This window comes from Mediterraneibacter sp. 210702-DFI.5.30 (genome assembly GCF_020560115.1).
In the GTDB taxonomy this organism is placed as follows: domain Bacteria; phylum Bacillota; class Clostridia; order Lachnospirales; family Lachnospiraceae; genus Mediterraneibacter; species Mediterraneibacter faecis.
This window is the reverse complement of record NZ_JAJCME010000012.1, coordinates 1-89074: the sequence shown is the minus strand read 5'-3', so window position 1 is coordinate 89074 and position 89074 is coordinate 1. Positions and strand designations below refer to the sequence as shown.

72 protein-coding genes, 1 tRNA gene, 1 pseudogene and 2 other annotated features are annotated in these 89074 nt (G+C 41.9%); of the genes and pseudogenes, 11 read left to right on the top strand and 63 right to left on the bottom strand.

What is annotated here, in order from left to right; translation table 11 throughout:
• Nucleotides 1-93: 93 nt before the first annotated feature.
• The 4 genes from LI126_RS12035 to LI126_RS12020 form a co-directional block, all read right to left on the bottom strand.
• Nucleotides 94-618 carry a VanZ family protein gene (locus LI126_RS12035; RefSeq protein WP_227159207.1) on the bottom strand — a complete coding sequence of 175 codons (525 nt, stop codon included), beginning with the start codon at nt 616-618 and terminating at the stop codon, nt 94-96.
• Nucleotides 619-689: 71 nt separating this feature from the next.
• Nucleotides 690-2054: an MATE family efflux transporter gene (locus tag LI126_RS12030; protein ID WP_227165472.1), complete on the bottom strand. Its 1365-nt coding sequence runs from the start codon at nt 2052-2054 to the stop codon at nt 690-692.
• 212 nt (nt 2055-2266) lie between these two features.
• On the bottom strand, nt 2267-4750 hold the full coding sequence (locus tag LI126_RS12025) for a PspA/IM30 family protein (RefSeq protein WP_227165471.1): 2484 nt from the start codon (nt 4748-4750) through the stop codon (nt 2267-2269).
• Nucleotides 4751-4766: 16 nt separating this feature from the next.
• Entirely contained in the window at nt 4767-6839 is a 2073-nt protein-coding gene (locus LI126_RS12020) for an efflux RND transporter permease subunit (protein WP_227165470.1), read from the bottom strand.
• Nucleotides 6840-7090: 251 nt separating this feature from the next.
• Here LI126_RS12020 and LI126_RS12015 point away from each other — a divergent pair, with 251 nt between their 5' ends.
• Entirely contained in the window at nt 7091-7696 is a 606-nt protein-coding gene (locus LI126_RS12015; protein ID WP_227165469.1) for a TetR/AcrR family transcriptional regulator, read from the top strand.
• Between the two features lie 542 nt (nt 7697-8238).
• On the opposite strand, the gene LI126_RS12010 is transcribed toward LI126_RS12015, so the two are convergent.
• The 19 genes from LI126_RS12010 to LI126_RS11920 form a co-directional block, all read right to left on the bottom strand.
• Nucleotides 8239-9177 (bottom strand): alpha/beta fold hydrolase, encoded by a 939-nt coding sequence (locus tag LI126_RS12010; RefSeq protein ID WP_227165468.1) that lies wholly within the window; start codon nt 9175-9177, stop codon nt 8239-8241.
• Between the two features lie 10 nt (nt 9178-9187).
• On the bottom strand, nt 9188-10558 hold the full coding sequence (locus LI126_RS12005; RefSeq protein WP_227165467.1) for a citrate/2-methylcitrate synthase: 1371 nt from the start codon (nt 10556-10558) through the stop codon (nt 9188-9190).
• Nucleotides 10559-10739: 181 nt separating this feature from the next.
• Complete coding sequence (gene rsmA, locus LI126_RS12000) at nt 10740-11612, bottom strand: 16S rRNA (adenine(1518)-N(6)/adenine(1519)-N(6))-dimethyltransferase RsmA (protein WP_020436330.1); 873 nt, start codon at nt 11610-11612, stop codon at nt 10740-10742.
• A 16-nt stretch (nt 11613-11628) separates the two neighbouring features.
• A complete protein-coding gene (locus tag LI126_RS11995; RefSeq protein ID WP_054753133.1) occupies nt 11629-12390 on the bottom strand; it encodes a TatD family hydrolase in 762 nt (253 codons plus the stop codon).
• A gap of 301 nt (nt 12391-12691) precedes the next feature.
• On the bottom strand, nt 12692-14962 hold the full coding sequence (locus tag LI126_RS11990) for a hydratase (RefSeq protein WP_015528694.1): 2271 nt from the start codon (nt 14960-14962) through the stop codon (nt 12692-12694).
• A gap of 134 nt (nt 14963-15096) precedes the next feature.
• Complete coding sequence (locus tag LI126_RS11985; RefSeq protein ID WP_020436328.1) at nt 15097-15996, bottom strand: sensor histidine kinase; 900 nt, start codon at nt 15994-15996, stop codon at nt 15097-15099.
• Between the two features lie 3 nt (nt 15997-15999).
• Nucleotides 16000-16845 carry an ABC transporter permease gene (locus LI126_RS11980; protein WP_020436327.1) on the bottom strand — a complete coding sequence of 282 codons (846 nt, stop codon included), beginning with the start codon at nt 16843-16845 and terminating at the stop codon, nt 16000-16002.
• Nucleotides 16838-17791 carry an ABC transporter ATP-binding protein gene (locus LI126_RS11975; protein ID WP_020436326.1) on the bottom strand — a complete coding sequence of 318 codons (954 nt, stop codon included), beginning with the start codon at nt 17789-17791 and terminating at the stop codon, nt 16838-16840. Before LI126_RS11975 ends, LI126_RS11980 begins: the two co-directional genes overlap by 8 nt.
• Before the next feature lie 51 nt (nt 17792-17842).
• Nucleotides 17843-18529, bottom strand: a complete 687-nt coding sequence (locus LI126_RS11970) for a response regulator transcription factor (RefSeq protein ID WP_227165466.1) — start codon at nt 18527-18529, stop codon at nt 17843-17845.
• Nucleotides 18514-19872 (bottom strand): MATE family efflux transporter, encoded by a 1359-nt coding sequence (locus tag LI126_RS11965; RefSeq protein ID WP_117861191.1) that lies wholly within the window; start codon nt 19870-19872, stop codon nt 18514-18516. Before LI126_RS11965 ends, LI126_RS11970 begins: the two co-directional genes overlap by 16 nt.
• A gap of 14 nt (nt 19873-19886) precedes the next feature.
• Complete coding sequence (locus LI126_RS11960) at nt 19887-21242, bottom strand: MATE family efflux transporter (protein WP_227165465.1); 1356 nt, start codon at nt 21240-21242, stop codon at nt 19887-19889.
• A gap of 57 nt (nt 21243-21299) precedes the next feature.
• Nucleotides 21300-22178: a YitT family protein gene (locus tag LI126_RS11955; RefSeq protein ID WP_118107267.1), complete on the bottom strand. Its 879-nt coding sequence runs from the start codon at nt 22176-22178 to the stop codon at nt 21300-21302.
• A gap of 268 nt (nt 22179-22446) precedes the next feature.
• Nucleotides 22447-23640 (bottom strand): elongation factor Tu, encoded by a 1194-nt coding sequence (tuf, locus tag LI126_RS11950; protein WP_020437194.1) that lies wholly within the window; start codon nt 23638-23640, stop codon nt 22447-22449.
• 124 nt (nt 23641-23764) lie between these two features.
• Nucleotides 23765-25882, bottom strand: coding sequence for an elongation factor G (gene fusA / locus LI126_RS11945; RefSeq protein ID WP_226901228.1), 2118 nt, complete (start codon nt 25880-25882; stop codon nt 23765-23767).
• A gap of 21 nt (nt 25883-25903) precedes the next feature.
• Complete coding sequence (gene rpsG, locus LI126_RS11940; RefSeq protein WP_020437196.1) at nt 25904-26374, bottom strand: 30S ribosomal protein S7; 471 nt, start codon at nt 26372-26374, stop codon at nt 25904-25906.
• A gap of 211 nt (nt 26375-26585) precedes the next feature.
• Entirely contained in the window at nt 26586-27005 is a 420-nt protein-coding gene (rpsL, locus tag LI126_RS11935) for a 30S ribosomal protein S12 (RefSeq protein WP_004847546.1), read from the bottom strand.
• A 319-nt stretch (nt 27006-27324) separates the two neighbouring features.
• A complete protein-coding gene (proS, locus tag LI126_RS11930) occupies nt 27325-28761 on the bottom strand; it encodes a proline--tRNA ligase (RefSeq protein ID WP_015528678.1) in 1437 nt (478 codons plus the stop codon).
• 94 nt (nt 28762-28855) lie between these two features.
• Nucleotides 28856-29099 (bottom strand) — a binding site (T-box leader).
• 49 nt (nt 29100-29148) lie between these two features.
• The gene (locus tag LI126_RS11925) at nt 29149-30282 is read right to left on the bottom strand and encodes a toxic anion resistance protein (RefSeq protein WP_227165464.1); all 1134 of its coding nucleotides are present in this window, start codon (nt 30280-30282) and stop codon (nt 29149-29151) included.
• Between the two features lie 57 nt (nt 30283-30339).
• Entirely contained in the window at nt 30340-31596 is a 1257-nt protein-coding gene (locus tag LI126_RS11920) for a 5-bromo-4-chloroindolyl phosphate hydrolysis family protein (protein WP_227165463.1), read from the bottom strand.
• Between the two features lie 114 nt (nt 31597-31710).
• Between LI126_RS11920 and LI126_RS11915 the strand changes: the two genes are divergently transcribed.
• The gene (locus LI126_RS11915) at nt 31711-32379 is read left to right on the top strand and encodes an RluA family pseudouridine synthase (RefSeq protein WP_227165462.1); all 669 of its coding nucleotides are present in this window, start codon (nt 31711-31713) and stop codon (nt 32377-32379) included.
• 123 nt (nt 32380-32502) lie between these two features.
• Here the strand turns inward: LI126_RS11915 and spoVG are convergent, their stop codons facing one another.
• From spoVG to LI126_RS11900, 3 genes are all read right to left on the bottom strand, one after another.
• The gene (gene spoVG, locus LI126_RS11910; RefSeq protein WP_227165461.1) at nt 32503-32793 is read right to left on the bottom strand and encodes a septation regulator SpoVG; all 291 of its coding nucleotides are present in this window, start codon (nt 32791-32793) and stop codon (nt 32503-32505) included.
• Between the two features lie 77 nt (nt 32794-32870).
• Complete coding sequence (glgD, locus tag LI126_RS11905) at nt 32871-33989, bottom strand: glucose-1-phosphate adenylyltransferase subunit GlgD (protein WP_015528672.1); 1119 nt, start codon at nt 33987-33989, stop codon at nt 32871-32873.
• On the bottom strand, nt 33986-35260 hold the full coding sequence (locus LI126_RS11900) for a glucose-1-phosphate adenylyltransferase (protein WP_020437202.1): 1275 nt from the start codon (nt 35258-35260) through the stop codon (nt 33986-33988). The genes glgD and LI126_RS11900 overlap by 4 nt, the downstream gene beginning before the upstream one ends.
• A 226-nt stretch (nt 35261-35486) precedes the next feature.
• On the opposite strand from LI126_RS11900, the gene murC reads away from it, so the two are divergent.
• From murC to LI126_RS11880, 4 genes are all read left to right on the top strand, one after another.
• Complete coding sequence (murC, locus tag LI126_RS11895; RefSeq protein ID WP_226865805.1) at nt 35487-36863, top strand: UDP-N-acetylmuramate--L-alanine ligase; 1377 nt, start codon at nt 35487-35489, stop codon at nt 36861-36863.
• 268 nt (nt 36864-37131) lie between these two features.
• The gene (locus tag LI126_RS11890; RefSeq protein ID WP_227165460.1) at nt 37132-38250 is read left to right on the top strand and encodes a DnaD domain protein; all 1119 of its coding nucleotides are present in this window, start codon (nt 37132-37134) and stop codon (nt 38248-38250) included.
• A gap of 60 nt (nt 38251-38310) precedes the next feature.
• Nucleotides 38311-39297: an ATP-binding protein gene (locus tag LI126_RS11885; protein WP_015528668.1), complete on the top strand. Its 987-nt coding sequence runs from the start codon at nt 38311-38313 to the stop codon at nt 39295-39297.
• Nucleotides 39298-39311: 14 nt separating this feature from the next.
• Nucleotides 39312-40496, top strand: coding sequence for a ribose-phosphate pyrophosphokinase (locus LI126_RS11880; protein WP_227165459.1), 1185 nt, complete (start codon nt 39312-39314; stop codon nt 40494-40496).
• A 623-nt stretch (nt 40497-41119) separates the two neighbouring features.
• On the opposite strand, the gene rpoC is transcribed toward LI126_RS11880, so the two are convergent.
• The 36 genes and pseudogenes from rpoC to murB form a co-directional block, all read right to left on the bottom strand.
• The gene (gene rpoC / locus LI126_RS11875) at nt 41120-44824 is read right to left on the bottom strand and encodes a DNA-directed RNA polymerase subunit beta' (RefSeq protein ID WP_055147892.1); all 3705 of its coding nucleotides are present in this window, start codon (nt 44822-44824) and stop codon (nt 41120-41122) included.
• 18 nt (nt 44825-44842) lie between these two features.
• Complete coding sequence (gene rpoB, locus LI126_RS11870) at nt 44843-48706, bottom strand: DNA-directed RNA polymerase subunit beta (RefSeq protein WP_020437211.1); 3864 nt, start codon at nt 48704-48706, stop codon at nt 44843-44845.
• A gap of 283 nt (nt 48707-48989) precedes the next feature.
• The gene (locus tag LI126_RS11865) at nt 48990-50153 is read right to left on the bottom strand and encodes a M20 family metallopeptidase (RefSeq protein ID WP_227165458.1); all 1164 of its coding nucleotides are present in this window, start codon (nt 50151-50153) and stop codon (nt 48990-48992) included.
• Nucleotides 50154-50230: 77 nt separating this feature from the next.
• Nucleotides 50231-50602: a 50S ribosomal protein L7/L12 gene (gene rplL, locus LI126_RS11860; RefSeq protein ID WP_227165457.1), complete on the bottom strand. Its 372-nt coding sequence runs from the start codon at nt 50600-50602 to the stop codon at nt 50231-50233.
• Between the two features lie 92 nt (nt 50603-50694).
• Nucleotides 50695-51228, bottom strand: a complete 534-nt coding sequence (gene rplJ, locus LI126_RS11855) for a 50S ribosomal protein L10 (protein WP_020437213.1) — start codon at nt 51226-51228, stop codon at nt 50695-50697.
• Between the two features lie 60 nt (nt 51229-51288).
• Nucleotides 51289-51430 (bottom strand) — a sequence feature (ribosomal protein L10 leader region).
• Nucleotides 51431-51555: 125 nt separating this feature from the next.
• On the bottom strand, nt 51556-52248 hold the full coding sequence (gene rplA, locus LI126_RS11850; RefSeq protein WP_015528662.1) for a 50S ribosomal protein L1: 693 nt from the start codon (nt 52246-52248) through the stop codon (nt 51556-51558).
• Nucleotides 52249-52400: 152 nt separating this feature from the next.
• A complete protein-coding gene (gene rplK, locus LI126_RS11845; protein WP_055171569.1) occupies nt 52401-52826 on the bottom strand; it encodes a 50S ribosomal protein L11 in 426 nt (141 codons plus the stop codon).
• 52 nt (nt 52827-52878) lie between these two features.
• Nucleotides 52879-53397, bottom strand: coding sequence for a transcription termination/antitermination protein NusG (gene nusG, locus LI126_RS11840; protein ID WP_227165456.1), 519 nt, complete (start codon nt 53395-53397; stop codon nt 52879-52881).
• Nucleotides 53398-53422: 25 nt separating this feature from the next.
• Nucleotides 53423-53620, bottom strand: a complete 198-nt coding sequence (secE, locus tag LI126_RS11835) for a preprotein translocase subunit SecE (RefSeq protein ID WP_020437214.1) — start codon at nt 53618-53620, stop codon at nt 53423-53425.
• A 24-nt stretch (nt 53621-53644) separates the two neighbouring features.
• On the bottom strand, nt 53645-53794 hold the full coding sequence (gene rpmG, locus LI126_RS11830) for a 50S ribosomal protein L33 (RefSeq protein ID WP_054753150.1): 150 nt from the start codon (nt 53792-53794) through the stop codon (nt 53645-53647).
• 201 nt (nt 53795-53995) lie between these two features.
• Nucleotides 53996-54832: pseudogene (locus tag LI126_RS11825) on the bottom strand (tRNA lysidine(34) synthetase); the annotation flags it as partial.
• Nucleotides 54833-54886: 54 nt separating this feature from the next.
• Nucleotides 54887-55645 (bottom strand): tRNA threonylcarbamoyladenosine dehydratase, encoded by a 759-nt coding sequence (locus tag LI126_RS11820; protein WP_227165455.1) that lies wholly within the window; start codon nt 55643-55645, stop codon nt 54887-54889.
• Nucleotides 55646-55670: 25 nt separating this feature from the next.
• Nucleotides 55671-56393 carry a J domain-containing protein gene (locus LI126_RS11815; RefSeq protein WP_196020909.1) on the bottom strand — a complete coding sequence of 241 codons (723 nt, stop codon included), beginning with the start codon at nt 56391-56393 and terminating at the stop codon, nt 55671-55673.
• A gap of 85 nt (nt 56394-56478) precedes the next feature.
• Complete coding sequence (locus LI126_RS11810; protein ID WP_055171576.1) at nt 56479-56886, bottom strand: hypothetical protein; 408 nt, start codon at nt 56884-56886, stop codon at nt 56479-56481.
• Nucleotides 56887-57102: 216 nt separating this feature from the next.
• On the bottom strand, nt 57103-57993 hold the full coding sequence (locus tag LI126_RS11805; RefSeq protein WP_227165454.1) for a DUF4340 domain-containing protein: 891 nt from the start codon (nt 57991-57993) through the stop codon (nt 57103-57105).
• Nucleotides 57994-58010: 17 nt separating this feature from the next.
• Nucleotides 58011-59483: a Gldg family protein gene (locus LI126_RS11800; RefSeq protein WP_442919974.1), complete on the bottom strand. Its 1473-nt coding sequence runs from the start codon at nt 59481-59483 to the stop codon at nt 58011-58013.
• A 51-nt stretch (nt 59484-59534) separates the two neighbouring features.
• Complete coding sequence (locus LI126_RS11795; RefSeq protein ID WP_020437221.1) at nt 59535-60401, bottom strand: ABC-2 transporter permease; 867 nt, start codon at nt 60399-60401, stop codon at nt 59535-59537.
• Nucleotides 60385-61389, bottom strand: coding sequence for an ABC transporter ATP-binding protein (locus LI126_RS11790; RefSeq protein ID WP_227165452.1), 1005 nt, complete (start codon nt 61387-61389; stop codon nt 60385-60387). The genes LI126_RS11795 and LI126_RS11790 overlap by 17 nt, the downstream gene beginning before the upstream one ends.
• A 188-nt stretch (nt 61390-61577) precedes the next feature.
• Nucleotides 61578-62453, bottom strand: coding sequence for an SGNH/GDSL hydrolase family protein (locus tag LI126_RS11785; protein ID WP_227165451.1), 876 nt, complete (start codon nt 62451-62453; stop codon nt 61578-61580).
• Between the two features lie 61 nt (nt 62454-62514).
• Complete coding sequence (locus LI126_RS11780) at nt 62515-65148, bottom strand: SbcC/MukB-like Walker B domain-containing protein (protein ID WP_227165450.1); 2634 nt, start codon at nt 65146-65148, stop codon at nt 62515-62517.
• Nucleotides 65145-66305, bottom strand: coding sequence for an exonuclease SbcCD subunit D (locus LI126_RS11775; RefSeq protein ID WP_196020923.1), 1161 nt, complete (start codon nt 66303-66305; stop codon nt 65145-65147). Before LI126_RS11775 ends, LI126_RS11780 begins: the two co-directional genes overlap by 4 nt.
• A 23-nt stretch (nt 66306-66328) precedes the next feature.
• Nucleotides 66329-66901, bottom strand: a complete 573-nt coding sequence (locus tag LI126_RS11770; RefSeq protein WP_196020925.1) for a hypothetical protein — start codon at nt 66899-66901, stop codon at nt 66329-66331.
• Between the two features lie 145 nt (nt 66902-67046).
• Nucleotides 67047-67607, bottom strand: coding sequence for a prolyl-tRNA synthetase associated domain-containing protein (locus tag LI126_RS11765; protein WP_196020927.1), 561 nt, complete (start codon nt 67605-67607; stop codon nt 67047-67049).
• Nucleotides 67608-67623: 16 nt separating this feature from the next.
• Entirely contained in the window at nt 67624-69330 is a 1707-nt protein-coding gene (locus tag LI126_RS11760; protein ID WP_227165449.1) for an ABC-ATPase domain-containing protein, read from the bottom strand.
• A gap of 210 nt (nt 69331-69540) precedes the next feature.
• Nucleotides 69541-71655, bottom strand: a complete 2115-nt coding sequence (locus LI126_RS11755) for a glutamine synthetase III family protein (protein ID WP_227165448.1) — start codon at nt 71653-71655, stop codon at nt 69541-69543.
• Between the two features lie 295 nt (nt 71656-71950).
• Nucleotides 71951-72814 (bottom strand): class II fructose-1,6-bisphosphate aldolase, encoded by an 864-nt coding sequence (fba, locus tag LI126_RS11750; protein ID WP_020437230.1) that lies wholly within the window; start codon nt 72812-72814, stop codon nt 71951-71953.
• Between the two features lie 229 nt (nt 72815-73043).
• Complete coding sequence (locus LI126_RS11745) at nt 73044-73871, bottom strand: hypothetical protein (protein WP_227165447.1); 828 nt, start codon at nt 73869-73871, stop codon at nt 73044-73046.
• Between the two features lie 50 nt (nt 73872-73921).
• A complete protein-coding gene (locus LI126_RS11740; RefSeq protein WP_227165446.1) occupies nt 73922-75253 on the bottom strand; it encodes a zinc ribbon domain-containing protein in 1332 nt (443 codons plus the stop codon).
• A 4-nt stretch (nt 75254-75257) separates the two neighbouring features.
• Nucleotides 75258-75722, bottom strand: coding sequence for a hypothetical protein (locus LI126_RS11735; protein ID WP_227165445.1), 465 nt, complete (start codon nt 75720-75722; stop codon nt 75258-75260).
• Nucleotides 75723-75950: 228 nt separating this feature from the next.
• Nucleotides 75951-76376: a GNAT family N-acetyltransferase gene (locus LI126_RS11730; protein WP_227165444.1), complete on the bottom strand. Its 426-nt coding sequence runs from the start codon at nt 76374-76376 to the stop codon at nt 75951-75953.
• Between the two features lie 120 nt (nt 76377-76496).
• Nucleotides 76497-76568, bottom strand: a tRNA-Glu gene (locus LI126_RS11725).
• A 236-nt stretch (nt 76569-76804) separates the two neighbouring features.
• Nucleotides 76805-77740, bottom strand: coding sequence for a diacylglycerol/lipid kinase family protein (locus tag LI126_RS11720; RefSeq protein WP_055171611.1), 936 nt, complete (start codon nt 77738-77740; stop codon nt 76805-76807).
• 163 nt (nt 77741-77903) lie between these two features.
• Nucleotides 77904-78158: an HPr family phosphocarrier protein gene (locus LI126_RS11715; protein ID WP_015528640.1), complete on the bottom strand. Its 255-nt coding sequence runs from the start codon at nt 78156-78158 to the stop codon at nt 77904-77906.
• Nucleotides 78155-79114: a DNA-binding protein WhiA gene (gene whiA, locus LI126_RS11710; protein ID WP_117498935.1), complete on the bottom strand. Its 960-nt coding sequence runs from the start codon at nt 79112-79114 to the stop codon at nt 78155-78157. The genes LI126_RS11715 and whiA overlap by 4 nt, the downstream gene beginning before the upstream one ends.
• A 12-nt stretch (nt 79115-79126) precedes the next feature.
• Nucleotides 79127-80005: an RNase adapter RapZ gene (rapZ, locus tag LI126_RS11705; protein ID WP_055147953.1), complete on the bottom strand. Its 879-nt coding sequence runs from the start codon at nt 80003-80005 to the stop codon at nt 79127-79129.
• 1 nt (nt 80006) lies between these two features.
• A complete protein-coding gene (gene murB / locus LI126_RS11700) occupies nt 80007-80912 on the bottom strand; it encodes a UDP-N-acetylmuramate dehydrogenase (protein ID WP_020437236.1) in 906 nt (301 codons plus the stop codon).
• 196 nt (nt 80913-81108) lie between these two features.
• On the opposite strand from murB, the gene LI126_RS11695 reads away from it, so the two are divergent.
• The 3 genes from LI126_RS11695 (at nt 81109) to LI126_RS11685 (ending at nt 84499) form a co-directional block, all read left to right on the top strand.
• Complete coding sequence (locus LI126_RS11695) at nt 81109-82434, top strand: HlyC/CorC family transporter (RefSeq protein ID WP_081016886.1); 1326 nt, start codon at nt 81109-81111, stop codon at nt 82432-82434.
• A 109-nt stretch (nt 82435-82543) separates the two neighbouring features.
• Nucleotides 82544-83320: an N-acetylmuramoyl-L-alanine amidase gene (locus LI126_RS11690; protein ID WP_227165443.1), complete on the top strand. Its 777-nt coding sequence runs from the start codon at nt 82544-82546 to the stop codon at nt 83318-83320.
• A 153-nt stretch (nt 83321-83473) separates the two neighbouring features.
• Nucleotides 83474-84499 carry a branched-chain amino acid aminotransferase gene (locus tag LI126_RS11685; protein ID WP_226861262.1) on the top strand — a complete coding sequence of 342 codons (1026 nt, stop codon included), beginning with the start codon at nt 83474-83476 and terminating at the stop codon, nt 84497-84499.
• A 157-nt stretch (nt 84500-84656) separates the two neighbouring features.
• Here the strand turns inward: LI126_RS11685 and glmM are convergent, their stop codons facing one another.
• Nucleotides 84657-86000: a phosphoglucosamine mutase gene (glmM, locus tag LI126_RS11680; RefSeq protein ID WP_055147962.1), complete on the bottom strand. Its 1344-nt coding sequence runs from the start codon at nt 85998-86000 to the stop codon at nt 84657-84659.
• Between the two features lie 426 nt (nt 86001-86426).
• Between glmM and LI126_RS11675 the strand changes: the two genes are divergently transcribed.
• Nucleotides 86427-88073: a SulP family inorganic anion transporter gene (locus LI126_RS11675; protein ID WP_227165442.1), complete on the top strand. Its 1647-nt coding sequence runs from the start codon at nt 86427-86429 to the stop codon at nt 88071-88073.
• A 77-nt stretch (nt 88074-88150) separates the two neighbouring features.
• Complete coding sequence (locus LI126_RS11670) at nt 88151-88948, top strand: HAD family hydrolase (protein ID WP_227165441.1); 798 nt, start codon at nt 88151-88153, stop codon at nt 88946-88948.
• The last annotated feature ends 126 nt before the right edge of the window (nt 88949-89074 follow it).

Below are 89074 nucleotides of genomic sequence, written 5' to 3'. Positions count from 1 at the left end.
TTTAATTGTCAATGTTTTTTATATATTTCATGCAATTCAGAATATTCTGAAAAATCAGCATCTGCGTTTCCAAATGCTACGAATATTGCATGCTTACTTATTTGCCACAAACAGCGCACTCAACAATGCAATTCCAACGATTTCAACCACTGCTCCAACTACATTGATTACACGCATTCTTTTCTTGGATAATATTTTTCCAAAAAGTACAAAAAGTAATGTCCCCAATACACCACCAAGTGTATTTCCAAGTAAATCTGTAATATCACTTACTCCAATTGAAAATATCCACTGTATAATCTCAAAGCTCAAACTTATTAGAAATGATGCACCAATCCCCTCCCACCATTTTCTTTCTCCAAAAAATGCAGTAAAATATACTCCTGCCGGAACGAAAACAAGTATATTATATACCACTTCTTTTATATGCATTATAGGCTTAACGCTTGTTTCATAATGAAAAGGAATCAAATTTAATTGTCTCAAATGTGGGATTTCTTCTATAGCAAATGCAAATTTAAACAGCACAAGCCAAGTTAGCAAAAGAAGATATACTCCAAATACGATACATGATATCACTTTGGTTCTATGATTTTCCCATTGTTTTTCTTTTACCATTTTCCCTTAAACACCTTTCTCATATATGCTTTATCGTTTCTTATAAAAGAATAATAGCAGGCTTTTCTTAATCAAAGCCTGCTATTATCCTTAAGTATTCTTGAACTTCTTGTAATCCAGAAGAATGTTGCTACAAAGATAATACCTTTTACAATGGATGTTGATGAAACTGCACACCAGATTCCATTAAGTCCGAGTGCTGTTCTACAAAGGAGAATTGCCAATGGAATTCTCGCTCCTGTAAATATAATTGAAATCACACTGCACAGATGTGTCTTTCCAAGTCCGGACAATGCCCCAACCGTCATAAGCTCTACGCACATAAATGCTTCACTGAGTCCTACGATTATAAGGTAATCCACTGCGATTTCAATTGCTGTTGCTTCATGGAAAAAAATTCTTGCGATTGGTTTTGGAACAAATACAAATATTGCTGTAATTATCAATCCCCAAATACCAACTGTCCATAAAGATGCTCTGTATCCCTTCTTGACACGATCCATCTTGTTGGCTCCATAATTCTGTCCAACAAATGCATTCAGCGCCGCAGCGAATCCATCCGCCGTATTCCATGAGAGCGATTCAATCTGACCACCGACTCTCTGTACTGCAACTGCCTCAGCACCAAAGACGGATACCATACGTGCAAGTACCATTGAGATTACACAATAAGCCATTCCCTGAAGTGCTGTCGGAATTCCGATCTTGCAGATTCCACTTACATATTCCATCGGAATTCTTGCAAACAGACGAATTCCTTTTAATACATTATCCTTCTTCTGCACAAAGATTCCGATAATCATCACACTCATTACAATTCCCTGCGCTGTTACAGTCGCAATCGCTGCACCTGCCACACCTAATTCAGGAAGTGGCCCCGGTCCAAGGATCAGTACCGGATCCAGAATCATATTGATTACCAGGCCGATCAGATTCGCAATAAATGGAGTCTTTGAATCTCCCTGTGCAGTATAAATACCTGTCAACGTAAATGTCAGAAATGAAAATACGATCAAACCACAGGCAATTCTTGTATAAGAAAATGCAGCCGCAATTGCTTCTGCATCATCCAACTGAAAGAAGCCGATCAGTCGATGTAAAAAAAGCAATACAATTGCCGCATATACTAATCCCATCAATGTAGCTAACTGTACTGCGGTCTGCGCATATTTATTCGCCTCGTCTCTGTTTCCTTTTCCAATATGCTGCGCCACTTGAACCTGTCCACCCATTCGAGCCATAGATGCCAACCCCTGTGACAGCCAGGTGTACATTCCTCCGACACCAACTCCGGCAACTGCCTTCGAACCAAGCAGACCGATCCACGCCATATCTGTAAGATTATACAATGTCCCTAAAAATGACGATGCCATAATCGGTATCGCCAGCTTTGTCAAGGTCTTTAGAATAGGACCCTTTGTTAAATTTCCTTCCATCTCTTCCTCACATACCATAATTTCTACTATCAACTTATTCTACTGTGCATTCAATAGCATCTCTATAGACAGACTACTATATAATGGTATTTTTTGCAATCCTTTCTTGTGATGGCAAATTCCAAAACGAAAAACGGAGTGAACAGTAACAAAACGGAGAAATCCTGGTCGGGGATTTCTCCGTTTTTCCTATATTATAGAGATGATACGATTTACTCGATTGCTTCTGTCTCGATTACGAATTTCACGCTTCCTTCCATTCCGCTGTCTTTTCCACTGAATGTTGTATAAGTACAATCATCCGATGTAAGTGCATCGAAACGGTCAAGTACATCACCGAGTTCGTCTTCTACTGTGCTCTTTAATTTGCTTGTTCCTTCACGGTCGAACTTCTCCATACCGTCTGCGAGTTCTCTTGCTCCTGACTGAAGAGTTGCTGCACCTTCACGAAGGGCTGCGCTGTTCAGTGAAAGTTTTGCCGCTCCGGATGACATCTGGCTTCCCAATGTATTCAGTCCGCTTGCCAGCTGGTTTGTTCCGCTCTGAAGTGTCTGAACTCCTGCTACCAGTGTTGAACTGTTAGCTTTCAGTTTGTTGGCTCCTGCTAAAAGTGCATCATTATTTGCACTCAGCTGTGAGAATCCGCCGTTCAGTTCAAGAATTCCTGTAACTGCTGCCGGGAACTGTGCCTGTACAGACTCATTTAATGTTCCGAGATTAGATGAGAAGGATCCGATTGCTGCATTCAATCCCTGCATTCCTGCGTTCAACTGATCTACTGATGCGGCCAGCTGTCCAAGTGCCTCTGTCGGAAGCTGTGACTTCATAGCTGTAATAGACTCTAACTTCTCTTTCATTTCCGGTAATTGAGCATTCAGATCATTTGCAGTCTTTTTAAATGTTTCCATAGATGCTGCAATCTCTCCCATTTCCTTCTGAATTGGAGTTGTGTCAATTGACGGAAGTGACACTGACACTTCACTTGCCTTCTCCAGTCCAAGCAGTCCATCCGCTGCATTTGATGCCGCATTCAGCTTATCAATTGCTGCTTGAAGATCTGCCTTTGCTGTCTCATCTGTTGTCTGATCTTTCTTTGTCTGTAATTCACTGATTGCTGAATTGATAGTTGCTTTGCTGCTTGTTGCTGCACTCTGCGCTGCATCTACTTTATTATTGTAATCTGCAATCTTCGCATTCAAATCATCTACTGCACTCTGACAAGTTGTGTCCAAAGTAGCAAGCTGCTGATTAATTGCTCCAAGCTGCTGACTCAGACTCTGTAAATTACCCGCTATATTCTGAACCGGTACTGCAATTCCATCATTCAATGCTGTTTCAAGCTGCTCTGTCTGCTCGATCATTTCATTTCCGGTTGTAAGCATGTTTTCAACCTGACCCAAAAGTGCCTGCACTTCCTGGCTTCCAAGGGATGCCTTAAGCTGTGCTGTACCTGCTGCCAATTGTCTTGACGCTGACTGAATATCTTCTGTCGCACTACCTTCTCCATCAATTGCTGCATTCAGCTGACTGATCGCTCCCTGTACTGTTTTCAGTCCGCTGCTGAGCTGGCTCAGTTTCGCGGCACCTGCTGCCAGCTGCTGTTCACCGCCAATATAAGCTGTAACTCCGTCAGCCAGTGCATTTGTTCCGTCTGTATAATCCTGCACGCCTTTGACTACTTTATTGACACCATTCACATACTCTGTCACGCTTCCGTTCAGTTCTCCATTGCTTCCAAGGTACTTCTGAATTGCATCATTCAAAGTATCCGCACCTTCTGTATAGCTGTTGACACCGTCTGCAAGTGTTCCGGCTCCGTCTGCAAGTGTGTCAGATCCACTTACTAACTGAAGCGCTGCATCTTCCAGTTCATCTAAGGAACTCTTCAGTGAATCAACATCTACGATATTATCAAAATCAATGTCATCAAGAAGATCGGTAAGTGCCACTGTAAATGTAGAAGACATTGTGAAATCTGTCACATCAGCTTCCACGCAGAGACTTTCCGGGATTGTCAGATCTTCTGTTTTGCTTTCGTCCAGATTCAAACTTTCTTTCATGCCAGGCATTCCGAATCCGACTACGATATTCTTGCTTCCATCAGAAATAACTTTTCCGTTATCAATCGTAACATTGCTAAATGTTTCATTCGGAAGGATCATTCCCGTCATCATAACAAATGGTGTGTAAACTTCTTCTTGTTTTCCATCTACGCTGACTGTTTTCTTCTCTTTATTTGTATAATCCACCTGAATCTTCAGATGTCCGCTTTTTCCTTTCAGATCTGCCGGTTTGATTTCTTTTCCGTCTAGATAGTAAGTAAACTTTACAGAAACCGGAAGATCCTGATCTGTTGTTCCCTGATAATAAATATCTTCACCGTCTGTATTCCATGTCAATGTATCTCCGGATGCTTTGAATGTTTCATCACCTTTTACATTCTTAATATCTTTCAGAGTACTTGCATCTGTCAGACTTCCTGATACACTGCCTGAATTCTTCAGCCAGTTAGATACTGTTACTTCATCAATTGTTCCTGTTGCGTCTGCATTTACATAAACTGTCTCTTCCTTATAAACTGCATCTGCGTCAGAACTTGTTCCTGCAGCAAAGACCGGCACAGCGCCCATCATTACTGACATTCCAACGGCAAGAGAAGTTGTGAGTCCACGTTTGATTTTTCTGTTTTTGTTCATGATTCTTACATCCTTTCTACTTTTTTCCACCGAGGAATCCGATGGACGTCTTACATATTACTTTGTCAAATATCATAAACATCGCCGGCAATATCAGGATTACAACAACCATACTGATAATCGCGCCTCGCGCAAGCAAAGTGCAAATAGAACCGATCATTTCAACCTGTGAGTAGCAGGCTACTCCAAATGTTGCCGCGAAGAAACTTAATCCGCTGCTGATAATTGACGGCATACTGGTTTTATGGGCAATACTGATTGCTTCCATCTTATCTCGTCCACGCTGACGCTCTTTCTGATAGCGGGTCGTCATTAGAATTGCATAATCTACAGTTGCTCCCAACTGAATTGCTCCGATTACTATACTTGCAACAAATGGAAGGCTTGTTCCCTGATAAAACGGGATTGCCATATTAACCATAATTGCAAATTCAATAACTGCCACCAATATGATTGGCAGTGATATTGATTTGAAGATAATCATAATAATGATAAATATCGCTGCAATTGAAAGTGCATTTACATTTACCAGATCTACATTGGTTACATCCTCCAAGTCTTTCATCAAAGGAGCTTCTCCAATTACCATCGCATTTTTATCATAAGATTTTACAATCTTATCGATCGATGCAATCTGTGTATTGACTTCCTCTGTTGCCGATTCATATTCCGAGCATACAAATGCAAGCTCGTAATCATCGCTTTGCAGCATTTCTTTGATATCATTTGGTATCATAGAGTCCGGCACTGCCGGTCCGATCAGCGAATCCATACTGATCGTCCACTTGACACCCTTCACAGAATCAATCTCATCGAACATTTTCGACTTCTGTTTTGCATCCATACTTCTATCTAACATAACCATATGAATATTACTCATATCAAAGTCTTTCTTAAGTTCTGTATTCGCCACATTACTGTCCAGTGTGGACGGGAGTGAATCTGCAATGTTGTAGTAAATCTTTGTGTGATTATTTCCATAAATAGCCGGGAATAAAAGTACCAGGAAAACAACGATCCATACTTTATAGTGCTTTGTAATAAAAGCTGATGGCTTATCCATGTTGCTGAGCAACAGTTTATGTTTTGTCTTCTCAATTGGTTTATCAAATACAAGAACCAGAGAAGGTAAAACTGTTACGCAACAGATCACACCGATCAATACGCCTTTTGCCATAACGATACCAAGATCTCGGCCAAGTGCAAATGTCATAACGCACAACGCTACGAATCCGGCTACTGTCGTAACAGAGCTTCCTGCCACAGACTTAAATGTATTGGAAATCGCATGTCCCATGGCACGTTCTTTCTCTCCCGGAAAACGCTTCTTGTTTTCCTCGTAGCTGTTCAAGAGGAAAATGGAATAATCCATTGTCACACCCAGCTGCAATACCGCAGTCAATGCCTTTGTGATATACGAAGTCTCTCCAAAGAAAATGTTGCTTCCAAGATTGTAGAGAATCGCAAGCCCAATACTGATCAGAAATAAGATCGGTACTACGAAAGATCCGCTTGTCAGTTCAAGTACGACCAGACTTAAAAGTGCTGCAATCACCACATAAACCGGAAGTTCTTTAAGTGCCAGATTCTTAATATCTGTAACAACTCCTGTCATACCGCTGATAAAGCACTGATCATTCGCCAGCTTTCTCATCTGTCCGACAGCATCCATAGCTTCATCAGAAGATGTTGTATTATCAAACAATACAAGCATCATCGTGGCATCGCCTTTGAAAAACGCCTCCTTTAAATCCTTTGGGATCATCTCCACCGGAAGACTGATATCAGCTACATCGTCATACCAGAGTACATCTTTTACATGCGGTACTTCACTGAACTGATCTTCAAGCTTCTGAACATCCTTCATGTCCATGTTCTCTACCACAACCATGGAGAAAGCGCCCATTCCATACTCATCCACCAGAATATCCTGACCCTTTACTGTCTCCAGATGCTCCGGCAGATAACTGAGCAAATCATAGTTTACACGTGTCTTTGCCATCCCGATGACCGACGGGATAATCAGAAGAAATCCGATGATCAACATCAGAACTCTGTGTTTGGCAATCCATTTGCCAACTTTAACCATTTGTATCATCTCCTATACTGTCTCACTACTCAAGTCTCTTATAGTATAGCGCGAAATGACTATTAGTCAATATTTTTTTGTTAAAAAATGAAAAATGGTCATTTTTATTGACTTTTGGGAATTTTGTGCCATACTAGTAAAAAGACAATAGGAATTTTTCACAGAATGTATTTTTATGAAAACCTCTTATTGGCAAAGTTTGTATTATATATTACAATCACTAAAGACACACAAAGGAGGTCATTGAGATTATGGGAAAAGTAGATGATAATAAAAAACAGAAAATGAATACACTGCTCCAGACTGCATTTGACCTGTTCACCGGAAAAGGCTTTGCCAAAACAACTGTATCCGACATCGTGAATCAGGCCGGTCTGGCAAAGGGGACATTCTATCTTTATTTCAAAGACAAGTATGATTTAAGAGATAAATTGATCGCATACAAAGCCTGTCAGCTTTTTGATGATGCACACAAGCAGCTTGAAGGGACTGAGATTAATTCTTTAGAAGAAGAGATTCTTTTTTTAACAGACTATATTATTGACCGTTTCCAGAAACAGCAGTCCTTGTTAAAATTTTTGTCAAAGAATCTCTCCTGGGGAGTTTTCCAGGATGCTGTCGGAACAGGTTCTGTAGTGTCCAGGCAATTTTATGATCACTACAGAAATTCACTTGTAAAATATAACGTAAACTGTGAGAATCCGGATCTCTTACTTTTTACACTAATTGAATTGATCAGTTCAACAAGTTACAACTGTATCCTTCATGAGAAACCTGTTTCTATGGAAGAGTACAAACCTTATCTTCATAAATCACTCAAGAAGGTCTATGAAGTGTTTGTAAGCGTTCAGGATTAAGTTTATTTTATTTAATTTATTTTTCTTTTAATATTTGAACATAATTTTGACACATTTTCTGTCTATACTAAGACTCAGATAGTTGATAAACAACTATCTCCCCCCTCATAAAGTAATGGCATCCCGGTGTGCCGGGATGTCGACTTTACTCTCATTCCTTTAGATAATAAAAAGAAGACCCGATTGCCGATCTGCTGAAGCAGTGAGGTGCTTGGGTCTTACTTTTTGTGTTTTCATATGATGTCGTGCAGGATTGTTTTATATATAACACCACCTATATTCTGGCATCATCTAAGTTATCACTGCAACGCGAAAGCCCGCTAACCTTTCGGCTAACGGGCTTCGTTGTGTTTATAGTTATCTAAAGGAATGAGAGTAAAGTGTTGACACTTTCCTGTGTCACAACTTTATGAGGGGGGGAAGATAATTGATTTTCTCTTATCAACTATCTTGATATTAGTATATCCGGAAAATGTGTCAAAAGTATGAGTGCTTTCTTAAAGAAGACGAAAAAATATAAACAGATTATGAAAAAATATAAACTAATAATTTATTTTTCTACGTTCTTCCATCCACTCGAGAAGATCTTCATATACCTGCTCCCGATCTGTCTCGTTGAGCAGTTCATGACGATCACCGGCATACAGTCTTAGACCGATGTCCTGAATTCCGGCCGCTTTGTATTTCTCATAAACCTTCCTTACGCCTTTTCCGAATCCTCCAACCGGATCTTCGGCACCGGCTGCGAAAAGGATTGGAAGCTGCTTCGGAATCATATAGATACTTTCTTTTTTCTCCATTATAAGCATCCCGGTAAACATGCTATAATACGCGTTCACTGTAAAGACAAAGGAGCACAGTGGATCTGAAATATATTTTTCCAGATGTTCTTCATCACTGGTTACCCAGTCCGCGCGTGTCTTTGGATTCTTGAATTTCCTATTATAGGCACCGACTGCCATTCTATCCACCAGTTTACTTTTATAATGCCAGCCACGGAACATCGCCAGTGTCCTACACAATCTTCTTCCAAACTGAAGTGTCGCTCTCTGCTGATCTGCTACAACTCCGATAAACATTGCTCCCGCCAGCCCATTTCCATACATCTGTACATACTGGCGCAAAAGACTTGAGCCCATGCTATGTCCTAACATAAAGTAAGGTACATCCGGATATTTCTTCATCGTCCGCTGACGAAGTGTATGCATATCTCCGATCACGCATGCATTTCCATATTTTTCATTAAAAAATCCATACTCCGACTTGCTCTGCACAGATTTTCCATGCCCTAAATGATCGTTTCCAACGACATAATATCCATGACTACACATGAATTCTGCAAATTCATCGTATCTCTTAATATATTCCACCATTCCATGGCTTAACTGCAGGACAGCTTTCACTTCTCCTTCCGGTTTCCACTCAATCGTATGGATCTCCGTATTGCCATCCTTTGAAGGGAAATAAAACTCATCTCTCATCGTTCATTCACTACCTGTCATCTAATTTGATATAATCACGATATGGTGCAAGCGGCTTATAAGCCGGACGTATGATCTTATCTACATTCTTCAACTCTTCCAGTCTGTGTGCACTCCATCCAACGATACGTGCTGCCGCAAAAATTGGAGTATATAATGCCGGTGGAAGATCAAGCATGCTATAAACAAGTCCACTGTAGAAATCTACGTTCGCATTAACACCTTTATACATCTTACGTCTCTCGCTAATGATCTCCGGTGCCATCTTCTCTACTTTCTCATACAGTGCATATTCTGCCTCGTGGCCCTTTTCATATGCAAGCTGCTTTACAAACTTCTTGAAGATCTCCGCTCTTGGGTCGGATACAGAATAAATCGCATGTCCCATTCCATAGATCAGGCCTCTCTTATCAAACGCTCTCTTCTCCAGCAGTGCCTCAAGGTAAGCTCTGATCTGATCATCATCCTGCCAGTCTGTCAGCTGCATCTTCATATCTTCAAACATCTGTGTTACTTTCACGTTCGCACCACCATGTTTTGGTCCTTTCAAGGACGCCATAGCTGCTGCCATTGTAGAATAAGTATCTGTTCCTGAAGATGTAACAACATGCGTTGTAAATGTTGAGTTGTTACCACCGCCGTGATCCATATGAAGAACAAGAGCCATATCAAGGATCTTCGCCTCAAGTTCTGTATACTGACGATCTTCTCTGAGCATCATCAGAATATTCTCTGCCATAGACAGTTCTTTCTTCGGTGCATAAATATACAGGTCTTCACCCATTTTATAATTGTAAGCAAGATAGCTGTAAACCATAAGCATTGGGAACTGGCTGATCAGGTTCAGACTCTGACGAAGTACATTCGGAATGCTGGTATCATCCGCTTTGTCATCGTAAGAATAAAGCTGAAGAATACTTCTTGTAATACTGTTCATCATATCACGGCTCGGAGCCTTCATGATCACGTCACGTACAAAATTCGGTGGAAGCATCCGGCGGTCAGCTATCATATCCTTAAAATTCTCAAGTTCCTTCTGATTCGGAAGCTCTCCAAAAAGAAGCAGATATGCAATCTCCTCAAATCCAAAATGTTTCGCCTCAAGGAATCCGCTTACAAGATCTTTAATATTGTAACCTCTGTAATAAAGATTACCTGCACACGGTACGGATACACCGTCTACAATCTTTGTTGCACACACATCGGATATATTCGTCAATCCGGCAAGTACACCTTTACCGTTCAAATCTCGAAGTCCTCTTTTTACCTCGTATTTGGTATAGAGTTCTTTGTCAATTGCATTGTTCGTTTCACATTTCAGAGCAAGTTCTTCAATCTCCGGAGTGATGTCAAAAAATATGCTGTTAATATCTTTGGCCATGGGCTCTTCCTCCTTCTCTTGTTTCTTCTAATGTCTTTTATCTTTTAATTATACTAGATATCCGTCTAGTAAACAATTAACTGAATATTAAATCTTTATGAATCAAAAAGTGAAGAAGAATAAAGTTGCTGTCCACTACATTTTTGTAAACAGCAACTTTGTAAATTCCTTTAATATTATTTTATCTGCAATCATAAAGAAAATCTGCCAGCTTTGCAAATTCTTCCAGCGTAAGGGCTTCCCCTCGAATAGATGCTCCTCTTCCGAGTGCTTCAATCGCTGCCTCGATTTCTTCCTTCGTGTAGTCAAGTTCTGCCGAATTCTTCAGTCCATTTGCCAAAGTCTTTCTTCTCTGGTTAAAGGAGGCACGGATAATACGGAACATAAGCTTTTCATCCTTTACCTTCACCGGTGGTTCTTCATAACGTTCCAGACGGATTACCGCAGATCCAACCTTCGGACGAGGCATAAAGCAGTTCGGTGGTACATTTGCTACAATATATGGTTTCGCATAATATTGCACAGCCAGAGACAGTGCACCATAGTCCTTCGTTCCCGGTCCCACCTGCATACGGTCTGCAACTTCTTTCTGAACCATAACTGTAATACTCTTGATCGGAACATGATTCTCAAAAAGTCCCATAATGATCGGCGTTGTAATGTAATATGGCAGGTTGGCCACAACCTTGATCGGTTTTCCTCCATTTTCCTCTTCTGCAAGCTTTGCAATATCTACTTTCAGAACGTCATTGTTAATAACCCGGGCATTGTCATAATCTGAAAGCGTATCTTCCAGAATCGGAATCAGTGCCTTGTCAATCTCAACTGCAACAACTTTTCTCGCTGCACATGCCAGATACTGTGTCATCGTTCCGATTCCCGGTCCGATTTCCAATACAAAATCATCTTTTGTAATCTCTGCTGCCGCAATAATTTTGTCCAGTACATGTGTATCGATCAGAAAGTTCTGACCGAACTTTTTCTGGAATACGAAATTATATTTCTGTAATACTTCTATCGTATTCTGTGGATTTCCAAGTGTTGGTTCTTTCATCTCATCTCTCCATTTCTTATAATTGATATAAATCCCTTGCATTCTTCTCTGTCTGTTCGATCACCTGCTCCGCAGAAATGCCTTTTAGCTCTGCGATCGCTTCTACAACATATGGCAGGTACAAGGACGAATTTCTCTTTCCTCTGAATGGTGTCGGTGCCAGATACGGACAGTCTGTCTCAAGAACAATTGACTCCAGTGGAATTTCTTCTACAATCTCTTTTAACTTCTTTGAGTTCTTGAATGTCACAACACCGCCGACTCCGATGTAATATCCCATCTTTACATATTCTCGCGCCATCTCAAGGCTGTAAGAATAACAGTGTATCACACCTTTGAGTCCTTTTCCATGTTCTTTCATAATTTCCATCGTATCAGCTGCCGCCTCACGGCTATGGATCATCACAGGTTTGTTCATCTCTCGCGCAAGATCCAGCTGTCTGATGAACCAATGTTTCTGCAGATCATGCCCTTCTTTATCCCAATAATAATCAAGTCCGATCTCGCCAACCGCAACGATCTTTTCTTTCTTTAATAATTCTCTCATTCGAGCGAAATTCTCTTCATTCAGTGCACCGACTTCGTCCGGATGTACACCTACTGATCCATATATAAATGAATACTTCTCTGCGAGTTCTACTATCTTATCCCAGGACTCTACTGTCGCCGCTGCATCCACAATTGTTCCAACGCCGCCTGCTGCCATACTGCTTAGTAGCTCATCTCTGTCTGTGTCAAACTGCTCATCATCATAATGCGCATGTGTATCAAATATCATTTTATTTACCGCCTATTTTCAATATTTCTAATCTTGTGCTTTATTTTACCACAAATAATTCTTTCCGTCTTCATATAATACATCCATCGCCCCAATGTCCAAGGTTCTCAAGTTCCGCACAACTAACTAAATCAGACATTTCATAAGCAGATTTTTTCATTCTTATACCTTAACGTGTTACATTTTATTTCGTTTTAATACTAGCATGTGAAAATTTAATTAGCAAGATAAAAGCAGCGAGATACAGGTCATTCCCCATATCTCGCCGCTTTTCTTTCATTTTATCATATTTAATGATTGACTAATGATTTCTATAGTAATTGATCAGACATCCGTCAAGAATGATCTCACGCTCTGCGTCTGTAAGATCTCCCAGCTTAAGGTTCAGTTCTTTGAGTTCATCACCTACAACATAAGCTTTGATCACATCCGCTTTCTCTTCTACTGCTTTTCTCACATTAGGAACAAAGATGTAATCTCCGTTCTTGAAGGAAAGTGCTTCATGATCTTCTTCTGTCAGGAATGGGAGCATTCCCCAGTTGATCAGGTTGGAACGATAACGCTTTGTTGCATACTCTGTTGCGATGTTTGCCCATCCTCCAAGTACTTTCTGACAGGAAGCTGCCTGCTCACGAGCAGATCCGTCTCCTGGTTTTACTGCGAAGATTGTACTTCCGACACCAAGGTTACCCTTGCCAACTTCCGGATATGTCTCGTGAATCTTATCCATCACCGGTTTCAGTTCTGCAAGTGCATCTACCGGACATTCATCTGCTTCAATTGCTTTCTGAGCTTTCTGTACTTCTTTCGCACGTCCGACGTATGCAGGATCTTTTCTTGAAAGAGCGAACTCTGCAAGTCCCAGTGGATTAGAACGGTAAGAAGATGTCTCTCCGGACGGAATCAGCTCATCTGTTGTTGTAACAGGATCATGGATCTCAGATACAACCTTCACAAGCAGGTTCTGTGGAAGTGCTGACATTGCCGGCCAGTCCTTAATGTTTGGTCCAAATTTAATCTCAACGCTTGGATCAGCAACGCCCTTGCTGTCAAATACACGGTTTGCATAAATGTTCTTATCAAAGTGATATTTCTGTCCTTTGTACTCTACATCCATTGCTGTTGCCGGTGTTAAGAATCCCTTGTTTGCTGCTGTTGCTGCGATAGAACGAGCATCCATCAGTGCTACAGAAGAGATCTGTCCGTTCTGCAGCTTACTTCCTTCACGGTTCGGGAAGTTTCTTGTTGTATGACGGATAGAGAATGCGTTATTCGCCGGAGTATCTCCTGCTCCGAAGCACGGTCCACAGAATGCTGTCTTCACAACAGTTCCTGCTTCCATAAGATCTGCAATTGCACCATTCTTAACAAGTTCCATATAAATCGGTGTACTTGCCGGGTAAACGCTGAATGTAAATTCATCTGCTCCGATGTTCTTTCCTTTGATGATATCTGCAGCTGCACAGATATTTTCAAATCCACCACCTGCACATCCTGCGATGATTCCCTGCTCTACATAGAACTTACCGTTTCTGATCTTATCCTGCAGAGAGTAATCAACTGCACCGTCAAGACTTACAAGTGCTTTCTGCTCTACATCATGAAGGATGTCTGCCAGATTTGCGTTCAGTTCATCAATTGTATAAACATTGCTTGGGTGGAACGGCATTGCGATCATTGGCTTGATCTCGCTTAAGTTCACATAAACCATACCGTCATAATATGTAACTGCTCCAGGATTCAGTTCTTTGTAATCTTCACTTCTTCCGTGAATATCATAGAACTCCTGAATCTTCTCATCTGTTTTCCAGATAGAAGACAGACAAGTTGTCTCTGTTGTCATAACGTCGATTCCGATACGGAAATCTGCACTAAGCTTGCTGACTCCAGGTCCAACAAACTCCATAACCTTGTTATTCACATAGCCATTCTTGAATGTAGCTCCGATGATTGCAAGAGCAACGTCCTGCGGTCCTACACCTTTCATCGGCTCTCCGTCTAAGTAGATTCCGATCACGCCCGGCATCTTAATATCATAAGTCTTGTTCAGAAGCTGTTTCACAAGCTCCGGTCCACCTTCACCCATAGCCATCGTTCCGAGTGCTCCGTAACGTGTATGGCTGTCAGATCCAAGGATCATCTTTCCTCCGCCTGCAAGCATCTCACGGGCAAACTGATGGATAACTGCCTGATGCGGTGGTACATACATACCGCCGTACTTCTTCGCACAAGTTAATCCAAACATATGATCATCTTCGTTGATTGTTCCACCAACTGCACAAAGACTGTTATGACAATTTGTAAGTACATACGGCATCGGGAACTTCTCAAGTCCTGATGCACGTGCTGTCTGGATAATTCCAACAAATGTAATGTCATGGGATGTCAGCTTATCAAAACGGATCTGCAGACGCTCCATGTTCTCGGATGTATTGTGTGCCTTTAAAATACCATATGCCATTGTGTTCTGAGCGGCTTCTTCCTTCGTCAGCGGAACCTGCACATTTCCTGTGTCTTCTACTATCTCTGTTCCATTGAGAAGATATACGCCATTCTCGTACAATTTAATCATGTAAAGACCTCCTTCAATCTGATCTATAGTTTTGAAATAACTGCTACCATATTAACATATTTCAGTGTTTCGGTAAATCTAAATTTTCGCAATTCAGCATTGTAACTCAATAAAGTGCAATTTTTACTGATTTTTTAGATAGAAAGCGGAAATCTCATCTCAATAATAAACTCATTTTTCTCTGTCTTTGCGCTGATTTCTCCATTCATACGTTTCACAAGTTCCTTTGCAATAGATAGTCCCAATCCGGTAGATGTTTTGCTCCTTGCCACATCCGCTTTATAAAATCTGTCAAAGACATGTTCTATATCAATCTGCTCCGAATGTATCACCTGATTCCTGATTCGCAATACTGCATGCTCCTGCTTGCGCTCTAACACAATACTTATCTTCTTTTCTCCATGATCCAGGCCATTTTTAATTACATTCTGAATAACACGGTGGAGTCCTTGTTTATTTCCGGCTATGGACAACAGTTCTTCTGTAATCTGAATATCCGGCTGGATTCCCCTTCTTACCCAGTCATCATAATAGGAAAACACCGTTTCTTTCAGAATCCGGTTGATACAGCAAGGCGTCAGTTCCAGACTATAGGATTCATTTTTTAACTTTGTGAACATGAAAAGTTCTTCCAGCATTTCATTCAGACTGTGTATTCTTTCATGAATAATATTCAGATAACGTCTCTGGTCTTCGACATTTTCGCATTCTTCCATAAGCTGAAAATATCCATCCAGAGATGTCAGCGGTGTCCGGATATCATGGGAAAGATTCGTATAAGTATCCGCGATCAAAGCTTCTTTCTCCTGATAACGCTGCTTCTCTTTTCTTTGTAATTCCAGAAGTTCATTCAATCTGTCTGAAAGCGTTCCGATTCCACCCAAATCAAACTCGCGTTGAATCAACATGTTACTGTCATGTTTCATCAAGAACGCCAATTGGCGGCAGATGTCCTTCACCTGCCGCTGATATTTCCACATAATAATAAATTGTAAAATGATAATTCCTGCTAATATTCCAATTACGATATACATCCGCTAAATATCCCTCTTTTGAAAAACAGCACTGCTTGCAGCTATCATTATGACAGCAAACACAATTGCCACGCCGAATGCTGCCAGACACTCATTTCCACTTGGATTCATAGGAAGCAGTGATAATTTCCCGGTTATCGTATACTTATAAATCTGGAAATTCTGGATTCCCATTTTCCGAACAGCACTGTTTATTAATCCGTATACGATACTCATTATATTCATTGTAAGACAAATCGCGATGACCATGCTGATCACATTATTTTTCAGAATAATTGCAATCGCCATGCAGATCAACACGAGTGCATAATGAAGTGCCAGCTCCGTCAGGAAATAAGACAGAATAGCTTTTGAACTTCCCAACGTCAATTCTTTGAATACTATATAGTTCGCAGCTCCCTGGAGTAAGAATGCACCTGCCATTGTCAGCACCGTAAAGACCGCCAACGCAATAGATCTGGAAAAAATCAGTGTTCCTCTTTTTTGAACCTGGCCGCCAATATTTTTAATATAACCGCTTCCAATATCCGCTGTTGAAAACATCACAGCAAAAATCACCAGAAACAACGCATAAAATTTTCCCTGAGAATTTGCAAAGAAAATGTCATACACCGTAACCTTTTCTCCCGGTTCTGTCGGCAGTGTCACCATCATTCCCACATTAATATTCTCCGCAGTCGGTTCCGCAAACTGCTCCTGCCGCACGGTATCTTCTTTACTTAATAAATCATAATCTGTTTTACACATAAACGTTGTAAACAGTACTGACACAGCCAGCACGATCCATACTACATACATACTTTTGGTCCGAAACATCCGGTACAAATCCATTTTTATCATATTAAGCATGGCTGGCACCTCCTGTCAGATTCAGGAAATACGTTTCCAGTTCTTCACTCGTTATAGAAAGCCCTTTTACCGGAATTCCTGCCTTTGCAAGCTCCATATTCAACGCTGCGCTTTCATTCAGACGTTCAAAAATGTGAATATGTTCTTTGTCTGTTACCTGATAATTCGTAAATCCCATAGCATCCAGCACCGGAATTGCCAGCTTCGGATCAGCCAGTGTTAATTCCATCCGCTCACTGCATCTTCGCATTAATTCTTCTCTCGTAAGCTCCTGCAATAAACTTCCATTGTGAATGATTCCATAATCGGTAGCAATCTTCGATAATTCCTCCAGTATATGACTGGAAATGCAAATCGTCATATTCCTCTCTTTCTGAAGTCTCTGAATCGTGTCCCGGACCTCAGCAATTCCCTGTGGATCCAACCCATTGATCGGTTCATCAAGGACTAACAGATCCGGTTCTCCAACCAACGCAAGACCGATTCCCAGACGTTGTTTCATTCCAAGAGAAAAGTGTTTTGTCTTTTTCCGTCCCACATGCTCCAGACCTACTGTTTTCAATATCTCTTCAATGTAACCTGCTTTCTTTATCCCAAACAGCTTGCATTTGATATTCAGATTTTCATATGCGGTCATATTTCCATATAATCCCGGTGCTTCAATCAGACATCCCACACGGGAGCGGACTTTCTGTAAATCCTTTCCCTTGTATCCGAAGATCTCAATCTCTCCACTCGTTGGCCTGGAAAGTCCACTGATCATCTTCAGGCAAGTCGTCTTCCCGGCTCCATTTCGTCCGATAAATCCATAGATAGCGCCCTTTTTAATATGCATGCTGACACTGTCCACAGCTTTATGATGTCCATACCGCTTCGTCAGCCCTCGTGTTTCCAATAACATCTCACTCAAATTTTTCATCTCCTTTTTCTTATCTGCATTTATCATAAAAGATGAATCCTAATCAAACGCAAATAAATAGTAAAAAAAGAGTAAAGATTACGCATGAAGACGATAACCAATTCCCCATACTGTCTCAATGTATTCCTCCGAAGTCACTTGTTTGATTTTCTTGCGGATGTTGCTGATATGTACGTCCAATGTCTTCGTCTCACCCATATAAGGTTCGTCCCAGGCATATTCGAAAATATCCTCTTTACTGAAAACCTGTTTTGGATTCCTGAGCAGTAATTCTAAAATCGCAAACTCCTGTTTTGTGATCTTCGGAAGTATCTTTCCAGCAATTTCAACCTGAAATGTATTTCTGTTTAATAGCATATCTTTAAATGAAAGCGTATACTGTTCCTCTGCTTCCTTTTCTTCTTTATGACGGAGCTGTACCTGAACTCTTGCCAGCACTTCCCTGATTTCAAATGGTTTCGTTATATAATCATCCGCTCCGCTCGTTAAAACTTCTACCTTTTCATCCAGGCTGTCTTTTGCAGTCAACACAATAACCGGAAGATTTCCCTTTTTCCGTATTTCCTCCAGAACCGCCTCACCTGGAATTCCGGGCAGCATCAGATCCAGCAGAACAAGTGCGTAATCATGATCCTGCATATTTAGAAGCAGCTTTGCTTCGGTCCCGGAAAATGCCTGCTCACAGGAATAGCCTTCTTTGGATAATGCCTCCTGAAGCAAGTTATTAATATTTGTATCGTCTTCTACAATTAGTATTTTCTGCATGATATTGCTCCTTTATCTTCCTCAATCGGCCATGATTTTCTGAGTGCTGCATAGGAAATCAGGAAGTTTGCAAGCCATCCGGCCGGTACTGCAAGCCAGACAAATGCAATTCCGAACCGCGGTGCACAAATCAAAGCGACAGACAAACGGATCGCAAGATTTACCATATTCGCAATGAGAAACGGACGCATGATTCCAAGTCCGCGAAGAACACCATCGGTTGCCATCTTAATACCCATAAAGATGAAAAAATATCCGAGCCATCTCATATAATCACCGGATACCTGATACGCTAAAGCTGTTCCATCTTTTCCAAGGAATAAGGAAGAAATCTGGTTGTGCAGTGATTCAATGACCAGAAAAGCAAGGACTGCGAAACATAGATCTAACACCAGTGCCGCATGATAGCCTTTTTTAAGCCGTTCGATTTTCTTTGCACCAAGATTCTGGGATATATACGGCGAAATCGCATTGCCGATGGATACAAAAATCAGTGAAAAAACATTTTCCACTCGCATCGTTGCTGAATAACCTGCGAGTGCCTGTGTACCAAATGGATTTACAACTGCCTGTACGATCATCATACCGATTGACACTGTAGACTGCTGGAGAACTGACGGTATGGCAATTTGAAGCATCGAATATAACTCCTGGCCGTCAAACCATTCAAACTGACATTTATACCGTCTCATTCTATAAAGGAAAATCAGAAATGAAAATACTGCGGAAATCCCCTGTGCAATAAGCGTTGCCAGAGCCGCACCAAATACGCCGAGACCAAGTCCGGCTACCATCCAAAGATCCATAAAAATATTTAATACAGATGAAAAAATCAGAAGAACCAACGGAATTCTGGATTCACCGATGGAAGTAAACATCGTTGAAAGGATGTTGTACATAAACAGAAATGGGAATCCCACAAAATAAACCCGCAGATACAGTACTGCTTCATCCAGTATATCAGGAGGTGTTTGTAATAAACTCATCATTGAATGTGAAAAGCAAAAACCAAAGATTCCAAGTAGTATGCTCAGGACTAAAAAGCTGATCAGCGATGTCGACACAATTGTTTTCATTTTACCATAATCTCTGGCTCCAAAATAACGGCTTACGAGTACACCTGCGCCTACACCGGCGCCCAGAGCTACGCAAATGAAAACATTCGTAAGTGCAGCACAGGCACCGACAGCCGCAAGTGCCGAAGAACCAACAAACTGACCGACAATAATCGAATCAGCCATATTATATATCTGCTGAAAAAAACTGCCTAAGATCATAGGCATTGCAAAAACAGTTAACGCTTTCAAGGGCGCATCTGTGATTAGATATTCATCTTTTGACATGATCATACTTCTCCTCAATCAAAATCTCTGGTAATATTTGTAAGCCATTTCTTTCTGAAATAGTGAATAAATACCACGGGCATTTTCTCGAACTCATCTAAAGTCATTACAAAGTAAACCCAGACAGGCGGTAATTTAAAAACATATGCTGCAAGGAAAGTTGCCGGAACTGCAACAAGCCACATAAATATGGAATCTACGATCATTCCAAATCTGGAATCTCCACCACCTCTGAAACAACCGCATATAAGGCAGGTATTAATCCCTTCTCCCACAAGACGCCAGGTTGTCATAATTATAAAAATGCTAAGATAAGAAAGGGCAGTCTCGGTCAATTTATCCCGATAGAAGTCCAGTATCAGAGGACGAATCGCCAGAATGATAACGCATCCGATCAGGCTTACAGCAAGTGTTATCCTAAGCATCCGTTTTCCGTATTCTCCGGCTGTATCAATTTGATCTTTTCCTAACTCCTGGCTGATAATGATAGTCGTAGCATTTGCAAAACCGCGGCAGGCAATAGCACCAATATTTACCACCATAACAGCAACCGCATTTGCGGCAACCATGTCATCTCCGATATGCCCAAGAATTGCTGCAAATGCTGAAGTGGCAAAACTCCAGACAACATCATTTATCACGGCTGGAGTGGCAATTTTCATAAAGTCCTGAAACAAGATTCCTGATTTTGCGAAAAAATGTTTTATCCTGAATCTGACATCTGAACTGTTTAAGGAATAAATAAGACAAATTAATACCTCTGTAATTCTGGCAATCACAGTACCAAGTGCAACACCTGTAACGCCAAGCTTTGGAAATCCAAACAGACCAAAGATAAAGGTGGCATTACAAAGTACATTGACACAAAGAGAAACAATGTACGTAATAGAAGGCAGCATTATTTTTCCAATACTTCGAAGAGCGCTCATAAAAACCTGTGAGAACCCCATAAACATAAATGAAAATGAAATCACTTTCAAATACTCACTTCCGGCAGCAATCGTGTCCGGACTATTTGTGAAAATCTTCATAACCGTAACCGGCATAGTAAAGGAAATAACGAAAAATATAAGCGAGACGATCAGTGAAATCCGTTCCGCCAGACCGAGAATCTTTTCTACTGTCTTTTTATCCCCTTTTCCCCAATACTGGGCACACAGAACCGAAGTTCCTGTAGCCATACCGTAATATAAGCAGAACAGAATAAACGTATACTGGTTCGCAAGTGATGAAGCTGACATCGCCGTCTGGCTTACGTATCCAAGCATTACCGTATCGGCAATATTTACCAATGTTCCAATCAAATTTTGAATCATGATCGGAAAGGCTAATTTTGATGCGTATTTTAAGAAATCTTTTTTATTTAACATACAACTGTTCTTCCTAAATTCTATAAATGTTTAATCTACAGTACTGTTTTTGCAGCATCAGCAGTCTTCCTCTTCTCCGTAGTGTTTGCTCAAAGAGAATCCTCTTCCTCGTACCTCTGTAACTCTGCTGATGATCATAAATGCCTCCGGATCAATCTGTCTGATCAGTTTCTCAACCTGTGGAAGTTCTCGATTAGACACAATACTCAATACAATCTGCGTTTGTTCCTGTTTGTAACCGCCTTCCCCATACAGCATCGTCACGCCTCTGTCTACCTGTGCAAGAATTGCCTGACGTACTTCTTCCACATGTTTGCTGATAATCTTCACTTCCGTCTTGGTATTTCCCATCACTAACACTTTGTCCAACACTGTCGTGTAGATTATTACCAGTAAAATTCCGTATAAAACGCGTTCCGGAGGATTATATAGAATCTGCGGTAACAGAATCAATATATCAAATACATTCAGACTCACTGACACCGGAATTCGAAAATACTTATTCAAAATCAACGGTGGAATATCCATACCTCCGGTAGAAGCTCCCGTTCGAATTACAATACCAAGTCCAATCCCGATTCCAAGTCCGGCAAAAATCGTATTCAGCATTGGATTATCCGTGATCACCAGATCCCCAAAAATATGATTGGCCGCTTCCAATGCAATTGGATATGTGAAAGAACTGAGAATTGTCGTCAGTGCAAATTTCTTACCAAGAAAAATCACTCCAACTATCAGCATCACAATATTAAATGCTAAGACAAATCCAGAAATTGATGCTCCCGTAAAATGCTTCACTACCAGACCAATACCGGTTGTTCCTCCTGTCATCAGATTCCCCGGTAAAAGAAAAAGTTTGATTACAAACGCATAGAAAACGTTTCCAAAAATGACCTTTGCAACGGTACTTGCCCGCTTTAAATATGCCTTATCCATAAATTCCTCCCATTAGCCATATGATTTTGATTATCCCCAAAAACGTCCGTTAGAGAATCTTCCCTAACAGACGTTTTTCAAAGTATTTCCTAATATAGTGATATTATACTGAGAAATGCGGGCAGTTTCAATAGGATTTTTCAAAGCACAACATATTTAAGATAATACTTTTTTGTATATTTGCGCACTAATAGAAAAGCCCGCAGAACCGAAGTCCTGCGGGCATATTTCATTTTAAGTATCGATATTAAATCTATCTAGATATTAATTACTCGATGATTGAAGCAACTGTACCTGATCCTACTGTACGTCCACCTTCACGGATAGCGAAACGAAGACCTTCCTCCATAGCTACTGGATGGATCAGTTCAACTGTCATCTCTACGTTATCTCCAGGCATACACATCTCGATTCCTTCTGGAAGCTCGCAAACACCTGTTACGTCTGTTGTTCTGAAGTAGAACTGTGGACGGTAGTTGTTGAAGAATGGAGTATGACGTCCACCCTCGTCTTTTGTCAGTACGTAAACCTGGCATGTGAATTTCTTATGGCAGCTTACTGTACCTGGTTTGATAAGAACCTGTCCTCTTTCGATCTCTGTTCTCTGAATACCACGAAGAAGTGCTCCGATGTTATCTCCAGCCTGAGCCTCATCAAGAAGCTTACGGAACATCTCGATTCCTGTTACAACAGTCTTCTTAACGTCCTCGTGGATACCGATGATTTCAACTTCGTCAGATACGTGAAGTGTTCCACGCTCTACTCTACCAGTTGCAACTGTTCCACGTCCTGTGATAGAGAATACGTCCTCTACTGGCATAAGGAATGGCTTGTCTGTAGCACGCTCTGGTGTTGGGATCCATGTATCAACAGCGTCCATGAGTTCCATGATCTTGTCTCCCCACTCTCCGTCTGGATCTTCAAGAGCCTTAAGAGCTGATCCCTGGATGATCGGTGTGTCATCTCCTGGGAAGTCATACTCGTTAAGTACTTCACGGATCTCCATCTCTACGAGTTCAAGAAGCTCTTCGTCGTCTACCATGTCACATTTGTTCATGAATACAACGATATATGGTACGTTAACCTGACGGGACAGAAGAATATGCTCTTTAGTCTGAGCCATAACTCCGTCTGTTGCAGCTACAACAAGGATAGCTCCGTCCATCTGAGCTGCTCCTGTGATCATGTTCTTAACGTAGTCAGCATGTCCTGGGCAGTCAACGTGTGCGTAGTGACGGTTAGCTGTCTCATACTCAACGTGTGCTGTAGAGATTGTGATTCCACGCTCTCTTTCTTCTGGAGCCTTATCGATGTTCTCGAAATCTACAGATGCGTTACCTTCTACTCTGTGAGAAAGTACTTTTGTGATAGCAGCTGTAAGAGTTGTTTTACCATGGTCAACGTGTCCGATAGTACCGATATTACAATGCGGTTTTGTTCTTTCAAATTTAGCCTTTGCCATTTTGAATATCCTCCTTAAAAATATAACCCTCAATGGGGCAACCTTGTTTTGGTTTTCTATTTTAAACCTGGCTAAGTTTGATTATATTTCAAACTTAGCCGATTTTCAAGCCTTTTATGATATTTTAGGCATTTTTGTTGGATAATACTTTCTCCTGTACAGACTTCGGTACTGGCTCGTATTTCTCAAAGAACATTGAGTAGTTACCACGTCCCTGTGTTCTGGAACGAAGATCTGTAGAGTATCCAAACATTTCTGACAGAGGAACGTACGCACGTACGATCTTTCCGCCACCGAGATCATCCATACCTTCAATACGTCCACGACGTGAGTTCAGGTCTCCGATGATATCTCCCATATATTCTTCAGGCATTGTAACCTCTACCTTCATGATAGGCTCAAGAAGTACAGGTGCGCCCTGTTTCATAGCATCCTTGAATGCAAGGGAACCAGCGATGTGGAATGCCATCTCACTGGAATCGACTTCATGGTAAGATCCGTCGTATACGTTAGCGTAAACACCAACTACAGGAAATCCTCCAAGGATACCAGACTTCATAGCTTCTTCAATACCTTCACCTACTGCCGGGATGTATTCCTTCGGAATAGCTCCACCAACTACAGTAGACTCGAACTTGTATGTCTCCTCACCGTTGACATCCATTGGCTCGAATTTAACTTTACAGTGTCCATACTGTCCACGTCCACCAGACTGTTTTGCATACTTGCTGTCGATATCAACTGCTTTTGTAATGGACTCTTTGTAAGCAACCTGAGGTGCACCTACGTTAGCCTCTACCTTGAACTCACGAAGAAGTCTGTCTACGATGATCTCAAGATGAAGCTCACCCATACCAGCAATGATTGTCTGTCCAGTTTCTTTATCTGTATGAGCACGGAATGTCGGGTCTTCTTCTGCAAGTTTTGCAAGAGACTCTCCAAGTTTTCCCTGTGAAGCCTTTGTCTTAGGCTCGATAGCGAGCTCAATAACTGGCTCTGGGAATTCCATGGACTCAAGAATTACTGGATGCTGCTCGTCGCAGATTGTATCTCCTGTTGTAGAGAACTTGAATCCGATTGCTGCAGCGATATCTCCTGAATATACTTTATCCAGCTCTTCACGCTTGTTGGCATGCATCTGAAGGATACGTCCAACACGCTCTTTTTTATTTTTAGTAGCATTCAGTACATAAGAACCGGAGTTCATAACACCTGAATACACACGGAAGTAAGCAAGCTTACCTACGAATGGGTCTGTCATGATCTTAAATACGAGAGCAGAGAACGGCTCTTCATCAGAAGAGTGTCTTACTACTTCGTTTCCGTCTTCATCAACACCCTCGATTGCCGGGATGTCTGTTGGAGCCGGCATAAACTCGATGATTGCATCAAGGAGTTTCTGAACACCTTTGTTTCTGTATGCAGTACCGCAGCATACCGGAACAGCTGTACACTCACATGTAGCTTTTCTCAGAACTGCTTTCATTGCATCGATAGAAGGTTCTTCACCCTCAAGGTATTCCATCATAAGGTCATCATCCAGCTCACAGATTTTCTCTACGAGTTCTGTGTGATAAAGCTCAGCTTCATCCTGCATCTCTTCCGGAATATCTGTTACAGTGATGTCTTCCCCCTTCTCATCATTGTAGATGTAGGCCTGCATCTCGAACAGATCGATGATTCCTTTGAATTCGTCTTCTTTTCCGATTGGAAGCTGAAGACAAATAGCGTTCTTTCCAAGTCTTGTCTTGATCTGATCTACAGCATTGTAGAAATCAGCACCAAGGATGTCCATCTTATTGATGAATGCCATACGTGGTACGTTGTATGTGTCTGCCTGACGCCATACGTTTTCTGACTGCGGCTCAACACCACCCTTAGCACAGAATACGCCGACAGCTCCATCAAGTACACGGAGTGAACGCTCAACCTCTACAGTGAAGTCAACGTGTCCCGGAGTATCAATGATATTGATACGATGCTCTAAAGCGCCCGGTTTCACTTTTGTCTTCTCTTCCAATGTCCAATGACATGTTGTAGCGGCTGAAGTAATTGTGATACCTCTTTCCTGCTCCTGTTCCATCCAGTCCATAGTAGCAGTACCTTCGTGAGTATCACCAATCTTATAGTTAACACCGGTATAGTAAAGAATACGCTCTGTCAGTGTAGTCTTACCAGCATCAATATGAGCCATAATACCGATATTTCTGGTTCTCTCTAATGGATATTCTCTTCCAGCCAAGATTTTTTCCTCCTAAAATAATTAGAAACGATAGTGAGCAAACGCCTTGTTTGCTTCTGCCATCTTGTGCATATCTTCTTTTCTCTTAACAGCTCCACCTGTGTTGTTAGCTGCATCAAGAATCTCGTTTGCCAGTCTTTCTTCCTGTGTCTTCTCGCCTCTCTGACGTGAATACATAGTTAACCAGCGAAGTGCGAGTGCCTGTCTTCTGTCAGCTCTAACCTCGATCGGTACCTGGTATGTTGCTCCACCGATACGTCTTGCTTTAACTTCAAGAACTGGCATCATGTTGTTCATAGCCTCTTCAAACACTTCAATAGCCGGCTTCTCAGCCTTAGCTTCTACTCTTTCAAATGCTCCGTATACAATCTTCTGTGCTACGCCTTTCTTACCATCAAGCATGATGTTGTTGATAAGTTTGGTAACAACTTTATTGTTGTATATTGGATCCGCTAATACATCTCTCTTCTGAGTATGTCCTTTACGTGGCACGGTCCTTCCCTCCTTAATCATATTTTCCGGTTTTTCCGGGATTAATTCATCGGTACTCACATGTGTCTTTCTATGAGATCACATTCCATGTGCTCGCAGCCGCGAAATCTATATAGCATCCGCAACCTACGACTAATCATAGTTCTGTTTGTGATACGATTTAACTATTAGTTACACTTATCTAAAATACTATACTGCAATCCGCGACTTCTTATTTAGCGTCTTTCGGTCTCTTAGCACCGTATTTAGAACGAGCCTGTCTTCTCTTAGCAACACCTGCTGTATCAAGTGTTCCACGGATAATGTGGTATCTTGTACCTGGCAGGTCCTTAACTCTTCCTCCACGGATCATAACAACGCTATGCTCCTGAAGGTTGTGTCCTTCACCTGGAATGTAGCTTGTTACTTCGATTCCGTTTGACAGACGAACTCTGGCGATCTTTCTCAGAGCTGAGTTAGGCTTCTTAGGTGTAGCTGTCTTAACTGCTGTACATACACCTCTCTTCTGTGGTGCAGAAACATCAGTTGCACGTTTCTTCAGGGAGTTGTATCCTTTCTGAAGTGCCGGTGCTGTAGATTTCTTCTCAGAAGTCTGACGTCCTTTTCTAACTAACTGGTTAAATGTTGGCATTCTTTTCACCTCCTATGAATTATTCGTTACCTTGGGCTTATGCCTCAAGGGGCTGCGGATAATTAAGTCATTATCCTTATTTGCGCATCAAAAAGACATTGCCTTTTTCCACACGCTCGTTTAGTTTATTACGTTTAGCGCCGAAAGTCAAGGCTTTTTTCGCATTTTCCATATTATTTTTCGTATTATTTTCCATACAAAAATAACAGATGGCACTCTCTTTTTTTCTTAAGAAACCATCTGTTATTTGTTATTAAATCAAATTCTTTTTTCTAGCAACTATGAAAGTAAATCTCTTCTTTATTTTCAACGAAATGAATTAGTATGCCTTGCCCCAGTATACCATATGCTTCGCCGGTTTTCCGCAGCATACACATACATCTGAAAGATGTTCTTCCTCTTCTGGAATACATCTAGATGTAGCTCCGCCTGTCTGAGCTTTGATCTCATCTTCACAGGCTTCGTCTCCACACCACATTGCTTTGATGAATCCAAGGTTCTCATTGAACTTCTCATTCATCTCATCCATTGTTGTTGCTTCATTGATATGAGAATCAAGGAATGCTTTTGCTCTTTCGAACATATCGTTCTGCATTGTCTCAAGAACTTCAGCAAGTTTTGTTGTAAGCTCATCCAGAGAAACAACGATCTTCTCTCTTGTATCACGGCGTACGATAACTGCCTGATTGTTCTCGATGTCTTTCGGTCCGATCTCGATACGTGTCGGGATTCCAAGGATCTCCTGTCCGCTGAACTTCCATCCAGGTGCTTTGTCAGAATCGTCGATTTTCACTTTGTATCCTGCTGCCTTCAGTGTATCAACAAGTTCATTTGCCTTATCAAGAACACCTTCTTTATGCTGAGCGATCGGAATGATCATTGTCTGCACCGGTGCGATTCTTGGTGGAATAACAAGTCCACTGTCATCTCCGTGTACCATGATCAGCGCACCGATGATTCTTGTAGACAGTCCCCAGGATGTCTCGTATACTTCATGAAGTTCGTTATTCTTATCTGAATACTGAATACCGAATGCACTTGGGAAGGAGCTTCCGAAGAAGTGACTTGTTGCTGACTGGAGTGCTTTTCCATCATGCATCAGCGCTTCGATTGTATAAGTATCCTGTGCTCCTGCGAATTTCTCACTCTCTGTCTTACGTCCGGAAACTACCGGGATTGCAAGAACATCCTGTGCAAAGTCTCTGTAGACTCTCCACATCTGTTTTGTACGCTCTTCTGCTTCTTCGTATGTTGCATGGATTGTATGTCCTTCCTGCCACAGGAACTCTCTGGAACGAAGGAATGGTCTTGTTGTCTTCTCCCAACGAAGAACGGAACACCACTGATTCCACACCTTAGGAAGATCACGGTAAGACTGAACTGTCTTGCTCCAGACATCACAGAACAGTGTCTCAGATGTAGGACGGATACAGAATCTTTCCTGAAGTTCTTCCAGTCCACCATGTGTTACCCATGCAACTTCCGGTGCAAATCCTTCGATATGATCCTTTTCTTTCTGAAGAAGGCTTTCCGGGATCATAACCGGAAGGTATACATTCTCTACTCCTGTCTCTTTGAAACGTGCATCCAGGTTCTTCTGAATATTCTCCCACAGAGCATATCCGTTCGGAAGGTAGTTCATACATCCTTTAACACCTGAATAATCACACAGTTTTGCTTCACGCACAACGTCTGTATACCACTGAGCAAAATCTTCTTCTCTGGCAGTGATATTCTGTACTAATTTCTTTGCCATTGTTCTTCTCCTTTTTGTTTTTTTGCATTGCTGCCCCTGACAGCAGTTTGCTTTTACTTTAATATAAAAAATCGCCGGGATATCGCATCCCCACGATAGGGACCGAATATCTCCGGCGGTACCACCCTAATTAATGCAATACATCCATCCTATAATCAAAACCAACACAAATGATCTCTGTATCTGCATTCACTTTCTTCTCCTTTAACGCAGGACCTACGCTGTACTTTCATACAGGGACTCCCGGGCCGGTTCCATACCGTAATGCAAAGGCTCTCACCTGCCGCCTTCTCTCTGAAGCATGCTGCGTATCTACTATTCCCGTTCAACGTCAGTTATCAAATGAAATTCTAACTGATAAAACACCCGCTGTCAAGCCAAAAAGCTTTATCCTCTGATTTCCAGAAGCTTTGCTTTCAATTCATTTTCCATATTGCGAAGTTCCGCCTCCGCTTCCCGGCGTTTTTCTCTTCCTTCTCTCTGAATGTTCATCACTTCATCCAATGTAGAGATCAGTGATTCATTTGTTGCTTTTAATGTCTCGAGATCTGCAATTCCTCTTTCAGACTCTTTTGCAGTCTCAATTGTGGATATTTTTAATGTCTCCGCATTCTTCTTCAACAGTTCATTTGTCATATCCGTCACCTGTCTCTGTGCTGCCGCCGCCTGTGAAGAATGTTCTACTCCAAGTGCGAGAAGCATCTGACTCTTCCACAACGGAATCGTATTCACGATTGTAGACTGGATCTTCTCTACCATCTGTGTATCATTATTCTGAACCAGACGGATCTGTGGTGCGGTCTGGATGGAAATCATTCTCGTCAGTTCAAGATCATGTAACTTCTTTTCAAAACGGTTGCACATCGAATCCAGATCTTTTGCTGCCTGCGCATCTTCCGGGAGACCGCTTACCTGAGCTTTGCTCATCAATTCAGCAAGCTGTGTGCTTCTTACTTCTTCCAGTTTTTTCTTTCCTGCAAGAATATACATAGAAAGCTCTTTAAAATAAGTAAGATTCAGATCATACATTTTATCGAGTATCGCAACATCTTTTAAAAGCTGCACCTGATGGTTGTCCAGTGCTTTCACGATCTGATTCACATTTTCTTCGGCTTTCGAATACTTTGCTTTCATAGATTCAACTTTATTCGATGCTTTCTTAAATATTCCAAGAAATCCTTTGCTCTCTTCTTCATCAAAGCTCTTCAGTTCAGTTACAACATTCGTAAGCAGTGTACCAACTTCTCCCAGATCCTTTGACTTCACATTTTCCAAAGCACTTTCTGAGAAATCTGCCATCTTTTTCTGTGTACCTGCGCCATACTGAAGAATCATAGAAGAATTCGTCAGATCGATCTGCTGTGCAAATGCATCTACCATCCTGCGCTCTTCTTCTGTCAGGATCGTATCATCCAGCTTCGGTTCTTCCGGCTGCACCGCCGTTTTCTTTTCTTCTTCCGCTTGAAACGGTTCCAGTGTCAGTGTCGGCACTGTACTTACATCCTTGAATGCATCACTCATAGCAATCCTCCATTTCTGTTTGTAACTGTTTTGATTCATTGTCTGTTTGGGATATCATTATTTCTTCAGTCCGTCTTCTGTCAGACCTTCCTGCGCAAGCATTGTATGAAGTACTGAAATATCTGAAGATACATCCCATGCTGTATCCTGGAACAGGCTGTCCAGTAATTTCTCAAATGCAATATTCAATGTATCTATCGTATCTTCAATCTCTTTCTTGGAAGAAATGATATTTTCTCCCTGTACCGGCTGTGCATCCAGCTCTTCATACGCTTCAAGAAGTTTCATCGTTGTCGGAAGATAATAATCCATCATTCTTCGCATATCATTCACAGAATCCGGATTCTGCTCCACGCGGTCAAAAATACGATCCACGAGCAGTTCCATGCGGGAAATCTTTGCCGAAATCACTTCTCCCGGAATTGCGTCATTCGCTGCCTTGATCCTTCTCACATATTCATCTCCTGCCTGTACGATCTTCTGTACTTCCGGTGAAAGTCTGTCATACTCTTCCCGCATCTTTTTCTGAGCAGCCTGCTCCTCTGCCTTGCGCTGTTTCATGTCTTCCATAAGAGCTGTATACTGATTCCATGCATGTTCACTGACCATCAGGCAGGATTCTTTCTCATCCAGATGTCCCTGACAGAACCAGCCTTTTGTAATCATTTTTTTCACATCTTTCAGAACCTTTCTGACATCTCGCCCTGTCACAGAAGCAATTTCCTTAATATCACAAAATTCCCGGTCTCTCAGAACAGATACATATTGGCGAAACCTTCCCACCGTACGTACCATATCTACTCCTACATAAGTCATCACTGCAAAAGATATAAAAGCAACTGCAAAAATTCCAATAATCAGACCACTGACTACATCAAACGCTGTGATCACACTTCCAATCAAAGTGATGATAAGAAAAATAACAGAGGTCAATCCAAATACAGCTCCTGTCGCTGCCAGAAAAGTTCCGCCGATCTTTACCGAAGTTCCTTTGAGATATCTTGGACTCACCGGTACCGGATGATTCTGACTATAATTTCTCATTTCCGACATCTTCGGTCCCTGATTCGGACGATACCTCTGGTTTTCTGCACCTGATCTGCTTCCGGTATTCTTTTTATTTCCATATAATGGCTGTCCGGTCTTCGGATCTCTGTACCAGCCACCGTTTTTAATCCCTGCCGAGACGCAGTCCATCGCATGGTTCACCGTATCAGACACCATCTGATTCAATCTGCTGTAATCCTTTGTATCAATTGCATCCTGTATTGTCTGCTTTATCTCTTCTCCAAAATGTTCCCAGTCATTATTCATTGATGTTCTCCTTAAAAGCTTGACCTGATTCGTTTGCATCATGTATCATTATAACATTATTAATTCTCAGTTTAGACGCAACTTTATCGATTGTCAAGAAAGAAGGAGACAACTATGATTTCATCACTTACCCCTGAAATAATATATGAGGACAAGGATATTATCGTCTGTCATAAACCTGCTGGAGTTCCTACCCAGAGCAGCCGCATTGGCACAAAAGATATGGTCAGTATTTTAAAAAATCATCTGATAAAAAATACTGCTAAAAAAAACGCTTCACGCGAACCTTATCTTGCTGTCATCCATCGGCTGGACCAACCGGTAGAAGGACTTCTTGTTTTTGCAAAAACACCTGCTGCCGCAAAGGAACTTTCCCGCCAGCTTACCACATCTGGTTTTGGGAAATATTACCGTGCACAGGCTTTAGGCATTTTCGAACACAGCGAAGGAACTCTGGAAGACTATCTTGTAAAAGACGGACGAACCAACACCTCCCGTGTCTGTGAAGAAAATGTGCCTGATGCAAAGTATGCACGACTTCATTATAAAGTAATCCATACAGATACACTTCCTTCTGGTGAACCTTTTTCCCAACTGGAAATTCATCTGGATACCGGGCGTCATCATCAGATCCGCGTGCAGTTTGCACATGCCGGACACCCTCTGATCGGGGATCGGAAATATGGCACTGCCGCATGCACTTCACGACAGTTAATGCTTTGTGCCTATCGACTGGAATTCACACATCCGACAACCGGTGAAAAAATGGTTTTTCATTTATAAGACAAAAGGAAAAGTGCAGTGATCGGGCAATCACTGCACTTTTCCTTTCGCCTGTTTCCTATCTATTGTATTAGCCCTGCCTTTACCTGTCATTTATCCAAATAAGAGCAGCACCACAATACCCTACATCTCGTCAACAACCAACGGCTCCGTCTCTTCTTCAAGTGCCTGCTGATATCTTGCAAGAATTGTTGACTGAATTCGTTCTCTTGTTCCTGAATTGATCGGATGTGCGATATCACGATACTCACCATCTAATGCTTTTTTACTTGGCATTGCAATGAAAAGCCCCTTTTCACCTTCGATCACTTTGATATCATGAACAACAAACTCCTCATCAATTGTGATAGATACTACTGCTTTTAACTTTCCCTCTTTCGCAACTTTACGTACACGTACATCTGTAATCTGCATATTACAGTTCCCCTTTCTCTTTTGCATTATCACGGAATATGAACACCCTTTTTCAGGGTTTTTGTGCTTATCTTGGCTTATAATGCATATCTTTCATTCTTTTCAACAACTATTTTAATTCCGTCTTCCCCTACATGTCTTGTATTCGCACGGATCGTATCCCTGCTCTCTACAATACAGTTCTCAATGTATGTATTATCTCCAAGATATACATCATTCAATATGATAGAGTTCTTGATCACGCAATTATTTCCAACAAATACTTTCTTGAAAATAACTGAGTTCTCTATCGTTCCATTAATAATACTTCCGCTTCCAACCAGACTGTTCTTCACGATCGCACCCGGATTATATTTTGCCGGTGGCTGATCACTCACCTTCGAATATACACTTGGCAGATCCTTGAAGAAATATTTTCTCACTTCCGGTTTCAGAAAATCCATATTCGTCTTGTAATATGCATCTACTGTTGAAATATTATTCCAATAACTTTCAATCTTATAACCATAAATCTTCTTTACATTCTTATAACGGATCAGGATATCATTTACGAAATCATGTCTCTCTTCTTCCGCACATTGTTCTACAAGATCGATCAGCAGTCTTCTGCGGATCACATAAATTCCTGTAGAGATTGTCTGTGATCTTGCAATCATCGGTTTTTCTTCAAATTCTTCGATTCTGCAAGATTCATTCATCTTAACGGTTCCGAATCTTGTCGCATCTTCTCCTGCTCCAAGTTCTTTACAAACAACAGTGATATCTGCTTTCTTCGCAATATGATATTCCAGCACTTTATTATAATCCATCTTATAGACTGCATCACCTGATGTAATGATTACATAAGGTTCATGACATCTTCTCAGGAAATCCAGATTCTGATAAATCGCATCTGCTGTTCCTCTGTACCAGTAACCATTATCATCTGTGATCGTAGGTGTGAATACATATAATCCACCCTGTTTTCTTCCGAAATCCCACCATTTGGAGGAATTCAGATGCTCATTCAAAGAACGGGCATTGTACTGTGTCAGCACAGCAACTTTCTGGATATGAGAGTTTGTCATATTACTTAATGTAAAGTCAATTGCACGATAGCTTCCGGCAACCGGCATTGCTGCTGCCGCACGTCTTGAAGTCAGCTCTTTCATCTTTCTGCTGTTACCGCCGGCTAAAATAATTCCTACTGCTCTCATACTCTGTCACCTGCCTTTATCAATGTCTCACCGCTTGCAAGTACTCCATCTATGTAATCCTCGGATGATGTCACTCCACTGATGGCGGTATTCTTTCCAATCTGTACTCCTCCCGGAATCACTGAATTCTCTCCGATCGTAGCCAGTCCACCGCTGTAAATATTCGGTTTCATCTTATTCGGGACTTCACTTCCGATTCCGATAGAAACATCATTTCCAATTACCGTGTCTTCTGCTATGATTGCTTTCTCGATCACGCAGTTTTCTCCGATCGTAACTCCCTGCATAATAATTGAGTCACGGACTACGCTGCCCTTTCCTACAGTAACACTTCCTCCAAGAACAGAACTGTGGACTTCTCCGTAAATTTCTGTTCCGTTTGCAATGATACATTTGTCTACAACAGCATTCTCTGCAATATACTGTGGAGGAATATTCGCACTGTTCGTATAGATCTTCCAGAATTCTTCATAAAGATTAAACTCCGGAATGATATCGATCAGTTCCATATTCGCTTCCCAATAAGAGCTAAGTGTTCCAACATCTTTCCAGTATCCGTTGTACTCATATGCAAACAGCCTGTCCCCTTTTTCATGACAATATGGAATAATGTGTTTTCCGAAATCACAGTTTGGCTGGTCTTTCAGCTTGATAAGTGCCTCTTTAAGAACCGGCCAGCTGAAGATATAGATTCCCATCGATGCCAGATTACTGCTTGGCTTCTCAGGCTTCTCTTCGAATTCTTTGATCCTGCTGTCCTGATCTGTCACTACAATTCCGAAACGGCTTGCTTCTTCCATCGGCACCGGCATTGCTGCAATTGTCACATCAGCATTGTTTGCCTTGTGGAAATCAAGCATCACTTCATAATCCATCTTATAAATATGATCTCCTGAAAGAATCAGTACATAGTCCGGATTATAAGTCTCTATGTAATTCAGATTCTGATAAATGGCATTCGCTGTTCCTGTATACCACTCACTGTTTGTACTCTTCTCATATGGTGGGAGAACTGATACACCTCCAACGTTGCGATCCAGATCCCACGGAATTCCAATTCCAATATGTGTATTCAGGCGAAGCGGCTGATACTGTGTCAGTACACCAACCGTATCGATTCCCGAGTTAATACAGTTGCTAAGCGGGAAATCAATAATACGGTACTTTCCACCAAAAGCAACTGCTGGTTTTGCAACTTTTGATGTAAGTACTCCAAGTCGACTGCCCTGTCCACCCGCCAGCAGCATGGCAATCATTTCCTTCTTATACATTACGTCACCTCATTTCAAGTAAGCTAGAATCATTATACCATATATTTAGAAATAACAAACATATTTTACAATTTTTTTCATACTTTTTTCTCCTTTTTATCAATTTCTACCAAAAAGATCTTCTTTCTTTTTTTTCGATATATAGTATAATATAAACGATATAGAAGATTTATGACTAAAATCACAAGTTATTTTATAAAATCTATTAAAGAAAGGGCGTATCTCAATGTATAAAATCAATTTTGAAAAGCCGATACATATTCATTTTATTGGAATTGGCGGAATCAGTATGAGCGGTCTTGCTGAGATTCTTCTGGAAGAAGGATTTACTGTATCCGGTTCAGATTCAAAGGAGTCTCCGCTTACAAAGAAGCTGGAGTCTGAAGGTGCCATCATCCATTACGGACAGTGTGCCGAGAACATTTCTGACGGAATTGACTGTGTTGTATACACTGCTGCGATCAATAAAGCTAATCCAGAGCTTATGGAAGCTGTTGCCCGCAAGATTCCAATGCTTACACGCGCAGAGCTGCTTGGACAGCTGATGAAAAATTACAAGACACCGATCGCTGTATCCGGTACTCATGGAAAAACTACTACTACATCCATGATCTCTCATATTTTACTTGCAGCCGATCTGGATCCTACAATTTCTGTCGGCGGTATTCTCAAGGCAATCGGTGGTAACATCCGCGTTGGAAAATCCGAGACTTTTATCACAGAAGCCTGTGAGTATACAAACAGTTTCCTTCATTTTTATCCGAAGATCAGTGTCATCCTCAATATTGAGGAAGATCATCTGGACTTCTTCAAGGATCTTGAAGACATCAGACACTCTTTCCATCAGTTTGCAGCACTTCTTCCTTCTGATGGAACTTTGATCATCAATGGTGATATCGACAATTATCAGGAGATTTATGACGGTCTTGACTGCAATGTGATCACTTATGGTTCTTCTGATATGCTTGACTACAGTGCTTCTAACATCACTTATGATGAAAAAGGGCTTGTTGCATTTGATCTTATAAAGAACGGAAAAGTGGTTGACCATATCCAGCTTTCTGTAACAGGTGATCATAATGTGTCAAATGCACTTGCATCTATTGCTACTGCTGAACTGCTTCAGATTCCAATGGAAACAATTAAAAAAGGAATTCTTTCTTTCAGTGGAACAGACCGTCGTTTCGAATACAAGGGAACATTTAACGGTGTAACTGTTGTCGATGATTATGCACATCATCCGACAGAGATTGCCGCTACTCTGAAGGCTGCACAGCACTACCCACACAATCAGGTATGGTGTGTCTTCCAGCCACATACTTATACGAGAACAAAGGCTTTCTTCCATGAATTTGCAGAAGCTCTTTCTCACACGGATCATCTGGTGCTTGCAGATATCTATGCAGCTCGTGAGACAGATACTCTCGGAGTTTCTTCTGCCGGTCTTGCAGAGGAAGCACGTAAACTTGGAACAGATGCACATTACCTTCCAAGTTTTGAAGAAATAGAAGCTTTCCTTAAAGAAAACTGCAAATCCGGAGATCTCCTGATCACAATGGGAGCCGGAGATGTTGTCAAAATCGGCGAAGACATTTTAAAATAAGGCTTTCTCAATAACTTTGCTAAACTATTCTGTGGAAAAGTTCACATAGATATCCACATGCATGTGAACTTTTCCACACTTTATCCACATTTTCTCCACATAGTTATCTACAAAAAAGTCCTAGTTACCCACTCGAAAATTCTTTTTAAGATTCTCATATGATGTTATAATATTCACACTAAAGAGAAGAAGATATAGATTTCAGGTTGCCCCTCATCAGACAGAGCAAGTGGCAATTGGTTAATACATAGAGAAAGCAGGATAAGTTATGAAGACTTTGGTTTTAAAGAATAATTTTCAGATGAATATGACAATGCTGCCGAACAGCTTTGTAGATCATTATATGGCGAATGCGAACGGAGAGTTTGTAAAAGTATACCTTTTTCTTCTCCGCCATGTTGAGGATGCTGCATCTTCTCTGAGCATCTCCATGATCGCAGATTATCTGAATAATACAGAGAATGATGTTCTTCGCGCTTTCCGTTACTGGGAATCTGTCGGTCTTCTCAGACTTGGACACGGACCGGACGGTGGAATCACTGCCGTTGAATTTCTTCGCGATGAAGAAGAGAATACTTGTGGAGATACAACTGATTTTTCCGGCTGTGCATCAGGCTATCCACAGGATTCAATTCCAACTCAGACTCCGGTAGCTCCGGTAACAGAGTTCCGCTCAGAAGCTGTTTCTGCACCGGTAGAAAGCAGTATCCAGACTCCTGTTTCCAATGCGGTTCCTCTTGATACATTCCGTGCCCAGAAGGAGATCAAGTCTCTCCTGTTTATCACAGAACAGTACCTTGGCAAGACACTGACGCATACGGATGTCGACACAATTACTTACTTCTATGATACGCTGCATATGTCTGCTGATTTGATTGAATATCTGATTGAATCCTGTGTAGAGAACGGACATAAGAGTATGCATTATATCCAGAAGGTTGCCATTTCCTGGGTAGAGAACGGAGTTGAAACTATATCACAGGCAAAAGAACAGGCTGCTGCATACAGCCGTAACTGCTACACGGTTTTGAATGCATTCGGCATTAAGAACAGAGGACCTGCCTCTTCCGAACTGGAATATATTAATAAATGGGCTGATACTTATGGATTTTCCACTGACATCATTCAGGAAGCCTGTCGCAGAACAATCTCTGCCACACATCAGCCAAGTTTTGAATATGCTGACTCCATTCTCACAAAATGGTATGAATGCAATATTCATCATCTGACTGATATCAATGCCTTGGATCATGAATTCCAGAAAGAACGTTCCTTACATAGAAGTCCTGCCACAAAACCAAAGAATGTCACAAGAAATCTGAATAATTTTGAGAGACGTTCCTACGACATGGATTCTCTGGAAGAGCAGCTTTTAAAGAGCAACTAATGAAAAAACAATAGTTTAGAAGATCAATTATATTTAAGAGAATTTAAAAGGAGTCTTTTCATGGGATTAAAAAATTCACAGTACCATGCAATCATGCGTAAATATGAGCAGAAACAATTACATAGCCATGACATTCAGGTGGCCCGGTATGAAGAAGTCTATAAAAAGCTCCCTGAATTTAAAACACTTGATGACTCCATTGCCTCACTGTCTATTCAGCATGGAAAGAAACTACTTGATGGAGATACCAGTGCAGTTGATGCTTTAAAGAAAGATCTTGCAGAATTACGTAATCGTAAGATTCATCTGCTCAAATCAGCCGGCTTCCCAGAAGATTATCTGGAGCCGGTTTACGACTGTCCGGATTGTAAAGACACTGGATACATTGGTAATAAAAAATGTCATTGTTTCAAAAAAGCGATCATTGGATTGCTTTATGACCAGTCAAATATTAAAAAATTCCCTGTAGAAGCAGATTTTAGCAATTTCAGACTTGACTATTATCCGGTTTCACATTACGATAAGAAAACGGGACGTTCTTCTCGTTCCATGATGGAAGATACTTTGCGCATCTGCCATCATTTTATCGACAGCTTTGGTACAGAGTTTAACAATCTCTTTTTCTATGGAGATGTCGGTGTTGGGAAAACCTTTCTCTCCACCTGTATCGCAAAAGAGATTATGAACAGAGAATATTCTGTTTTGTATTTTTCTGCTCCACAGCTTTTTAATACTCTTGCCAAGAATGCATTTGACAAAAATGACATTGATGCACATAACATGTGTGAATACATTTTTGACTGTGATCTGCTTATTATTGATGATCTTGGTACAGAGTACACAAACGCCTTTATTGCATCACAGTTTTTTACTTGCATCAATGAAAGGCTGCTGCATAGGAAATCAACGATTATTTCAACAAACCTTTCTTTGGAGTCGCTCGCTGATCTTTATACTGAGCGTTCTTTCTCCAGAATTACAAGCAGATATAGTCTGTTGAAAATAGTCGGTGATGATATACGTATTAAAAAGAAGTTAGAACATTAGGAGGATTATGACTCATGTTAAGTCGTTCAGAACGTATCTTGGAGAACATACCAGTAGGAAGCCTTGGAATCATTCCTTTACTTGGCTGTGAAGAGCTTGGAAATAAGGTAAATGATTACCTTGTTAAATGGCGCCGCGAAAGCGCTCACGAGCACAAGAATGATGTTGCTTTCTCCGGATATAAGAAAGAGAATTATCTGATTAATGCCAGCGTACCGCGTTTCGGTTCTGGTGAAGCCAAAGGTATCCTTGGAGAATCCGTACGTGGAAAGGATATATACCTGATGGTCGATGTATGTAATTATAATGTTACTTACTCTCTGACAGGAAACACAAACCATATGTCACCGGATGACCATTTCCAGAACTTAAAGAGAATCATCGCTGCTGTAGGTGGTAAGGGACGCCGTATTAACGTTATTATGCCATTCCTTTATGAAAGCCGTCAGCATAAGAGAACTTCCCGTGAATCTCTTGACTGCGCACTTGCGCTTCAGGAGCTTGTCCGTATGGGAGTTGACAATATTATCACTTTTGATGCTCATGACCCTCGTGTATCAAATGCGATTCCGCTGAGTGGATTTGAGACAATCTCACCAACTTATCAGTTCATCAAAGGTCTTCTTCGCAAGGTAAAGGATCTTCAGATCGACAGTGAACATATGATGGCGATCAGTCCGGATGAAGGTGGTACAAACCGTGCTGTATATCTTGCCAACGTTCTTGGTCTGGATATGGGTATGTTCTACAAACGCCGTGATTACACTCAGATTGTAAACGGACGTAACCCTATCGTTGCTCATGAGTTCCTTGGAAGCTCTGTAGAGGGCAAAGATGTAATTATTATTGATGATATGATTTCTTCCGGAGACAGTATCATTGAAGTTGCTACAGAATTAAAGAGACGTAAAGCAAAACGTATCTTTGCCGCTGCTACTTTTGGTCTGTTTACTAACGGAATGGAGAAGTTTGACAAAGCTTATGAAGAAGGTATTATTGATGGTATCCTGACAACAAACCTCATCTATCAGACACCAAACCTTCTTTCAAAACCATATTATATCAACTGCGATATGAGCAAGTACATTGCTCTGATCATTGATACTCTGAATCATGACGGATCACTGAGCGAGATTCTCAGTCCGAATGAGCGTATCCAGAATGTACTTCAGAAATATAAAAATGGAGAGACTATCTAAATATAAATTTAGCGTAGAAATCATTTTACTGATATACGGACGAAAACAGAAAATATTATTTTAGGAAGTCGATTGTTAGAAGAATGATACAGGAACGCCGACTCAGGGTTACGCATACTGTTCATACTAGGAAAAACAACAGACTGCTAAAAGCAAAGAAAGGATTGACAAACTCGCTGCCGCTCAGACAGCTGTCAATCCTTTCTTTAACGCAATCTATTGTTTTTCAAGTATGAGCAAGCATGCTCCACATTCGTCTTCATTCCTGTATCACTCTTCTAACATGAAACTTCTTCAAGCTCATATTTTCTGTTTATTGAAAAAGATAGACTTCTACGTTAAATTTTATTAAACACAAACACGTTTGAGAGATGGATATCATTCTACAGAACATCCAGTGCATCTGCTTCTTAAGTAGAGTTCTTCTTTCGAGAGAGTAGAAATCAGATAGCGACGAAAAAGTCTGTCTATTAGAATAAACTTTATAAGTGCTATCGGATTTCGTCCGCACTCGAAAAATAATCTCTACACCAAATCTTTATTTGTATAAAAATATCCCCATAGACGATTTCTCATCCATGGGGATATTTTTTTATGTCAGCATATTAAATATGCTTTTTTTCTTATTCTTCTGTAGACTCTTCAGTTTCTGTTACTGTTTCCTCAACTGCATCTGCATTTTTGTCTACAATAGCTTCTTCTGTAAGTTCATCTGTCAGATCAGCATTCTCGTCGAATTCAATGTCATCTTCAAGATCCAGTTCATCTTCCATCTTAATATCTGTGTTGAGTTTTACATCACGGTACTTCTTCATACCTGTTCCGGCAGGAATATGTTTACCGATGATAACGTTCTCTTTCAGACCAACCAGATGGTCAACTTTACCCTTGATAGCTGCTTCTGTCAGAACCTTTGTTGTCTCCTGGAAGGAAGCGGCTGACAGGAAGGATTCTGTTGCCAGAGAAGCCTTTGTGATACCAAGCATGATCTGCTCTCCGGTAGCCGGCTCTTTTCCTTCTGCAACAAGCTGCTCGTTTACTTCTTCGAACTCAAGAACGTCTACCATTGTTCCAGGCAGGAACTCTGTATCACCCTTCTCTTCGATTCTGATCTTCTTCAGCATCTGACGAACGATAACCTCGATATGCTTATCGTTGATCTCAACACCCTGGAGACGGTATACACGCTGTACTTCCTGGAGCATATAATCCTGTGTTGCACGAAGTCCTTTGATTTTCAGGATATCATGTGGATTTACGCTACCTTCTGTAAGCTCATCTCCGGCTTCAAGCATAACGCCGTCCTGTACTTTGATACGTGATCCGTAAGGAATAAGATAGGATTTGGATTCTCCTGTCTCTTCGTTTGTAACGATAACCTCACGTTTCTTCTTTGTATCACTGAGTGTTGCACGTCCTGCGATCTCTGTGATGATGGCAAGTCCCTTAGGTCTTCTTGCCTCGAAAAGCTCCTCGACACGAGGAAGACCCTGTGTGATATCGTCACCGGCAACTCCACCATTATGGAATGTACGCATAGTAAGCTGTGTACCTGGTTCTCCGATTGACTGAGCGGCCATGATTCCGACTGCCTCACCAACCTGAACTGCCTCACCTGTTGCCATGTTCGCACCATAACATTTGGAGCATACACCGTTCTTACATTTACATGTAAGAATTGTACGGATCTTAACCTGCTCAAGAGGATTTCCGTTCTCGTCAACACCTTTCTTCATCACGCGCTCTGCACGACGAGGTGTAATCATATGGTTTGCTTTTACAAGGACGTTTCCGTCTTTATCTTTAAGATCCTCAGCAGCAAATCTTCCTGTGATACGATCCTGAAGGCTCTCAATCTCTTCATTTCCATCCATGAATGCAGATACATACATTCCCGGAATCGGCTGACCCGGTTTTGCACAATCTGCATCGTGAATGATAAGCTCCTGAGATACGTCTACAAGACGTCTTGTCAGGTAACCGGAATCGGCTGTACGAAGAGCTGTATCGGCCATTCCTTTTCGAGCTCCATGGGCAGACATGAAGTATTCCAGTACGTCAAGACCTTCACGGAAGTTTGACTTGATAGGCAACTCGATCGTACGACCTGTTGTATCAGCCATAAGTCCACGCATACCTGCAAGCTGTTTGATCTGCTTGTCAGATCCACGGGCTCCGGAATCTGCCATCATGAAGATGTTATTGTATTTATCAAGACCTGTCAGCAGTGCCTCTGTCAGTTTATCATCAGTTGCTTTCCATGTCTCAACAACTTCTTTGTAACGCTCTTCCTCTGTGATAAGACCACGTTTATAGTTCTTTGTGATCTTGTCTACTGTATCCTGTGCTTCCTGCATCATCTGCGGTTTCTGCGGTGGTACAGTCATATCGGAAATGGATACTGTCATAGCTGCTCTTGTAGAGAACTTGTATCCGATTGCCTTAACATCATCAAGAACTTCTGCTGTCTGTGTAGCTCCATGAGTGTTGATAACTTTCTCAAGGATCTGCTTCAGCTGTTTCTTACCAACATGGAAGTCAATTTCCATCTTAAGTTCATTTCCCTCAACCTCACGGTCTACAAAACCAAGATCCTGTGGAATGATCTCATTAAACAGAAGACGACCAAGTGTTGCATCGATAGTTCCTGTCTTCTCTTCTCCATTTGCAAGAGTCTTTGTCACACGTACTTTAATCTGTGAGTGAAGTGTGATATATCCATTCTCGTATGCAAGAATAGCCTCGTTCACGCTCTTAAAGAACATGCCCTCTCCCTTTGCACCAGGACGAAGCTGAGTCAGATAGTAAATACCAAGTACCATATCCTGTGAAGGAACGGCTACCGGACCACCATCAGATGGTTTCAGCAAGTTGTTTGGTGAAAGAAGAAGGAAACGGCACTCTGCCTGTGCTTCCTGTGACAGCGGTACATGGACAGCCATCTGGTCTCCATCGAAATCGGCATTGTAAGCTGTACATACCAGTGGATGAAGCTTGATTGCCTTACCTTCTACAAGGATTGGCTCGAATGCCTGGATACCAAGTCTATGCAGAGTAGGGGCACGGTTCAGCATAACCGGATGCTCTTTGATTACTTCTTCAAGCACATCCCATACCTCTGGCTGAAGTCTCTCGACCATTTTCTTTGCATTTTTGATATTGTGTGCTGTTCCGTTCGCTACAAGCTCTTTCATAACGAATGGCTTGAACAGCTCGATTGCCATCTCTTTCGGCAGACCACACTGATAGATCTTCAGTTCTGGTCCAACGACGATAACAGAACGTCCTGAATAGTCAACACGTTTTCCAAGCAGGTTCTGACGGAAACGTCCGGACTTACCTTTCAGCATGTCAGACAGAGACTTGAGTGCTCTGTTTCCAGGTCCTGTTACCGGACGTCCACGACGTCCGTTATCGATCAGCGCATCAACAGCTTCCTGAAGCATACGCTTCTCGTTTCTTACGATAATATCTGGTGCTCCCAGTTCAAGGAGTCTTCTCAGACGGTTATTTCTGTTAATGATTCTTCTGTACAGATCATTCAGGTCAGATGTTGCAAAACGTCCTCCATCCAGCTGTACCATAGGACGCAGATCCGGCGGGATAACCGGGATAGCTGTAAGGATCATCCACTCCGGTCTGTTTCCGGACTCGCGGAATGCTTCTACAACTTCCAGACGTTTTACAATTCTCGCACGCTTCTGTCCTGTTGCATTCTCCAGGCCTGCCTGAAGTTCTGCATATTCTTTCTCAAGGTCAATAGACTCAAGAAGCTCTTTGATGGATTCAGCACCCATACCTACACGGAATGCATGTCTTCCCCATTTTTCCTTTGCTTCCTGATACTCTGCCTCTGAAAGGATCTGCTTGTAAGAGAGATCTGTCTCTCCCTTATCAAGCACGATGTAAGAAGCAAAGTAAAGTACTCTCTCCAGTGTTCTTGGAGAAATATCAAGGATCAGACCCATACGGCTCGGAATTCCTTTGAAGTACCAGATATGGGATACCGGTGCTGCCAGAGCGATGTGTCCCATACGCTCACGACGAACACTGGCCTTTGTGACCTCAACACCACAGCGATCACATACAACGCCCTTATAACGGATCTTTTTGTATTTACCGCAGTGACACTCCCAGTCTTTGCTTGGTCCGAAGATTCTCTCACAGAAAAGTCCGTCCTTCTCCGGCTTCAAAGTCCTGTAATTGATGGTCTCCGGCTTTGTTACCTCACCTCTGGACCACTCCAGGATTTTTTCAGGTGAAGCCAGGCCGATCTTAATCGCATCAAATGTTAACGGTTCATATTGTTGTTCATTGTTATTTGGCATAAAAACGGCTCCTCCTTATTATTCCTCACCCAGGTAATCATCATCATCAAAACTTAAGTTCTCAAGATCGCTGTCGTCCGGCTCTTCGTCCGGTTCAACATCTTCCAGTTCTTCTCCGACAAACTCCTTCTCTGTGAATCCATGCTCTCCGAAAGATTCATTCTCATCACGATACTTTCTGTCTCCTTCGATGATATGACGCAGGTCTGTCTCACCGTAATCAACGCTCTCCATGATCTTAACCTCTGTATTGTCATCACGCAGTACACGGACATCCAGAGCAAGTGACTGGAGCTCTTTAAGAAGAACCTTAAATGACTCAGGAACTCCTGGTTCAGGAATATTCTCTCCCTTAATAATTGCCTCATATGTCTTCACACGTCCTACAACGTCGTCAGACTTCACTGTCAGGATCTCCTGCAGTGTATAAGATGCACCATAAGCCTCCAGGGCCCATACCTCCATCTCTCCGAAACGCTGTCCACCGAACTGAGCTTTTCCACCCAGCGGCTGCTGTGTTACGAGAGAGTAAGGACCAGTAGAACGAGCATGGATCTTGTCGTCTACCAGATGATGCAGTTTCAGATAATGCATGTGTCCGATTGTTACCGGGCTGTCGAAGTACTCTCCTGTACGTCCGTCACGAAGACGAACTTTACCGTCTCTTGACAGCGGAACACCCTTCCAGAGTTCTCTGTGATCTCTGTTCTCAGACAGGAACTGGAGAACTTCCGGACGAAGCTCTTCGCCATGCTTCTTCTCGAACTCATCCCACTCAAGGTTTACATAATCATTTGCCAGATCCAGTGTATCCATAATATCGTTCTCGTTCGCACCTGCGAATACAGGAGTTGATACGTTGAATCCAAGTGCTTTTGCTGCAAGACTCAGATGAATCTCAAGCACCTGTCCGATGTTCATACGAGAAGGCACACCCAGTGGGTTCAGCACGATATCCAGAGGACGTCCATTCGGAAGGAATGGCATATCTTCTACTGGAAGTACACGGGAAACAACACCCTTGTTTCCATGTCGTCCGGCCATCTTATCACCAACGGAGATCTTTCTCTTCTGAGCGATGTAAATACGAACTGCCTGATTTACTCCAGGTGACAGCTCATCTCCGTTTTCTCTTGTAAACACTTTGGCATCTACTACGATACCATATTCTCCATGAGGTACTTTCAGAGATGTATCTCTTACCTCACGTGCTTTCTCACCGAAGATTGCACGAAGCAGTCTCTCTTCAGCAGTCAGCTCTGTCTCTCCCTTTGGAGTTACTTTTCCGACAAGGATATCTCCGGCACGAACCTCAGCACCGATACGGATGATTCCTCTCTCATCCAGATCTTTCAGTGCATCATCACCAACACCTGGGATGTCTCTTGTGATCTCTTCTGGTCCGAGCTTTGTATCTCTTGCTTCTGCTTCATATTCTTCAATATGAACAGATGTGTAGACATCATCCTGAACCAGTCTCTCACTTAAGAGAACAGCATCCTCGTAGTTGTAACCTTCCCATGTCATGAATCCGATCAGTGGGTTCTTACCAAGAGCCATCTCTCCACCGGATGTAGACGGTCCATCAGCGATAACCTGTCCTGCCTCAACGCGTTCACCTTTGTCAACAATTGGTCTCTGGTTGTAGCAGTTGCTCTGGTTACTTCTCTGGAATTTTGTCAGTTTATATGTTTTCTTTGTTCCGTCATCATGTCTGATCGTGATGCTTGTAGATGTAGAGCTTTCAACCACACCAGCTTGCTCTGCAACTTCAGCCACACCGGAGTCAACAGCTGTCTTAACTTCCATACCTGTTCCGACTACCGGAGCTTCTGTTGTAAGAAGCGGTACTGCCTGACGCTGCATGTTAGATCCCATCAGCGCACGGTTGGCATCATCGTTCTGAAGGAACGGAATCAACGCTGTAGCCACGGAGAACACCATCTTAGGTGATACGTCCATGTAATCGAATTTATTTCTTTCGTAGTCCTGTGTTTCCTCACGGTAACGACCGGATACGTTCTTATTAATGAAATGACCTTCTTCATCAAGAGGTGTATTCGCCTGTGCTACATGGTAATTATCCTCTTCATCAGCAGTCATATATACAACTTCATCTGTAACAACCGGGTTCATCGGATCTGTCTTGTCAACTTTACGGTATGGTGCTTCGATAAATCCATACTCGTTGATTCTCGCATAACATGCGAGGGAGTTGATCAGACCGATGTTAGGACCTTCAGGAGTCTCGATAGGACACATTCTTCCATAGTGAGAATAGTGAACGTCGCGGACCTCGAATCCTGCACGGTCTCTTGACAGACCTCCAGGACCAAGTGCGGAGAGACGTCTCTTATGTGTCAGCTCTCCAAGCGGGTTGTTCTGATCCATGAACTGTGACAGCTGGGAAGATCCGAAGAATTCCTTCACTGCTGCTGTTACAGGCTTAATGTTGATCAGGGACTGTGGTGAAATACCATCCTGATCCTGTGTTGTCATTCTCTCACGAACAACTCTTTCCAGTCTGGACAGACCGATTCTGTACTGATTCTGAAGAAGTTCTCCAACCGCACGGATACGTCTGTTACCCAGATGGTCGATATCATCATCATTTCCCATGCCATACTCAAGATGCATGTTGTAGTTGATAGATGCAAAAATATCTTCTTTTGTGATGTGCTTCGGAATCAGATCATGAAGATCTCTCTTAATCAGTCTCTTCATCTCATCTACATCACCTGCAGATTCTTCAATGATTCCTGCAAGAACCGGATAATATACCTGCTCTGTCACGCCAACCTCGGCCGGATCAATATCAACAACAGCCTGGAGGTCAACCATCATATTGGAAAGAACCTTGATATTTCTGGAAGTCTCTTCACCCTCTACCCAGATGTACGGTACTGCCGCATTCTGGATCATATCAGCGATCTCACGAGTAATCTTTGTTCCCTTTTCAGCAACAACTTCACCTGTGATCGCACTTACAGCATCCTCAGCGAGGATCTGTCCTGATACACGGTTCTTAAGAAGAAGCTTCTTATTAAACTTATAACGTCCAACTTTGGCAAGATCATAACGTCTTGGATCAAAGAACATGCTTGTAATCAGGCTTTCTGCACTGTCTACTGCCAGCGGCTCGCCCGGACGGATCTTCTTATAGAGCTCTAACAGACCTTCCTGGTAGTTCTCAGAAGTATCTTTTCCAAAACTTGCAAGAAGTTTTGGCTCTTCACCAAAGAGTTCAATGATCTCTGCATTTGTACCTACTCCAAGTGCACGGATCAGAACTGTGATCGGCACTTTTCTTGTACGGTCTACACGTACATAGAAAACGTCATTGGAATCAGTCTCATATTCCAGCCATGCTCCACGGTTCGGGATAACAGTTGCTGAATAAAGTTTCTTACCGAACTTATCATGTGCGATTCCATAATAGATACCCGGGGAACGCACAAGCTGGCTGACGATAACACGCTCAGCACCATTGATAACAAAAGTACCTGTCTTTGTCATCAGCGGAAGATCTCCCATAAAGATCTCATGCTCGTTAATCTCATCAGTCTCCTTATTATAAAGCCTTACTCTGACTTTCAGAGGTGCTGCATAAGTTGCATCACGTTCTTTACACTCATCAATCGTATATTTTGCATCTTCCTCGCAGAGTGTAAAATCCACAAATTCCAGACTCAGATGACCATTGTAATCTGCGATCGGGGAAATATCATCGAATACCTCTTTCAGTCCTTTGTCAAGAAACCACTGATAGGAATCTTTCTGAACTTCAATGAGGTTAGGCATCTCCAATACTTCTTGCTGCCTGGAATAGCTCATGCGGAAGCTTTTTCCGGTTTTGATGGGACGAATTCTGTTTTTCTCCATTGACGTTTCACTCCTCATTTATTGTTTTTGCAGGCAATAAACTGCCTTTTACGAGTTCCAGTTATATAAAAATGAAAAGAGCCTTGCGACAGTATTCTCTGTCACTATATGGCATACCTTTCCATAATAGCGCATTTTTTACTATATCACAAAGCTCTTTTTATTGTCAACATGATTCTTGTGTTTTTTATATTTTTCTTGACTTTTTTCTCAAGATATGTTATATCTTCCGCTATTCTAAGCTTTTTCCTTTTGAACAGTATCTTTTTTTCAGAAATAACTTCTATATCATATCTTCATAAAGACAGATCAGCTCACGATAAACCTGAACACACCGCTCAATATCCGCAATTTCAACATACTCATCCGGTTTATGAGCCTGTGCAAGATTTCCCGGCCCATAAGACATACAATTCGGATTTCCCAAAAGACCTGCCACAACTGCTGTGTCTGTATAACCCGTGAACGCTGACACAACCGGATCTTTTCCAGTAACTTTTTTCACTGATTCAGATAAAGCTTTCATAAGACCTGACTCCATGTGTGTCTCCACCGGTGGTCTGTCACCTGTAATCTTATAAGAACCCTTTACACCCGGAACTGCATTTTCCCCAATTTCAATTGCTTTTCGAACAATCTTTTCTGCCTCTTGTGTATTCATCGGCGGAACAAGACGCATATCTATCGTCACCATGCTGTGATCTGATACTACATATGGACTGTATCCTCCGGAAATCTGTCCAAATGTAACCGTAGACTTTCCAAGTTCTTCATGTGTCGGTACTTTTGCCATCGCTTTTCGAATCTCTGCGATCATAAATGCGATTCCGGCGATTGCATCTGCCCCCTTCTCCGGCATACTCGCATGTGCAGTAATACCTTCCACATTAAGTTCAAACCAGGTTCTCCCTTTGTGAGCCATCTGAATCATTCCGGAAGTCGGTTCCATATCAAGAACCCAGTCTTCCTTCTGAATCCATCCTTGTTGCACTGCTGCTTCTGACCCTTTCATATCTGCTTCCTCGTCTACAGTTCCGATAAAGACCAATGTTCCTGGAAGTTTTTCTATATCCTCAGCATTCTCTTTCTGTGATTTTGCCATCTCCGCAAATGCTGTCAACGCACTTGCAAGTCCTGACTTCATATCACAAGCTCCTCGTCCCCAGATTTTCCCACCTGAAACTTCTGCGCCGAATGCATTCTTTTTCCATCCTTCGCCCTTAACAACCGTATCCATGTGACAGATAAACACCAGTGCCGGATGCGCTTTCGCACCTTTCATAACACCTTTTACAATTTTTCTTCCCGGCTCTACTTCGTAAGTCTCTGTATCTGCTCCACTTTCTTTCAAATAGTCGCAGATATATTCACCAATCTCGGTTTCCCAGCTTCCCGGATCCGTACTTTCTATCTTAATCAGTTCTCTCGTCAACTCAACTGCATCCATTTCTAACGCCTCTTTCGCAAAAAGACCGCAGAAGCATATCATCTTCTGCGGTCGGAATAAACTTATATTCAGGAAAATTATTTAAGAGTAACCTCTGCTCCCTGCTCTTCAAGTTTAGTTTTGATTTCCTCAGCCTCTGCTTTAGAAACTGCCTCTTTAACTACCTTCGGAGCTCCGTCTACAAGCTCTTTAGCTTCTTTAAGTCCAAGACCTGTGATCTCACGAACAGCCTTGATAACTTTTACTTTAGATGATCCAGCGGATGTAAGCTCTACATCGAACTCATCTTTCTCTGCTGCTCCTGCACCCTCAGCTGCTGCTGCAACTACAACGCCTGCTGCTGCAGATACGCCGAACTCTTCTTCACAAGCTTTAACAAGCTCGTTTAACTCTAATACTGATAACTCTTTGATCGCTTCGATCATTTCAGCTGTTGTCAATTTAGCCATTTTAAATATCCTCCATTTTTCTTTTCATTCTTAATTAATTAGATGAGCATCTGCTCATATATGCTGTCTGTATCCAGATCAGCTGACGCATATTACTCTGCGTCTGTTGCTGTCTCCTCTGCTGCTTCTGCTGGAGCCGCTTCTCCACCCTGCTCTGCGATCTGTTTGATAACACGAGCAAAGTTTGTGATAGGTGACTGTAAGCTTCCAAGCAACTTGGAAAGCAGTTCGTCTCTTGAAGGGATCTTAGCAAGTTCAGAAATACCTGCTACATCATATGCTGTTCCTTCAACTACACCACCCTTAAGTTCAAGTGCCGGAGCATCCTGTGCAAATTTGTAAAGGATTCTTGCCGGTGCTGTTGCGTCATCTTTAGAAATAGCAATAGCGCTTGGTCCTTCCAGGCAGTCATCAAGGGCTGCAAATTCAGTACCCTCGAAAGCTCTCTTCATCATTGTGTTCTTGTAAACTTTGTAGATCACACCAGCTTCTCTAAGCTGTTTACGAAGCTCTGTATCCTGAGCAACTGTAAGTCCACGGTAGTCAACGAGAACTACTGACTGAGCGTCTTTAATCTCTTCTGCAATCTTGTCAACGATTGGCTGTTTTACTTCAACCTTTGCCACTTTTCGGTACACCTCCTTATATTATTCGTGTACTGCCAAAGTTCCCAGCAGATCACTCTGCTGAAACTAAAAAAATCTCCAGGTCCAAAGACGTGGAGGTTCTACAAATTCATACGCATGTAAAAATTCATTCTTCCTCGGTAGGCGTTCATAACTTACGCTTTTCAGCACCTACTGTCTTCGGCAGTTGCTAGGCTATAATACCATGTTATTTTCCATATGTCAAGCCTATTTTTCATCTTTTTCTTTTTTTCTTTTTCAAAAGAGGATCCGCCGAAAGCAGACCCTCCTCTATGACAGTCTCGCAACTGTCTCTTTTACATTTTATTATGCAAGCTTAACCGGGTTAACCTTTACGCCAGGTCCCATTGTAGATGTAAGAGTTACACTCTTCAGGTACTGACCTTTAACAGCGGCTGGTCTAACCTTGTTAATTGCATCGATAAGCGTCTGGAAGTTGTCCGCTAACTGCTCCTCTGTAAAGGATGCTTTTCCAACCGGAACATGGATAATGTTTGTCTTGTCCAGTCTGTACTCAATCTTACCAGCTTTGATATCGTTGATAGCTTTTGTAACGTCCATTGTTACTGTACCAGCCTTCGGGTTTGGCATAAGTCCCTTAGGTCCGAGTACACGTCCAAGACGTCCAACAACACCCATCATATCCGGTGTAGCAACTACAACGTCGAAGTCAAGCCATCCCTCGTTCTGAATCTTCGGGATCAGTTCGTCTCCTCCAACGAAGTCAGCACCTGCTGCTTTTGCTTCCTCTGCCTTAGCGTCCTTAGCGAACACAAGGATGCGAACCTTCTTACCTGTTCCGTGTGGAAGAACTACAGCACCACGGATCTGCTGATCAGCGTGACGTCCGTCACAACCTGTTCTGATATGAGCCTCGATTGTCTCGTCAAACTTTGCTGTTGCTGATTTCTTTACTAATGCTACTGCTTCTGCAGGATCATAGAGATTTCCTCTTTCGATCAGTTTTGCAGCTTCGATATATTTTTTTCCTCGTTTCATTTTACAATAACCTCCTTGTGGTATTGGCGGGAACTTGCCCCTCCCACTTTATGAATTTACTAAACAATTGAACTCTCAGCGCTCTCTCCCCCGAGGACACCGGAAAAGGTCGGCTGATTGTATCCTACAATATAATCGTTATAAAATCTGGATTAGTCTTCTACAACTACACCCATGGAACGGCATGTTCCAGCGATCATGCTCTCAGCAGCCTCTACTGTAGCTGCGTTCAGGTCTGGCATCTTCTTTTCAGCGATCTCTCTAACCTGAGCTTTTGTGATTGTAGCAACTTTTGTCTTGTTCGGTACACCAGAACCGGACTGAATCTTACAAGCTTTCTTAATAAGAACTGCTGCCGGTGGTGTCTTTGTGATGAAGCTGAAGCTTCTGTCATTGTAAACAGTGATTACTACAGGGATGATAAGATCTCCCTGATCTGCTGTTCTAGCATTGAACTGTTTTGTAAATTCTACGATGTTTACACCGTGCTGTCCAAGTGCAGGACCAACCGGTGGTGCCGGAGTTGCCTTTCCAGCAGGAATCTGTAATTTGATATATCCTTCTACTTTTTTTGCCATTTCAATTACCTCCTTGTGGTATTGGCGGGATTCTCATCCCTCCCACGCAATTTTAATCCATTTTCTTCACTTCTGAAAAACCAAGTTCAACCGGAGTTTCTCGGCCAAACAGCTCAACATTGATTGTCAGACTCTTCTTCTGTTCGTTGATTGTCTGAACAGCTCCAACTGTTCCTTCCCATGCACCGCTAAGTACAGTTACAACATCACCGATCTCAAGATCAAGGATCACATCATCCTGTTTGATTCCAAGGTTCTCCATCTCACTCTCATCAAGCGGTACCGGCTTGGATCCAGGTCCGACGAATCCCGTAACACCTCTTGTGTTTCTTACAACATACCAAGTGTCATCATTCATGATCATGTGGATCATAACATATCCAGGAAACATCTTTCTCTGTACGACCTTTTCCACTCCATTACGTATCTCAGGTACTTCCTCAAGTGGAACACGAACTTCCAAAATCTGGTCTTCCAGATGACGAGTCTCAATTGTCTTGTCAATGTTTGCTTTTACTTTGTTCTCATACCCTGAATAGGTATGAACGACGTACCATTTTGCCTCTGACATAAAATCACCTTTCTGCTGCGATCAACTATTTCACTAAAAAGTCAATTCCATATCTCAAAAGCGCATCAACTACTGAGATCAGCGCTCCAAGCACTACGGAGACAGCAACAACTGCCGTGGTCTGTTTAGCAAGTGTATTCTTGTCTGGCCAAACGATCTTCTTGAACTCTGCCTTAAGTCCTTTGAACCAGCTCTTTTTCTGAGTTTTTGTATTCTCACCCATAATTCCACTTCCTTTCGACAACAATTATTTTGTCTCTTTGTGCAGTGTGTGTGATTTGCAGAATCTGCAGTACTTCTTGGTTTCCATGCGTTCCGGATGAGTCTTCTTATCCTTTGTCATGTTGTAGTTACGGTTCTTGCATTCCGTACATTCCAGAGTAATTCTTGTGCGCACAACTTCCACCTCGCTTTTAATATATTCACCTACGTGTTGCTGATGGTTGCGAGCCATCAATTTTTAGGCATAAAAAAAAAGCCTACTTCCATTCGCCCAAACATTGTATCATGGGGACAAACAGAAGTCAAGCCTCTTTCTTAATTTTTCAATTTAGCATTTCTATATCCGCTACTTTGTGTTTACATCCGCAGTTCCGTATCATTCACCTTGTTCTTCCGACTTCTCATCGTAAGTGTCAAGGAAATGATGCTTCTCACCTTTTGACTTATACGCAACTACAGTATCCAGATTTACATTTTCAACACTCTTGAAAATATTCCCTTCCACATATGGATTTACTTTTTTCAATGTAGCGATTAATTCTTTGATTTCTTTACGCTTAGAAAGATTCTCTTCATTCTCAGTTGTAGCGCACGCTTCTGTAAACTTACATGCACACTGAAGAAAATGCAGATCATTATAATCTCTCCATGCTTTGATATCTTCTTCGCGAACCATATAGAGCGGTCGGATCAGTTCCATTCCTTCAAAATTTGTACTATGCAGCTTCGGCATCATCGTCTGCACCTGCGCTGAATAGAGCATCCCCATGAGGATTGTCTCAATCACATCATCATAATGATGTCCTAATGCAATCTTATTGCATCCCATCTTCTGCGCATGACTATACAGATATCCACGACGCATTCTTGCACAGAGATAACATGGTGACTTTTCTATATTAAAAACTGATTCGAAAATATCTGATTCAAAAACCTCTATCGGAATCTCCAGACGCTTTGCATTCTCCTCTATCACCTGACGGTTAACCGGACTGTACCCTGGATCCATCACAAGAAACTTCACCTCAAAATCAAACTTATTATGACGCTTCAGTTCTTGAAAAAGCTTTGCCAGCAACATAGAATCTTTTCCTCCGGAAATACAGACAGCAATTCTGTCTCCCGGTTTTACAAGTTCATATTCATTGATTGCCTTTGTAAATTTACACCAGATATTCTTCCTGAATTTCTTGCGCAGACTCTGCTCTACTTCCTCCGCAAAGCTTAATTCTTTCTTTGACTTACTCATCTCTCTTCCCCTGTCGTTCTATTCACATTTTGCCAAATCTTTAATCACTTCACCTGCAATGATCAACCCTGCCACTGATGGCACAAATGCCACACTGCCCGGAGTGGATCTGCGTTTTGCAGCCTTGTATTCCAGATTTTCCTGACAAGTTTCCTCCACATTGCAATTATCTGAAGTATCTTCCAATGGACGGATCGGCTCTTCTTCTGAATATACAACTTTCAGTTTCTTAACACCGCGTTTCTTTAATTCTCGTCGCATTACCTTCGCAAGTGGGCATACCTTAGTCTTATAAATATCCGTCACACGAAACGCACTTGCATCAAGCTTATTCCCCGCCCCCATGCTGCTGATGATCGGTATATCCAATTCTTTACACTTCATAACTAAAGCAATTTTAGCTGTCACTGTATCTACCGCATCCACAACATAGTCATATTCTTCAAAAGGAAATTCATCTGCATTATCCGGCAGAAAGAAACAATTGTGAATGTTCACTTCCGCCTCCGGATTAATATCGAGAATCCTGTCCTTCATCACTTCTGTTTTATATTGACCAACCGTCTTTCTCGTTGCAATAATCTGTCGGTTCAGATTACTCATACAGACTTTATCATTATCGATCAGATCCAGCTTTCCAACTCCGCTTCTTGCAAGAGCTTCACACACGTATCCACCGACACCACCGATACCAAATACTGCAACGCGAGCATCTTCCAGCCTATTCATTGCTTCCTTGCCTAAAAGCAGTTCTGTTCTCGAAAACTGTGTTAACATTCTCGGTTCTCCTCTTCTATTCCTCTTACATAAATGTTCCGCCGCCCGGACCGCCTCCCAGGCACAGTCCGCCACCGTTACAGCAAATATTGCACATCAGATTGGCAATACATAATTTCACGCACCAGCTGCTATTATAGGTTCCGGGATATCCGTACATCGTCTGTCTTGTCTGATACCAGTTTCCTCCACCTTCCAGCTGTTGAAGCAACATCTGATACTGCATATTCTGTGGCTCCAGACGAACTGCTTCTCTCGCATGTTCCAATGCGGTCACGTTATTTCCTAATCCGGAATTCGCCGATGCGCTGTAGAAATACCATCTTGCACTATGCTGACTGATTCCGTCAAGTACGTTAAGAGCCTCTTTATAATGTCCGCTTCGTATGTAATTAGCTGCCGCATTCAGATGTGCATCTTCCTCACTCATCCCGGAAGTTCTACCCGTACTTCCTGCTGAACCATATCCATAAGAACCAAAACCGCCGAATCCTCCAAACGGGTCGTAACCTCCATAACCTGAGCCATCACTCGAACCATATCCGGAAGTATATCCTTTTTCGCGTTCATCCATAATCTGCTGATAAGCCTGCTGCACTTCCTTAAACTTCGCCTCAGCCTCATCTTTCTTCGGATTATTGATATTCGCATCCGGATGATATTGTCTGCTCAGCTTTCGATAAGCTTTCTTCACATCCTCATCCGTAGCATTTCTGTCTACACCTAATATACTGTATGGATCTGACATCCTTCCCGTCCTCTCATTCTTTCTCTCGCATTCATTCTAACACTCACTACCTATCATAACAGATGGTTTCTCTCCAGTAAACACATCAACTCTTCTTAATAAATGTTGTTCCACACTTCGGGCATCGGATCTCAATCTTTCCTTTCCCCTTCGGAATACGAATCTTCTGTTTGCACCCCGGACATTTATAAATATGATATGCCTTTCTTTGCGCCAGACTGTTCTTCTGCTGCTGAATATAAGTCCTAATCTTGTATGTCTTTGCAAGATACTTCTGATTTTCCGCATATCGTTTAGATATATTTTTGGAAAATATACGGAAATAACAATAAATGATCAATACCCATCCAAGTAAATAGAATAATGATCCTGCCCTTCCCCCTGCAAAAAATGAGGACAAGAGTACTACTACCAGTCCAGCAATGAGCAGACCTTTAGAAAACTGATCCACACCATATCTGCCCTGCATAAAACGTAAAAATTTTTCTTTCATACAAATCCTTCTTTCTTGATAAATCTGCTCATGCACATTTTTACTGCCCATACTTCTCTGCTGTGCATCTCGCCAATTATATTATCTCTAAAAACGATATGTGCTTTATTCTGCGCTGTTTTCACTCAAAAGTCAATTAAATAAATATAAAATGTGGTAACTGTCCAAAGGAAACGCACCGAATTTTCTTCGTTTTCTCCAAACAGTTACCAGTCTTTATTGATTCAATATATTATTACAGATTTCATCCGAGATCAGGTACACGATCCTGGAATCATTCATCATGACATATCTGTCTCCACTTCCATTTTCACCACCGATATAAAGTGTCATTGTCTGATCTTTAGCATCACTTGTATAAGTGACTTCTACCGTTATTCTGGAAGTATCATCCAGACCATACCCTGCAAGATCCACATCATCTACAGAATAGTCCGCCGCCTCTGACAGCTTCACAGCACCAAGTCCTCCGGCTACTGCTGCAACATCTTCTTCCTGATCTTCATTTTCGGAATCATAGGTGATTGTCTCACCGTTCTGTGTGATCACTTCTTTTTTCAGATTTCCACTTCCGATACTTGGATAAGTATCCAGCTGAGCGATCTGATCCAGTTCTGTCTGGATATCATCCAATGAAGTCGCCGGAATTGTATAAACCTTTTCCGTATCGTCCACTGTCGCATAGTAATCATTTCCGGTCGCATTCCCAACCTTGATTGTTGTCACAGTTCCATCTTCATCTGTCAGTGTAACTGTATAAGTCGGATGATCTAATCCATATTCTTCCAGCGCATCCGCATCCTCAAGTTCTCGATCCGCACTCAACTGTCCCATAGCATCAGCCACTGTCTTCGGATAACTCTGACGCAATGGAAAATCTTTATCTACGGTATAGTACCAGGTATCTCCGTCTTTCTCAAAATTCATTTCACCCGTACCAAGATTATATTTCACCCCGGTAATCTCTGAGGTCTTCAGGTCTGTCACTTTCACCGTTTCTTCTTCCTTGGAATCCTGCTTCTTATTCCATGTGCTTAAGGCAAAATAGAGGATAAGGAGCAACACCAGAACACCGATCAGAATCAATGGCCCTTCCTTTTTCTTCATTCTAATTTTCTTCCTCCTTAAGCTTTTCTTCTTCTGAACCATACGCTGAATCCGGCGATAAGAATCACTGCCGGGATTCCAAAGATTACAAGAAGGCTGAACAGACCGGCATGCTGTATCGTATTATACTCTGTTCCAAGACTCTTTGCCTCGATGGACAGATTCTGTACTCCGTCAAAGTTTGCACTTACTGCATTCATAAAGATCTGTGTATTCTCAAGCTGTGAAAATGCATCTGTAATATTCTGATCGATCAGACTTCCTGCGGAGATCACCGTCAGACGGGCTTCTGTTGTACTGCTTTCCTCAGAATCTTCCGTACTTTCACTATCATCAGTTGTTGTATCTGTTGCCTCGGCATCTGAACTATCCGAAGAAGAATCATCTCCCGAAGAAATTGTCTCTGTTGCGACAACTCCAAGTTCATACGTTCCCTGTTTCTGTTCGGACTCTGTTACTGCGTATCCATTTTCCGATGTCTCCATAAATGCACTTGTTGTTATCGTATCTCGTGTCGGATCTGTCAATGTCATTCCTTGTGCATTCGTCAAAAGCACCATCTGAGAACTGATTCCGTTCGCAAGATCACCGGATACATTCAGCTGAGGGAAGATATAATATGGCTGGTTCTGATAACATCTTGTCGGATCCGCAATATAACCATCTACACCTTCAATTCCATACACCTTCAGCACACTTGCCAGATTTGGAAAATCCGTCAGAGAGGTGTCCCCAAGCAGACACATCACTTTTCCGCCTGCTGCCAGATAATTTGTCAGAAGTGTCACTTCATTTTCTGAAAGGTCATTCGTCGGTGCATTCATAAGCAGAAGATCACAATCATCCGGAATGGAATCTGCCATCAGAAGGTTCAGTTCTGTCAGCGTGTAATTATTTTTACTCATCAAATCTGTAACTGTAGATGACAGTTCCGCCTCTCCATGCCCGCTTACTTTATAGATTGTCTTCTGCACATCACTTGTCACATAATTCACCGCACTTGTCAACTGGCCATCTCCGTCAAATTCTGAATAAGATGCATTTCCTGAATAATAATAGGAAGACATATCCATAACAAGAATCTTGTCAAAAGAAATAGTTGTTGTCTTTCCTGTTGCTTCACAAGATACAACGATTGTATTTTCGGATGCATTATACTCTGTCAATGCTGACGGATGCAGAACCGGATCGATCCACTCAACATTAATCTTATCTGAAAGTGCTGCATATTTACTGATAAATGTCTTAATCCTGTCATCCGTGTCTTTCTTTACCGCAAGAACTTTCATATCGACTTTATCATTCAATCCGCTCAGCAGATCCTTTGTTGTATCTGAAATTTCATAAATCTTTGTACTGCTCATATCCAGATTGCGATAAGCTTCCGGGATCTGTCCGATTACCAGATTGAACACAATAACAATCGCGATTACAAGTACTGTCAGCCCCACACTGTAAGATCCGTGCTTTGTACCGGAGGTGTGGAACATCCCTTTGATCTTTCCCGTTGTTTTCTTTCTTCTATCCACTTTCATGCCCTCCTAATTCCAACGTCTCTTCTGGATTGCCTGTACTGTCAGGAACACAAAGACTACGATCAGTGAAAGATACAGCGCGATTCCTGTTATATCTACAATACTGTTCGAAGTGATATCCGTAAATACATCTGCAAGTGCCAGTCTTCCAAGCATCTTTGTCAGCAGGTTTTCATAAAGACTTGATTTCACAAAGTACACGACCACACCGGCGATCACACCAACTGCTTCGATCACACCGGCAATCACTATATTTCCTGTCATCTGATAAATATAAACAACAATCAGAGTCAGAATGATAAGCACACCGACCAATCCGCTGACTGCACTGCTTGGAAGCATGGAAAGAATTCCATTCCAAAGATACAGGATAAGCAGAATACCAAATGTACTGATAAATGCGATCATCTGACTTTCTGTCAGAGCAGACAGGAACATGCCGATCGCTGCATATACACAGCCCAACAGGAAGAATACCCCGATGGATATGTAATCTACTTTCAGATATGCAGTTCCTTGTGCCTTAATGATTAATGGGAACGCACAGAAGATCACATTCGGGATTCCAATTACCGTTACCATTGCAAGATATTTTCCAAGCACAACCTTCCACAGACTGACCGGAGCTGTCAGAAGCAGCTGATCTGTCTTATTTTTACGCTCTTCTGAAAAACTGCGCATCGTGATCAGCGGAATCCCTACTATAAATACGATCAATGTACCTGAAAGCGTATAGGAAAAGTATGGATATCCGGCTGTCAGGTTATATGCCATAAAGTAGATTCCTGTAAATGCAATAAGAAATGCAACAAACACGCATCCCACCATAGACTGAAAATAGGAGCGTACTTCTCTTTTATAAATCGCCAGCATCTTTCATGTCCTCCGTTTCCTTCTTCTTCGCCTTTTCTGCATATTCTTCTGTTGCCCTGTCGCTCTGCGTCAGTTCCATAAAGACATCTTCAAGACTTACCTGCAGCGGATTCAGTTTCAGCAGTGGCTGATGATTCTGTGCAAATGCCTGAAATACTTTCTCACGTATATCTGTATTTTTCTTTTCCTGAACCTGAGCCCATGTGATTCCATTTTCCAGATGCTTTGTAGAAATGCTTCGAATTCCATCTACTGTCTCAAGAATTCTTCGAACTTCGTCCGGGCTTGCTTTCGTCTCGATCTCAATCAGATCAGAATCTCCCAGATTCCGTTCCAGGTTCTCCGGTGTGTCACTTGCGACCAGTTTTCCTTTGGAAATGATCAAAATATAATCGCAGACTTCACGGACTTCCGCCAGAATATGAGAACTCAAAATCACTGTGTGTTTCGTTGCAAGCTGTCGGATCAGTTCACGGATCTCTATGATCTGTTTTGGATCAAGTCCGACACTTGGTTCATCAAGAATAATGATCTCCGGAAATCCAAGCACTGCCTGTGCCAGTCCGACTCTCTGACGGTATCCTTTCGACAGATTCCTGATCAGACGGTTTTCCACTTCCCAGATCTTCACCATCTTCTCTACTTCATTGATAGACTCTTCTCTTTTATTCTTAGCGATTCCTTTCAACTCCGCTACAAATTCCAGATATTCACGAACTGTCATCTCCATATACAACGGTGGCAATTCCGGCAGATAACCAATCTGCTTTTTCGCCTCCTCAGGTTCTTTCAGAATATCATGTCCATTAATCAGTACTTCTCCTTCGGTAGCACCAAGGTATCCTGTCATAATATTCATCGTTGTTGATTTTCCCGCCCCATTCGGTCCAAGAAAGCCGTAGACATGCCCTTCCTCTATTGTGAAGTTTAAATGATCTACTGCTGTATGATTTCCATACTTCTTCACAAGATTCTTTACTTCTATCAAAGTCTTACCTCCCTATATTTCTTCCAGTCTATATCTATGCAGACAAACCGAGATTTTTGACCTTTCAAAAGTATCAGGATTCTGTGAATGTTTTGTGTTATAAATGTGACAGTTCTATTTCTTACAAAAAGAACAAAGCACTCTCTGCATTGTTCCATACAAGAACCAACACAAAGAATGCTTCTTTTTTACTTTTCGTATTCCTTACAAACCAGATCTGCAATGATCTGCTGCCCCTGAGAATCCGGATGTACTCCGTCTTTCTGCAGATGAGATGTCACAGATGACTGATACACATCCGCAACTTCATAATCGTATTTTCCCGCACGTTTTTCAATGATCGCGTTCATATTTTCAATAATGTCTTCTACAATTTTATTCAGCGTAGATGGAAGCTTCATATTTCCTGCCGGATTATAAATTGTAGTCACGATCACTTTTGCATCGTCCTTTTTCAATGAATTTACTGTCTTCATCATCTGGATCCATTCTTTTTCAAAGGAATTATAATCCCAGTTGTTCAACGCGTTGATCGCACTCAGCACAAGCAGCGGATTCTTCTTTACAGACTCTTTCAAAGATGCAAGTGCCTCATCCGCACTTTTAAATTTTGTATCTGTCTTCAGGATTTCCTGAACCACACGCTTACATTCGTTGAGCAGGTCATTCGAACCAATTGTTATAAAAATAACATCTGCTTTTGTAAGATTCGTCTGCACATCCTGCTTTGACAAATACTTTTCGTTCAATCCTGCTGTATCAAGACCTGTTCTTGCATAATTGTGATAAATATATCTGCACCCTTCGCTATATGCTATTTCCTTTGCTGCCAGACTTCCATAATTCTCCATCCAGGATTTATCGCAAGTGTAACCTTTCGCAATACTGTCTCCAAGTACTGTGCAATAAAGCTGATGTGGGCGTGCCGTTTCCTCCGTATTTTCTGTTCCGAATACCGGAAGAGTCTCTGTCAGCAGCATCCCTGCGCTGAGCAGAACTGCCAACATCCTTCTTCCGTATCTTGAAATCCTTCCTTTTCTTTCTCTCATTCCATTTTGTTTCATTTTCCGCACCTGCCTGTATTCTGTCCTTCTTCGTAGCTGTCCCTATTATTGCCTTATGCTTTTAGATTTCCCATTTTGCCTGACTTCCATGCTCCGTCTTTGTAATATTTAATTTCCAGTCAATCTGCTCTTTCAATTCATTTACATGGGAAATGATTCCAACCAGTCCTTTCTCTCCTGCAAGTTCTTTGAGAATCTGAATCGCACGATCTCTTGATGCATCATCCAGAGATCCGAATCCTTCATCTACAAACATCGTCTCCAGACTTACAGCTCCCGCCGTATTCTGAATAATATCTGCAAGTCCCAATGCCATTGATAAGGCTGCCATGAAGGATTCTCCTCCTGAAAGAGACTTCACATCTCTGACAGAATCTGTCACCAGATCATAGACATCCAGATCAAGGCCGGCCTGTCCCTGACTGCTCAGATCCTGAATCTCCCTGCACTGTAAAATAAATTCATTTGATGTCATCCGCGCCAGCCTGCGGTTTGCCGCCTGAATGATCTGCCGGAAATAAGTCCGCTGTACATACGTCTCAAAATCAAGTTTCACACTGCCGCTCAAATTGCCATTTGCAGTCTTGCTCAGGTTGGAAAGTACCTCATATTCTTTTCGCAGAGCTTCCTGCGAAGAAAAATATTGTTTCAGATTCTTGTACGCATTCTGGTTACCTGTCCATCTGCTGTGAAGCTGCATCTGATGATCCTGTTTTTCTTTCAACAGATGTTCTACTTCATTTCGCTTTTCTATCTCCTGCTGCGGATCTTCCCGCTTTTCGCCTGCAGTCTGTTCCTTCAGCGTCTCGATCTTTGCCTTTTTCTCTAACAGCTGGCGGTCATGTTCTCTCACTTCTTTGTCTTTCTCCCGCCACCCTTCGATCCACTGTTTCGCCTCACGGAATTCTTCCTGTGAAGTAAATTCCTGTCGACTGATCTCCTCTCGGAACTCTTCCTGCTCTTTTACAAAACGCTTCTCAAGTTCTGTTTTCTGACTTCGAAGTCCCTCTAGCTTTCCTGCCTGACGTCTGCTTTCCTCCGTCATCTTACGGCACTGTTCCTGTGCCTGCTTTGTTTCATTCTTCTTCTGATCCAGTTCAACCTTCATCTTCTGAAGCTCTTCTTTCACCTGCTCTTCTTTCACAGGATTATCTCCGAGAATACGTTGTTCTGATTCAAGCTGTGCTTTACATATCTGAAACTTTTCCTGCTGCTGTATTCGTTTTTGTTCCAGCAGATCACGTCTTTGCTTCAGTTTCTCTACCGTCTCTTTATCCGGTGCTTCTCCGGAAATCTTTGCCGGATGCGGATGTTCTACTGATCCGCAGACCGGACACGGCGTGCCTTCCTGTAATTCCTTTGCCAGGATTCCCGCCTGCTCCTGAAAGAATTTCGCATATGCTTCCTCATACTGAGCTGATGCTTCCTGACAATTCTGTATACAACGCTGCATTGCCCCTGTCTGATTTTCATATTCTTTCGAATACTTACGCACATTTGCGTAATGTGGAAGAAGATCCGATAACTGTGAAATTCTTTTCAGCATTTCCGGTTCTACCTTTGCAAAAACTTCTTCCAATTCTTCCGCTTTTTCTTTAACCTCAGAAAGTTCCTTTTCCTGTTCCTTCTGCCATACAGTAATCTGCTCGATCTCGCCCTGTATCTGCCGCACGGATTTCGCTGTTCGAAGAGCCTGCACTTCCAAATGTCTCGCCTGCTCTGCCCGGTGTCCAAGCCCTGCCTGAACCCGACAAGTTTCCATCTCGTCCTGTTTTGCATTCAGAAGAAGCAAACTCTTCTCTTCCATTTCCAAACGGTCAAATATCTTATTCTTCTCTTCTTTCTTCTGAATCAGCATTCGAAGTGTTTCTGACTGTTTCTTAAGTTCCTCTGATTCTTTCTTTAAGACTTTTCCACAACTTTCTTCATATTCGAGAAAGTTTTTCACAGCCTCCAGAACCTTTTCCCCTTCCGGCATGGATAACTCACAGAGTTCTTTCCACTGGTCTGCCAGATCCTGCTGCTCTGTGTCCTCCGATTCCACACGCTCCATCTCACGCCGAATGTCTGATTCACTTTCCTTCAGCGCAATATACAGATCTTTTCCTTTTTCTTTCAGTGCTTCCTGAATCCGCCAGTAGGTCTGTGTCTGGAAAATCTGTGAGAAGATTTTTTTACGTTCTTTCGATTCTGCATGAAGAAGCTTTAAGAAATCTCCCTGCGCAATCATGGCAATCTGTGTAAACTGTCCCGCATCAAGACCAATGATTTCCTGAATCTTCTGGTCTGTCTCTCGCTTCTTCCCCTGATATTCCCTTCCGTCCGGAAGAAGGAGACTTACCTTCGCTGTCTCTTTCACATACCGGAGGCTTCCATCTGCTTTTCTTCTCTTCCCTACCCGGAGATATTCCGGATTACGGCGCACGGTATATTCCTGTCCCCGATAAGAAAACACATATTCAACATAAGTGTCTGTGTCTTCTGATGCATACTGGCTGCGCATCATATTTCCATCTCTGCGTCCGCCACTCGTCCGGTCATACAGCGCATACATGATTGCATCAAAGATGGTTGTTTTTCCTGCCCCCGTATCTCCGGTAATCAGAAATAATCCGCTGTGAATCTTTGTAAAATCTATCTCCTGGACGCCCGCATAAGATCCGAATGCGGACATCGTCAATCTCACCGGTCTCATACGTCTTCCCCTTTCATTTCACTTAGAATCTCTCTTAAGATCTTTTGTTCCTGCTCAGACATTTCCTGCCCTTGCATCTCTTTGTAGAAATCACAAAATGTTTCAAACGGAGTACCGATCCGTATCTGTTCTTCAGAAAATTCCAGCTTCTGTCTTGTTCTCTCATTATCCATCCGCACTTCTAGAATATGATGGAACTTTCTTTCCAACTGTTCCTTCGGTTTGTACGGATCAACCTCATCTGTCAGCGTTACACTGACATAATCTTCACTCCCGGTTCCGTCCTCCGCTTCAAGGATCTCTTCCAGCGTTCCCCTGAGTTTTCTCACATCACGAAGTGGATGCAGCGGCAGCTTCTGAATCTCCGGCTCGCTCCCTTTTTCTTTCAGTTCAACTACATGAAGTGTCTTCTTCTGGTTTGCTTCGCTGACTGAATATTTCAACAATGTTCCGCAGTAGCGGATCTTCTCCTGTCCGACTCTCTGTGCACCATGTAAATGTCCAAGTGCCACATAGTCAAACTCCTGCACTGCGGAAATATCTACATTATCAATGCCTCCAACAGATAATACTTCCGAATCACAGGTTACCGGAGACTCTCCTTTTCCTGTATAAAACTGATGGGAAACCAGTACATTTCTTCTGGAAAAATCAATCTTCTCCCTCTCCAGAATTCCTTGTACAGCTGCCGTATAACTCTCCGGCACATCTCCGCCAAAGATCTTGCGTACATATCCCGGCTTCAAAAATGGAAGCAGCCAGAAATCCGTTTCACCAAATTCATCTGTCAAAGTAATCTTTTTCAGACCATCCTCTTCTTCCTCTGGAGCCTGACCCGCAATATAAATCTGATGGCTTCCAAGCAAACGACTGGCATAATCAAGCCGCTGTGCCGAATCATGATTTCCCGATATGATAAGAACCGGAATCACCGGTTCAATCTTAGCCAGAGCTGTCAAGAATTCATCAAACAAGCTGACTGCTTCTGCCGACGGCACGGATTTATCATAAATGTCTCCTGCGATAACAATTGCATCCGGATGTATGGACGCTGCATATGAAAGAACCTCCGCAAGGATATGTTCCTGATCCTCCCGGAGGTTATAGTGATGTAATTGCTTTCCTATATGCAGGTCTGATAAATGAAAAAATTTCATATCGTCACCTCATTACAGTAAATTTACTTCTTTCCCGGATTCTTCCAGATCCAGATTGCTGCTACAATACCAAGCATATACAGAATGTTCACAAGAACGACCGGATTATCCTTCAGTAAAGCGACAACCGCTACAATTGCTGCAAGTATCGCCGCAAGCTGAAGCACCTTGAGAAGCTTCTCATTCCGGCTCTGTCTTGCTTTCTGTAAGCATTCCAGTCTGCGCTGTTCCAACGTCAGATATTCCAGCATATCTTCCGGCCGGATCTTAGAAAGAATCACTTCTTCCCTGGAAAATTTCTTCTCCCCGCTGCGGTGGAAAATACTCTTGATCTGATCGATCTTTTCCTTCCGGTTCTGCGGATCTTTAACCGCCTGCTCATACTCTTCCTCGGCTACACGATCCTCCGCAGTCTCTTTGTAATAATCTTCCAGCTTCTGCGCCGGTTCTACCGGTGGCTGTACAGGATGTGTTGGCTCCGTATTCACCGGTGATATCGCCTCTGTCTTCACCGGCGGAATCTCCTCCGCATCCACCGGCTGCTCGACTACTCCTGATGTATTCACTTCATCTATCACTTTATTTTCCTCAGACACGTTAGTCCTCCTTTTTATCTTCTCTGCATCAATCCTGAAAATGATACCTGCTATTCGCATATCAACATGTAAATTATAGCAAATGCACGAAAAATATACAACCAACAGGAAATGGACTTAGTGTCGATTAATCACATTTTCATTACTACTTTTGTTCCTCCGCTCCCGGAAGTTTCACCATCTTCGGCGCATGCTTAAGTGCCGGAATGATCTTTGCGATCAAATCAGATGTACGAATTTTCAGACTGGATGTGTTGATGCACGGATGACAGCCAAAATACGGATCTTTCATTACATCCTCATCGATCAGAAGCTGTACTTTCCCCTCTGTATCATTCATAAGTCCCATAACGCTGACGGATCCCGGTGTAATATCCAGATACTTCTCCATATACTCCGGTTTTGCAAAGGAAAGTCTGGCAGAGCCTATCTGTGCCGACAGATTCTTTGTCTTGAATGGCTTGTCACCCGGCATCAGAAGCAGATAAAAGTCTGTTTCCTGTCGATTGCAAAGGAACAAGTTCTTGCAGATTGCGGTTCCATCTCCAAGTGTTCTATCGATCTCTTCACAGGCTTCCATCGTCATTGCCGCCTCATGGTCTACTCTCTGATATTCCACACCAAGCTTGTCGAGGAAATCATATACCCTGATTTCCTTTTCTAATCTTCCTTCTGTGTTTTCTGGTCTTCCATTCTCTAATTTCATATTATCAACTCCTCTGTCATACTAACCTAAGTGCTCTATATCTGTCAAAACATGCAAATATTTCCTGTCTTCTCGGCACTGCCATACAGGATACACTGGATGTACTCTCGCATAATTCCGCCAGCGATTTATTCTGGATCACTTCTTCCAGCTCATCTACAATCCGGATCAGATTCTTCTTTCCATCGATCAAATATTTCTGTGCATATCGTACACAGTATCCAAGTGCTGCCACCTGTTCGCTATCCGCAATCTGCTCTAAGTATCTCAGATCGATCGTATCCCGGTTGATCATCACAGATTCTTTCCCCATCGTCTTCATCTTGATCCTGTCATTTCCGCGAAATGCTTTATCCGGTCGCGGCACTCTGTCATAAGTCGGTTTCTCTGCCGGCTGCTCCGGCACGCTGATCTGTGGGAAATTCTCTGCTTCTTTTTTCGCCAGTACTGTAATGTCTTTCGGAACATAACGATCCATCTGGATAATACTGTCTGCAATATGGAAATAAGCTCCCGAACTTCCTGCAACGATCACTGTCGAGATTCCATAGTTTTCATACAATTCCCTGATTCTTTCAATAAATGGTGTGATCGGTTCCATCTCTCTGTGGATCACGCGCTGCATCAGCTCATCACGGATCATAAAGTTCGTTGCACTCGTATCTTCATCAATCAGGAACAGAGATGTTCCCGCCTCAATTCCTTCAATCACATTTGCCGCCTGTGAAGTACTTCCACTTGCATCTTCTGTACAGAATGATGTCGTATCTTTTCTGTTCGGAAGATCGTTGATGAACATGGAAATATCTGTCTTCTGGATACTTCTTCCATCCTCCGCACGCAATTTCACTGCTGTCGCATCTGTGATCACATACTCTCTTCCATCCCCTGCGATGTGATTGTACACTCCAAGTTCCAATGCTTTCAAAAGTGTTGATTTTCCGTGATAACCTCCGCCGACGATCAAGGTAATCCCCCTACGGATTCCCATACCGATAATCTTTCCTTTATGCGGAAGTTCCAATGTCACTTCCTGTTCCTTCGGAGACTGGAAGGCGATTCCGTCACGCATCGGCCGGGATGAGATTCCGGATTCCCTTGGCAGTACACTTTCGTTTGCCACGAAGGCACAAAGACCAAGTTTCGGAAGTTCTTTACGGATATACTCCTGGTCTTCTGCCAGATCTACGATTCTTCTCAATCTCTTTGCATCCAGATTCTTGTAAAACAGGGATGCCTTTACACACTCCGGAACAAAATCAAATAAAATCTTCTCTAACTCTCTCGCATTGATTGTTCGCCCATTTGCCGGAAATCCGATTTCCATTCTAAGAAGGATATTTCCGTTCTCCGGCTGAATCTGACACGCTGTTCTCTCCAGAACTTCCTGTCCGCATCTGCTGACAGAGATCAGACCACTCTTACCTGAACCTTTTGCCTTGAATGCAAACCGTTCTGCCCTTCTTCCAAACTGGCGCAGCAATTCGTCCTGAAGTGCAATTCTCTGACATTTTCCACAATATAATTCCTGTGGGAATCCTGCTGTCTTCCCACTCACCAGTACACTTACCTTTGACGGTGACGCAAACGGATCTCCCTGTACGTGATCGATCGATAAAACATATCCCGGAAATCGGTACTGTCCTTTTGTATCTTTATAAGCCGGATATCCCCGGTGATCTATTCTTGATAATAAACTTCTAAGTTCTACTTCTGACTGCATTTTTATTCCACTCTTTCTTTTTCTCATTCGTGCAGAATACGCTCAAGCTGCACGAACCACTTCTCATTATACAATATTTTTTGCTTTCTTGCATGAAATAGTCATGCAGCTTTCCCGATTTTCAGAGCAAAAAGAAGCCATTATCCAGACTCTTTATCCGAATAATGACTTCCAATCATTTACTTCAAATTACTTTTCTGTAATACAATTTTATACCTCGAAGATCAGGTCTCCGTAAGATGGCATTGGCCAAGCTTCTTTATCCACGATCATCTCAAGTTTGTCAACCGGTGTACGGAGTGCATCCATAGCCGGAACAACCTCTGTATGATAGTATGTAGCCTGTACTTCGCCTTCTTCTTTTGCTGCTGCATCTGCTGTTGTTTTTACAAGGTTATCAAGTGCTGCCTTTGTCTCAGCCATCAGAGCACTTACTTCTTTCAGAGTCTCTGTCTGAACAGATGCGTCAACACCAGCTGCCTTTACAGCATTTACTGTATCTGCAAGTGTCTTTGTATACTTGATAAATGCCGGCAGGAACTGTTTGCTTGCCATATCGATCATAGTACGGGCTTCAATATTGATTGCCTTAGCATATGCCTCATACTGGATCTCTGCACGGGACTCAAGCTCTGCTTTTGTAAATACGCTGAATCTCTCAAACAATTCTACAGCCTTGTCTGTTGTGATTGCCGGAATTGCTTCAACCATAGACTTAATGTTCGGAAGTCCTCTTCTCTCAGCCTCTGCAACCCACTCGTCAGAGTATCCGTTTCCGTTGAAGATGATTCTCTGGTTCTCTGTCAGGTATTCTTTGATCAGATCATGTACTGCAAGATCAAAGTCATCTGCCTTCTCAAGAATATCACATGCATCTGCAAATGCTTCTGCAACGATTGTGTTCAGTACGATATTCGGGTTTGCGATAGAATCTCTTGATCCAACCATACGGAACTCAAACTTATTTCCTGTAAATGCGAACGGTGATGTTCTGTTTCTGTCTGTTGCATCTTTGAACAGATCCGGAAGTGTGCTTACACCTGTCTCCAGCTTTCCGCCTTTCAGACTGTGTGTAGCTTCTCCTGTACTGATCAACTGCTCAACAACATCCTCAAGCTGTTCTCCAAGGAAGATAGAGATAATTGCCGGAGGTGCCTCGTTTGCTCCAAGTCTGTGGTCATTTCCCGGATCTGCTGCGGATTCTCTAAGCAGGTCTGCATGCTTGTTAACCGCTTTCAGGATGCAGGCAAGTACAAGAAGGAACTGTGTATTCTCGTGAGGTGTCTTACCTGGATCAAGAAGGTTGATTCCGTCATCTGTTGTAATGGACCAGTTGTCATGTTTACCGGATCCGTTAACTCCTGCGAACGGTTTCTCGTGAAGCAGGCATTTCAGTCCGTGCTGGCAGGCTACTCTCTTCAGTGTCTGCATTGTCAGCTGGTTCTGGTCTACCGCAATGTTCGCCTCTGTATAAATCGGAGCCAGTTCGTGCTGTGCCGGTGCAACCTCATTATGCTGTGTCTTAGCCGGAACACCAACTTTCCAAAGCTGGATATTTACATCTCTCATGAAGGATGCGATTCTCTGACGGATTGTTCCGAAGTAATGATCATCAAGCTCCTGTCCTTTCGGAGGCATTGCTCCAAAGAGTGTACGTCCTGTGTAGATCAGGTCTTTTCTTTCTTCAAACTTCTCTGCATCTACAAGGAAGTACTCCTGCTCTGCTCCAACAGATGGAGTAACTTTCTTAGATGTTGTATTTCCAAATAAACGAAGAAGTCTTAATGCTTCTTTGTTGATTGCTTCCATAGAACGAAGCAGTGGTGTCTTCTGATCCAGTGCCTCTCCTGTGTAGGAGCAGAATGCTGTTGGAATGCAAAGTGTAGCTCCGCCTGCGTCCTGTCTTACGAATGCTGGTGATGTACAATCCCATGCTGTATATCCCCTTGCCTCGAATGTTGCTCTCAGTCCTCCTGACGGGAATGAAGATGCATCCGGCTCACCCTTGATCAATTCCTTTCCTGAGAAAGTCATCAGAACCTTTCCGCTCGGAAGTGGAGCTGAGATAAAGGAATCATGCTTCTCTGCTGTAACTCCTGTAAGTGGCAGGAACCAGTGTGTATAGTGAGTCGCTCCTTTTTCAATCGCCCATTCTTTCATCTCGTGAGCAATAACATCTGCTGTCTCGAGATCCAGGTCTTTTCCTTCTTCAATTGTCTTTCTCAGATTCTTGTAAACTTTCTTTGGCAGACGCTCCTGCATAACTGTATCATTAAATACATTTTCTCCAAAGATGTCAGCTACATTGAATAATTCTGTGCTCATACCCTATACCTTCCTTTTCTCTTAATTCTTCGATTACCGTTCACTGCAATGAACAATATTCGATTACACTACGGGAACCCCCATAATAGATTACCTCTCAGGAAATCATCCGTCTGATCCAGTCAGATCTGATCTGATTTCATTCCATCCACTCTGATTCAATCATGCGGATCATTTCCCAAGCGATAAAAAAAGGGCACTCCAATTATAATTGGAACGCCCTTGTTCTGTCTACGTGAGTCAGTATACCTCAACTTGCTTTAAAACGCAAGTGCTTTTTTCAAAAAAATTCTTCTCAGGCTTTTCCGACAGATCCGAATAACTCCATCTTCTCTTTTACTGTTTCCATGATTGCGTCTGCACCTGGTTTGAGAAGTTTACGTGGGTCAAATCCTTTACCCTCAAGATCTTTTCCTGCTTCAACATACTTACGTGTAGCTGCTGCGAAAGAAAGCTGACACTCTGTATTAACGTTGATCTTAGCAACTCCAAGAGAGATTGCTTTCTTGATCATATCTTCCGGGATACCTGTACCACCGTGAAGTACGAGTGGCATATCTCCTGTACGCTGCTGAATAGCGTCCAGAGTCTCGAAGCTTAATCCTTCCCAGTTTGCCGGATATTTACCATGAATGTTACCGATACCTGCTGCCAGGAAATCGATTCCCAGATCAGCTACTCTCTTACACTCTTCCGGATCAGCGCATTCACCTCTTCCGATAACTCCGTCTTCTTCTCCACCGATGGATCCAACCTCTGCCTCGATTGACATTCCGTGCTCGTGAGCGATCTTAACGAGTTCTTTTGTCTTCTCAACATTCTCGTCGATCGGATAATGAGATCCGTCGAACATGATTGATGAGAATCCTGCTTCTACACATTTCAGGCATCCTTCGTAGCTGCCGTGGTCAAGGTGAAGAGCAACCGGAACTGTGATTCCAAGTTCTTCCATCATTCCGTTTACCATACCTACAACAGTCTTATATCCTGTCATGTACTTTCCTGCACCCTCAGATACACCAAGGATAACTGGTGAGTTGAGTTCCTGTGCTGTTGTAAGAATAGCCTTTGTCCACTCAAGATTGTTGATGTTGAACTGTCCTACTGCGTAGTGGCCTGCTTTTGCTTTCTGAAGCATTTCTGTAGCTGATACTAACATATTTCTTTCCTCCAATTCTTAAAGATCCTGACACCCGTGAAAATCATCAGGAATTATTTATTTAGAATTCTTCTATATTATAGCGTATTAATTTATAAATGACAATCTTATGTTTTGCATAAAAAACAATCCACAGCGGTGAATCTTGTTAACATTTTCACAATGGCTTTCCTTTTCTTCTGTGGATTGTTTTTATTTTTGTACAATATAACCAACGATTATTTATCCGTTAATCTTTTTTTGCTATGATAAGCCCTACTCCTGACAACAGAAAAGCGAGTGATAAAACGATTGAAAAAAGAATTGCCCCTATCCCGACAGAGCCACCTTCTTTAACTGCAGTTTCTCTGTCAAGTGCACCTTTTATTAAATTGTCACTGATTTTCGGAGCTGCTTTAAGTACCTGTCCATCTTGAATACCGATCGCTGTCATGACTTGACCAGGTTCAAGATCAGCCGCATAATAAAAATATCGAACATCATTTTCTTTAAGATTTCTTTGAGACTGATCGAAAGGTTCTATAAAATGTTCCTGTGAAAACGAATCATCCGGCATATACGCATATCCGAGAGCTTCCAGTGATTCTTCGTTGTACTTATCCCATACGTTATCCAGATGGATTGTTTGAATAAAATCCGGTGACAGCGTATAATTACCAATTTTCCCTTCACCCAGTCTAATATCTTCACTGAGTCCTGTATTCCATTCCAGAATTCCGTACAGCTTTTCCTCAGCTGTCATATTTTCTTTTTCCTCTTCAGTTAAACCCGCTGTATTTTTTGTTCTTTCCAGTGTCTGCTTTGCACGGGTGGCTCGGATCGTGTCAAAAGAGATACCCAGTTCTTCATCATAAGACGGCTGTGTCAGTTCGAATTCTCCACATACAATCACTATTTTCCCATCATTTTTTTCATCAATTGCATCCTCTCCCACATAAACAGTATCCTTCATCGAAGACTTTGCTTTTGGTAGATCGACGAATATCATTTTCACTGTTGCTATGCTGAAAAACAGACCAACGATTACAAGAATAACTCCTCCTATTTTTTTCAACATACTCTTCACCTTCCTCTCTTTTAAGCTCCAAATTGTTTTTGAAACAATCGCTAAAGATTAACAAGTCTCCATTTTGAATTATCCACAGTAAGCTGGTATCCACAGTAGGAACAACAACCATTTTTATCAGGCATGAAATTAGCACCGCAGCTAGGACATTCTTTTTCACTGAAAACCGCCTGACCTTTTGACTTCATTCGTCTTGGATGGCGTGCTCTGTATAATTTCGATTCCATCTTTTTATCCTTTTTTATAATCTTCTGGTTCTTTTCGAGAATAAGTTTGTGGAGTACTGCCTGGATCGTGATCGTTGTCTGGGTTTCGGTATTATCTACAGCTTTCAATTGTAATTTGTCCACACTGTAAAATAATGCATCGGATGTCAGTTCTGCATCATTAAGAGCTTCATTGAGGTCTACAAGTAATACTTTTTCATCATAACGAACGATCTGTTCTTCTAATTCTTCTGTACCATTCTTTCTTCTTAGGAGCACTGCTCCGAGAATGACAGCTAATATAACTGTAAGTACAAAAGGAACTGCCAATATGATCTCAATGCTTTGGATAAATCGAAAACAAGGGACTGCCGGAAGAAAGAAAACCAGGAGTGTTGCTGCCACCATTTTATAATTATAATCATTCGGATTTAAATCCTGATAGATCAGGAGCTCTTCTATCTGCCAGTCAAAGAAATCTTTTTTGATATATCCGCCACAATAAGGACAGTGCGTTTCATTACTATTCAGTGAAATCTCAGCGCCACAGCTTGGGCATATAATTTTCTGATATTCAGAATAAAATTGCCGCTCTTCATTTCTGTTTTTACTTTCAACTTCATCATGACGGATATGCCTGGATTGTCTAAGTAAGATTGCGCCATGTGGGAAAAAGTCCTCATACAGGATTTTTCCACTTTTTTTATTACGATACCGGTTTGATACGGTACCTTGCAGTATGGCCTCTCTCCATTCACGTCCGGCATCATTCCAATGTTTGAAATCTTGTTTCTTTCCATTTACCTCAGGCAGTTTCGCGTAAGCTATACGAATTTCATGAGTTATGTCATTCGCCTGTAAAAGTTTCATCTCATGTTCGATTTTCTGGCGATAAGACTGTCCTATATTTACAGAAGAATTTTGAATATTACCCTTTTCTAATGCAGATAATATGGTTTCAAAAGGGGTAAGCACCTTTCGAGAAATCTTCGTTGCTTTGAAAAAGATTGTCTTTGATTTATTTAATTTTTTCTTGACGTAAAGAAACCACAGTTTTGGCTGCATCCATTCGACTTTCCAATCTAAAACATAGCAGGTGAGGGCTCCGGCCCACACACTTGCCCACAAAAATGCAAAAAATATTGAATCTCCCCAGGAAAAATTCATTTGATCACCTCGCATTCTTTTTTTCAAACAGATTCTTAATACACCAAAGACCAATGAATATAAAAAGTGCGCCCACAGGAATAAGTATGCAAGCAAAAAGGAATGTAAATGGATCACTGTCGCCTCTTAATTTGTAGTCACCCTGTGATGTCAAATAGACTTCCTCTGTAATTTCTTCCCCGATGTAAGTATCATGATAAAGCGTATCTTTTCCTTTATAGGTCTTTCCATCCACTACATATGAAACCTTTACCTTATATGTATCGTAATCATCATCAGAGTCAGAAATGTATTCATAATCTTCAACATATGCTGTGACCTTCCGGACATCTTTCGAGCGGCTATATGCAAATTTAGACATAAGCCTATTTCCGCCTGTGATTAACATAAGAAGTCCTAAAATCACTAATACGATCATTGCGATTATGGTATTTCTAAATTCCTTTGTTTCGTTTGATTTATGACCCATATGCAATCCTCCCTTCAAATTTCCCCATTTTATCAACATTACTTTTTATTTATAATACTGGAAAAATAGCAAGATTACACTATCACTTGTGCTAGGGAATCGACCATCATGGCATAACTTTAGGACAATACACTATCCAAAAAGGCAAAAAACAGAACGTATGGTTTATTTCCATACGCTCCATCTCGCATTTCATATTATATTTTTAAATTCTCCAAATCCAGCTTTCTATTTTTGTTTCCATAGCATGGTATACTCTTTTTCACCAGTAGCTTCATCCAAACCTTCACATTGAATAATGAACCCTTCTCTTTGGTAAAAAGAAATTGCTCTGGTATTCTTCTGGTATACATTTAATTGTAATCTGACTTTTTTATCCATAATATAATTCAATAAAAGCTTGCCTATGCCACATGACTGCATCTCATCAGAAACAAAAATACCTTCGATATATTCATTATTTAGTCCTACAAATCCTTGTATCATTTCATCCTCTTCAAATACATAGACTTCGGATTGTGACATCATTTCTTTCACTAATTCATAATTACTTGTCCAGTATTGCTTGGGAATAAAATAATGTGCTTTTAAATTTGTCTTTAACCATATGTCAGCAACTCTATCTATATCTCCGTTCAGCAACTTTCTAATCATAACAAATATTCTCCACAACTACATTCCTTATGTTTTCTTTTTTTTCAATTCTACAATCATATTATATGCTTCAGTGATTTTCAAGCACAAAAAAAGCTCGTAAATACGAGCTTCCTTTAGTGACTCCGAGGGGAATCGAACCCCTGATTCCAGCGTGAGAGGCTAGCGTCTTGACCGCTTGACCACGGAGCCTTATTCATTTTCGTCTGTGTCTTTTTTGTTACCGCCACAAGACAATAGTTATTATATACCAGGCTTTCAGAAAATGCAACCCCTTTTTTAAATTTTTTTCAAAAAATTTTTATTTCTATTTCAAACTGCCGTTTTTTCTTGATTTTACGCGGTTTTCCGCGATTGTTCAATAAACCTAAAATTCAAAAAAGGGGTGATTTTCTAAAATATCACTGAAAATATTTCAGATTATGTGTTCAGACTTCCTCTGCTTCCACCAACTGTTCACTCAGATCTTCTACGGCTTCTTCCTTAACCATGATCTGAAGTGCCTGATTTTTATTTTTAATTACAACTTCTTCATGAGTACCGCCGTACTCTCCATCCAGAGTCCATGGAATTGCCTCAACAGATTCAAAACGGACTTCACCACTCTTGAAGGAGTATATTCTGTCTGAATTAATCTGACGCATCACAACTGCCCCAATCAGTTCGTTCAACTCGACTGGATTCTTTGGTGTTTTAAAGAGTGTCACCTCAAAAACGCCATCATCAAAAATGACATTTTCTCCTGTGATTCTTTTGAATCCTCCTACAGAGCGTGAATTTGTCACCATTCCAAAGATAAACTCATCTTCAATCGTCTCTCCGTCATGTGTGACTTTGATCTTATAAGACGGAATATTGAACAGTCTCTTGGTTCCTTCCAGAATATAAGCCATATGACCAAGAATATTCTTCATACTCTGCTTCGTCTCATATGACACGTCTGTGAAAATACCAAAGGCTGCAATATATACGAAGTAGTCATCGTTAAACTGACCGATATCAAAGGAAAATGGTGTTCCTGTTACAATTGTATCTGCGGCCTCCAGCATATTCTTGGAAATATGCAGACTACTTGCAAAATCATTCGTTGTTCCGGCCGGAATATATCCGATTGGCGTCTTATTTTCTCGCATCATCATACCGGTCACGACTTCATCCAATGTACCATCTCCGCCACTACATGCCACGAGATCATATTCTTCTTTGTACTCACTGACTTTTCTTACAGCATCCTGACTTCTTTGTGTAGGATAAACCGTTACCTCATATCCGCCCTTCACAAAAGTGTCGATCACATCTGAAAGTTTCGGCTTCAGAAGTCCCATTCCTGAATTCGGATTGTAAACAAATAGCATTCTTTTCATAAACAAATACCTCCTTATTCAAAAATCATTTGTGTTCACATCAGCTGCAAACTCTCCCCCATAGAAAAAGATGGCTGTACTCCTCCTCAAAGTACAGCCCCTCTATATTCATTTGTAATCACATGGTTATCTCTCTGTGACTTCAATTACCCTCTTATTGTTATTATACGTTAGCAAAGAATGTCTTAATGCCTTCAGCTGCTTTCTGCTCGTCCTCGCCGTCTGTCACAACGGTAATCTCCTCGCCTCCGATCAGATTCAGACTCATCATACCCATAATACTCTTTGCATTGATGTTCTTCTCGGCTACCTGAATGTACACTTTGCTCGCATACTGGCTGGCTTCCTGTACGAGAAGGGCAATCGGTCGTCCATCAAACCCTGGGTCCGCTTTCACTACAACAGATGTTTTAATCATAATAATCCTCCTTGTTCTTGCCGAACTTTGTCTGCCATCTCACTCAGCTTACGCAGTCTGTGGTTGATACCCGATTTTCCAACCGGAGGATTCAGGGATTCTCCCAGTTCCTTCAATGTTGCTTCCGGTTGCTCGAGGCGGGCAAGAGCGGCCTCGACTAATCCTTTCGGTATATTCTCAAATCCTATCTGATCTCTCAAATATGTAATATCTTCCAGCTGTTTCACTGCTGCTGATACTGTCTTATTAATATTGGCAGTTTCACAATTCACTTTTCTGTTCACAGAATTTCTCATCTCCTTGAGAATTCTTACATTCTCAAGTTCCATTAATGAGACATGTGCCTCCATGATATTCAGAATATCTACTATCTGTGCTCCTTCTTTCAGGTAAACAACATATGACTTTTTTCTGAGCACGATCTTCGCGTCCATAGAAAAACTGCAGATCAGATCACAGATCTGATGCGCCATCTCTTCTGTGGAACAAACAATCTCAAAATGATATGCCTTGTTCGGATCACTCATAGATCCGGACGCCTGAAACGTTCCGCGGAGAAATGCTCTTCGACAACAAACCTGTTGGACAATCATCGGATTCACGGCATGCAACTCTTCCGCATTCTCCTGCTGTTCCCCTATCATCTTCGTAGCCTGTAAGATACGTATCGCATCTTCATGCTTTTTTACGATAACAGAATAGGTCTCTGTCTGCTTCTTTATATTTCTCCGAACGGAAATATCACTCCTTATATTAAATGTTTTTTCTATTAATGTAAAGACCTTTCTTGCAACTAAAATGTTTTCTGTACGAATCTTGATACTGCACCGGTCAAAACTATTGATTACAACCGTCCCGCACATGCCAATAAAAGCCGTCAGTTCCGCAATCTGGCAATGTCTGGCTGAACTGATGTTCCTCGCAAGCTCTTCCTTCACTTTTCCAGAAAATGACATATTTTCCACCTTTTACTTTCTCTTTGTGATACTATCCTTCCCAATATCACGATGTTCAATACGGACGCCATAACTTTCCTCTGTCTCAAGCGTGTGATATAACGCATTCGCCAGCGTTACAGATCTATGCTTTCCGCCGGTACATCCAATTGCGATCACAAGCTGGTTTTTTCCCTCCAAAATATAATTTGGAATCAGAAATTCAACCATGTCTTTTAATTTTTCAAGGAAAATCGGTCCCTTGTCATTCTGCATGACATAATCCTGAACTTCCGGATCATTTCCTGTTTTTTCTTTCAATGTATCAATATAGTACGGATTCGGAAGAAAACGCACATCGAATACAAGGTCTGCGTCCTGCGGAATTCCGTATTTAAAACCAAAGGACATTACTGTGATATAGAGGTTGCAAAAACTCTCACCTTTCACAAAAATCTTCTCAAGTTCAATCTTCAGTTCTCTTGTCAGCATCTTACTTGTATCAAGAATATACGTTGCCTTCATTTTCAAAAATGCGGTCTTCTCACGTTCTTTCGCAATACCGGTATCCACACGTCCCGACCCACTCAGAGGGTGCTGTCTTCTCGTTTCTTTGTATCGCTTTACAAGTACAGAATCCTTTGCGTCCAGAAACAGAATCTCATATTTGATTCCCTTTTCATCCATTTGCTCAAGGTCTTTCTCTAATCCAGAAATATCCTGTCCGCTTCGCACATCGACTCCCAATGCCACTTTCTTCATTGAAGTTTCTGAATTCTCAATCATCTGCACAAATCCAGGAAACATTGCGATTGGCAGATTGTCCACACAGAAATATCCCATATCCTCAAGCATCTTAAGTGCTGTTGATTTTCCCGCTCCTGACATCCCTGTTACGATAACAAAACGCATATCAAAACTCTCCTATTCTTCTTACTTCCGCTTCCAGACGGACTCCTGAATTTTCTTCTACTTTATCTTCTACCTGACGCATCAGTTCCATAACCTCTGCTGCGCTTGCATTCCCTCTGTTGATCACGAAACCACAATGCTTTTCAGAGACCTGTGCATCTCCGACCCTGAATCCGCGAAGTCCTGCATCTTCAATCAGTTTTCCTGCGAAATATCCTTCCGGACGCTTAAATGTACTTCCTGCACTTGCATACTCTAATGGCTGCTTTGTCACTCTCTTTTCTTTCAGATCATCCATCACTTCTTTGATCTTCTCCGGATTTCCTTTTTCAAGAGAAATCACTGCTTCAAGAACAATATAATTCTTCTGTTCTACCACACTTGTCCGATAAGCAAGCCCCATCTCTTCTACCGGGATCGTGAGAAATTCTCCATCTGCTGTCATCACTTCCACACTCTCAAGTACCTGCTTCATCTCTCCGCCGTATGCACCCGCATTCATGCGAACGGCTCCGCCTAATGTTCCCGGAATTCCTGCTGCAAACTCAAAGCCTGTCAGAGATTCTGACAGTGCTGTTGCCGCAATCTTCGACAGAAGTGCGCCTGCTCCGGCATAAATCTTATTCTCTTCTACCCTGATCTGATTCATTTTCTTAAAAATCTGAAGGATTACGCCACGATATCCCTTATCTCCAACAAGAAGATTACTTCCGTTTCCGATCACAGAATATGGGATTTCCTCTTTTTTGCATAACTCAACGATTGCCTGGATCTCTTCCTTTGATTCAGGCGTCACGAAATAATCTGCCGGACCACCAATACGAAATGTTGTATGTTTCTTCATCGGCTCATCTTTTAATACATTTTCCTGTTTTGTAATAGTGCACAATCTATTGTACAATTCCATATCTATACTCCGTTTCTTCTATATAATAGTATTAAATATTCTTATCAGTCATCAACATCATACACCACCCACTTCATAAAGTAAAGTATATTGCCTTGCCAAACACTAATAAACCATGTATAATGAATGCGTATATCTAAAATTAATCAAGCCTCTTTGGAGGCACATTTTTTAATCAAAGGAGTGAATATTTAAAGTGGACGCAGGTGACACGTACCTATTAATTATACTGTTAATTTTACTATTGTTTTCATCATTTTTTTCATCAACCGAGACTGCGCTGATGTCAGTGAATAAAATTAAACTCCGCTCTCTCGCAGACGGTGGGAACAAGCGGGCAGCTTTGGCTCTTGATATCACAGAGAATCACACAGCGAAGATGCTCAGTGCGATCCTGATTGGTAATAACATTGTGAATGTTTCGGCATCTTCTCTTGCTACAACCCTTGCCTATTCATTTGGTGGATACATGGTCAGCATTGCTACACTGATTCTGACAGTGGCAATCCTTGTATTTGGAGAGATTACACCGAAGAATTATGCAACGATCAACGCTGAGAAGCTTACGCTTCGCTATATTCCGGTCATCAAGTTTTTCATGACGGTCATGACTCCTGTCATTTTCATCATTAACTTGTTTTCCCGCGGAATCATGCTGATCCTTCGCGTAGATCCGGATGCGGCGAATAAAGCTATGACAGAAGAAGAACTTCGTACCATTGTGGATGTCAGCCATGAAGATGGTGTAATCGAGTCTGATGAAAAAGAGATGATCTACAACGTATTCGATCTCGGCGATGCCAAGGCGAAAGACATTATGGTTCCTCGCGTACATGTTACATTTGCTGATGTCAATAGTACCTTCGATGAATTGATTGATATTTTCCGTGAAGACAAATTCACAAGACTTCCTGTTTACGAAGAGACACAGGATAATGTTGTCGGTATTATTAACATGAAGGATCTGCTTCTTTACGATCATGATACACCGTTCAATATCCGGGATTTCTTAAGAAAACCTCATTTCACTTATGAGTTCAAAGATATCTCTGAACTTCTTGTAGAGATGAGAGATTCTACTTTTAATATTGCAATTGTTCTGGATGAGTACGGTGAGATGGCAGGACTCATCACTTTGGAAGATATTCTGGAAGAGATTGTTGGTGAGATCCATGATGAATATGATGAGAATGAAGATGAACTGATCAAAGAGATTTCTGATCATGAATATATTATCGAAGGCTCCATGAGTCTTGATGATGTGAACGATCACTTACATACAGAACTTAACTCTGAAGATTATGATTCTCTCGGAGGACTGATCATCGAACATCTGGACCGTTTACCTCAGATGGGTGATGAAGTTGTCACTGAAGATGGAATTCGTCTGGTGGTCGAGAAGTTGGATAAGAACCGCGTAGAAACGGTACATGTTTATCTTCCTGAAAGAGCAGATACAGAGGAAGAAGCGGATGAAGAGAATTCAGATCCTTCTGAAACTGACAAACACTCACATGAATAGAACTTTTTGAAATGTCGGCTGCATTATCGCAGCCGGCATTTTTTGACGTTTCACAGGCAATGCGCGCTTTCATATAATATATAGAAGCACAAAATAATGAGGTGATTATATGTCTTATTCTATCATGCTTGATGCAGGTCATGGCGGTCGTGACCCCGGAGCTGTCTATAACGGCCGCCGGGAAAAGGATGACACCTTATCTTTAACGCTTGCCATTGGAGAACTGCTGCAGGAACGTGGAATCGATGTGCTCTATACACGTACAATAGACATTTATGAATCTCCCTATCAGAAGGCATTGGAAGCAAATGCAGCCGGTGCAGACTTCTTTCTGTCTATTCACCGTAATTCTTATCCAACAGATAATACCGTATCCGGCGTAGAATCTCTAGTTTACAACAAATCCGGTCTGAAGTACACAATGGCTCAAAATATTAATGAAGGCCTTGAAGCTCTCGGCTTCATCAATCTCGGCGTAAAAGAACGCCCCGGTCTGGTCGTTCTGCGCCGTACACAGATGCCGGCGGTTCTGGTAGAGGTCGGATTTATCAACTCTGACACTGATAACCGGCTCTTTGATGATAACTTTGATGATATTGCGCTTGCGATTGCTGAGGGAATCCTTGATACATTAGAAGAAAGCGGAGAAATCAGCAGTGATTCTTCTCTCCCTCACTATGCAGTGCAGACCGGGGCTTTCCGCAGCGAACGATATGCACGACGGCTCCTGAATGAATTAACCGAAATGAATTTTCCTGCTGTTTTGACAGAAGGGGATGGTTTATTCCGGGTAACGGTCGGAGAATATGATACGCTTGACGAAGCTGTAAAAATGGAACGCCGGTTGAAGCGTGCCGGATATCAGACAGTTATTGTAACTATTTAGTTGCAGGATTTAGATTCTGACTATTACATGTCCGTAAAAACATTTCCAAAAAACAGAGCGCACTCTTGATTTTTTCAATTGACGGTATTATAATAGCGTTAATTAGAAATCATACGGTCTTTCGCCGCATAAAGGAATGGAGGATTTACTACAATGGAGAAAAAAAACATTGACTGGGAAAATATCGGATTCGGATATATCCCTACAGATAAGCGTTTTGTAGCTAATTATAAAGATGGAGCATGGGATGAAGGTGGTCTCACGGAAGATCCTAACATCGTCATGAATGAATGTGCCGGAGTTCTTCAGTATGCACAAACAGTATTTGAAGGAATGAAGGCTTACACAACAGAGGATGGACACATTGTCACTTTCCGTCCAGACCTCAATGCGAAGCGAATGGTTGACTCAGCGAAACGTCTTGAAATGCCGCCTTTCCCGGAAGATAAATTTGTTGATGCTATTGTTCAGACAGTAAAGGCAAATGAAGCTTACGTTCCACCTTACGGAACAGGAGCAACACTTTATATCAGACCTTATATGTTCGGAATCAATCCTGTAATTGGTGTAAAACCTGCTACTGACTATCAGTTCCGTGTATTTACTACTCCGGTTGGTCCGTACTTCAAGGGCGGCGTGAAGCCACTGACACTGTGCGTATCAGACTTTGACCGCGCCGCACCGCATGGAACAGGACACATCAAAGCCGGACTGAACTATGCAATGAGCCTTCACGCAATTGTTACAGCTCACGCAAATGGTTTTGATGAAAATATGTACCTTGACTCCGCTACAAGAACAAAAGTTGAGGAGACAGGTGGAGCAAACTTCCTGTTCGTAACAAAAGATAACACTGTAGTTACACCACACTCCACAACAATTCTTCCGTCTATCACAAGACGTTCTCTGATGTATGTTGCTGAACATTATCTCGGACTGAAAGTAGAAGAAAGAGATGTTTACTTTGATGAAGTAAAAGACTTCGCTGAATGTGGTCTGTGCGGAACAGCCGCTGTTATCTCACCGGTTGGTAAGATTGTCAACCACGGAGAAGAAATCTGCTTCCCTAGTGGAATGGAACAGATGGGACCTACAATCGCAAAACTTCGCGATACACTGACCGGTATCCAGATGGGACGTATCGAAGCACCGGAAGGATGGCTGAAATATATCGATTAATTTTAAATCAAATAAATATTTTCTATTAGATGTTAAAAGAGGGGATTCATTTTAAAATGTTTCTCTTCTTTTTTTGAACAAAGAAGATGCCTCGCGAAAAACTATATTTCACAAGGCATCTTTTACTGTCTTACACGACAACTCTCTTCTTAATTATTTACTCGCAAAGTCCTTCGCTTTCGATCACTTTCACTACGCTGTCTACATACTTCTCGCAGATTTCATCAGAAGCTGCTTCTACCATAACACGGATTACCGGCTCTGTTCCACTCTCGCGAACAAGGATACGTCCGTCTGTTCCGAGTTCTTCAGCTGTTTTCTCTACTGCCGCCTGAACTGCTGCGTTATCCAGTGCCGTCTTTTTATCCTTTACACGAACATTCTTCAGAAGCTGTGGGAAGATCTTCACTTCATCTGCAAGTGTTCCAAGTGTCTGCTTCTTCTCAATGATCGCTTCCATAACCATAAGAGATGTCAGGATACCATCTCCTGTACGTGCATGCTTGCTGAAGATGATATGTCCGGACTGCTCTCCACCAAGAACATATCCATTCTTAAGCATGTTCTCATAAACGTACTTGTCACCAACTGCTGTCTGCTCATACTTCATACCAATCTTATCGCATGCTTTATAAAGTCCCAGGTTAGACATAATTGTTGTAACAACTGTATTGTCTTTCAGTTTTCCCTGCTCCATGAGATATTTACCACATACATACATAATGCGGTCTCCGTCTACAACATTTCCATTCTCATCAACTGCGATACATCTGTCAGCATCTCCGTCATAAGCAAATCCGATATCTAGATGTTTCTCTTTTACATACTCCTGCAGAACTTCGATATGTGTAGAACCACAGTTTGTATTAATATTCACACCATTTGGCTCATTGTTGATTACATAAGTCTTTGCTCCAAGTGCATCAAATACACTCTTTGCAACGCTTGACGCACTACCATTCGCACAGTCAAGTCCAACTCTCATATCCTTGAAGGAACGTGTTGCAAGAGAAATCAGATGACCGATATAACGGTTTCTTCCTGCTGCATAGTCAACTGTGCGGCCAATGCTCTCTTTTGTTGCCAGCGGGATCTCATCAATCTCCCCATCGATATAAGCCTCGATCTTTGCCTCAACCTCAGCCTCCATCTTATGACCTTCGCTGTTGATTACCTTGATACCATTATCATAGTATGGATTGTGGCTCGCTGAAATCATAAGTCCACAGTCAAAATCCTCTGTTCTTACTACATATGAAACACTTGGTGTGGTCGTTACATGAAGAAGATAAGCATCTGCGCCTGATGCTGTCAGTCCTGCAGCAAGTGCATACTCAAACATATAGCTGCTTCTTCTTGTATCTTTTCCGATTACGATTCTGGCCTTGTGGTCCTGTCCGAAATACCATCCAAGATAACGTCCTACTTTAAATGCATGCTCTACTGTAAGAACTACATTCGCCTCACCACGGAAACCATCTGTTCCAAAATATTTTCCCATAATAATCTTCCTTTTCTTTCTTGTGATACCCTTTTGTTATCAGATCTATTCACAAATTTACTACCGTAAAACATATTTTTATTATATAAGACATGCTTTACAAGTTATTCCTATTATATTACCTTTATAAATCAGATACAAGCTTTTTTCTCTTAACATTCCTCTTCATGTTACTGTTCACACTGTGTGCGACCAGCAACGCATCTCGCCATTTTAAATCGCCTCTGGCGATAGGGCGAGATACATTCAAACCAAAACATGCATCCTCCGTGTCAATCAGCGAAGTGATTGACACGTGAGTGAACAATAACCTCTTCATGTCTTTAAAAACATACAAGGTTTTCTCTTCTCAGTGTCCCTTTTTCTATGCTATACTTGAAAGGTTATGTTTTATAGTTATCATAAAAGAAAGGATTGATCAATCAAATGAATTCATTGAAGCCGATGTTACTTACATCATTAAAGAGCTACAATCGTTCTCAGTTCATCAAAGACGTAACTGCCGGAATCATTGTAGCAATTATTGCATTGCCGCTGTCAATTGCGCTGGCACTTGCATCCGGTGTAGGCCCGGAAGCTGGTATCTTCACTGCGATCGTTGCCGGATTTGTCATCTCTGCACTCGGCGGAAGCAGTGTACAGATTGCCGGACCAACGGCTGCATTCGCAACAATCGTCGCCGGCATTGTTGCCAAAGACGGAATGGATGGACTTGTCATTGCGACAATCCTCGCCGGTATCTTTCTGGTTCTGATGGGACTGTGCCATTTCGGAAGTCTGATCAAATTCATCCCATTTACGATCACAACCGGATTCACTTCCGGAATTGCTGTTACAATTGTAATCGGACAGCTGAAAGATTTCTTCGGACTTACCTACCCGGATGGGGTAAAACCGATCGAGACAACAGAGAAATTCCGTGCTGTTGTTGAAAACTTCTCTACAATTAATATTGATGCACTGATTGTCGGCGCAGTAAGTCTTGCTGTTCTGATCATTGCTCCATACATCTTCAAAAGAATTCCTGGATCTTTGATCGCAGTTATCATTGGAATCCTGATGGTTCAGTTCCTGCCGTTAAAAGTTTCTACAATTGGAAATCTTTATACGATCAACAACTCACTCCCATCCTTCCATCTTCCGGCTGTATCATTTGAAGTTGTTCAAAATGCACTTCCGAACGCATTTACGATTGCTGTTCTCGCAGCGATTGAATCTCTGCTTTCCTGTGTTGTCGCAGACGGAATGATCAACGGTAAACACCGTTCCGACATGGAACTTGTAGCCCAGGGAGCCGGCAACATTGCTTCTGCCCTTTTCGGCGGAATCCCTGCGACAGGAGCTATTGCAAGAACTGCTGCAAATATTAAAAACGGCGGACGTACTCCGATTGCCGGAATCGTTCATTCCATTACACTGGTCATTGTACTTGTCGTACTGATGCCATATGCCGGAATGATTCCAATGCCAACAATCGCAGCAATCCTGTTTATCGTTGCATATAATATGTGCCAGTGGCGTACCTTTGTAAAACTGGTCAAGACTGCTCCAAAGAGTGATATCATTGTACTTTTTGCTTCCTTTATCCTGACAGTCCTCTTCGACCTGGTCGTAGCGATTGAGATTGGTATGGTTCTTGCCTGCCTACTCTTTATCAAGCGTATGAGTGAAGAAACACACGTCAACAGCTGGACTTATGTGGATGATGACACCCCGGATGTCGATGAACACCTTCAGAAACTTCCACTTCAGATCCGTGTCTACGAAATCTCAGGACCTCTGTTCTTCGGAGCAGCAAGTGCGATTGAACACATTGTCGTAAAAGATTTTACTACCTGCCTCGTTCTTCGTATGCGAAGCGTTCCTGCACTGGACAGTACTGCTATGAATGCTCTGGTTGATCTGGTAGAATTCTGTGAGTCAAAGGGAATTACGGTTGTCTTCTCCCACGTCAACGAACAGCCAATGAAAGTTATGGAGAAAGCCAGATTCACAGAGCTGGTTGGAAAAGAGAACTTCCAGCCGAATATCAGCGCTGCACTGAAACGTGCAGAAGAAGTGATTGCGAAATAACTTTCTTGATTCTTTCGAAAGATGATGTTAAACTTTTTTGCGTAAACAGAGTTTGAAAAATCGGGAGGATTTTACATATGATCAAATTAATTGCAAGTGATCTTGATGGTACACTTCTTCATAACGGAGCACAGGAACTGACTCCTCGTGCCATAGAGCTGATTCATGAACTGACACAGAAAGGGGTTCACTTTGTTGCTGCAAGCGGACGCCAGTATGATAATGAGCGTAGACTGTTTTCTGAGATTAAGGACGAGATTTCCTATATTGGAGAAAATGGTTCCATCTGTATTCATCAGGGAAAGGTAATCTCTCGCGGAATAATTGCAGATGACCTTGCCTGCCGCATTATAGATGAAGTGAAAAAATCACCGAATTTTGATATTCTCATCTCCAGAGAAGATGCTTGTCTGATTGAAGATAATCATGAAGCTTTTGTAAATCATATTGTAAATGTCATGCAGAACACAACAAAAATTGTAGACGACCTAAGCAAAATCGAAGGTCCATTTCTCAAGATTGCAATCTGTAATATGATTGATGACACAAAAGTAATCATGCAATATTTAGAACACTTACAGGAAATGTTCGGTGCAGAGATTAAGGTTGTTACTTCCGGAAATATCTGGATTGACTTCATTGCTCCGGGAACAAATAAAGGTGCTGCTCTTTCTAACCTGATGAAATTATTCCATGTAAAGCCGGAAGAATGTATGGCATTCGGAGATCAGTATAATGATCTGGAAATGCTGGAACTGGTCGGTCACAGCTACGCAATGTCAAACAGTGCACCTGGTGTATCCTACTATGCGGATGAAGTAACTGATTCTGTTGAGGATGTTCTGGAAGATGTCCTGGCAAGTCTTGATAAGTAAATATCACCTGCGAACGTTACTTGTTCGCAGCAAAAAACTCCCGAATGTTCACAGAAATTTCTGTAGGAACAGAGTATGTGAAACTTTTTCTGTAAATAGCTAATAACAGCAAGGTCTTCTATGGTA

Bases quoted from the DNA above. Each gene is read 5' to 3' on its own strand.
- glmM (WP_055147962.1), bottom strand. From the start codon at position 86,000: ATGGGAAAATATTTTGGAACAGATGGTTTCCGTGGTGAGGCGAATGTA.
- LI126_RS11735 (WP_227165445.1), bottom strand. From the start codon at position 75,722: ATGGGTCATAAATCAAACGAAACAAAGGAATTTAGAAATACCATAATC.
- rplL (WP_227165457.1), bottom strand. From the start codon at position 50,602: ATGGCTAAATTGACAACAGCTGAAATGATCGAAGCGATCAAAGAGTTA.
- fba (WP_020437230.1), bottom strand. From the start codon at position 72,814: ATGTTAGTATCAGCTACAGAAATGCTTCAGAAAGCAAAAGCAGGCCAC.
- LI126_RS11880 (WP_227165459.1), top strand. From the start codon at position 39,312: ATGTTAAGTCGTTCAGAACGTATCTTGGAGAACATACCAGTAGGAAGC.
- LI126_RS11685 (WP_226861262.1), top strand. From the start codon at position 83,474: ATGGAGAAAAAAAACATTGACTGGGAAAATATCGGATTCGGATATATC.
- tuf (WP_020437194.1), bottom strand. From the start codon at position 23,640: ATGGCAAAGGCTAAATTTGAAAGAACAAAACCGCATTGTAATATCGGT.
- LI126_RS11990 (WP_015528694.1), bottom strand. From the start codon at position 14,962: ATGATTAAATTGTACGAGAATGGCGTATATCTTCTCAATGGAACAGAG.
- LI126_RS11740 (WP_227165446.1), bottom strand. From the start codon at position 75,253: ATGAATTTTTCCTGGGGAGATTCAATATTTTTTGCATTTTTGTGGGCA.
- LI126_RS12025 (WP_227165471.1), bottom strand. From the start codon at position 4,750: ATGAACAAAAACAGAAAAATCAAACGTGGACTCACAACTTCTCTTGCC.
- LI126_RS11890 (WP_227165460.1), top strand. From the start codon at position 37,132: ATGAAGACTTTGGTTTTAAAGAATAATTTTCAGATGAATATGACAATG.
- LI126_RS11745 (WP_227165447.1), bottom strand. From the start codon at position 73,871: ATGTTGAAAAAAATAGGAGGAGTTATTCTTGTAATCGTTGGTCTGTTT.
- LI126_RS12035 (WP_227159207.1), bottom strand. From the start codon at position 618: ATGGTAAAAGAAAAACAATGGGAAAATCATAGAACCAAAGTGATATCA.
- LI126_RS12005 (WP_227165467.1), bottom strand. From the start codon at position 10,558: ATGGCCAAAGATATTAACAGCATATTTTTTGACATCACTCCGGAGATT.
- LI126_RS11780 (WP_227165450.1), bottom strand. From the start codon at position 65,148: ATGAGACCGGTGAGATTGACGATGTCCGCATTCGGATCTTATGCGGGC.
- spoVG (WP_227165461.1), bottom strand. From the start codon at position 32,793: ATGCAGATTACAGATGTACGTGTACGTAAAGTTGCGAAAGAGGGAAAG.
- LI126_RS11975 (WP_020436326.1), bottom strand. From the start codon at position 17,791: ATGATAAATGCAGATAAGAAAAAGGAGATGAAAAATTTGAGTGAGATG.
- LI126_RS11970 (WP_227165466.1), bottom strand. From the start codon at position 18,529: ATGCAGAAAATACTAATTGTAGAAGACGATACAAATATTAATAACTTG.
- rplK (WP_055171569.1), bottom strand. From the start codon at position 52,826: ATGGCAAAAAAAGTAGAAGGATATATCAAATTACAGATTCCTGCTGGA.
- LI126_RS11925 (WP_227165464.1), bottom strand. From the start codon at position 30,282: ATGAGTGATGCATTCAAGGATGTAAGTACAGTGCCGACACTGACACTG.
- LI126_RS11800 (WP_442919974.1), bottom strand. From the start codon at position 59,483: ATGTTCCACACCTCCGGTACAAAGCACGGATCTTACAGTGTGGGGCTG.
- LI126_RS11755 (WP_227165448.1), bottom strand. From the start codon at position 71,655: ATGAGCACAGAATTATTCAATGTAGCTGACATCTTTGGAGAAAATGTA.
- LI126_RS12030 (WP_227165472.1), bottom strand. From the start codon at position 2,054: ATGGAAGGAAATTTAACAAAGGGTCCTATTCTAAAGACCTTGACAAAG.
- LI126_RS11955 (WP_118107267.1), bottom strand. From the start codon at position 22,178: ATGGATAAGGCATATTTAAAGCGGGCAAGTACCGTTGCAAAGGTCATT.
- LI126_RS11820 (WP_227165455.1), bottom strand. From the start codon at position 55,645: ATGTTAACACAGTTTTCGAGAACAGAACTGCTTTTAGGCAAGGAAGCA.
- LI126_RS11815 (WP_196020909.1), bottom strand. From the start codon at position 56,393: ATGTCAGATCCATACAGTATATTAGGTGTAGACAGAAATGCTACGGAT.
- LI126_RS11810 (WP_055171576.1), bottom strand. From the start codon at position 56,886: ATGAAAGAAAAATTTTTACGTTTTATGCAGGGCAGATATGGTGTGGAT.
- LI126_RS11915 (WP_227165462.1), top strand. From the start codon at position 31,711: ATGATTTCATCACTTACCCCTGAAATAATATATGAGGACAAGGATATT.
- proS (WP_015528678.1), bottom strand. From the start codon at position 28,761: ATGGCAAAGAAATTAGTACAGAATATCACTGCCAGAGAAGAAGATTTT.
- rapZ (WP_055147953.1), bottom strand. From the start codon at position 80,005: ATGCGTTTTGTTATCGTAACAGGGATGTCAGGAGCGGGAAAATCAACA.
- secE (WP_020437214.1), bottom strand. From the start codon at position 53,620: ATGGGTGAGAATACAAAAACTCAGAAAAAGAGCTGGTTCAAAGGACTT.
- LI126_RS11765 (WP_196020927.1), bottom strand. From the start codon at position 67,607: ATGAAATTAGAGAATGGAAGACCAGAAAACACAGAAGGAAGATTAGAA.
- LI126_RS12010 (WP_227165468.1), bottom strand. From the start codon at position 9,177: ATGAGAGATGAGTTTTATTTCCCTTCAAAGGATGGCAATACGGAGATC.
- nusG (WP_227165456.1), bottom strand. From the start codon at position 53,397: ATGTCAGAGGCAAAATGGTACGTCGTTCATACCTATTCAGGGTATGAG.
- rpoB (WP_020437211.1), bottom strand. From the start codon at position 48,706: ATGGAGAAAAACAGAATTCGTCCCATCAAAACCGGAAAAAGCTTCCGC.
- LI126_RS11775 (WP_196020923.1), bottom strand. From the start codon at position 66,305: ATGAAATTTTTTCATTTATCAGACCTGCATATAGGAAAGCAATTACAT.
- whiA (WP_117498935.1), bottom strand. From the start codon at position 79,114: ATGTCATTTTCTGGAAAAGTGAAGGAAGAGCTTGCGAGGAACATCAGT.
- LI126_RS11960 (WP_227165465.1), bottom strand. From the start codon at position 21,242: ATGTTAAATAAAAAAGATTTCTTAAAATACGCATCAAAATTAGCCTTT.
- LI126_RS11795 (WP_020437221.1), bottom strand. From the start codon at position 60,401: ATGCTGGCGATTTATAAAAGAGAAGTACGCTCCTATTTTCAGTCTATG.
- LI126_RS11715 (WP_015528640.1), bottom strand. From the start codon at position 78,158: ATGATTAAAACATCTGTTGTAGTGAAAGCGGACCCAGGGTTTGATGGA.
- LI126_RS11900 (WP_020437202.1), bottom strand. From the start codon at position 35,260: ATGTATAAGAAGGAAATGATTGCCATGCTGCTGGCGGGTGGACAGGGC.
- LI126_RS11720 (WP_055171611.1), bottom strand. From the start codon at position 77,740: ATGAAAAGAATGCTATTTGTTTACAATCCGAATTCAGGAATGGGACTT.
- LI126_RS11865 (WP_227165458.1), bottom strand. From the start codon at position 50,153: ATGGATGCAGTTGAGTTGACGAGAGAACTGATTAAGATAGAAAGTACG.
- LI126_RS11785 (WP_227165451.1), bottom strand. From the start codon at position 62,453: ATGAAACAAAATGGAATGAGAGAAAGAAAAGGAAGGATTTCAAGATAC.
- LI126_RS11805 (WP_227165454.1), bottom strand. From the start codon at position 57,993: ATGAAGAAAAAGGAAGGGCCATTGATTCTGATCGGTGTTCTGGTGTTG.
- LI126_RS11920 (WP_227165463.1), bottom strand. From the start codon at position 31,596: ATGAATAATGACTGGGAACATTTTGGAGAAGAGATAAAGCAGACAATA.
- LI126_RS11995 (WP_054753133.1), bottom strand. From the start codon at position 12,390: ATGATATTTGATACACATGCGCATTATGATGATGAGCAGTTTGACACA.
- LI126_RS11760 (WP_227165449.1), bottom strand. From the start codon at position 69,330: ATGCAGTCAGAAGTAGAACTTAGAAGTTTATTATCAAGAATAGATCAC.
- LI126_RS11885 (WP_015528668.1), top strand. From the start codon at position 38,311: ATGGGATTAAAAAATTCACAGTACCATGCAATCATGCGTAAATATGAG.
- LI126_RS12020 (WP_227165470.1), bottom strand. From the start codon at position 6,839: ATGGTTAAAGTTGGCAAATGGATTGCCAAACACAGAGTTCTGATGTTG.
- LI126_RS11690 (WP_227165443.1), top strand. From the start codon at position 82,544: ATGTCTTATTCTATCATGCTTGATGCAGGTCATGGCGGTCGTGACCCC.
- rpoC (WP_055147892.1), bottom strand. From the start codon at position 44,824: ATGCCAAATAACAATGAACAACAATATGAACCGTTAACATTTGATGCG.
- LI126_RS11965 (WP_117861191.1), bottom strand. From the start codon at position 19,872: ATGTCAAAAGATGAATATCTAATCACAGATGCGCCCTTGAAAGCGTTA.
- LI126_RS11675 (WP_227165442.1), top strand. From the start codon at position 86,427: ATGAATTCATTGAAGCCGATGTTACTTACATCATTAAAGAGCTACAAT.
- murB (WP_020437236.1), bottom strand. From the start codon at position 80,912: ATGGAATTGTACAATAGATTGTGCACTATTACAAAACAGGAAAATGTA.
- rsmA (WP_020436330.1), bottom strand. From the start codon at position 11,612: ATGAAAGAACCAACACTTGGAAATCCACAGAATACGATAGAAGTATTA.
- LI126_RS11730 (WP_227165444.1), bottom strand. From the start codon at position 76,376: ATGATTAGAAAGTTGCTGAACGGAGATATAGATAGAGTTGCTGACATA.
- glgD (WP_015528672.1), bottom strand. From the start codon at position 33,989: ATGAGAGCAGTAGGAATTATTTTAGCCGGCGGTAACAGCAGAAAGATG.
- rpsL (WP_004847546.1), bottom strand. From the start codon at position 27,005: ATGCCAACATTTAACCAGTTAGTTAGAAAAGGACGTCAGACTTCTGAG.
- LI126_RS11985 (WP_020436328.1), bottom strand. From the start codon at position 15,996: ATGTATATCGTAATTGGAATATTAGCAGGAATTATCATTTTACAATTT.
- LI126_RS11980 (WP_020436327.1), bottom strand. From the start codon at position 16,845: ATGCTTAATATGATAAAAATGGATTTGTACCGGATGTTTCGGACCAAA.
- LI126_RS12015 (WP_227165469.1), top strand. From the start codon at position 7,091: ATGGGAAAAGTAGATGATAATAAAAAACAGAAAATGAATACACTGCTC.
- murC (WP_226865805.1), top strand. From the start codon at position 35,487: ATGTATAAAATCAATTTTGAAAAGCCGATACATATTCATTTTATTGGA.
- rplA (WP_015528662.1), bottom strand. From the start codon at position 52,248: ATGAAACGAGGAAAAAAATATATCGAAGCTGCAAAACTGATCGAAAGA.
- LI126_RS11670 (WP_227165441.1), top strand. From the start codon at position 88,151: ATGATCAAATTAATTGCAAGTGATCTTGATGGTACACTTCTTCATAAC.